100 protein-coding genes, 2 tRNA genes and 1 pseudogene (2 of these 103 only partly in view) are annotated in these 113,248 nt (G+C 71.7%); 59 read left to right on the top strand and 44 right to left on the bottom strand.

Annotated features, from left to right (window positions below):
- Positions 1–800, top strand: the 3' portion of a protein-coding gene (locus tag ACZ56U_RS17365) for an MFS transporter (protein WP_469084848.1). It extends 742 nt beyond the left edge of the window; only the last 800 of its 1,542 coding nucleotides appear in the window; its start codon lies beyond the left edge, outside the window; it ends in the stop codon at positions 798–800.
- A 104-nt stretch (positions 801–904) separates the two neighbouring features.
- On the opposite strand, the gene ACZ56U_RS17360 is transcribed toward ACZ56U_RS17365, so the two are convergent.
- Positions 905–1,420, bottom strand: a complete 516-nt coding sequence (locus tag ACZ56U_RS17360) for a MarR family winged helix-turn-helix transcriptional regulator (RefSeq protein ID WP_469084847.1) — start codon at positions 1,418–1,420, stop codon at positions 905–907.
- Positions 1,421–1,526: 106 nt separating this feature from the next.
- Between ACZ56U_RS17360 and ACZ56U_RS17355 the strand changes: the two genes are divergently transcribed.
- On the top strand, positions 1,527–2,318 hold the full coding sequence (locus tag ACZ56U_RS17355) for a dioxygenase family protein (RefSeq protein ID WP_469084846.1): 792 nt from the start codon (positions 1,527–1,529) through the stop codon (positions 2,316–2,318).
- A gap of 7 nt (positions 2,319–2,325) precedes the next feature.
- On the opposite strand, the gene ACZ56U_RS17350 is transcribed toward ACZ56U_RS17355, so the two are convergent.
- On the bottom strand, positions 2,326–2,841 hold the full coding sequence (locus ACZ56U_RS17350; protein WP_469084845.1) for a GNAT family N-acetyltransferase: 516 nt from the start codon (positions 2,839–2,841) through the stop codon (positions 2,326–2,328).
- A 185-nt stretch (positions 2,842–3,026) separates the two neighbouring features.
- Between ACZ56U_RS17350 and ACZ56U_RS17345 the strand changes: the two genes are divergently transcribed.
- Positions 3,027–4,022: a sigma-70 family RNA polymerase sigma factor gene (locus tag ACZ56U_RS17345; RefSeq protein WP_469084844.1), complete on the top strand. Its 996-nt coding sequence runs from the start codon at positions 3,027–3,029 to the stop codon at positions 4,020–4,022.
- A 439-nt stretch (positions 4,023–4,461) separates the two neighbouring features.
- On the opposite strand, the gene ACZ56U_RS17340 is transcribed toward ACZ56U_RS17345, so the two are convergent.
- Positions 4,462–5,427: a helix-turn-helix transcriptional regulator gene (locus tag ACZ56U_RS17340; RefSeq protein WP_469084843.1), complete on the bottom strand. Its 966-nt coding sequence runs from the start codon at positions 5,425–5,427 to the stop codon at positions 4,462–4,464.
- A gap of 62 nt (positions 5,428–5,489) precedes the next feature.
- On the opposite strand from ACZ56U_RS17340, the gene ACZ56U_RS17335 reads away from it, so the two are divergent.
- The 6 genes from ACZ56U_RS17335 to ACZ56U_RS17310 all read left to right on the top strand — a co-directional run bounded on the left by ACZ56U_RS17335 (position 5,490) and on the right by ACZ56U_RS17310 (position 12,019).
- A complete protein-coding gene (locus ACZ56U_RS17335) occupies positions 5,490–7,010 on the top strand; it encodes an MFS transporter (RefSeq protein ID WP_469084842.1) in 1,521 nt (506 codons plus the stop codon).
- A gap of 250 nt (positions 7,011–7,260) precedes the next feature.
- Complete coding sequence (locus ACZ56U_RS17330) at positions 7,261–8,022, top strand: DeoR/GlpR family DNA-binding transcription regulator (RefSeq protein WP_469084841.1); 762 nt, start codon at positions 7,261–7,263, stop codon at positions 8,020–8,022.
- On the top strand, positions 8,019–8,966 hold the full coding sequence (gene pfkB / locus ACZ56U_RS17325) for a 1-phosphofructokinase (protein WP_469084840.1): 948 nt from the start codon (positions 8,019–8,021) through the stop codon (positions 8,964–8,966). Before ACZ56U_RS17330 ends, pfkB begins: the two co-directional genes overlap by 4 nt.
- Positions 8,963–9,379, top strand: coding sequence for a hypothetical protein (locus tag ACZ56U_RS17320; RefSeq protein ID WP_469084839.1), 417 nt, complete (start codon positions 8,963–8,965; stop codon positions 9,377–9,379). Before pfkB ends, ACZ56U_RS17320 begins: the two co-directional genes overlap by 4 nt.
- The gene (locus ACZ56U_RS17315; RefSeq protein WP_469084838.1) at positions 9,376–11,565 is read left to right on the top strand and encodes a PTS fructose transporter subunit IIABC; all 2,190 of its coding nucleotides are present in this window, start codon (positions 9,376–9,378) and stop codon (positions 11,563–11,565) included. Before ACZ56U_RS17320 ends, ACZ56U_RS17315 begins: the two co-directional genes overlap by 4 nt.
- Before the next feature lie 202 nt (positions 11,566–11,767).
- Positions 11,768–12,019: a hypothetical protein gene (locus ACZ56U_RS17310; RefSeq protein ID WP_469084837.1), complete on the top strand. Its 252-nt coding sequence runs from the start codon at positions 11,768–11,770 to the stop codon at positions 12,017–12,019.
- A 127-nt stretch (positions 12,020–12,146) separates the two neighbouring features.
- Here ACZ56U_RS17310 and ACZ56U_RS17305 read toward each other — a convergent pair whose 3' ends face one another.
- From ACZ56U_RS17305 to ACZ56U_RS17290, 4 genes are all read right to left on the bottom strand, one after another.
- Positions 12,147–12,893 (bottom strand): DUF6227 family protein, encoded by a 747-nt coding sequence (locus ACZ56U_RS17305; RefSeq protein ID WP_469084836.1) that lies wholly within the window; start codon positions 12,891–12,893, stop codon positions 12,147–12,149.
- A gap of 234 nt (positions 12,894–13,127) precedes the next feature.
- Positions 13,128–14,348 (bottom strand): L,D-transpeptidase, encoded by a 1,221-nt coding sequence (locus ACZ56U_RS17300; protein WP_469084835.1) that lies wholly within the window; start codon positions 14,346–14,348, stop codon positions 13,128–13,130.
- A gap of 316 nt (positions 14,349–14,664) precedes the next feature.
- Positions 14,665–15,696, bottom strand: a complete 1,032-nt coding sequence (locus ACZ56U_RS17295; RefSeq protein WP_469084834.1) for a P1 family peptidase — start codon at positions 15,694–15,696, stop codon at positions 14,665–14,667.
- A 40-nt stretch (positions 15,697–15,736) separates the two neighbouring features.
- Complete coding sequence (locus ACZ56U_RS17290) at positions 15,737–16,963, bottom strand: low temperature requirement protein A (RefSeq protein ID WP_469084833.1); 1,227 nt, start codon at positions 16,961–16,963, stop codon at positions 15,737–15,739.
- 136 nt (positions 16,964–17,099) lie between these two features.
- Between ACZ56U_RS17290 and ACZ56U_RS17285 the strand changes: the two genes are divergently transcribed.
- The gene (locus ACZ56U_RS17285; protein WP_361518020.1) at positions 17,100–17,276 is read left to right on the top strand and encodes a hypothetical protein; all 177 of its coding nucleotides are present in this window, start codon (positions 17,100–17,102) and stop codon (positions 17,274–17,276) included.
- A gap of 40 nt (positions 17,277–17,316) precedes the next feature.
- On the opposite strand, the gene mscL is transcribed toward ACZ56U_RS17285, so the two are convergent.
- The 6 genes from mscL to ACZ56U_RS17255 all read right to left on the bottom strand — a co-directional run bounded on the left by mscL (position 17,317) and on the right by ACZ56U_RS17255 (position 23,068).
- A complete protein-coding gene (mscL, locus tag ACZ56U_RS17280; RefSeq protein WP_469084832.1) occupies positions 17,317–17,790 on the bottom strand; it encodes a large conductance mechanosensitive channel protein MscL in 474 nt (157 codons plus the stop codon).
- A 138-nt stretch (positions 17,791–17,928) separates the two neighbouring features.
- Positions 17,929–18,489, bottom strand: a complete 561-nt coding sequence (locus ACZ56U_RS17275; RefSeq protein ID WP_469084831.1) for a hypothetical protein — start codon at positions 18,487–18,489, stop codon at positions 17,929–17,931.
- A gap of 154 nt (positions 18,490–18,643) precedes the next feature.
- A complete protein-coding gene (locus tag ACZ56U_RS17270; protein WP_469084830.1) occupies positions 18,644–19,477 on the bottom strand; it encodes an S-methyl-5'-thioadenosine phosphorylase in 834 nt (277 codons plus the stop codon).
- A 99-nt stretch (positions 19,478–19,576) separates the two neighbouring features.
- Positions 19,577–19,879: an FmdB family zinc ribbon protein gene (locus ACZ56U_RS17265; RefSeq protein ID WP_469084829.1), complete on the bottom strand. Its 303-nt coding sequence runs from the start codon at positions 19,877–19,879 to the stop codon at positions 19,577–19,579.
- 68 nt (positions 19,880–19,947) lie between these two features.
- Positions 19,948–21,210, bottom strand: coding sequence for an MFS transporter (locus tag ACZ56U_RS17260; RefSeq protein WP_469084828.1), 1,263 nt, complete (start codon positions 21,208–21,210; stop codon positions 19,948–19,950).
- 319 nt (positions 21,211–21,529) lie between these two features.
- Positions 21,530–23,068, bottom strand: a complete 1,539-nt coding sequence (locus tag ACZ56U_RS17255; protein ID WP_469084827.1) for a potassium/proton antiporter — start codon at positions 23,066–23,068, stop codon at positions 21,530–21,532.
- 248 nt (positions 23,069–23,316) lie between these two features.
- Between ACZ56U_RS17255 and ACZ56U_RS17250 the strand changes: the two genes are divergently transcribed.
- Positions 23,317–26,136 (top strand): penicillin acylase family protein, encoded by a 2,820-nt coding sequence (locus ACZ56U_RS17250; protein ID WP_469084826.1) that lies wholly within the window; start codon positions 23,317–23,319, stop codon positions 26,134–26,136.
- Between the two features lie 75 nt (positions 26,137–26,211).
- Here ACZ56U_RS17250 and ACZ56U_RS17245 read toward each other — a convergent pair whose 3' ends face one another.
- Positions 26,212–26,868: a 5-formyltetrahydrofolate cyclo-ligase gene (locus tag ACZ56U_RS17245; RefSeq protein ID WP_469084825.1), complete on the bottom strand. Its 657-nt coding sequence runs from the start codon at positions 26,866–26,868 to the stop codon at positions 26,212–26,214.
- 61 nt (positions 26,869–26,929) lie between these two features.
- On the opposite strand from ACZ56U_RS17245, the gene galU reads away from it, so the two are divergent.
- The 7 genes from galU (at position 26,930) to ACZ56U_RS17210 (ending at position 32,568) form a co-directional block, all read left to right on the top strand.
- On the top strand, positions 26,930–27,832 hold the full coding sequence (galU, locus tag ACZ56U_RS17240; RefSeq protein WP_469084824.1) for a UTP--glucose-1-phosphate uridylyltransferase GalU: 903 nt from the start codon (positions 26,930–26,932) through the stop codon (positions 27,830–27,832).
- Between the two features lie 5 nt (positions 27,833–27,837).
- Complete coding sequence (glp, locus tag ACZ56U_RS17235) at positions 27,838–29,160, top strand: molybdotransferase-like divisome protein Glp (RefSeq protein ID WP_469084823.1); 1,323 nt, start codon at positions 27,838–27,840, stop codon at positions 29,158–29,160.
- Between the two features lie 85 nt (positions 29,161–29,245).
- The gene (moaC, locus tag ACZ56U_RS17230) at positions 29,246–29,725 is read left to right on the top strand and encodes a cyclic pyranopterin monophosphate synthase MoaC (protein WP_353695155.1); all 480 of its coding nucleotides are present in this window, start codon (positions 29,246–29,248) and stop codon (positions 29,723–29,725) included.
- Entirely contained in the window at positions 29,722–30,228 is a 507-nt protein-coding gene (locus tag ACZ56U_RS17225; RefSeq protein ID WP_469084822.1) for a MogA/MoaB family molybdenum cofactor biosynthesis protein, read from the top strand. Before moaC ends, ACZ56U_RS17225 begins: the two co-directional genes overlap by 4 nt.
- A gap of 20 nt (positions 30,229–30,248) precedes the next feature.
- Entirely contained in the window at positions 30,249–30,893 is a 645-nt protein-coding gene (locus ACZ56U_RS17220) for a GNAT family N-acetyltransferase (RefSeq protein ID WP_469084821.1), read from the top strand.
- Between the two features lie 195 nt (positions 30,894–31,088).
- Positions 31,089–32,378 (top strand): divisome protein SepX/GlpR, encoded by a 1,290-nt coding sequence (gene sepX, locus ACZ56U_RS17215; protein WP_469084820.1) that lies wholly within the window; start codon positions 31,089–31,091, stop codon positions 32,376–32,378.
- A gap of 116 nt (positions 32,379–32,494) precedes the next feature.
- Positions 32,495–32,568 (top strand) — tRNA-Ala (locus ACZ56U_RS17210).
- Between the two features lie 274 nt (positions 32,569–32,842).
- Here the strand turns inward: ACZ56U_RS17210 and ACZ56U_RS17205 are convergent.
- The gene (locus ACZ56U_RS17205) at positions 32,843–33,319 is read right to left on the bottom strand and encodes a GNAT family N-acetyltransferase (RefSeq protein WP_469084819.1); all 477 of its coding nucleotides are present in this window, start codon (positions 33,317–33,319) and stop codon (positions 32,843–32,845) included.
- 66 nt (positions 33,320–33,385) lie between these two features.
- On the opposite strand from ACZ56U_RS17205, the gene ACZ56U_RS17200 reads away from it, so the two are divergent.
- The gene (locus tag ACZ56U_RS17200; RefSeq protein ID WP_469084818.1) at positions 33,386–34,216 is read left to right on the top strand and encodes an exodeoxyribonuclease III; all 831 of its coding nucleotides are present in this window, start codon (positions 33,386–33,388) and stop codon (positions 34,214–34,216) included.
- Here the strand turns inward: ACZ56U_RS17200 and ACZ56U_RS17195 are convergent.
- Positions 34,213–34,833, bottom strand: a complete 621-nt coding sequence (locus ACZ56U_RS17195) for a MerR family transcriptional regulator (protein ID WP_469085058.1) — start codon at positions 34,831–34,833, stop codon at positions 34,213–34,215. The two genes, ACZ56U_RS17200 and ACZ56U_RS17195, sit on opposite strands and share 4 nt — an antisense overlap.
- A gap of 157 nt (positions 34,834–34,990) precedes the next feature.
- Here ACZ56U_RS17195 and ACZ56U_RS17190 point away from each other — a divergent pair, with 157 nt between their 5' ends.
- The 4 genes from ACZ56U_RS17190 to ACZ56U_RS17175 all read left to right on the top strand — a co-directional run bounded on the left by ACZ56U_RS17190 (position 34,991) and on the right by ACZ56U_RS17175 (position 38,667).
- The gene (locus tag ACZ56U_RS17190) at positions 34,991–36,538 is read left to right on the top strand and encodes a flavin-containing monooxygenase (protein ID WP_469084817.1); all 1,548 of its coding nucleotides are present in this window, start codon (positions 34,991–34,993) and stop codon (positions 36,536–36,538) included.
- Positions 36,535–37,452 carry an alpha/beta fold hydrolase gene (locus ACZ56U_RS17185; RefSeq protein ID WP_469084816.1) on the top strand — a complete coding sequence of 306 codons (918 nt, stop codon included), beginning with the start codon at positions 36,535–36,537 and terminating at the stop codon, positions 37,450–37,452. Before ACZ56U_RS17190 ends, ACZ56U_RS17185 begins: the two co-directional genes overlap by 4 nt.
- A complete protein-coding gene (locus tag ACZ56U_RS17180) occupies positions 37,449–38,333 on the top strand; it encodes an SDR family oxidoreductase (protein ID WP_391234393.1) in 885 nt (294 codons plus the stop codon). The genes ACZ56U_RS17185 and ACZ56U_RS17180 overlap by 4 nt, the downstream gene beginning before the upstream one ends.
- A gap of 112 nt (positions 38,334–38,445) precedes the next feature.
- Complete coding sequence (locus ACZ56U_RS17175; RefSeq protein ID WP_469084815.1) at positions 38,446–38,667, top strand: hypothetical protein; 222 nt, start codon at positions 38,446–38,448, stop codon at positions 38,665–38,667.
- Between the two features lie 145 nt (positions 38,668–38,812).
- Here the strand turns inward: ACZ56U_RS17175 and ACZ56U_RS17170 are convergent, their stop codons facing one another.
- Entirely contained in the window at positions 38,813–42,055 is a 3,243-nt protein-coding gene (locus ACZ56U_RS17170; protein ID WP_469084814.1) for a S41 family peptidase, read from the bottom strand.
- A 176-nt stretch (positions 42,056–42,231) separates the two neighbouring features.
- Between ACZ56U_RS17170 and ACZ56U_RS17165 the strand changes: the two genes are divergently transcribed.
- From ACZ56U_RS17165 to ACZ56U_RS17135, 7 genes and pseudogenes are all read left to right on the top strand, one after another.
- On the top strand, positions 42,232–42,837 hold the full coding sequence (locus tag ACZ56U_RS17165) for a TetR/AcrR family transcriptional regulator (protein WP_469084813.1): 606 nt from the start codon (positions 42,232–42,234) through the stop codon (positions 42,835–42,837).
- Positions 42,838–42,964: 127 nt separating this feature from the next.
- Positions 42,965–45,175: an MMPL family transporter gene (locus ACZ56U_RS17160; RefSeq protein WP_469084812.1), complete on the top strand. Its 2,211-nt coding sequence runs from the start codon at positions 42,965–42,967 to the stop codon at positions 45,173–45,175.
- A gap of 107 nt (positions 45,176–45,282) precedes the next feature.
- The gene (locus tag ACZ56U_RS17155; protein WP_469084811.1) at positions 45,283–45,858 is read left to right on the top strand and encodes an isochorismatase family protein; all 576 of its coding nucleotides are present in this window, start codon (positions 45,283–45,285) and stop codon (positions 45,856–45,858) included.
- 61 nt (positions 45,859–45,919) lie between these two features.
- Positions 45,920–46,414, top strand: coding sequence for a YbaK/EbsC family protein (locus ACZ56U_RS17150; protein ID WP_469084810.1), 495 nt, complete (start codon positions 45,920–45,922; stop codon positions 46,412–46,414).
- Positions 46,411–47,255: pseudogene (locus tag ACZ56U_RS17145) on the top strand (EamA family transporter). The gene ACZ56U_RS17150 and the pseudogene ACZ56U_RS17145 overlap by 4 nt, the downstream one beginning before the upstream one ends.
- Before the next feature lie 56 nt (positions 47,256–47,311).
- Complete coding sequence (locus ACZ56U_RS17140) at positions 47,312–48,760, top strand: toll/interleukin-1 receptor domain-containing protein (RefSeq protein ID WP_469084809.1); 1,449 nt, start codon at positions 47,312–47,314, stop codon at positions 48,758–48,760.
- Positions 48,761–48,822: 62 nt separating this feature from the next.
- On the top strand, positions 48,823–49,098 hold the full coding sequence (locus ACZ56U_RS17135; protein ID WP_469084808.1) for a DUF1876 domain-containing protein: 276 nt from the start codon (positions 48,823–48,825) through the stop codon (positions 49,096–49,098).
- Between the two features lie 21 nt (positions 49,099–49,119).
- Here ACZ56U_RS17135 and ACZ56U_RS17130 read toward each other — a convergent pair whose 3' ends face one another.
- The 4 genes from ACZ56U_RS17130 to ACZ56U_RS17115 all read right to left on the bottom strand — a co-directional run bounded on the left by ACZ56U_RS17130 (position 49,120) and on the right by ACZ56U_RS17115 (position 52,997).
- Positions 49,120–50,292, bottom strand: coding sequence for a serine hydrolase domain-containing protein (locus ACZ56U_RS17130; RefSeq protein ID WP_469085057.1), 1,173 nt, complete (start codon positions 50,290–50,292; stop codon positions 49,120–49,122).
- Positions 50,293–50,420: 128 nt separating this feature from the next.
- Positions 50,421–51,188 carry an energy-coupling factor ABC transporter ATP-binding protein gene (locus ACZ56U_RS17125; RefSeq protein WP_469084807.1) on the bottom strand — a complete coding sequence of 256 codons (768 nt, stop codon included), beginning with the start codon at positions 51,186–51,188 and terminating at the stop codon, positions 50,421–50,423.
- Positions 51,176–51,937: a cobalt ECF transporter T component CbiQ gene (gene cbiQ / locus ACZ56U_RS17120; RefSeq protein WP_469084806.1), complete on the bottom strand. Its 762-nt coding sequence runs from the start codon at positions 51,935–51,937 to the stop codon at positions 51,176–51,178. Before cbiQ ends, ACZ56U_RS17125 begins: the two co-directional genes overlap by 13 nt.
- Position 51,938: 1 nt before the next feature.
- Positions 51,939–52,997, bottom strand: a complete 1,059-nt coding sequence (locus tag ACZ56U_RS17115) for an energy-coupling factor ABC transporter permease (RefSeq protein WP_469084805.1) — start codon at positions 52,995–52,997, stop codon at positions 51,939–51,941.
- Positions 52,998–53,165: 168 nt separating this feature from the next.
- Here ACZ56U_RS17115 and ACZ56U_RS17110 point away from each other — a divergent pair, with 168 nt between their 5' ends.
- Complete coding sequence (locus ACZ56U_RS17110) at positions 53,166–53,510, top strand: SsgA family sporulation/cell division regulator (protein WP_391231720.1); 345 nt, start codon at positions 53,166–53,168, stop codon at positions 53,508–53,510.
- Here the strand turns inward: ACZ56U_RS17110 and ACZ56U_RS17105 are convergent.
- The 3 genes from ACZ56U_RS17105 to ACZ56U_RS17095 form a co-directional block, all read right to left on the bottom strand.
- A complete protein-coding gene (locus ACZ56U_RS17105) occupies positions 53,507–55,177 on the bottom strand; it encodes a penicillin-binding transpeptidase domain-containing protein (protein ID WP_469084804.1) in 1,671 nt (556 codons plus the stop codon). The two genes, ACZ56U_RS17110 and ACZ56U_RS17105, sit on opposite strands and share 4 nt — an antisense overlap.
- A 95-nt stretch (positions 55,178–55,272) precedes the next feature.
- The gene (locus ACZ56U_RS17100; RefSeq protein WP_469084803.1) at positions 55,273–56,901 is read right to left on the bottom strand and encodes a penicillin-binding transpeptidase domain-containing protein; all 1,629 of its coding nucleotides are present in this window, start codon (positions 56,899–56,901) and stop codon (positions 55,273–55,275) included.
- Between the two features lie 129 nt (positions 56,902–57,030).
- The gene (locus ACZ56U_RS17095) at positions 57,031–58,782 is read right to left on the bottom strand and encodes a dolichyl-phosphate-mannose--protein mannosyltransferase (RefSeq protein WP_469084802.1); all 1,752 of its coding nucleotides are present in this window, start codon (positions 58,780–58,782) and stop codon (positions 57,031–57,033) included.
- A 62-nt stretch (positions 58,783–58,844) separates the two neighbouring features.
- Between ACZ56U_RS17095 and rsmI the strand changes: the two genes are divergently transcribed.
- From rsmI to ACZ56U_RS17045, 10 genes are all read left to right on the top strand, one after another.
- Positions 58,845–59,693 carry a 16S rRNA (cytidine(1402)-2'-O)-methyltransferase gene (gene rsmI, locus ACZ56U_RS17090; protein WP_469084801.1) on the top strand — a complete coding sequence of 283 codons (849 nt, stop codon included), beginning with the start codon at positions 58,845–58,847 and terminating at the stop codon, positions 59,691–59,693.
- 248 nt (positions 59,694–59,941) lie between these two features.
- Positions 59,942–60,352 (top strand): hypothetical protein, encoded by a 411-nt coding sequence (locus tag ACZ56U_RS17085; RefSeq protein ID WP_469084800.1) that lies wholly within the window; start codon positions 59,942–59,944, stop codon positions 60,350–60,352.
- Positions 60,353–60,432: 80 nt separating this feature from the next.
- The gene (locus ACZ56U_RS17080) at positions 60,433–61,335 is read left to right on the top strand and encodes a TatD family hydrolase (protein ID WP_469084799.1); all 903 of its coding nucleotides are present in this window, start codon (positions 60,433–60,435) and stop codon (positions 61,333–61,335) included.
- A gap of 75 nt (positions 61,336–61,410) precedes the next feature.
- Complete coding sequence (locus ACZ56U_RS17075) at positions 61,411–62,781, top strand: ubiquitin-like domain-containing protein (RefSeq protein WP_469084798.1); 1,371 nt, start codon at positions 61,411–61,413, stop codon at positions 62,779–62,781.
- A gap of 56 nt (positions 62,782–62,837) precedes the next feature.
- Positions 62,838–63,743 carry a 16S rRNA (adenine(1518)-N(6)/adenine(1519)-N(6))-dimethyltransferase RsmA gene (rsmA, locus tag ACZ56U_RS17070; protein WP_469084797.1) on the top strand — a complete coding sequence of 302 codons (906 nt, stop codon included), beginning with the start codon at positions 62,838–62,840 and terminating at the stop codon, positions 63,741–63,743.
- The gene (locus tag ACZ56U_RS17065) at positions 63,740–64,642 is read left to right on the top strand and encodes a 4-(cytidine 5'-diphospho)-2-C-methyl-D-erythritol kinase (protein WP_469084796.1); all 903 of its coding nucleotides are present in this window, start codon (positions 63,740–63,742) and stop codon (positions 64,640–64,642) included. Before rsmA ends, ACZ56U_RS17065 begins: the two co-directional genes overlap by 4 nt.
- Positions 64,643–64,775: 133 nt before the next feature.
- Positions 64,776–66,578 (top strand): ABC-F family ATP-binding cassette domain-containing protein, encoded by a 1,803-nt coding sequence (locus ACZ56U_RS17060; protein WP_469084795.1) that lies wholly within the window; start codon positions 64,776–64,778, stop codon positions 66,576–66,578.
- A gap of 186 nt (positions 66,579–66,764) precedes the next feature.
- Positions 66,765–68,546 carry an outer membrane protein assembly factor BamB family protein gene (locus ACZ56U_RS17055; RefSeq protein ID WP_469084794.1) on the top strand — a complete coding sequence of 594 codons (1,782 nt, stop codon included), beginning with the start codon at positions 66,765–66,767 and terminating at the stop codon, positions 68,544–68,546.
- Between the two features lie 55 nt (positions 68,547–68,601).
- The gene (locus ACZ56U_RS17050) at positions 68,602–70,389 is read left to right on the top strand and encodes an outer membrane protein assembly factor BamB family protein (RefSeq protein ID WP_469084793.1); all 1,788 of its coding nucleotides are present in this window, start codon (positions 68,602–68,604) and stop codon (positions 70,387–70,389) included.
- 253 nt (positions 70,390–70,642) lie between these two features.
- On the top strand, positions 70,643–71,350 hold the full coding sequence (locus ACZ56U_RS17045) for a helix-turn-helix transcriptional regulator (protein ID WP_469084792.1): 708 nt from the start codon (positions 70,643–70,645) through the stop codon (positions 71,348–71,350).
- Positions 71,351–71,386: 36 nt separating this feature from the next.
- Here ACZ56U_RS17045 and ACZ56U_RS17040 read toward each other — a convergent pair whose 3' ends face one another.
- Both ACZ56U_RS17040 and ACZ56U_RS17035 read right to left on the bottom strand, forming a co-directional pair.
- Positions 71,387–71,710, bottom strand: a complete 324-nt coding sequence (locus ACZ56U_RS17040) for a hypothetical protein (RefSeq protein ID WP_469084791.1) — start codon at positions 71,708–71,710, stop codon at positions 71,387–71,389.
- A 20-nt stretch (positions 71,711–71,730) separates the two neighbouring features.
- Positions 71,731–73,422, bottom strand: a complete 1,692-nt coding sequence (locus ACZ56U_RS17035; protein WP_469084790.1) for a sodium:solute symporter family protein — start codon at positions 73,420–73,422, stop codon at positions 71,731–71,733.
- 163 nt (positions 73,423–73,585) lie between these two features.
- Here ACZ56U_RS17035 and galT point away from each other — a divergent pair, with 163 nt between their 5' ends.
- The 3 genes from galT to galK are packed head-to-tail and all read left to right on the top strand — an operon-like array spanning position 73,586 to position 76,763.
- Positions 73,586–74,647 (top strand): galactose-1-phosphate uridylyltransferase, encoded by a 1,062-nt coding sequence (gene galT, locus ACZ56U_RS17030; protein ID WP_469084789.1) that lies wholly within the window; start codon positions 73,586–73,588, stop codon positions 74,645–74,647.
- On the top strand, positions 74,644–75,612 hold the full coding sequence (gene galE, locus ACZ56U_RS17025) for a UDP-glucose 4-epimerase GalE (protein ID WP_469084788.1): 969 nt from the start codon (positions 74,644–74,646) through the stop codon (positions 75,610–75,612). Before galT ends, galE begins: the two co-directional genes overlap by 4 nt.
- Complete coding sequence (gene galK / locus ACZ56U_RS17020; RefSeq protein WP_469084787.1) at positions 75,612–76,763, top strand: galactokinase; 1,152 nt, start codon at positions 75,612–75,614, stop codon at positions 76,761–76,763. Before galE ends, galK begins: the two co-directional genes overlap by 1 nt.
- A gap of 44 nt (positions 76,764–76,807) precedes the next feature.
- Here galK and ACZ56U_RS17015 read toward each other — a convergent pair whose 3' ends face one another.
- Positions 76,808–77,263, bottom strand: coding sequence for a GNAT family N-acetyltransferase (locus tag ACZ56U_RS17015; protein ID WP_469084786.1), 456 nt, complete (start codon positions 77,261–77,263; stop codon positions 76,808–76,810).
- A 259-nt stretch (positions 77,264–77,522) separates the two neighbouring features.
- Between ACZ56U_RS17015 and ACZ56U_RS17010 the strand changes: the two genes are divergently transcribed.
- A complete protein-coding gene (locus tag ACZ56U_RS17010; RefSeq protein WP_469084785.1) occupies positions 77,523–78,290 on the top strand; it encodes a LuxR C-terminal-related transcriptional regulator in 768 nt (255 codons plus the stop codon).
- On the opposite strand, the gene tamR is transcribed toward ACZ56U_RS17010, so the two are convergent.
- Positions 78,249–78,746: a MarR family transcriptional regulator TamR gene (tamR, locus tag ACZ56U_RS17005; protein WP_391231698.1), complete on the bottom strand. Its 498-nt coding sequence runs from the start codon at positions 78,744–78,746 to the stop codon at positions 78,249–78,251. The genes ACZ56U_RS17010 and tamR overlap by 42 nt on opposite strands.
- Before the next feature lie 89 nt (positions 78,747–78,835).
- Here tamR and ACZ56U_RS17000 point away from each other — a divergent pair, with 89 nt between their 5' ends.
- The 3 genes from ACZ56U_RS17000 (at position 78,836) to ACZ56U_RS16990 (ending at position 80,253) form a co-directional block, all read left to right on the top strand.
- Positions 78,836–79,651, top strand: a complete 816-nt coding sequence (locus ACZ56U_RS17000; RefSeq protein WP_469084784.1) for a trans-aconitate 2-methyltransferase — start codon at positions 78,836–78,838, stop codon at positions 79,649–79,651.
- Between the two features lie 3 nt (positions 79,652–79,654).
- Positions 79,655–80,017 (top strand): VOC family protein, encoded by a 363-nt coding sequence (locus ACZ56U_RS16995; protein WP_469084783.1) that lies wholly within the window; start codon positions 79,655–79,657, stop codon positions 80,015–80,017.
- Between the two features lie 62 nt (positions 80,018–80,079).
- Positions 80,080–80,253, top strand: coding sequence for a CsbD family protein (locus ACZ56U_RS16990; RefSeq protein WP_391231694.1), 174 nt, complete (start codon positions 80,080–80,082; stop codon positions 80,251–80,253).
- A gap of 30 nt (positions 80,254–80,283) precedes the next feature.
- Here the strand turns inward: ACZ56U_RS16990 and ACZ56U_RS16985 are convergent, their stop codons facing one another.
- Together ACZ56U_RS16985 and ACZ56U_RS16980 are read right to left on the bottom strand one after the other, a co-directional pair.
- Positions 80,284–80,961, bottom strand: a complete 678-nt coding sequence (locus ACZ56U_RS16985) for a TetR family transcriptional regulator (protein WP_469084782.1) — start codon at positions 80,959–80,961, stop codon at positions 80,284–80,286.
- Complete coding sequence (locus tag ACZ56U_RS16980; protein WP_469084781.1) at positions 80,958–81,965, bottom strand: acyl-CoA desaturase; 1,008 nt, start codon at positions 81,963–81,965, stop codon at positions 80,958–80,960. The genes ACZ56U_RS16985 and ACZ56U_RS16980 overlap by 4 nt, the downstream gene beginning before the upstream one ends.
- 301 nt (positions 81,966–82,266) lie before the next feature.
- On the opposite strand from ACZ56U_RS16980, the gene ppc reads away from it, so the two are divergent.
- The gene (gene ppc, locus ACZ56U_RS16975; RefSeq protein WP_469084780.1) at positions 82,267–85,011 is read left to right on the top strand and encodes a phosphoenolpyruvate carboxylase; all 2,745 of its coding nucleotides are present in this window, start codon (positions 82,267–82,269) and stop codon (positions 85,009–85,011) included.
- 70 nt (positions 85,012–85,081) lie between these two features.
- Here the strand turns inward: ppc and ACZ56U_RS16970 are convergent, their stop codons facing one another.
- The 7 genes from ACZ56U_RS16970 to ACZ56U_RS16940 all read right to left on the bottom strand — a co-directional run bounded on the left by ACZ56U_RS16970 (position 85,082) and on the right by ACZ56U_RS16940 (position 90,660).
- Entirely contained in the window at positions 85,082–85,747 is a 666-nt protein-coding gene (locus ACZ56U_RS16970; RefSeq protein ID WP_469084779.1) for an LPXTG cell wall anchor domain-containing protein, read from the bottom strand.
- 134 nt (positions 85,748–85,881) lie between these two features.
- The gene (locus ACZ56U_RS16965) at positions 85,882–86,385 is read right to left on the bottom strand and encodes a hypothetical protein (protein ID WP_469084778.1); all 504 of its coding nucleotides are present in this window, start codon (positions 86,383–86,385) and stop codon (positions 85,882–85,884) included.
- 41 nt (positions 86,386–86,426) lie between these two features.
- Positions 86,427–87,044: an aminoacyl-tRNA hydrolase gene (pth, locus tag ACZ56U_RS16960; protein ID WP_469084777.1), complete on the bottom strand. Its 618-nt coding sequence runs from the start codon at positions 87,042–87,044 to the stop codon at positions 86,427–86,429.
- A 72-nt stretch (positions 87,045–87,116) separates the two neighbouring features.
- A complete protein-coding gene (locus tag ACZ56U_RS16955) occupies positions 87,117–87,710 on the bottom strand; it encodes a 50S ribosomal protein L25/general stress protein Ctc (protein WP_469084776.1) in 594 nt (197 codons plus the stop codon).
- A 202-nt stretch (positions 87,711–87,912) separates the two neighbouring features.
- Positions 87,913–88,893 carry a ribose-phosphate diphosphokinase gene (locus ACZ56U_RS16950; protein WP_469084775.1) on the bottom strand — a complete coding sequence of 327 codons (981 nt, stop codon included), beginning with the start codon at positions 88,891–88,893 and terminating at the stop codon, positions 87,913–87,915.
- Positions 88,894–89,026: 133 nt separating this feature from the next.
- A complete protein-coding gene (gene glmU, locus ACZ56U_RS16945) occupies positions 89,027–90,475 on the bottom strand; it encodes a bifunctional UDP-N-acetylglucosamine diphosphorylase/glucosamine-1-phosphate N-acetyltransferase GlmU (protein WP_469084774.1) in 1,449 nt (482 codons plus the stop codon).
- 111 nt (positions 90,476–90,586) lie between these two features.
- Positions 90,587–90,660: transfer RNA gene (locus tag ACZ56U_RS16940), tRNA-Gln, on the bottom strand.
- Positions 90,661–90,952: 292 nt separating this feature from the next.
- On the opposite strand from ACZ56U_RS16940, the gene ACZ56U_RS16935 reads away from it, so the two are divergent.
- Positions 90,953–92,260 (top strand): sensor histidine kinase, encoded by a 1,308-nt coding sequence (locus ACZ56U_RS16935; protein WP_469084773.1) that lies wholly within the window; start codon positions 90,953–90,955, stop codon positions 92,258–92,260.
- 66 nt (positions 92,261–92,326) lie between these two features.
- Here ACZ56U_RS16935 and ACZ56U_RS16930 read toward each other — a convergent pair whose 3' ends face one another.
- Together ACZ56U_RS16930 and ACZ56U_RS16925 are read right to left on the bottom strand one after the other, a co-directional pair.
- Positions 92,327–92,821 carry an SUKH-3 domain-containing protein gene (locus ACZ56U_RS16930; RefSeq protein WP_469085056.1) on the bottom strand — a complete coding sequence of 165 codons (495 nt, stop codon included), beginning with the start codon at positions 92,819–92,821 and terminating at the stop codon, positions 92,327–92,329.
- Positions 92,822–92,924: 103 nt separating this feature from the next.
- Positions 92,925–93,449 carry a YwqJ-related putative deaminase gene (locus tag ACZ56U_RS16925; protein ID WP_469084772.1) on the bottom strand — a complete coding sequence of 175 codons (525 nt, stop codon included), beginning with the start codon at positions 93,447–93,449 and terminating at the stop codon, positions 92,925–92,927.
- A gap of 311 nt (positions 93,450–93,760) precedes the next feature.
- On the opposite strand from ACZ56U_RS16925, the gene ACZ56U_RS16920 reads away from it, so the two are divergent.
- From ACZ56U_RS16920 to ACZ56U_RS16905, 4 genes are all read left to right on the top strand, one after another.
- Positions 93,761–94,786 (top strand): SMI1/KNR4 family protein, encoded by a 1,026-nt coding sequence (locus ACZ56U_RS16920; protein ID WP_469084771.1) that lies wholly within the window; start codon positions 93,761–93,763, stop codon positions 94,784–94,786.
- Between the two features lie 8 nt (positions 94,787–94,794).
- Positions 94,795–97,647 (top strand): SUKH-4 family immunity protein, encoded by a 2,853-nt coding sequence (locus tag ACZ56U_RS16915; RefSeq protein WP_469084770.1) that lies wholly within the window; start codon positions 94,795–94,797, stop codon positions 97,645–97,647.
- A 156-nt stretch (positions 97,648–97,803) separates the two neighbouring features.
- Positions 97,804–98,265 (top strand): carboxymuconolactone decarboxylase family protein, encoded by a 462-nt coding sequence (locus tag ACZ56U_RS16910; protein WP_469084769.1) that lies wholly within the window; start codon positions 97,804–97,806, stop codon positions 98,263–98,265.
- 133 nt (positions 98,266–98,398) lie between these two features.
- Positions 98,399–99,283, top strand: coding sequence for a cellulose-binding protein (locus tag ACZ56U_RS16905; protein ID WP_469084768.1), 885 nt, complete (start codon positions 98,399–98,401; stop codon positions 99,281–99,283).
- A gap of 65 nt (positions 99,284–99,348) precedes the next feature.
- Here ACZ56U_RS16905 and ACZ56U_RS16900 read toward each other — a convergent pair whose 3' ends face one another.
- Positions 99,349–100,959 carry a sodium/solute symporter gene (locus ACZ56U_RS16900; RefSeq protein WP_469084767.1) on the bottom strand — a complete coding sequence of 537 codons (1,611 nt, stop codon included), beginning with the start codon at positions 100,957–100,959 and terminating at the stop codon, positions 99,349–99,351.
- Positions 100,956–101,360 carry a DUF485 domain-containing protein gene (locus tag ACZ56U_RS16895; RefSeq protein WP_469084766.1) on the bottom strand — a complete coding sequence of 135 codons (405 nt, stop codon included), beginning with the start codon at positions 101,358–101,360 and terminating at the stop codon, positions 100,956–100,958. The genes ACZ56U_RS16900 and ACZ56U_RS16895 overlap by 4 nt, the downstream gene beginning before the upstream one ends.
- Positions 101,361–101,667: 307 nt before the next feature.
- Here ACZ56U_RS16895 and ACZ56U_RS16890 point away from each other — a divergent pair, with 307 nt between their 5' ends.
- Positions 101,668–102,057 carry a hypothetical protein gene (locus ACZ56U_RS16890; RefSeq protein ID WP_469084765.1) on the top strand — a complete coding sequence of 130 codons (390 nt, stop codon included), beginning with the start codon at positions 101,668–101,670 and terminating at the stop codon, positions 102,055–102,057.
- 132 nt (positions 102,058–102,189) lie between these two features.
- Here the strand turns inward: ACZ56U_RS16890 and ACZ56U_RS16885 are convergent, their stop codons facing one another.
- Positions 102,190–102,708, bottom strand: a complete 519-nt coding sequence (locus ACZ56U_RS16885; protein ID WP_469084764.1) for a GNAT family N-acetyltransferase — start codon at positions 102,706–102,708, stop codon at positions 102,190–102,192.
- Positions 102,705–104,258, bottom strand: coding sequence for an MFS transporter (locus ACZ56U_RS16880; RefSeq protein ID WP_469085055.1), 1,554 nt, complete (start codon positions 104,256–104,258; stop codon positions 102,705–102,707). Before ACZ56U_RS16880 ends, ACZ56U_RS16885 begins: the two co-directional genes overlap by 4 nt.
- Positions 104,259–104,779: 521 nt before the next feature.
- Between ACZ56U_RS16880 and ACZ56U_RS16875 the strand changes: the two genes are divergently transcribed.
- The 3 genes from ACZ56U_RS16875 (at position 104,780) to mfd (ending at position 111,878) form a co-directional block, all read left to right on the top strand.
- A complete protein-coding gene (locus ACZ56U_RS16875; protein ID WP_469084763.1) occupies positions 104,780–105,568 on the top strand; it encodes an ABC transporter ATP-binding protein in 789 nt (262 codons plus the stop codon).
- Positions 105,565–108,129 (top strand): ABC transporter permease, encoded by a 2,565-nt coding sequence (locus ACZ56U_RS16870; protein ID WP_469084762.1) that lies wholly within the window; start codon positions 105,565–105,567, stop codon positions 108,127–108,129. Before ACZ56U_RS16875 ends, ACZ56U_RS16870 begins: the two co-directional genes overlap by 4 nt.
- A gap of 218 nt (positions 108,130–108,347) precedes the next feature.
- Positions 108,348–111,878 carry a transcription-repair coupling factor gene (gene mfd / locus ACZ56U_RS16865; RefSeq protein ID WP_469084761.1) on the top strand — a complete coding sequence of 1,177 codons (3,531 nt, stop codon included), beginning with the start codon at positions 108,348–108,350 and terminating at the stop codon, positions 111,876–111,878.
- 81 nt (positions 111,879–111,959) lie between these two features.
- Here mfd and ACZ56U_RS16860 read toward each other — a convergent pair whose 3' ends face one another.
- A complete protein-coding gene (locus ACZ56U_RS16860) occupies positions 111,960–112,553 on the bottom strand; it encodes a TetR/AcrR family transcriptional regulator (protein ID WP_469084760.1) in 594 nt (197 codons plus the stop codon).
- Positions 112,554–112,703: 150 nt separating this feature from the next.
- Between ACZ56U_RS16860 and ACZ56U_RS16855 the strand changes: the two genes are divergently transcribed.
- Positions 112,704–113,248 carry the 5' portion of an SCO6745 family protein gene (locus ACZ56U_RS16855; RefSeq protein ID WP_469084759.1) on the top strand. 361 nt of this gene lie beyond the right edge of the window, so 545 of the gene's 906 nt are visible here — the first part of the coding sequence; its start codon is at positions 112,704–112,706; its stop codon lies off the right edge, out of view.

The following is a 113,248-nucleotide window of genomic DNA, read 5'->3' as shown; positions in this document are numbered from 1 at the left end:
CCTCCGCGGTCCTGCTGCTCGCCTTCGTCGTCACCGAGGCCAAGGTCAAGGCCCCGCTGCTGCCGCTGCGCGTGGTGACCGACCGCAACCGCGGCGGCATCTACCTCTCGCTCGGTATCGCGATCATCGCGATGTTCGGCACGTTCCTGTTCCTGACCTACTACCTGCAGATCGTGAAGGGCTACACGCCGATCAAGACCGGCTTCGCCTTCATGCCGATGATCGTCGGCATGATGGTCGGCTCCACCCAGATCGGCACCCGCCTGATGACCCGGCTGCCGGCCCGCATGCTGATGGGCCCCGGCTTCCTGGTCGCCGCGGTCGGCATGCTGCTCATGACGCAGCTGGAGATCGGTTCGTCGTACGCCTCGATCATCCTGCCCGCGATGCTGCTGCTCGGTCTCGGCATGGGTACGGCGTTCATGCCCGCCATGTCCCTGGCCACCCTGGGCGTCGAGCCCCGGGACGCCGGTGTCGCCTCCGCGATGGTCAACACCTCGCAGCAGGTGGGCGGCGCGATCGGTACGGCTCTGCTGAACACGATCGCCGCGTCCGCCACGACCACCTACGTCGCCGACCACATCGGCTCCGCGGCCTCCCCGGCGCAGGCCCGGCTGGTGGCGCTGGAGGGTCAGGTGCACGGCTACACCAACGCGATCTGGTTCGCCGTCGGCATGCTGGTCCTGGCCGCGGTCATCGTGGTGACGCTGGTCACCGCCGGCAAGCCGGAGGACCACGCGGTCGCCGGTTCCGGTGAGGCGATCGAGGACGAGTTCCAGGTGCCGGTCGTCGCCCACTGACGACGACCGTCGGGTCGTACCCCTTCCGGGTCTCGTACGTACGGGGACGGGGACGCTCCGTACGTACGACCCAGGGCCTGCCCCGCTGTGACTGAGCGAACCGCTCAGCGCAGCCAGGGCAGGTCCGCACCCGCTTCGTTGGGCTGAAGTCCCTCGGCGACGATCTCCATGATCTCGCCGAGGGACTTCTGCTGTTCCGGGGTCAGCCGGTCGAACACGGCGTTGCGTACGACGGCCACATGGCCCGGCGCGGCCTGCGCGAGCATCCGCCGGCCCTCCTCCGTCAGCACCGCGAACTGGCCGCGCTTGTCGGAGGGGCAGTCCTCGCGGCGGACCCAGCCGTTCTTCTCCAGCCGGGCGATGGCGTGCGAGAGCCGGGATCGGGTGATCTTGGCGTGCATGGCCAGCTCGGTCATGCGCAGCCGCCGCTCGGGGGACTCGGCGAGCTTGACGAGAAGGCCGTAGTAGATGTGCGGCATGCCCGCGTCACGCTGGAGCTGGCGGTCCATGTGGTCCTCGAGCAGCGTGGTGGCGTGCAGGTAGGAGCGCCAGACGCGCTGTTCCTCGGCGGTGAGCCACTTCGGCTCCTCGGCGGTGGTGGAGGGGGATGCCGTGTTCATGGGTTCCACTGTACGAGAGCTCTCCTTGAATGTTAAACAAGTTCGGCGTACACTTTTTTCCTCAGGAGTTTTAGACTTCAAGTAATTCCGTCCGGAGGAAGCCGCCATGTCCACCGCCACCCAGGAACGCATGCCCGCGCTCTACCTCAGCCATGGCGCCCCGCCCCTCGCCGACGACCCGGTCTGGCCCGGCGAACTCGCCGCCTGGTCCGCCGGCCTGCCGCGCCCCCAGGCGATCCTCATGGTCTCCGCCCACTGGGAGGAGGCCCCGCTCGCGCTCGGCGCGGTCGAACCGGTCCCGCTCGTCTACGACTTCTGGGGCTTCCCCGAGCACTACTACCAGGTGCGCTACGAGGCTCCCGGCGCCCCGCGACTCGCCGAGTCCGTACGCAAGCTGCTGCGCGCACCCGGCGTCCCCGTCCAGGACGTCCCGGACCGCGGCCTCGACCACGGCGCCTACGTCCCGCTCGTCGAGATGTTCCCCGAGGCCGACATCCCGGTCCTGCAGATCTCCATGCCGACCCTGGACCCGGTGCGGCTGATGGACATCGGCCGCAAGCTCGCGCCGCTGCGCGACGAGGGCGTGCTGATCGTCGGCTCCGGGTTCTTCACCCACAACCTGGCCGCGCTGCGGCACACCGGCGGGGGAGTGCCCAGCTGGTCCACCGAGTTCGACGACTGGGGCCGGTGCGCGCTGGACTCCGGTGATGTCGACTCCCTGCTCGACTTCCTCCACAAGTCCCCGGCCGGCCACCTGGCACACCCGCGCACCGAGCACTTCGCACCCCTGTTCGTGGCGATGGGGGCCGCCGAGGCGGCCGGTGAGCTCGGGGAGCAGCGGTCGGTGATCGACGGGTTCTGGTTGGGGATGGCGAAGCGGTCGGTGCAGTTCGGCTGAGACCCGCTCACAGCTCCTTCTCGAACCAGGCCACGTCCCAGTAGCGACCGAACTTCCTGCCGACCTCCCGGTAGGTGCCGACGTGCCGGAAGCCGAACCGCTCATGCAGGCGCCGCGAGGCCTCGTTGGGCTGGGCGATACCGGCGTAGGCGCGATGGACGTCCTCGTCGGCCAGCGCCTCGAACAGGGCCTTGTACAGGAGCGTGCCGATGCCGCGGCCGCCCGCGTGCGGGGCGAGGTAGATCGTCACCTCGACGGAGGTGGCGTAGGCGGCCTTCGGACGGAACGGGCTGGATGTGGCGTAACCGAGAATTTCGTGTGAGTCCGCGTCAGCGGCAACTTTCAGGAGGTGCGGACCGTCTTCAGGGTGGGAGAGCAGCCAAGGGCGTCGCTCTTCCGGAGTGAAGACAGACGTGTCGAATGTGATCGGCGTCTCACGTACATAGTGGTTGTAGATGTCCGTGAGGGCCGTGAGGTCGGCCTCGACTCCTGGCCTGACCTGCACCTCTGTACGCTCCGTCATCGCCCGCCCTCCCCGTGTGGCCGCACAGGGTACTGCATGATCAGAAAAATAGTGGCGCGGGTTGGGAATTCTGTCCTGATTCCAGTCGTTGTTTCCATCGGATGCAGGGCACCCGAGGACAGTGCCGAAGACGCGCCAGGCGTCCACAGGACCACCCGCCAGCCCAAAACCGCAAGGGAGCACGCATGGCAACCCGTGCCGTCGCCCGTCGTCAGTCCGCCACTGGCGGGACTCACGCGGCAAACAGTGTTCGCGCCCGTGGCGGCGAGATCGCCGATCGCGACCTGGTCGGCATGTACCTCGACGAGATCGCGCGTACGCCGCTGCTCGACGCCGCCAAGGAGGTCGAGCTGTCACAGATCATCGAGGCGGGTGTGTTCGCACGACAGGTCCTCGACGGACTCGAGGAGGCCCGGGCGGACGCCACCCGCGAGGAGCTGGAGGCGCTGGTCGCCGAGGCCGAGCGGGCCAAGGACGTCTTCATCCGCTCCAACCTCCGCCTGGTCGTCGCCGTCGCCCGCCGCTACCCGCGGGCCGGCCTGCCCCTGCTCGACCTGATCCAGGAGGGCAACGCGGGCCTGGTGCGCGCGGTGGAGAAGTTCGACTACCGCAAGGGCTTCAAGTTCTCCACGTACGCGACCTGGTGGATCCGCCAGGCCATCACCCGCTCGATAGCCGACCAGTCCCGCACCATCCGCCTCCCCGTCCACCTGGTCGAGGAACTGGGCCGGATCCGCCGTGTGCAGCGCGAGTTCAACCGCGAGCACGGCCGGGACCCGGAGCACGCGGAGATCGCCGCCGAGCTCGGCTCGAACCCGGAGCGGGTCACGGACGTCCTGGACTGGGCCCGCGACCCGGTCTCGCTGAACATGCCGGTGGACGACGACGGCGACACCCAGTTCGGCGACCTGCTGGAGGATGCCTCCGCGGTCTCGCCCGAGCAGTCGGTGCTGACGCTGCTGCGCAGCGAGGAACTGGACGACCTGATCGGCCGCCTCGACCAGCGCACGGCCTCCATCATCAAGATGCGCTACGGCATCGAGGACGGCCGGGAGCGCACGCTGACCGAGGTAGGCAAGGAACACGGCCTCACGCGCGAGCGGATCCGGCAGATCGAGAAGCACGCGCTGCTCGAACTGAAGAAGCTGGCCCGGGACACCGGGTTCGACGCGGCGGCGTAAGGGTTGGGACACGGCTCGCCTCACGGGCCGTGTGCCCGCGTGCGCCGGTTCGCGAAAGCGGCGCAAACACAGCGGTCCCCGACTGCTTCAACAGGTGGAACCCTGGGAACAAGACTTCAGGGCCCACCAGTTCGACTCCCGGACGACGGTCCGGGCCCCGATGACCAAGTCCCGCCGCAACCCCCCCGGCGCCGGGACTCTCCCTGAGCCGGACTTCGGCGCCCTCCCCCCGGGCGCCGGGGTCCGGCTCTGCCCCTGTTCCAGGGCTACGGATTCAGGGGTGCGGGGCCCAGTTCGCGGGGCGTCCGTGCGGCCGGGCATGCTGGGCGGCGGGCTTCCCCGTACCTGAACCCCGGGGACGCCCGCCGGATGGCAGATTGTGTCACATGGGCATAGCTTGCCGGTGTGAGCGGGCCCACGTGCAGCGGAGCGGGGCGCCTCAGTCGCCCGCCGCCCGGGTCAGCCGTGCACCCAGGTCCCGTACACAGCGCACCAGTTCCTCCGGCTCCCGGACCGTGAAGTCGCAGCCCACCGTGGCCAGCCGCACCGCCATCCACTCCACGGCGTCCCCCACGGTGGCCCGCAGCCGGCACCGGTCGTCCCCCAAGGGCTCCGGTGTCCCCAGCCACCCGGGCAGCCGGGCCGCCACGAAGTCGGCCGAGGCCTCGAAGGTCGCCTCGAACCCGTACGTCTCCTGCCGCCGGTACATCGACTGCCGCAGAAACTCCGCCGCGCTCCCCGTCGGCAACTCCCGCGGCGTGAACCGCGCCCCGGTCGCGAACGGCTCGCTCACCCGGTCGACCCGGAACGTCCGCCAGTCGGCGCGATCGAGGTCGTACGCGACGAGGTACCAACGCCGTCCCGTCGACACCAGCCGGTACGGCTCCACCACGCGCCGCGAGTCGACCCCGTCCTTCGCCCGGTAGGCGAACCGCAGCCGCTCGTGCCCGGCCACCGTGGACGCCATCACCGTCAGGGTCTCCGGCGCGATGCTCGCCCCGTCCCCGCTGGTCAGCGGGGTGGTCGCCGCTTGCAGGGTGGACACCCGGTGGCGCAGCCGGGACGGCAGCACCTGCTCCAGCTTCGCCAGCGCCCGCACCGAGGCCTCGTCGACGCCCTCCAGCGCGTGCCCGGCACCCGCCCGCAGTCCGACCGCGATCGCCACCGCCTCCTCGTCGTCCAGGACCAGCGGCGGCATCGCCTTGCCCGCGACCAGCCGGTACCCGCCGTCGGCGCCCTTCGTCGCCTGCACGGGATAGCCCAGCTCGCGCAGCCGGTCGATGTCCCGGCGCACGGTACGGCGGGAGACGCTCAGGCGGTCGGCGAGCTCGCCGCCCGGCCATTCCCGCGGGGTCTGGAGGAGGGAGAGGAGCTGGAGGAGCCGAGCCGGGGTGTCCGTCGTCATGAGTTCGAGGATGCCGTAGAACTAGGACACGATCTGACCTATTGCGGCCGTAGCTTCGCGGCATGACCTCCACCGAAATCCCGGGAGCCATGGCTTCCACGTCTGACCGGCGTCGCTGGTTCGCCCTCGCGATCGTGATGACCGCGGCCTTCATGGACCTCGTCGACGTCACGATCGTCAACATCGCGATCCCGTCCATCCAGGCCGACGCGGGCGCGTCCGTCAGCCAGATCCAGTGGATCACCGCGGGGTACGCGCTCGCCTTCGCCGCCGGACTGATCACCGGCGGACGGCTCGGCGACATCCACGGTCGCAAGCGGCTGTTCCTCCTCGGCATCGGCGGCTTCACCGTCGCCTCCGCGCTCTGCGGCTTCGCCGCGAACCCGGAGATGCTGGTCGCCGCGCGCATCCTCCAGGGCGGCATGGCGGCGCTGATGGTGCCGCAGGTCCTGTCGATCGTGCACGCCACCTTCCCGGCGGAGGAGCGCGGCAAGGTGTTCGGGCTGTTCGGCGCGATCGTGGGCCTGGGCGCGGTCTCCGGACCGCTGCTCGGCGCGCTGCTGACGGAGTGGAACCTGTTCGGTCTGGAGTGGCGCCCGATCTTCCTGATCAACCTGCCCGTCGGCATCGCCGGCCTGATCCTCGGCAGCCGCTACATCACCGAGTCCAGGGCACCGCGCGCGCTGAAGCTGGACCTGGTGGGCGTCGCCCTGGTGACGCTCGGACTGCTGATGCTGCTCTACCCGCTGACGCAGGGCCGTGAGCTGGGCTGGCCGCTGTGGGGATACGTGTCGATGGCGGGTGCGCTCGTCGTCTTCGGGGTGCTGGTGGCGTACGAGCGGCGCAAGAGCGCGCGGGACGGCTCCCCGCTGGTCGAACTGTCGCTGTTCAAGGTGAAGAGCTTCGCGGCGGGCATCGCGGTGCAGACCGTCTTCGGGATCGGGCTCGGCATCTTCTTCCTGGTGTGGACGCTCTACATGCAGACCGGTCTGGGCTGGCGTCCCCTGAAGGCGGGCCTGACCGGCGTCCCGTTCTCGATCGCGGTCTCCGTGGCGGCCGGGCTGTCCGTGCAGAAGCTGGTGCCGCGCTTCGGCCGCAAGGTGCTCCAGGCGGGCGCGCTCACCATGGCGGCGGGCGTCCTGCTCTACCTCTGGGAGGCCGACCGCTACGGCATGTCCATCGCCCCCTGGCAGATGGCCCTGCCCCTGGTCGTGATGGGCGTCGGCATGGGCCTGATCTTCGCGCCGCTGACCGACATGGTGCTGTCGGGGGTGCCCCGCGAGCACGCCGGCTCGGCGTCCGGCCTGATCAACACCGTGCAGCAGATGGGCAACGCGCTGGGGCTGGGCCTGGTCTCGGTGGTCTTTTTCGGCACGATCGCCGACGATCTGCGGCCCGTCGACGTGGGCCCGGCGTTCGTGGACGCCTTCCAGGGCGCGCTGTGGTGGGTGGCCGCGATCATGGGCGTGATCTTCCTGCTGATGTTCGCGCTGCCGAAGCGGGCGGTGCAGCACGTGGAGGGGGCCGAGGCAGCGCAGGCACCCACGGGTCCCGTGGGGCAGAAGGAGCCGGAGCTCGTCTGACCACAGAGGAAAAGGCCCGGCACCTGGGTTCCACCCGGGGCGCCGGGCCTTCCGTCTGCCGTGAGCAGGCCCGACGCATGATCCGGGGGCGGGCCCGGAAGTCCGTTCCTGCCCGACCCTCAAGCCCGTTCATGTCCGGGTGATGCCCGGACCTGTTTACTTTCCGGAAATCCGGGCGTAGCCTCCGAGCGAAACCACAAGTTCGGGCACCGACCGGGAGCGGTCGGACATTGAGTCGGAGGCGACGGAGATGTACGCACCGGAGCGGCAGCAGGAGATCCTCCGGCTCGCGCGTGACGGCGGGCGGGTGGACGTGGTGTCGCTGGCCGAGGAGTTCCAGGTCACCGCGGAGACGATCCGCCGCGACCTCAAGGCCCTCGACCGCGCGGGCCTTCTCCGGCGGGTGCACGGCGGCGCCATCCCCGCCGGGCGCCTCGACTTCGAGCCGGACCTCGCCGAACGCGAGACGACGGCGGCCGACGAGAAGGACCACATCGCCAAGGCCGCCCTCGCGGAACTGCCGACCGAGGGCACCCTGATCCTCGACGCCGGTACGACGGTGGCGCGCCTCGCCGCCGCCGTCCCGCTGGAGGCGTCCCTCACCGTCGTCACCCACAGCCTGCCGATCGCGGCCCGCCTCGCCGACCACCCCGGCATCCAGCTCCACCTCGTCGGGGGGCGCGTACGGCACCGCACACGCGCGGCCGTCGACGCCTGGGCGCTCCGCGCCTACGGCGAGATCCGGGCCGATGTCCTGTTCGTGGCGGCCAACGGCTTCTCCGCCGACCACGGCCTGACCACCCCCGACCTCGCCGAGGCCGCGGTGAAGCGGGCGGCCGTGGCCGCCGCCCGGCGCGTGGTGCTGCTCGCCGACTCCTCCAAGCACGGCCAGGAGCACTTCGCCCGCTTCGGTGACCTGAGCGACGTGGACCTGCTGATCACCGACAGCGGGCTGAGCCCCGAAGACGCCACCGCGATCGAGCGCGGCGGCACGGAAGTAGTGCGCGCATGATCCTCACCGTCACCCCGAACCCGTCCCTGGACCGCACCTACGAGGTCCCCTCACTCGACCGCGGCGAGGTCATCCGCGCCACCGGCGAGCGCATGGACCCGGGCGGCAAGGGCGTCAACGTCTCGCGCGCCGTGGCGGCCGCCGGGCAGCGCACGGTCGCGGTGCTGCCCCTGGGTGGTGCGCCGGGCGCACTGGTGGCGGACCTGCTCGACGCGCAGGGCATCGAGGTCGCGCCGGTCCCGGTCGCGGGCGCCACCCGCTCGAACATCGCGCTCGCGGAGGCGGACGGGGTGCTCACCAAGATCAACGCGCCGGGTCCGGAGCTGTCGGTCCAGGAACAGGAACTGCTCCTGGAGACAGTGCGGACGCAGTCACGCGACGCGGACTGGATCGCCTGCTGCGGGAGCCTGCCCCGGGGGCTCGCACCCTCCTGGTACGCCGAGGTCGTCGCGCGGGCCCACGCCGGAGGCGCGCGGATCGCGCTGGACACCTCGGGGCGTGCGCTGCTGGAGGCGCTGCGCGAGCGGCCCGACGTGGTGAAGCCGAACGCGGAGGAGCTCGCGGAGGCCGTCGGGCGCCCCCTGTCCACGGTGGGCGACGCGGTGAAGGCGGCCGAGGAGTTGCGCGAGATGGGCGCACGCGCCGTGCTCGCCAGCCTGGGCGCGGACGGGCAGTTGCTCGTCGACGGCGCGGGCGCCTGGTTCGCGAGCGCCCGCGTGGACGCCGTCCGCTCCAACGTGGGCGCCGGCGACTCCTCCCTGGCCGGCTTCCTCATCGCCGGCGGCAGCGGCCCGGAGGCACTCGCCTCGGCGGTCGCCCACGGCGCGGCGGCGGTACAGCTGCCGGGCAGCGTGATGCCGACACCGGACGACCTGGACCCGGCGGCGGTCTCGGTGACGGCCGAGGTACCGGTCGACCGCGCGCTGAAGGAGCCGGTGTCATGAGAAACCTGACAGCTCCTACGACGGTGTCGGCGCTGGTGGTGCGTGGCGCGGGTACGACGGTGTCGGCACCGGTGGTGTGCGGCGCGGGTACGACGGTGTCGGCGCCGAGGGTGTGCGACGCGGGTGCGTCCGTGTCGGCGCTGGTGGTGCGTGGCGCGGGCACCTCCCTTTCGGCACCGGCGGCGAGCGACGCACTCTCCGATGAACCGGCCATGATGCGGCGAGGCTCCCCCTTACTCGTCGCGGCCTGCGGGAGGCAGGGCCACCTGAGCCGCCCTGCCACCCGGTGGGGGCGGGGCTTCCCCGGCTCCGCCCTCACCACCACCCACCGCACCCCGGTCACCCCCGTCCCCACCCCCGCCCCCGCCCACCTCTCTCCCCGGGCGATACGCGTGCGAAGGAGCCCGCGATGAGCGACATGATCACCGCGGACCTGGTCGATCTCGACCTGTCCGCCCCCACCAAGGAAGCGGCGGCACGCGCCCTCGCGGAACGCATGGTCGCCCTGGGCCGGGTGACCGACCTGGAGGGCTTCCTCGCCGACGTCGCCGCCCGCGAGGCACAGATGCCGACCGGCCTCGACGGCGGCATCGGCATCCCGCACTGCCGCAGCGAGCACGTCACCGAGCCCACGCTCGCCTTCGGGCGCAGCACCGCCGGGATCGACTTCGGCGCGGCGGACGGCCCCGCCGACCTGATCTTCCTGATCGCGGCGCCCGCCGGGGCCGACGACGCCCATCTGACGATCCTGTCCTCGCTGGCGCGGCAGCTGATGAACGCCGAGTTCACCGACGCACTGCGGGCGGCCACGGACGCGGCGAGCGCGGCGGCACTGATCCGTGGGGATGCGCCGACGGGGAGCGCGAGCGCCGCATCTGCCGGTGCCGCTTCTGCCGGTGTCCCTTCCGCGGGCGCGGCTCCCGGGGGCGCGCAGGGCGCGGTGAGCGCTCCTGCGGGCGCCCCTTCAGACTCCGTGGCGGCATCGGGGGCGGCCTCCGCCGATGCCGCCACGGGTGACCCGGCCCCGGCGCCGGGCGCCGGCCTGGACTTCGGGAAGGCGGACGCCAAGGACGCTGACGCCGCGGACGCGCGCCCCTTCCGTATCGTCGCCGTCACCTCCTGCCCGACCGGCATCGCCCACACGTACATGGCGGCCGAGTCCCTGGAGAACGCGGGCCGCGAGGCCGGCGTCGAACTCGTCGTCGAGACGCAGGGCTCGGCCGGTTTCACCCGGCTCGACCCGGCCGTCATCCAGGCGGCGGACGGCGTGATCTTCGCCCACGACGTCCCCGTACGCGACAAGGACCGCTTCGCCGGCAAGCCGACCGTCGACGTCGGCGTGAAGGCGGGCATCAACCGCCCCGCGGAGCTGATCAGCGAGGTGCGGGGCAAGGCGGCGCGGGGTGAGGTGACGGGCGCTGCCGCGCCGGGCGCGGGTACGCCGGTCGAGCGGGCCGGTGAGTCCGGCGACGGCTACGGCACCAAGCTGCGCAAGTGGCTCATGACCGGCGTGAGCTACATGGTCCCGTTCGTCGCGGCGGGCGGTCTGCTGATCGCCCTCGGCTTCGCCATCGGCGGCTGGGAGATCACCAAGGCGCCCTCGGTCATGGAGCACTTCTCCTGGACCCAGGTCGACAGCTGGGGCGCCCTGCTGCTCCAGATCGGTCAGGTCGCGTTCGGCTTCCTCATCCCCGTCCTTGCCGGGTACATCGCTTACGGCATGGCGGACCGCCCGGGTCTGGTTCCCGGCTTCGTCGGCGGAATGATCGCTTCCAACATCGCCGCGGGCTTCCTCGGCGGTCTGGCCGCCGGTCTGCTGGCCGGTGCCGTGGTCCTCGCGATCCAGCGCATCAAGATCCCGCCGGTGCTGCGCGGCATCATGCCGGTCGTGGTGATCCCGCTGATCTCCTCGATCGTCGTCGGCTTCCTGATGTTCGTCGTGATCGGCAAGCCCATCGCCGAGGCCCAGAAGGGCATGACGGACTGGCTCTCCGGCCTCTCCGGCACCAACGCCGTCCTGCTCGGCATCCTGCTCGGCCTGATGATGTGCTTCGACCTCGGCGGCCCGGTCAACAAGGTCGCGTACGCCTTCGCCACCGCCGGTATCGCCGTCCAGGATCCCAGCGACTCCGCGATGAAGATCATGGCCGCCGTGATGGCCGCGGGCATGGTCCCGCCGCTGGGCATGGCGCTGGCGACCACCGTCCGCAAGAAGCTCTTCACCCACACCGAGCGCGAGAACGGCAAGGCCGCCTGGGTCCTCGGCGCCTCCTTCATCTCCGAGGGCGCGATCCCGTTCGCCGCGGCGGACCCGCTGCGTGTCATCCCGGCCTCGATGGCGGGCGGCGCTGTCACCGGCGCCCTGTCGATGGCCTTCGGTGCCACCCTGCGCGCCCCGCACGGCGGCATCTTCGTGGTCCCGCTGATCGGCAGCCCGCTTCTCTACCTCGTCGCCATCGCCGTCGGCACCGCGATCACGGCCGGCCTGGTCATCGTCCTCAAGGGCCTGCGCAAGACGTCCCCGGACGGCACGGCCACCGGCACCGACGAGTCCGCGGCGGCTGCGGCGGCCGAGGTGAAGCAGCCCGTGGCGGCGTAAGCGACGGAAGGCGGGGGCGGCCGCACAGGGCCCGCCCCGGCGAGATCGGCCGGTCACACCCCTGGCGGGACGGGGTGGCGACCGGCCGCAGCCGTTTCAGCGGTCCTATGTCCCTTTGGGCAGCCGTGAGTTGTTCACGGCTCCTGCGAGATACGTCACGGTCCGGGGCCAAAGTCCCGGACCGTGGTGTCTACTGGGGCGCATGCCTGAGCACGTCTCGATCTACCAGCTGACGGGCATGGCCGTCCTCGCCCTGGCGACCGTCGTCTGGGCCGTCGGCCTGACCCGCGTCCTGCGCCGCAGCCGTGAGGCCGTCCTGTGGCGGACCTCCACCGGACTTCCGGCCCTTCCCTACCAGCGGCAGGCCGGCCCCGACCTGGAGGCCGTCCAGCTGACCCCGGCGGAGCGGGACGCGTTCGCGGGCCTGGTACGACAACTCAGCGACGGCCGCTGACCACGGGCGTCCGGCGGGCGCGGCGGACAAGCGTCCGGCGGGGCGCGACCGGCGCGCGGCTGAGAGCGCACCCGGCGGGGCTTGCAGGGCTTGCAGGGCCTACGGGGATCAGGGGATCACGCGGGGCTCACGAAACCCGCGCCGCGCGCCGCTCCATGGCATCGCGCGCCGCGTCCTCGGAGACGTACACCTCGCACATGTGCCGTCCGTCGGGCGTGGCCGTGTGCTCGACCTCCCACAGGGAGATCTCCCTACCGTCACGCAACAGGAACGCGTGCTCGTAGAGCGAGAAGCACAGTCCGATCCGCCCCGCGCGGCACGGCCGCCCGAACGCCTGGGTGATCTGGTGCGCGCACGCCGTCCGCAGCAGCTCGGCCGTCTCCCCGTCCGGCCGGTCCGCGTTCTCCGCCCGGCGCAGGAGCCGACGCGCGTGGTCCGCCGAGTCGTCGGGCACGTACGCGTGCCGGGGCGCGGGGATCGGCGAGAGCTGCACCGTCATCGGGAGCTCGAAGTCCGGCGCGTCCGGCGGCAGCGGCAGCCGTGCGGTGGCGGCGCGCACCTCCTCCTCGTCGACGTACACCTCGTGCTGCGGGACGCTGTCCCGCCCGGTGTTGTGGACCAGCTCCCAGAGGGTGAGCGCCGTGCCGTCGGCGAGGAGCCAGGTGTGGCGGTACGTCTCGCGGTGCAGCCCCGCGCTGTGGTGCGCGGAGTGCAGCGAGCTGTCGTGCGCGAGCGCGCAGTCGAGTCGCCGAATCGTCTCGTCGGGCAGCTCGAAGGAGTTCAGCGCGCGACCGAGGAGTCGCGCGAGATGCTCCTCCGGAGACTCGGGCGACTCGCGTGGCTCGTACGCTGCTGTCTCGTACGGAACGCTCAAGGCTTCTCCCGGCGTTGCTGCATGTCACCTTGTGGGTGCATACCGTAGCCCCTCGGTCGGACATCATGTCCGGGAACCGAGAAAACGTGCGCACAGAAAACGCCCAGGCCGCGCGAGAGGTTCCCGCGCGACCCGGGCGACCGTCAAAAACCGCCGGTCAGACGGCACTTGCCGCGTCAAGGCGCCCCGGACGGCGCGCCCCTGTCCCCGTGCGCCCCCGCGCTCGGCGGGCGCTCACACGGCGCTTCCCGCGACCCACTCGGTCCACGACATGTTCCATCCGTTGAGCCCGTTGTCCGGCGACACCGTCTTGTCGGGGGAGTTCTTGACGATCACGACGTCCCCGAGCATGGAATTGTCGTAGAACCACGCGGCGTTCGTGTCTCCCTGCCCGCCCCGCACGTCCTGGAGCCCGACACAGCCGTGGCTGGTGCCCTGCCGGCCGAAGGGCGGATTGCTCTTGTTGTACCAGTAGTTGCCGTGGATGAACGTCCCCGACTGCGTCAGACGCATCGCGTGCGGCACGTCCGGAATGTCGTAGGCGTTCTCGAGGCCGACCGTCCTGCTGTCCATGCGCAGCTTGGGGAACTTCTCGGAGATCACCATCTGGCCGTTGTACGTGGTGTACTGCGCGTCACCGGTCGAGATCGGCACCTTCTTGAGCGTCTTCCCGTCGCGCACCACCGTCATGGTCTGCGTGTCGGCGTCGACCGTCGAGACCTGCGAGCGCCCGACCGTGAACGTGACGGTCTTCCGCTGCACCCCGATGACGTCGTTCGCGCCCTCGACCCCGTCCAGGTCGATCTTCATCGTGACCTTGGACCCGGCCTTCCAGTACTCCTCGGGCCGGAAGTCCAGCCGCTGCGAGCCGAACCAGTGCCCGACCACCTTCTGCCCGCTGGTGGTGGTGACCTTGATGTGCGACTGCACGGCCTTCTTGTCGCCGATCGCCTTGTCGAAGGTGAACGACACGGGCATCCCCACGCCCACGGTCGTCCCGGCGTCCGGCGTGTACGTCCCGATGAAACTGTTCGCCTTGCTGACGGTCGTGAACGTCGAACCGGCCGTGGTGGTCCGCCCGTCGGAGTCCTTCGCGGTCGCCGATATCTCGTACTTCGTGCCGCGCTCCAACTGCTCCTTCGGCTTCCAGCTCCCGCCGTTCGCCGAGATGAACCCCGGCACGGACTCACCCGTCCCCGCCACCGTCATCTTCACGTCGGCCAGCTTGCCGCCGCTGACCTTGACCGCCGTCGCGTTGATCGACGCGCGGGTGGAACCGTCCTTGGCCGAAATGACGATCTTTGCGTCCGACGACTTGGGCGAGTCCCCGCCGTTCTTGCCGTCGTCCTTCCCGGCATCGGCGCCACCGCCGCAGGCGGTGAGGGTGAGGGCGCCGACCGCCAGGGCGGCACAGGCCCCGAGTGCGCGCCGCGCTGATATGTCCGGCGTAGTCACGAGCTGCTCCAGGTTCGTGTGATGTGCGTGATCCGTTCCTCTGTGTGGAGAAAGAGCGCATCCATGAGCGCACGGGTTCCCTCCGACAGCCGTGAACGCCATCACGTGACACAACCGGGACATCAATCGCGCACTTTGCGCCACATCGCGCCACATTCGTGCCGCCCACGGCGACCGGGGCCGTGCGCCGTCGACAGGGCACCCCCTGGCCTCCCGCACCGGGGACGCAATCCCCGGCGTGGGCGCGACTACCCGCCGACGCCGGCGCGTACCCCGGTCGCACGACATCCGTCATCGCCGTCCGCCGGGCCCGCCCTCAGTCACCGCCCCCGTACAACTCCCCGTAGGAGGGCCACACCCCACCAGCCCCCTCCACCGACTCGGCCGCGCGCACAGCCCGCACGATCGCGCGCGTCACCACGTCGGCGCCGGCCGCGAGGAGGTCGTTCAGCGCGAGGGGGTGCCCCGCGTCGAGCGGGCGCTGCCCGGTCGCCAGCGCGAACACGGTGTCGCCGTCGTGCAGGAGGTGCACCGGCCGTACGGCGCGCGCGATGCCGTCGTGCGCCGTACCGGCGAGCTTCTGTGCCTGCGCCTTCGACAGGTCCGCGTCGGTGGCGACCACCGCGAGCGTGGTGTTCAGCGGGGGCGGCGCGTTCCTCGCCGCGCCCTCCGCGAGGCGTCGGCGCGCGGCCTCATGAACGCTCGCCGCCGGATAGTTCACGCGCCCCTGGAACAACTCCCCGTACAGAACCCCCGTCTCGGGGTCCATCACCGAGCCCGCGGCGTTGGCCACCACCAGCGCGGCCACCGTGATCCCCGAGTCCAGAACGGTGCTCGCGGTACCGACTCCGCCCTTCATCGCCCCGACCACGGCACCTGTACCGGCGCCCACACCCCCCTCCGCCACCGCCGCGCCGACCTCGCTCGCCGCGGCTGCCTCGACCGCGGCCCGGCCGGTGGCCGCGTCGGGCCTGGCCCGGAAGTCGCCGCCCCGGCCCAGGTCGAAGACGCAGGCCGCCGGTACGACGGGGACGACATGCGCCGGGTCCACCCCGACCGACACCCCACGCCCTCGCTCCTCCAACCACGCCATCACACCGGATGCGGCGTCGAGCCCGTACGCGCTGCCGCCGGTCAGCACGATCGCCTCGACCTTCTGCACCACGTTGCGCGGATCAAGGGCGTCGGTCTCCTTGGTGCCGGGCCCGCCGCCCCGCACGTCCACGGCGGCGACGGCCCCGCCCTCCGGGGCGAGCACGACGGTGGTACCGGTGAGCCATCCGTCGCCGACGCGCGTCGCGTGTCCCACGCGCACGCCGGTGACATCCGTCAGAGCGTCAACTGTCATGGGGCCAGTCTCGTCCAGCCGGCGGCGCCGCCCCAGGAGGTCAGCCGACCGGTACGGCCGCTCTGCTCTCCCGGGCCACCATGCGGGCCGTCAGCGTCACCCCGGTCGCCACCGCGACCGCCGAGACGATGCCCGCGGCAAGGACGGCCCAGTCGCCCAGGAACGTGCAGAGGATCACCAGCAGAGCCGTGGTCGGCAGCACCAGTTGCTGGGCGATGCCCACCTTGAAGTGGCGCGAGTGCAGTGCCCAGACGGTGAGCAGGAAGAGCGCGGTCGGCAGGGTCACCGCGGCCGACGCCGCCAGCGTGGAGATGTGCGCATGGCCGACCGCCTGCTCGACCGCGACCTCCAGCCCGGCGCCGATCGCGGCCGCCGAGGCGAAGATCAGGTAGTGGCCGTACCCCCACAGGAAGGACTGCCTGTTGGAACGCAGATGACCGTGGATCGGCACCACGAAGTAGATCCACCAGGCGGAGAAGATGACCAGGAGCCCGCCCGCGGCGATCGGCAGCAGGTCTCCGAGCGCCTCGTACTCGTCCACGGCGGACTTCACGGCGACCGTGGCCGCGGCGATGGTCTCGCCGAGCACGATGATCGTGAACAGGCCGTACCGCTCGGAGATGTGGTGCGGATGCCAGGATGTGGCGAAGTCCTTCTCGGCGTACAGCGGCACGCACATCTCGATGACCGCCATCACCAGGAAGACCCAGGGTCGCCCGCCCTCGGGCAGCAGGAGCAGACCGAGCCAGCCGACCTGGCAGAGCAGCACGCCGAAGGCATAGCGCAGGGCCGTCGTCCGCTCGGGCCCCTCGCTCGATCTCGCCGCGCGCAGCCACTGCGCGGACATGGCGAGCCGCATGATCAGGTAGCCCAGCCAGACGGCCAGGAACTCATGGTCCTCGAACGCCCGCGAGATCCCGGCCGCCAGCACCAGGACACCGGCGATCTGGACGAGAGTGACGACCCGGTAGAGGACGTCGTCGTTGTCGTACGCCGAGGCGAACCAGGAGAAGTTCATCCAGGCCCACCAGATGGCGAAGAAGACCATCGCGTAGTTGAGGATTCCCTCGCCCATGTGCGACTCGGCCACCGCGTGCACGAGTTGGACGCCCGCCTGCGCGATCGCCACGACGAAACACAGGTCGAAGAAGAGCTCCAGGGGTGAGGCGACCCGATGACTCTCGTCGCGTGCGCGGGCGGTGAGCCTGCGCAGCGGGCTGGAGTGATCCGTGGACGGAGCCGGCGAGGGAGTCGAACTGGACGTCATGCGTCCAAGCAGAGCAGATATCGGCCGGAAAGTTTTGTGAACGTATTCACAAACATTTTCCTCCTCTTCCTTCGTCTCCCCCTTCGTCTCCTCCCACCCCGGACGCCGCTCACCCCCAGGGCCGTACCCTGGACGCATGAGCACCGTCCCCGACCCCGAGCCGCGCGCCCCGAAGCCGTCGCTGATCTTCGACGACCCGCTGGACCAGCAGTCCTCGGACGACACGGACCGCGGGTGGGGCGAACGCCCCGGCGCCGACAGCGCGGCGGACCTGAAGCGCTTCCTCGACGAGAAGCCGCCCCACCACCTCTGACCGACCCGGACCGCCGCCCGGACCCGCCGGGCCGTGGCCGCTAGCGCTCGTCGTGGCCGGAGCCCCGCTGCGCGAGCAGCGCGTCGCGGATCTCCTTGAGGACCTCCAGCTCGGTCACGTCCATGACCTCCTGCGTGCCCTCCTTCGCCTTCCTGCGGGCCTCCTGCCGGGCCAGGTACTTCGACATCGGCAGGACCATCAGGAAGTACACGACCGTCGCGGTGATCAAGAAGCTGAGTGTCGCGCCGAGCACGGTGCCCCAGCGGATCGGGATGCCGCTCAGCACGGTCCCGTCCGGCGCGACCTTGCACGGGGCCTGGAGGCACGAGCTGTAGCTGTCGAGGTTCTTCGTGCCGATCGCTCCGACCAGCGGGGTGATGATGCCCTTCACCACCGAGTTGACGATGTTGGTGAAGGCGGCGCCGATGACCACCGCAACTGCCAGGTCGACGACGTTCCCGCGCATCAGGAAGGCCTTGAAGCCCTCCCAGAGGCTCGGCTTCTTCTCGCTCACCTAGGGGACTCTCCTCGCACGCGCAGGGTGTGGGACAAACAGCTCCGCAACCTACGTCAACGCGAGGCGACCCTGTCCAATTGGGTAGCTCGTAAGAGGGGCTTGACAGGAAGCCGCGCAGCAGGCGGACCACATGGCTCAGCACAGGGTCACCGCCAGCCGGGCGGTGGCGCTCGCCCCCGCGAGACGTGCCGCGATCGAGCGCGGCACCGAGAGCACCACCAACGCGCCGCTCTCCGGGGCGTCTTCGAGCGGCTCCGGCACCTTCTTCACCCGTGCCCCGCGCGCGACCACCTGGACGTCGCCGCCCGTCGCCGTCGTCTCGGCGGCGATCACGTCGACCCGGTCGCCCGGCCGCAGCAACAGGACCGTGGCCCCGTCGGCGATCCGCACCGGCGCCGTCACCATCTCGACGGCGCGGCGCTCCCGTACCGGCTCGGCCACCGGATGCCCGCGCACCCCGTCGGCCTCACCGGGGCCGACGGCGACCAGCGCGGCGGCGGTGACGGCGAGGCCCGCCGCCACGGCCCGCCTGCGGTGCCTGACGAGCCGGGCCAGTTGATACCGCCCGCCGCCCACCCGCACAGGGGCGAAGTGCGGGACCTCGCAGGTGGCGGGGGCGTCGGCGCCCGGTGGGCGCGGGGCGAGCGGGGAAAGCGGGGCGAGGGGCGGGGGAGGGGAGGACGGACCGTAGGACACGGGGCACCACCTGTCACGAGGGATCGGCTTGCAAGGCCACGATGAGGCCTCGCGCCGTCGCCCGTCGGGACAGGTGGATCAGCGCCCGACTGTGGACAACTCCCTCACCCGAACGAGGAGTTCCCCTCGCTCGGGGCCACCGTCCTCCAGCACGTCACGGCAGGTCGAACCCGGGATCCATGCCGCCGAGTGCCGTTGTGCACAGGCAGTCCCGGTCCTCGTTCGCCGGCAGCGCGGCCACGGCGTCGAACAGCACACCCCGTAGCCGGTCCACGTTCGCGGCGAACACCCGCAACACCTCGTCGTGCGAGACGCCCTCACCGGTCTCCGCGCCCGCGTCGAGATCCGTCACCAGCGTCAACGACGTGTAGCAGAGCTCGAGTTCGCGGGCGAGGGCCGCCTCGGGGTGACCGGTCATGCCCACCACGGACCAGCCCTGCGCCTGGTGCCACAACGATTCGGCGCGCGTCGAGAAGCGCGGCCCCTCGATCACGACCAGGGTCCCGCCGTCCACCGCCTCCCAGTCCCGCCCGCGCGCCGCCTTCAACGCCGCCGTCCGCCCGACGGGGCAGTACGGGTCGGCCAGCGACACGTGCACCACGTTGGGCACGGCACCCCCCGGCAGCGGCAGCCCGTCGAAATACGTCCCCACGCGGGACTTCGTACGGTCCACCAGCTGATCCGGCACGAGCAGCGTGCCCGGCCCGTACTCCGGGCGCAGACCGCCCACCGCGCACGGCCCGAGGACCTGGCGCGCGCCCACCGACCGCAGCGCCCACAGGTTGGCCCGGTAGTTGATCCGGTGCGGCGGCAGATGGTGGCCGCGTCCGTGCCGGGGCAGGAAGGCGACCCGGCGGCCCGCTATCTCACCGAGGAACAGGGAGTCACTGGGCGGTCCGTACGGGGTGTCCACCTGGATCTCGGTCACGTCCTCGAGGAACGAGTAGAAGCCCGAGCCGCCGATTACGCCGATCTCTGCGTTCGCCATGCCCCGCACACTAGCTGGCCCCCGCGGCGGGCAGAGAGCGGCTCCGCAAACGCCGAGGACCCCGTCGTCGTACGACGACAGGGTCCCGCGAGCGAGTCCTTACGCGGCGGAGGTGCTGCTGGAGGTGCCGCTGCTCGACGACTTCGAGTCCGAGGACGACGAGGTCGACGTGGACGTGGAGGGCGTCGACGGCTTCGACGACGCCGGCGAGGTGCTCGACGAGGAGCCGCGGCTGTCGTTGCGGTAGAAGCCGGAGCCCTTGAAGACGATGCCGACCGCGGAGAACACCTTCTTGAGGCGGCCCTGGCAGTTCGGGCAATCGGTCAGAGCGTCGTCGGTGAACTTCTGCACCGCCTCGAGGCCCTCGCCGCACTCGGTGCACTGGTACTGGTAGGTCGGCACTTGTCTTCCTCCTGGCACTCTCACTCAATGAGTGCTAACGATGGTCCATAGTGACGCATTCCCGAGGATCAGTCCACCGTCACCGGCACGCGGTGACCGACGCCACGTGCCACGGTGCGCGTCCGGGGCCGGGCCATCAGGCGAGACCGCAGCGCCAGCAGGGTCCCCAGGGCCAGCAGCGTGCCCACCATCGGCACCAGGAATCCGGCACCGTTCCAGAAGCGATCCTCGAGCTGTCCGGCAGCCGTGACGGCGGCCGCCTGACCGAGCGCGACCGCGCCGGTCAGCCAGGTGAAGGCCTCGGTACGGGCGCCGGCCGGCACCAGCGTCTCGACCAGCGTGTAGCCGGTGATCAGCGCGGGCGCGATGCACATGCCGACCAGCAGGCCGAGTCCGGCGAGCGCGAGCACCGAGTGCGCGGCCCACAGTCCGGAGGCGGCCAGCGCGAGCGCGCCGTACCCGACGAGGAGGCGCCGCTGCGGAGCCACCTTCCAGGCGATCGCGCCGCAGACGATCCCGGAGAGCATGTTGCCCGCCGCGAAGACGCCGTACAGGACGCCGTTCATGCCCGGCTCGCCGATGGACTCGGTGAACGCGGCCAGTGAGACCTGCATGCCACCGAAGACCGAGCCGATGCCCAGGAAGGCCACGATCAGCACGCGCACGCCGGGCACGCCCAGCGCGGAACCGTGCTCCACGCGTGCGTGCTTGTCGAGGGCGACGTGCGGCTGCGTGCTCTTCTGCGCGGCGAACAGCAGACCGCCGACCAGGGTCAGCGCCGCCTCCGTGAGCAGGCCCGCGGCCGGGTCGACGGCGGTGCACAGCGCGGTGGCCAGGAGCGGGCCGAAGACGAAGGTCAGCTCGTCCGTAACGGACTCGAAGGCCGCCGCGGTGGTCATGAGGGGCGACCCCTGGAGCTTCACGCCCCAGCGGGCGCGCACCATCGGGCCGACCTGCGGCACCGAGGCGCCCGTGGGGACGGCCGCCACGAACAGGGCCCACAGGGGCGCGTGCGACAGCGCGAGCGCCGTCAGCGTCAGACCGGAGGCCGTGTGCACGAGCACGCCGGGAACCAGTACGGTGCGCTGCCCGTAGCGGTCGGCGAGGCGCCCGCTGTAGGGCGCGAACAGCGCCATGGAGACGCCGGTGACGGCCGCCGCGGCGCCCGCCGCGCCGTACGAGCCGGTGGTGTGCTGCACGAGCAGCACGATGGAGATCGTCAGCATCGCGAACGGCTGACGCGCCGCGAAGCCGGGGAGCAGGAACGTCCAGGCGCCGCGGGTGCGCAGCAACTGCCCGTATCCCGGGCGTGAGGTGACCGTGGATGCCACGGCCCGTGCCTTTCTGCCGCCTGGTAGCGCGCCCGTGCGGGGGCGCCGAGAGCTGTCCTCTTGCGCGGACTGCGGTAGATGCCGGTGCCCACTGCGGAAGGGGCTTCTCGGCCGCCATACGGTCGCGCCAGCCCTGCGTCAGGCAGAGTTGGTTCGATCAGAATGTGCCTTCATCGTACAGGGGTCAACGCCTGGTGCACCTGTGAAAACGCCCACCATGACGTCGTCCGCCTGCGATTTCCCGGGGTGTGAACCGTACGAAACGTGCCCTTAACGACATCCCGCCTTGCGCAGGACGTTCCGTGCCGTTCAGCGCCGTTCAGCGCCGCTCGGGCCGCGGTGTCTCGCCGTTCGTGCCCAGCCACCCGGCCAGCTTGCCGCCGTGGCCCACCGCGCGCAGCCGCCGCTCCGCCGCGTCCCGCACGGGATCGGTGGCGACGACGAGCAGCTCGTCGCCCCGCCGCAGCACCGTCGTGGGGAGCGGAACGAACGATTTTCCCTCGCGCACGACGAGGGTGACCGCGGCCCCGGCCGGCAGCCGCAGCTCGTTGACCTCGACGCCGTGCATCTTCGAGCCGTCGGGGATGGCCACGGACAGCAGGTGCCCGCGCAGCCGCTCCAGGGGCGCCGACTCGATGCCGAGGTCGGCGGCCTCCGCGTCCTGGCCCAGCCGCAGCTGACGGGCGAGCCAGGGCAGCGTCGGCCCCTGGACCAGGGTGTAGACGACGACCAGGACGAAGACGATGTTGAAGATGCGGCGGCTGCCGTCGACGCCGTTCACCATGGGGATCGTCGCCAGGATGATGGGCACGGCGCCGCGCAGCCCGGCCCAGGACATGAGGGTCTGCTCCTGCCACGGCACCCGGAACGGCGTCAGGCACAGCACCACGCTCAGCGGGCGCGCGACCATGGTCAGCACCAGCCCGATGACGAGCGCGGGCCAGACGTCGTCGCCCAGCTCGTGCGGCGTGACCAGCAGGCCGAGCAGGACGAACATGCCGATCTGGGCGATCCAGCCGAGCCCTTCGGCGAAACCGCGCGTGGCGGGCCAGTGCGGCAGCTTGGCGTTGCCCATCACCATGGAGGCGAGGTAGACGGCGAGGAAGCCGCTGCCGTGTGCCAGCGCGCCCGCCGCGTACGCCGCCACGGCGATCGCCATGACGGCGATCGGGTAGAGGCCGGACGCGGGCAGCGCCACGTGCCTGAGGCCCCAGGAGCCCAGCCAGCCGACCGCGATGCCCAGGGCGGCGCCGATGGCCAGTTCCAGGGTTATCTCGCCGAGCAGGACGTACCAGTGCTCGACCGGGCCCGCCGTGGAGAAGGCGACGACCAGGATGACCACGGGGGCGTCGTTGAAGCCGGACTCCGCCTCCAGCGTGCCCGTCACGCGCGCGGGGAGGGGGATCCTGCGCAGCACCGAGAAGACCGCCGCCGCGTCCGTCGAGGAGACGACGGCACCGATGATGAGCGCCTGGCGCCACTCCAGCCCGATCAGGTAGTGCGCGGCCGTCGCCGTGACCCCGACGCTCACCGCGACCCCGGCCAGCGCCAGCGCGGTCGCGGACGGCAGCGCCGGCTTGACCTCTTTCCACTTCGTGCCGAGGCCGCCCTCGGCCAGGATCACGACCAGGGCCGCGTATCCGATGACCTGGGTCAGTTCGGCGTTGTTGAAGTGGATGTCGCCGACGCCGTCCTGTCCCATGGCGACGCCGATGCCCAGGTACACGAGCAGGCTGGGGAGCCCGCTGCGCGAGGAGATCCGGACCGCTGCGACGGCGACGAGCAGGACGAGCGAGCAGACGAGCAGGAGCTGGTTGAGGTCGTGGACGGTCAGCGGCTGTTCCCTTCCCTGGCCCACGGGCGGCACGCGCGCGTGGGCTCACGTACATAGGACACGAAGTGCTGGGTCTCCGCACCCAAGTACTTCGTTACCTTACCTAACTCTTGACGATTTCTTGACACTCCCGCAGGCAGGATCGAACGCCCGTGCGCGCTGGTTCCCGACTCCGCGTCAAGTGGCGTCGGGCCCTGCGCCTATGGTTGCTCCAGCGCTCATTCAAAGTCACAGCCCCGCCTGCCGCTCGCGTTAGGACAGCAAGGACAGCGATGCCCCCCAACACCACCGCCTCATCGGGTCAGAAGCCCGGCAAGTCCGGCAGGAAAAAGGGGCGCAAAGCCCGTCTGATCGTCCTCGTCCTGGTGCTGGCCATCATCGGGGGCGTCGCCTACGGGGCCTACTGGTCGATCAGCACCGTCCGTGCCTCCTTCCCGCAGACCAAGGGTTCGATCACGCTCGAGGGCCTGTCCGGGCCGGTCGACGTGAAGCGCGACGGCTACGGCATCCCGCAGATCTACGCGTCCACCGACGAGGACCTGTTCATGGCGCAGGGCTACGTCCAGGCGCAGGACCGGTTCTACGAGATGGACGTGCGCCGCCACATGACCTCCGGGCGCCTGTCGGAGATGTTCGGCAAGGGGCAGGTCAAGACGGACGAGTTCCTGCGCACCCTCGGCTGGGACCGGGTGGCGAAGAAGGAGTACGACACCAAGCTGTCGGCCTCCACCAAGAAGTACCTCCAGGCGTACGCCAAGGGGGTCAACGCCTACCTGCACGGCAAGGACGGCGAGGAGATCTCCCTCGAGTACGCCGCCCTGGGCTTCGCCAACGACTACAAGCCCGAGCAGTGGACGCCGGTCGACTCGGTCTCCTGGCTGAAGGCGATGGCGTGGGACCTGCGCGGCAACATGCAGGACGAGATCGACCGCGCCCTGCTGACCAGCCGCCTCGGCCCCAAGCAGATCAAGGACCTGTACCCGGACTATCCGTACAGCCGTAACAAGGCGATCGTCCAGGAAGGCCAGTACGACGAGCTGACCCAGGCGTTCGGGCAGGGCGACGGCACCTCGGGCACGGGTACGGGCGGCACCTCGGGCACGGGCGGCACCACGGGCGCGGGCACGGGCGGCACCTCGGGCACGGGCACGGGCGGCACCACGGGCACCGCGTCCGGCTCGGGCTCCACGGCCCTCCAGAGCCAGCTCTCGGGCCTCTACGGCGTCCTCGAGGACCTTCCCGCGGCCGTCGGCGTGAACGGCAACGGCATCGGCTCGAACTCCTGGGTCGTGGCGGGCTCGCACACCATCAGCGGCAAGCCGCTGCTGGCCAACGACCCGCACCTGTCGGCCTCGCTGCCGTCCGTCTGGTACCAGATGGGCCTGCACTGCCGCACCCTCTCCAGCAAGTGCCAGTACGACGTCAGCGGCTACACCTTCGCCGGCATGCCCGGTGTGATCATCGGCCACAACCAGGACATCTCCTGGGGGATGACCAACTCCGGCGTCGACGTCACCGACCTCTACCTGGAGAAGCTCAGCAGCGACGGCTACCTGTACGACGGCAAGGTGAAGCCCTTCACCACGCGCGAGGAGACCATCAAGGTCGCCGGCGGCGAGTCCAAGACAATCGTCGTCCGCGAGACCACCAACGGCCCCCTGCTGTCCGACCGCGACGACGAACTGGTCAAGGTCGGCAAGAAGGCCACCGTCGACGCCGCCGCCCCCGACCGCGGCGATGGCTACGGCATCGCCCTGCGCTGGACCGCCCTCGACCCCGGCACCTCCATGGACGCCGTGTTCGCGATGGACAGGGCGACGGACTGGGACGAATTCCGCGAGGCCGCGGCCCTCTTCGACGTGCCCTCGCAGAACCTGATCTACGCCGACACCGACAACCACATCGGCTACACCCTGCCCGGAAAGATCCCCACGCGCGCGGACGGCGTCGACGGATCGATCCCGCAGCCGGGCTGGGACTCCAAGTACCGCTGGACCGGCTACATCCCGAAGGACCAGCTGCCCTACGAGTTCGACCCCGCGCGCGGATACATCGTCACCGCCAACCAGGCCGTGATCGACAAGGACAAGTACCCCTACACGCTCACCACCGACTGGGGCTACGGCACCCGCAGCCAGCGCATCACCGACCTGATCAAGTCGAAGATCGACGACGGCGGCAAGATCTCCACGGACGACATGCGCCAGATGCAGCTGGACAACAGCAGCGAGATCGCCAAGCTGCTCGTGCCCAAGCTGCTGAAGATCGACATCGACGACAAGGACGTCCGCGAGGCGCAGAAGCTGCTGGAGGGCTGGGACTACACCCAGGACGCCGACTCGGCGGCCGCCGCCTACTTCAACTCGGTGTGGCGCAACATCCTCAAGCTCTCCTTCGGCAACAAGCTGCCCAAGGAGCTGCGGGTCAAGGGCCAGTGCCTGTGGGTGGACCCCATCAACACGACCGGGCCCGCCGACGAGTCGAAGAAGGTCCGCGAGTGCGGCCAGCGCGACGCCGACCAGGCCCAGCCGGACGGCGGCGACCGCTGGTTCGAGGTCGTGCGCAAGCTCATGGACGACGAGAAGAGCGCCTGGTGGAAGACCCCGAACGGGGTCGGCGACCGGCCCGAGGCCGACAACCGTGACGAGCTGTTCAAGCGCGCCATGATCGACGCCCGCTGGGAACTGACCGCCAAGCTCGGCAAGGACATCGACTCCTGGAGCTGGGGCAGGCTGCACCGCCTGTTCCTGAAGAACCAGACGCTCGGCATCGAGGGACCCGGCTTCGTGCGGTACATGCTCAACCGCGGCCCCTGGAAGCTCGGCGGCGGCGAGGCCACGGTCAACGCGACCGGCTGGAACGCCGCCGGCGGCTACGGCGTCGTCTGGGTGCCGTCGATGCGGATGGTGGTCAACCTCGGCGACCTCGACAAGTCGAAGTGGATCAACCTCACCGGCGCCTCGGGGCACGCCTACAGCGCCCACTACACGGATCAGACGGGCAAGTGGGTCAAGGGCGAACTGCTGGACTGGTCCTTCTCGAAGAACGCGGTCGACAAGAGCACGAGCGACACCCTGGTGCTGAAGCCGTGAGCCACTGACGGCGAACCGTCCAGGGGCCCTCCACGCGCGCGTGGAGGGCCCCTCGCATGATGAGCGCGCCGCGCCTCACCCGTCCCCGCGGAAGCGGCGCACGCCCGACGGCGTCACCACCGCGTGCACCGGTCGGTCATGCGCCTCCTCCGGCACGGACTCGACGACCTCGACGTCGTAGAGCAGCACCACCAGCGCGGGGTGCGCGCCCGCGTGCTCCAGGCGCGCCAGCACCCGGTCGTACGACCCGCCGCCGCGCCCCAGGCGCATACCGCGCGCGTCCACCGCCAGGCCCGGCAGCAGGACGACATCGGCGGCGGTCACGGCGTCCGGGCCCAGGCGGGCGCCGGCGGGCTCGTAGAGAGCCATCCTCCCGCCGTGCCGGACGCGCGTCAGGGAGTCCTCGCCGGTGTACGCGCCCCAGTCCAGGTCGTTGTCGGGCAGGAGCGCCGGGAGCAGGACCCGTACGCCCCGCGCGCGCAGCGCGTCCAGGAGCGCGAGGGTGCCGGGTTCGCTCCCCACGGAGACGTACGCCGCCACCGTGCGCGCCCGCGCCAGTTCGGGCAGCTCCAGCGCCCTCCGGGCCAGCGCGGTCGCGGATTCCCGCACGTCATCGGCCGTCAACCTGTTCCTCACCGCGAGGAACTCCCGCCGCAACGTTCGCTTGTCAGGCTCGGCCGGACGTCCGGTGTCGCTCACAGGTCGCTCCCGTACCCTTCCCAATACGCTCATATCAGAGCTAATTAATCGGAGCCTCAGATTCCCTGCAAAGGCACCGGATAAGGTTGCGGGCATGACTCAGTCACACCCTCGGATCAGCAAGGCTGTCATTCCCGCAGCAGGTCTTGGCACCCGGTTCCTGCCGGCCACCAAGGCCACTCCCAAGGAGATGCTGCCGGTCGTCGACAAGCCGGCGATCCAGTACGTGGTCGAGGAGGCCGCCTCCGCGGGTCTCGACGACGTCCTCATGATCACGGGCCGCAACAAGCGGCCGCTTGAGGACCACTTCGACCGCAACTACGAGCTGGAATCGGCGCTTCAGAAGAAGGGCGACGCCGGCCGGCTCGCGAAGGTGCAGGAGTCCAGCGACCTCGCCACCATGCACTACGTCCGCCAGGGCGACCCCAAGGGCCTCGGTCACGCCGTCCTGTGCGCGGCGCCCCACGTGGGCCACGAGCCCTTCGCCGTCCTCCTCGGCGACGACCTGATCGACCCGCGCGACCCGCTGCTCAAGCGGATGGTCGAGGTCCAGGAACAGCGCGGCGGCAGTGTCATCGCGCTCATGGAGGTCGCACCCGAGCAGATCCACCTCTACGGCTGTGCGGCCGTGGAGACCACCGACGACGGCGACGTCGTCAAGGTGACCGGCCTCGTCGAGAAGCCCGACGCCGCGGACGCCCCGTCGAACTACGCGGTCATCGGCCGCTACGTCCTCGACCCGCACATCTTCGACATACTGCGCACGACCGAGCCCGGCCGCGGCGGCGAGATCCAGCTCACCGACGCCCTCCAGCAGCTCGCGGCGGACGAGAAGGTCGGCGGCCCGGTGCACGGCGTCGTCTTCAAGGGCCGCCGCTATGACACCGGTGACCGCGGCGACTATCTGCGTGCCATTGTCAGACTCGCGTGCGAACGTGAAGACCTGGGCCCGGACTTCCGGACCTGGCTTCGCAGTTACGTAGCCGAGGAGATGTAGCAACGTTGAGCAGCGCCGCGCCCCACGCCACCGGCCAGGACCACCTCTGGTCGGTGGACGAACACCTGGAGGACATCCTCGCGACCGTCCGCCCCCTCGAACCCATCGAGCTGCAACTCCTCGACGCCCAGGGCTGTGTCCTGGTCGAGGACGTCACGGTGCCGGTCTCGCTGCCGCCGTTCGACAACAGCTCCATGGACGGGTACGCGGTACGGGTCGCGGATGTCGCGGGCGCGAGCGAGGAGTTCCCCGCCGTCCTGGACGTCGTCGGGGACGTCGCCGCGGGCCAGGCCGACCTGCTCCACGTGGGCCCCGGCCAGGCCGCCCGCATCATGACCGGCGCCCCGCTGCCGCCGGGCGCCGAGACCGTCGTCCCCGTCGAGTGGACCGACGGCGGCCTCGGCGAGGGGCCCGTGACCGGCATGCGCGCCCGCGCCCTGGCTCCCGAGGGCGCCGAGGGGCACGTGCACGTGTACCGGCCCGCCGAGGCACGCGCGCACGTACGCGCGAAAGGCAGCGACGTGAAGGCCGGCGACCGCGCCCTCCAGGCCGGCACCATCCTCGGCCCGCCGCAGATCGCGCTGCTCGCCGCCATCGGCCGCGGCACGGTACGCGTACACCCGCGCCCGCGCGTGGTCGTCATGTCCACCGGCAGCGAACTCGTCCCGCCCGGCGAGCAGCTCGGCCACGGCCAGATCTACGACTCCAACAGTTTCGCCCTCACCGCGGCCGCCCGGGACGCCGGTGCCATCGCCTACCGTGTCGGCGCCGTCGCCGACGACGCCGAGACCCTCCGCGACACCATCGAGGACCAGCTCGTCCGAGCCGACCTCATGGTCACCACGGGCGGGGTGAGCGTCGGGGCGTACGACGTCGTCAAGGAGGCGCTGTCGCACGTCGGCGACGAGGACGAGGCCGGCAGCGGCATCGACTTCCGCAAGCTCGCCATGCAGCCCGGCAAGCCCCAGGGCTTCGGCTCCATCGGCCCCGACCACACCCCGCTGCTCGCCCTGCCGGGCAACCCCGTCTCGTCGTACGTCTCCTTCGAGCTGTTCGTCCGGCCCGCGATCCGCGCCCTCATGGGCCTTGAGGACGTGCACCGGCCGCGCGTGACCGCGACGCTGACCGCGGGCAAGGCGCTGACCTCGCCGAAGGGGCGCAGGCAGTTCCTGCGCGGCAGCTACGCCGACGGCGCGGTGACGCCGGTCGGCGGCGCCGGGTCGCACCTGGTCGCCGCCCTCGCGCACGCGGACGCGCTGATCGTCGTCCCCGAGGACGTCGAGTCCGTCGAACCCGGCACCGAGGTCGAGGTGGTCCTGCTCGGCTGAGCGCTCCTGGTTGGCGGTACCGTGTCGCGCACAACAGGCCCGCGCGCCGTACCGCGAAGGGCCGGGACCGGGAGCGCCGCACAGCATGAGTACGCAGGACCGACTGACCCACATCGACGAGGCGGGCGCTGCCCGCATGGTCGACGTATCCGACAAGGACGTGACCGCGCGCACCGCCCGCGCCAGCGGCCGGGTCCTCGTCTCGCCCCGGGTGATCGAGCTGCTCCGCGGCGAGGGTGTCCCCAAGGGCGACGCCCTCGCCACCGCGCGCATCGCGGGCATCATGGGAGCCAAGCGCACCCCGGACCTGATCCCGCTGTGCCACCCCTTGTCGGTGTCAGGTGTGAAACTGGACCTGTCGGTCGCGGACGACGCCGTGGAGATCCTCGCCACGGTGCGGACGACGGACCGCACGGGCGTCGAGATGGAGGCCCTCACCGCGGTCTCCGTCGCCGCGCTCACCGTGATCGACATGGTCAAGGCGGTCGACAAGGGAGCGGTCATCACGGACGTACGGGTGGAGGAGAAGACGGGCGGCAAGTCGGGCGACTGGAGCCGGGCATGACGTATCGCGCACTGGTGGTCACCGCCTCCAACCGGGCGGCGGCCGGGGTCTACGAGGACAAGGGCGGTCCGTTGATCGCCGCGGGCCTGAAGGGCTTCGGGTTCGAGGTCGAGGGACCGCAGGTCGTGCCCGACGGGGAGCCCGTCGAGGCGGCCCTGCGCGCGGCCGTCGACGCCGGGTACGACGCCGTCGTCACCACCGGCGGCACCGGTATCTCGCCCACCGACCGCACCCCCGAGGCGACCCGCGCGGTGATCGACTACGAGGTGCCGGGCATCGCCGAGGCCATCAGGACGTTCGGCCGGCAGAAGGTGCCGACCGCCGCGCTCTCCCGGGGGCTGGCGGGGGTGGCGCGCGGGACGCTGATCGTCAATCTGCCGGGTTCCACCGGTGGAGTGAAGGACGGACTCGCGGTCCTTGAGCCCCTGTTGGTCCACGCCGTCGAGCAGATCCGCGGCGGGGACCACCCCAGACCCGGGGCCGGTAGTGGGGGTGCGAGCTGAACAGCCCCTCCTGGCCCGTCGTGCTGGCGGACGGCGATGTCGTCCTCCGGCCCATAAGGATGCGCGACCAGCGTGCCTGGCGCGACGTCAACCGGCGCAACCGCGACTGGCTGCGGCCCTGGGAGGCGACCATCCCGCCGCCCACGCCCACCGGACCGATCGTGCACCGGCCGACCTACCGGCAGATGGTGCGGCATCTGCGCTCCGAGGCGAACGCGGGCCGGATGCTGCCGTTCGTCATCGAGTACCAGGGGCGGCTCGTCGGGCAGTTGACGGTGGCCGGGATCACCTGGGGGTCGATGTGTTCCGGGCACGTCGGCTACTGGGTGGACGAGTCGGTGGCCGGCCGCGGGGTGATGCCGACAGCGGTGGCGCTCGTCGTGGACCACTGTTTCCGCAGCGTCGGCCTGCACCGCATCGAGGTCTGCATTCGCCCGGAGAACGGGCCCAGCCGCCGGGTCGTGGAGAAACTCGGATTCCGCGCGGAGGGGATCCGGCCCCGTTATCTCCACATCGACGGGGCCTGGCGCGACCACCTCGTCTTCGCGCTCACCGCGGAAGAGGTGCCGGAGGGACTGCTCGGGCGCTGGCAGCGGGCACGCGCACAGAAGGCGCCGGACACCACCCCCCGGAACCCGCAGAACACGCCGGGGAACCCCGCATAGCGTGGGAAGCGCCAGGGAAATTGAATAAATGTTCGAGAATGATCGTGCGGCGACCGTCTCCGGGCATTAATTTCGCGGCCGGGCGGCCTGTTGATCGCATCGGTCACAAAAAAAGCTAGAAATATCAGCCAGATCGTGCGACACACCGGCCCAATTGGCGGATGGCCTCACGCGAATCCCTCTACCGTGTGAGGCGTGAGCAGCAGCGGCCTCATCTACGCAGTCATTGTCGGGGCCTGGGCCGCCTACTTGGTGCCGATGTGGCTCCGTAGGCAGGACGAGCTGAACGAGGCCCGTCCGACGGAACGCTTCAGCACCGCCATCCGGTTGCTGTCCGGACGGGCGGGTATGGAGCGCCGGTACGCCAAGGACCTGCGGGCGCGCTCCACCGAGGAGGGGGAGTCCAGCGCCGTCGACCCGGATGCCGTCACCGACTCGGTGGACGTCCGGGCCTTTGCCATGCCTCCGACGCGCCCGCAGGCGCGCGCGGAGGTGAAGGCGCCGGAGCGCCGGGAAGCGGCGCGTGAACCGATGCGCCCGCCGGCGCGCGAGCGAGGGGCCGATCCGGCCGCGCACGCCCCGGCCCCGCACGCCTTCGCGCCGGCGCCCGCACCCGGATCCGGATCCGCGCCGACGCGGAAACACGTGCCCGCGCCCCGGCGCTCGCCCGCCGCGGAAGCCGCCGCGGCGCGCGCCCGGCGCACGAAGGCGCTCGCACGTCGGAGGCGCACCACAGTGGTGCTCTTCTTCGCCTTCACGCTGGGCGCGATCGTCGCCGCCGTCGGGGGGCTCACGTTCCTGTGGGCGCCCGGCGTGCCCGCCATACTGCTCAGCGCGTACATCGCCTACCTGCGTTCCCAGGAACGCCGCCGGTTCGCCTACCAGATGGACCGGCAGCGGGCCGAGGAGGCCGCCAAGCGGCTGAAGGAGCGGGCGCGCCAGCCGCGCCGGCGCCCGGCGGCCGAGGCCGTCGACGCGGACGACCCGGACGGGGGACCAGAGACGCAACACGACCCCGGGCTCTCGGCGCTCGCCGCCGACCGGCGCGCCCTCGTCGAGCAGACCGACCACGCCGAGTGGGTCGACCAGCAGCGCGAGCGGCAGCGCAGGCCGGGCCACGGGGACAGCTGGGAGCCGGTGCCGGTGCCGCTGCCGACGTATGTGACGGCGCCGGTCGCCCCGCGGGCCACGGCCGACGTGGACCTGGGCGCGCCGGACGCGTGGAGTTCCGCGCGGTCCAGTTCGGTCGCCGGGGAACGGGAGGCGCACAGTGCCGCCACCGAGTCCCAGGCCGAGCGGGACGACGCGGCCGGGCACCGGGCGGCGGAGGCGTCGGCCGACGCCGAGGACGAGGACAGGGCAGAGGAGGGCGGGCGCAGCGACGCCCGTCGGGCCGCGTCCGCGCGACGGGCGCGGGAACGGGGGCGTACGCCGTTGTTCGACCAGTACGAGGACGGCGAGCGGCCGCGCGCGGCCAACGAGTAGGCACGGCGCCCCGGGCGGTCGCGGCCACCCGTCCCACCTGTGGCTGGGCCCTCGGGCGGGCAGAGAACGGATTTCCAAGCACCCCGATCGGGGTGCTAAGGTTTCACTCGTTGCAAGGGCCTGTGGCGCAGTCCGGTAGCGCACCTCGTTCGCATCGAGGGGGCCAGGGGTTCAAATCCCCTCAGGTCCACGCAGCATAGAGCCTCTGTCGGTGAGAACCGACAGAGGCTCTTGCACGTTCCGGAGCCTCTTTCGTCACCCCCGGGCGGGGGCGTTCCGGCGTAGCGCGAGAGCCGCCGGGAGTACCGCCGAGGTGACTGCCAGCAGGGCGCAGGTTCCGCTGACCGCGGCGAGTTCGGGCCAGGGGAGGCGGAGCGCCGCGAGCGCCCCGGATCGACCGCGCGCGCCTCGGACTTGATGAGGGCGACGCCGTCCTCCTCGCGGCACCGCCTCCGCCGGCCCCGTCACAGCGCCTTCGCGAAGCACCGGCTCGCCTCGTGATGCCGGTAATAGCCGAACTTCTCGCACGGTTCGTAGCCGCTGGACACGTACAGCGCGATGGCCTCCGGCTGCTTGTCGCCGGTCTCCAGGACCATGCGGACCCGGCCCGCGGCACGGGCGTCCTCCTCCAGCGCGGCCAGGATGCGCCGGGCGAGGCCCTGGCCGCGCGCCTGCTCTATGACGTACATGCGCTTGAGCTCGGCGTCGCCGTCGCGATTGCCCTCCCCGTTGGCGTCCTGGACCCGCCAGCCGCCCGTGGCGACGGGGACGTCCAGCGCGTCGTAGGCGATCAGGTAGACCCCGTTCGGGGGGTCGAAGTCCGCCGGGTCCATGGGGGTGGCGTCGCCGCCGTCGCCGTAGCGGACGCCGTACTCGGCCTGGACCTGGTCGTTGAGCTTCACGGCGTCGGGGTGGTCGAAGGAGAGGCGACGGATATTCATGCTTCCTACCGTATGTCAATGCATTCCAGAACGGGATCCAGTCCAGTGTGCCGGTATCGTTCCGGGGTGCTCACTGTGACCTCTGTGAATGTGAACGGGCTCCGCGCCGCCGCCAAGAAGGGTTTCGTGGAGTGGCTCGCGGGGACCTCCGCCGACGTGCTGTGCCTCCAGGAGGTGCGCGCCGAGCCGCAGCAGCTGCCCGAGGAGGTCCGCACCCCCGAGGGCTGGCACGTGGTGCACGCCCCCGCCGCCGCCAAGGGCCGGGCCGGTGTCTCCCTCTACACGCGCCGGGAGCCCGACCGCGTCCAGGTCGGCTTCGGGTCGTCGGAGTTCGACACCAGCGGGCGTTACGTCGAGGCCGACCTGCCGGGTGTGACGGTCGCCTCCCTCTACCTCCCCTCCGGCGAGGTCGGCACCGAGCGGCAGGACGAGAAGGTCCGCTTCATGGACGAGTTCCTCGCCTACCTCAAGGAACTGCGCGAACGCTCCGCCGCCGACGGCCGCGAGGTCGTCGTCTGCGGCGACTGGAACATCGCCCACCAGCCCGCCGACCTGAAGAACTGGCGCGCCAACCAGAAGAGCTCCGGCTTCCTGCCCGAGGAGCGGGAGTGGCTGACGCGTGTCCTGACCCTGTCCGACGGCGGCTACGTCGACGTGGTGCGCGCCCTGCACCCGGAGGTCGAGGGGCCGTACACCTGGTGGTCGTACCGGGGCCGGGCCTTCGACAATGACTCGGGATGGCGCATCGACTACCAGCTCGCCACCCCCGGCCTGGCCGCGAAGGCGGTCAAGGGCTTCGTGGAGCGGGCCGCCACCCACGCCGAGCGCTGGTCGGACCACGCGCCGGTGACCGTGGTCTACGACCTCCAGGCCGCCTTCCGGCCCCTCCCGCTCTAGTCCCGCTTCCGCAGCCGTCGGTCCAGTGCCAGTGACAGTTCCGCCTCCACCACGCTGCGCGCGAGCGGGCGCAGGCGGGGGATGTCGTCCTCCGTGGCGTGCTGGAGGACCAGTTCGGCGAACATCTCCGCCAGGGCGTCGACGTGTTCGCGCACGCGTCGGCCGGCGGCGAGGACCTCGGCGAGGGGGATGCCCTCGGCGACCAGGGCGGAGGACACGTCGAGGAGGCGGCGGCTGATGTGGACGATCTCGCCGCCGTCGGTGCCGAGGTAGCCGAGGTCCAGGGCGGCGGCGAGGTTCTCCGCGGTGACCTGGCCCTCGAAGCGGGCGGCGAGTTCCTCGGGGGTGAGGTGGACCGGTTCCTCCTCGGTGGGCGCGGCGACGCCCAGGAGGTCGGCCACGTCGCGGCCGTGGTCCAGGGCTTCGGCGAGTTCCGCGATGCCGGTCAGGGTGTGGCCGCGTTCCAGGAGTGCCGCGATGGTGCGCAGGCGGGCCAGGTGGTGGTCGTCGTACCAGGCGATGCGGCCCTCGCGGCGGGGCGGCGGGATCAGTTTGCGTTCGCGGTAGAAGCGCAGGGTGCGCGGTGTGATGCCGGCCAGGCGGGCCAACTCCTCCATGCGGTACTCGCGCTTGTGCGTCACTCCCGCAGCCTATGTTGTACCGCCGGTAACTTTCCTTCCCCGCCCCCTACCCATCGGTACGCGGCTGTCCTACGCTCCCATTGCGCCAGTGTTCACTGGCAGAGTCCGATGAGTGATGCGTGGAGGCTTCGGGATGACCGAGCACGAGCATGTGCGGGTGGCGGTGATCGGGTCCGGGTTCGGCGGGCTCGGGGCCGCCGTGCGGCTGCGGCGCGAAGGCGTCACCGACTTCGTCGTCCTGGAGCGGGCCGGCAGCGTGGGTGGCACCTGGCGGGACAACAGCTACCCCGGGTGCGCCTGTGACGTGCCCTCCCATCTGTACTCCTTCTCCTTCGCGCCCAACCCCGACTGGCCGCGCACCTTCTCCGGGCAGCAGCACATCCGCGCCTATCTGGAGCACGTCACCGACGTCTTCGGGCTGCGCCCGCACCTCCGCCTCGACTCCGAGGTGAAGATGATGACCTGGAACGCCGAGAGGCTGTGCTGGGACATCGAGACCAGCGGCGGGCGGCTCTCCGCCGACCTCGTCGTCTCCGCCACCGGGCCGCTCTCCGACCCGAAGGTCCCCGACATCCCCGGCCTCGACTCCTTCCCGGGCAAGGTCTTCCACTCCGCCCGCTGGGACCACGACTACGACCTGCGCGGCAAGCGGGTCGCCATGGTCGGCACCGGCGCCTCCGCGATCCAGATCGTGCCCGCCATCCAGCCCCTCACCGAGCGGCTCACCCTCTTCCAGCGCACCCCGCCCTGGGTCATGCCCCGCGTCGACCGGGCCATCGGCGGTGCCGAGCGGGCCCTGCACCGGGCGCTGCCCTTCACCACCCAGGCCCGGCGCGGACTGCTGTGGGGCATCCGGGAGTTGCAGGTCCAGGCCTTCACCAAGCGCCCCAACGAGCTCGGGCTGGTCGAGAAGCTGGCCAAGGCCAACATGGCGCGGGCCATCAAGGACCCCGCCCTGCGGGCCAAGTTGACCCCCGACTACCGCATCGGCTGCAAGCGGATCCTGCTGAGCAGCACGTACTACCCGGCGCTCGCCCAGCCCAACGTCGACCTCGTGGCGAGCGGGCTCAGCGAGGTCCGCGGCTCCACCCTCGTCGCGGCCGACGGCACCGAGACCGAGGTCGACGCGATCATCTTCGGCACCGGTTTCCACGTCACCGACATGCCGATCGCCGACCGGGTCGTGGGCGCCGAGGGCAGGACCCTCGCCGAGGCCTGGAAGGGCGGGATGGAGGCGCTGCGCGGGGCCTCCGCCGCGGGCTTCCCGAACTGGATGACGATCATCGGGCCCAACACCGGGCTCGGGAACTCCTCGATGATCCTGATGATCGAGTCCCAGCTGAACTACCTGGCCGACTTCGTGCGGCAGCTCGACGTGCTGGGCGGCCGGGCGGCCCTGGACGCCCGGCCGGGCGCCGTCGCCGCCTGGAACCGGCGGGTGCAGGAGCGCATGCGGCGCACGGTGTGGAACACCGGCGGCTGCACCAGCTGGTACCTCGACGAGAACGGCCGCAACACCACCATCTGGCCCGGGACCACGACCGAGTTCCGGCGCGCGACCCGGCGCGTGGACCTCACCGAGTACCAGGTGATCCGCGCCAGGACGGTCGGGAACGGGCCCGTCGAGAAGAACCCGCACAGCCTGAAGGACGACACGGACGAGAAGAAGGTGAACGCGTGAGCCGGCTCATGCACGTGGCCTCCGGGCCGTACGCCCCACCCGCTCCCACGCGTGAGCTGACCGTCGTCTCCGCCGACGGCGCGCGCCTGCACGTAGAGGTGCACGGGGCGCAGAACGCGCCGCCCGTGGTCCTCGTGCACGGCTGGACCTGCTCGACGGCCTTCTGGGCGGCGCAGATACGCGACCTCGCCGTCGACCACCGGGTCATCGCCTACGACCAGCGCGGCCACGGACGCAGCCCGGCGAGCCCGGTGTGCAGCACCGACGCCCTCGCCGACGACCTGGAGGCCGTCCTGAGGGAGACGCTCGCGCCCGGGGAGAAGGCCGTGCTCGCCGGGCACTCCATGGGCGGGATGACGGTGATGGCGACGGCCGACCGCGCGGTCTTCCGGGAGCACGCCGCCGCCGTCCTGCTGTGCAGCACCGGTGCCTCGCGGCTGGTCGCCGAGTCGACGGTCGTCCCCCTGCGGGCGGGACGGCTGCGGACCTGGCTGACCAAGCACGTCCTCGGCTCGCGGGCCCCGCTCGGGCCGGTCACGCCGCTCGCCCGCCGGATCCTCAAGTACGCGACGATGGGCCCCGGTTCGGCCCCGCACATGGTGGAGGCCTGCGCACGGATCGTGCACTCCTGTCCCCGCCAGGTGCGCCACGCCTGGTCCCAGGTCCTCGACCTGCTCGATCTCGACCACGCGGTGCGGTCGTTGCACGTGCCCACGGCGGTCGTGGTCGGTGGCGCCGACCGGATGACGCCGGCCGTGCACGCGCGGTCGCTGGTCGCGGCGCTGCCGAACTGTGTCGGGCTCACCGAACTGCCCGGGCTCGGGCACATGACTCCGGTGGAGGCACCGGAGCTGATCACCGGCAGGATCCGGGAGCTCGTGGTGACATACGCAACGATCAAGGAGGGCGCATGAGCAGGGTCAGCCTCGAAGGACAGGTCGCGGTCGTCACCGGAGCGGCGCGCGGTGTCGGTGAGTTGCTCGCCCGCAAGCTGTCCGCGCGCGGGGCGCGGGTGGCGCTGGTCGGGCTGGAGCCGGACGCGCTCAAGCAGGTCGCCGAGCGGCTGCACACCGACAGCGACCACTGGTACGCCGACGTCACCGACCATGAGGCGATGGCCCAGGTGGCGCGGGAGGTGAAGGAGCGGTTCGGGAAGGTCGACATCGTGGTGGCCAACGCCGGTGTGGCCAGCGGCGGTCCGTTCGTCGGCTCCGACCCGGAGGCGTGGCGGCGGGTGATCGAGGTCAACCTGATCGGCTCGGCGGTGACCGCGCGGGCCTTCCTGCCGGTGCTGATGGAGAGCCGGGGGTATCTGCTCCAGATCGCCTCGCTGGCCGCGATCACCCCGGCGCCGATGATGACCGCGTACTGCGCGTCCAAGTCCGGTGTGGAGGCCTTCGCGCACAGTCTGCGGGCCGAGGTGGCGCACCAGGGCGTACGGGTCGGGGTCGGTTATCTCTCCTGGACCGACACGGACATGGTCCGCGGGGCCGACCAGGACGACGTCATGCGGGAGCTGCGGCAGCGGTTGCCGTGGCCGGCCAACAAGACCTATCCGCTCGGACCGGCGGTGGACCGGATCGTGGCGGGCATCGAGCGGCGGGCCGTCCATGTGTACGGCCAGGGGTGGTTGCGCGGCATGCAGGGCGTGCGCGGGTATCTGCCGGGGATCATCGGGACGGTCGGGCAGCGGGAGATGCGGCGGTTCGGGGACCGGCTGGCGGGAGTCCGTTCGGGGCTCGTCGGCGCGGGTGGGGCGGCGGACGAGGAGGCGCGTGCCGCGCGTCGCGGCTGACCTCGGCTACGCACCGTAGTTGATCGACATGCGCACGGTGACCGGTCATGTGAATCTGGTCGAGGCCCCGGTACGGGGCTCATCCCCTCACCCGATTCGGGAGTGAACCCACATGGGTATGAAGGACCAGTTCCAGGACAAGTCGGAGCAGTGGCAGGAGCAGGCCAAGCAGAAGGCCCAGCAGGGCCGGGAGCAGGGCCGCGAGCCGAGTCGCGAGCAGGGCCGCGAGCCGGGTCGTGAGCCGGGTCGTGAGCGCGGCCAGCGGCGTGACGAGGAGTCGGAGCGACTCCAGCGCGAGGAGCAGGAGCGGCTCGAGCAGGACTACGACATGTAGCTGCGGCTCGCTTCAGCCGTGAACGTGGGGTGCCCTGTGTGTCGGGGCGCCCCACGTTCGCGTTGCCCGCCGTCGGCCCGGGTGGTCCCCAGCCCCCTGAGACGCCCCCCAAGGCGCCCCCAAGGTGCCCCCCCCGAGACGCCCCCTAAGACGTCGACCTGGGCGGCAGTTTCGGTCGGGAACGGTCCGGCACGTTCGCGTAGTCCGGGGGCGTCGCCGGCGGGTTCTTCCGCAGCAGCTCGACCGCCAGTCGCACGGCGTCGTCGAGCTGTACGTGTCTGCCCTCCGCCCAGTCCAGGGGGGTGCGCAGCACCTCCAGGTCCGGTGTGACGCCGCGGTTCTCGATGGACCAGCCGTAGGCGTCGAACCAGGCCGCGTTCATGGGGACCGTGATGACGGTGCCGTCGCCGACGGTGTGGCGGCCGGTCATGCCGACGACCCCGCCCCAGGTGCGCTGGCCGACGACGGGGCCGAGCCCGAGGAGTTTGAAGGCGGCCGTGATCATGTCGCCGTCGGACGCGGTGGCCTCGTCGGCGAGGGCGACCACCGGACCCCGGGGGGCGTTGGAGGCGTACGACACCGGCTGGGCGTTCCGCGTGAGGTCCCAGCCGAGGATGGTGCGGGTCAGTTTCTCCACGACCAGTTCGCTGATGTGGCCGCCCGCGTTGCCGCGTACGTCGACGATGAGCGCGGGGCGGGAGACCTCCAGGCGCAGGTCCCGGTTGAACTGGGCCCAGCCGGAGCCGCCCATGTCGGGGATGTGCAGGTAGCCGCAGCGGCCGCCGCTCAACTCCCGTACCACCTGGCGGCGTTTGGCCACCCAGTCCTGGTAGCGCAGCGGGCGTTCGTCGGTGAGCGGGACCACCGCCACCCGCCTCGCGCGGCCCTCGCCCTCCGCCGGGGTGAACGTCAGCTCCACCGTCGTACCGCCCGCGCCCGCCAGGAGGGGGTAGGGGCCGGTCACCGGGTCCACCGGGCGGCCGTCCACATGGGTCAGGACCGCGCCCTCGCGGATGCCGGTGCCGGCCAGCGGGGAGCGCGCCTTGGAGTCGGAGGAGTCGCCGGGCAGGATCCGGCGGACCGTCCACCCGGCGTCCCTGCGCACGAAGTTGGCGCCCAGCAGGCCCTGTAGCCGCTGGTAGTGGGGCGGGCCCTCGTTGCGGCGGGCCGGGGTGACGTAGGCGTGCGAGGTGCCCAGTTCGCCGAGGACCTCGCGCAGGAGGTCCGCGAACTCGTCGGGGGTGGCGACCCGTTCGACCAGCGGGCGGTACTGCGCCAGCACGCCGTCCCAGTCGATGCCGCACATCCCCGGCTCCCAGAAGTACGCGCGGATGATCCGGCCCGCCTCCTCGTAGGCCTGACGCCACTCGGCGCCCGGGTCCACCTCGTGCAGGATGCGGCGGGCGTCGATCCAGACGGTCGAGTCGCTGTCGCCGGTCTCGGTGGCGGGCACCGCGCGCAGGTCGCCCTCGTCGACGACGACCAGGCGGGAGCCGTCGCCGCTCACCGCGAACCAGTCGAGGTGCTCGATCAGTTCGGACTTCTTCGCCTTGGTGATGTGGAAGTACTCCAGGGTCGGACGGCCGCTGGTGTCGTCCGGGTTGGCGAAGGTCTCGCCCAGCGCGCCCGAGATCGGCCAGCGCAGCCAGACCAGTCCGCCGCCCGCCACCGGGTGCAGCGCCGAGTACTTGGAGGCGGCGACCGGGAAGGGGGTGACGCGGCTCTCCAGGCCCTCGACCTCCACGGTGACCGTGCTGCCGTCGCCCGGCTCGTCCTCCTCCGGGTCCAGTCCGCCCGCCGCCGGGCGGCCCTCGGGGTTCAGCGCGAAGGGGGAGGGGGTCGCCGAGGACAGCGGGACCAGGTACGGGCGGCAGCCCAGCGGGAAGGACAGGTCGCCGGTGTGGACGTCGTAGACCGGGTCGAAGCCCCGCCAGGAGAGGAAGGCCAGATAGCGGCCGTCCCGCGTGAAGACCGGGTTCTCGTCCTCGAAGCGGCCGTTCGTCACGTCGACGATCAGCCGGTCCTTGATCCGGGCCATCTTGATCTGGCGCAGCGAGCGCCCGATGCCCGGGTGCGACCACGTCAGCCAGCAGCCGTCGGGGGAGAAGGCCAGGTCGCGGACCGGGCCGTTGACCGAGCGGACCAGCTCGGTGACCTCGCCGGCGGAGTCCTCGGTGGCGTCGATGAGGAGGAGGCGGCCGTCGTGGGAGGCGAGGGCGAGGCGTTCGCCCCGGGGGTCGGCCACCAGCTCCAGGACCCGGCCCAGCGCGCCGGAGGCCAGGCGGCGGGGCGCGCGGTCGCCGGTCGCGCGCGGGAGGTAGGCGATCTCGACCGCGTCCTCGCCCTCCGCGTCGGTCACGTACGCGACCTGGCCGACCGGGCCGAGCATCTCCGGGAGCCGGACCCGTACGCCGGGGGTGTCGGTGATCGTACGGGCGGGGCCGTCGCGGTGGGTCAGCCAGTACAGGCTGCCGCGCACGACCACGGCGCTCGCGCGGCCCGTCTCGTCCACGGAGACGCCGTCCACGTGGTGGGCGGCCGGCACCTGGTAGGCGCGGCGGCCGGTGCGCGGTCCGCCCAGCCGTACGTCGAGCCGGCGCGGCTCGCTCGCGAGGTCGTCGACGATCCACAGGTCGCCCGCGCACTGGTACACCACCCGGGTGCCGTCGCTCGCCGCGTGCCGGGCGTAGAAGGCGTCGTGGTCGGTGTGGCGGCGCAGGTCGGAGCCGTCGTGGGCGCAGGAGTAGAGGTTGCCGACGCCCTCGTGGTCGGAGAGGAACGCGATCCGGCCGCCGACGAACATGGGGGAGTGCAGGTGGCCCTCGAGGTCCTCCAGCAGGCGGTGTCCGTGCAGCCAGAGGCGGCCGGTGGCGCCGCCCCGGTAGCGCTTCCAGGCGGCCGGTTCGTGCGGCGGGGTGCCGGTCAGGAGCAGGGTGCGCCGCTCACCGTCGAGGTCGGCGACCTGGAGGTCGGAGACCGGGCCCCAGGGGAGCTTGCGGCCGGGGTCGCCGTCGGTGGGGACCTTGTAGGCCCAGGTGAAGTACGAGAAGGGCTCGCCGTGGGAGGCGACCGCGAGGATCTGGGCACCTCTGTCCCCGTCAGGGGGTGTCCAGCCGCAGACCTGGGTGTCCGCCGAGCCCCAGTAGGTGAGCCGTCTGCCCGGGCCGCCCGCCACGTCGACCAGATGGATCTCCGGCACCAGACTGCGCCAGCTCGTGTACGCGAGGTGGCGGCCGTCGGGGGAGAAGCGGGGGTGGCCGACCTTGGTGCGGTCGGCGGTCAGACGCCAGGCGCGGGCCGTCCCGTCCAGGGGGGCCAGCCACAGGTCGTCCTCGGCCACGAAACACAGCAGGTCACCGCTCAGGTGCGGCAGGCGCAGATAGCTCACCTCCCCATGCTTTTCCGGGGGATGGACCGGAGCAACTTATGAAAAATCGCCGGACGCCCGCACGGGGGCGCGCACGGCGTGAGCCACGACACGTACGAAACCGTTTCGTTTCGAACGTGGGTGCGCTACATTCGGCTTGTACGAAACCGTGTCGTTCGGACTGGGAGGCGGGACTCATGACCGAGGTCGCGACCACGCGTCGCAGCCGGATCACGCCGGAGCGCGAGGCCGAGCTGTACGACGCCGTGCTCGAACTGCTCCGCGAAGTCGGCTACGACGCCCTCACCATGGACGCCGTCGCCGCCCGGACCCGGTCCAGCAAGGCCACCCTCTACCGTCAGTGGGGCGGCAAGGCCGAGCTGGTCGCGAAGGCCGTACGGCACAGCAAGCCCGGCGGCATGGCACTCCAGGAGATCGACACCGGCTCGCTCCGGGGCGACCTCCACGCCCTCACCAAGAAGTCGGACGACTGCGACCTGGAACAGAACTCCGCGCTGATGCGGGGCCTGGCCATGGCGGTCCACGGCAACCCCGATCTGCTGGCGGCCTTCCGCGCCCACCTCATCGAACCCGAGGTGGCGGAGTTCCGCCGGGTGGTGCAGCGGGCGATCGACCGGGGCGAGGTGCGTGCCGACAACCCGGCGATCGATTTCATGCTCCACATGATGCTCGGCGGGTTCGCCGCCCGCACGATGATCGACGAGCTGCCGCCGACGCAGGCCTTCCTCCTTTCGTACATCGACGCCGTGGTCCTCCCTGCCCTCGGCGTGCCCACCACCTGAAGTCCCCTCCCCGTAGCCGGCACCTGACGTCACCGCTCAAGTCGTCGGGACGATCACCCATGTCCCCAACGGGTCGATCACCCCTTCCCTGCACGAACACACACGACCTGACCGGGAGTACGCCCACGTGGCCACATTCCTCTACCGGCTCGGCCGGCTCTCCTTCCGACGACGGCACGTCGTCGCCCTGATATGGGTGGCCCTGCTGGTGCTCGCGGGCGCCGGCGCGGCCGGCGCGCCCGCCGCGGGCGCCTCGTCCTTCTCGATGCCCGGCACCGAGGCCCAGAAGGCCTTCGACCTGCTGGACCAGCGCTTCCCCGGCATCAGCGCCGACGGCGCGACCGGCCGCCTGGTCTTCAAGGCGCCCGAGGGCGAGAAGATGACCGACGCCGCCAACAGGGCGACCGTCGAGAAGACCGTCGAGGAACTCGGCGACGGCTCCGAGGTCGTCTCCGTCTCCGACCCCTTCACCACGAACGCCGTGAGCAAGGACGGCACGGTCGCCTACACCTCGGTGCGCTACGAGGTCTCCGGCATGGAGCTCAAGGACACCACCCGCGACGCCCTGGAGAAGGCCGGCGACGACGCCCGCGACGCCGGGCTCACCGTCGAGGTCGGCGGTGACGCGCTCCAGGCCGGGGCCGAACCGGGAGCCGTCGGCGAGATCATCGGCCTCGCCATCGCCGCGGTCGTCCTGGTCATCACCCTGGGCTCGCTCGTCGCGGCCGGACTGCCGCTGCTGACCGCGATCATCGGTGTCGGCATCGGCGTCTCCACCATCACCGTCCTCGCCAAGACGCTCGACCTCGGCGACACCACCTCCACCCTCGCCCTGATGATCGGCCTCGCGGTCGGCATCGACTACGCCCTGTTCATCGTCTCCCGCTTCCGCGGCGAACTGGCCGAGGGACGCGATCGCGAGGACGCGGCCGGACGCGCCACCGGCACCGCGGGCTCGGCGGTGGTCTTCGCCGGTCTCACCGTCGTGATCGCCCTGGCCGGACTCGCCGTCGTCAACGTGCCGATGCTCACCAAGATGGGCCTCGCCGCGGCGGGCACGGTCGTCGTCGCCGTCCTCATCGCGCTCACCATGATCCCGGCCATGCTCGGATACGCGGGCCGGAAGATCCGCCCGGCGGGCCACAAGCGCACGAAGGGCGCCGCGAAGAGCGAGGGCGCGGCCAGGCCCAACATGGGCACCCGCTGGGCCTCCTTCGTCATCCGCCGCCCGGCCGTCGTGCTGCTGCTCGGCGTGGTCGGCCTCGGCAGCATCGCCCTGCCCGCCACCCAGCTGGAGCTGGGCCTGCCCGACGACGGCTCGCAGCCCACCTCCACCACCCAGCGGCGCGCCTACGACCTGCTCTCGGAGGGGTTCGGTCCCGGCTTCAACGGTTCCCTGATGAGCGTCGGCGACGCTCGGGACAGCGACGACCCGAAGGCCGCCGCCGCCGAGGTGATCGACCGGATCAAGGGCCTGGACGACGTCGTGACGGTGACGCCCGCGACCTTCAACAAGGCCGGGGACACCTTCACCATCACCGTGATCCCGGACTCCAAGCCCTCCTCCACCAGGACCGAGGACCTGGTGCACGCCATCCGGGACATCGGCGCGGACGTCAAGGCCGACACCGGCACCGACGTCCTGGTCACCGGCACCACCGCGATGAACATCGACTTCTCGCAGAAGCTCACCGACGCGCTCGTCCCGTACCTGGCGCTGGTGGTCGGGCTGGCCTTCCTGCTGCTGATCGTGGTCTTCCGCTCGATCCTGGTCCCGCTGAAGGCGGCCCTCGGCTTCCTGCTGTCGGTGCTCGCCGCCCTGGGCGCGGTCGTCGCGGTCTTCCAGTGGGGCTGGCTCAGCGGTCTGCTGGGCGTCGAGGAGACCGGCCCGATCATGTCGATGATGCCGATCTTCATGGTGGGTGTGGTCTTCGGTCTCGCGATGGACTACGAGGTGTTCCTCGTGACCCGGATGCGGGAGGCCTACGTGCACGGCGAGTCACCGAGCCAGGCCGTGGTGACCGGGTTCCGGCACAGCGCCCGGGTCGTGGTCGCCGCCGCGGTCATCATGATGGCCGTCTTCGGGGGCTTCATCAGTTCCAGCGAGTCGATGATCAAGATGATCGGCTTCGGCCTCGCGATCGCCGTCTTCTTCGACGCGTTCGTCGTCCGTATGGCGATCGTCCCGGCCGTCCTCGCCCTGCTCGGCAAGAAGGCCTGGTGGCTGCCGAAGTGGCTGGACCGCGCGCTGCCCAACGTGGACGTCGAGGGCGAGGGCCTGCGCGACCTGGGCGACGACGACAAGAAGGACGAGGACCGGCAGCTGGTACGGGTCTGACCCGACCCTGATCCGCCGAGGTCGGGCCCGGGCCGCCGCCCGGGTCCGACCTGTCCTGTCCGGGTCCGACCCGGCCGTTGTCAGTGCCCGCGGCTAGCGTGTACCTCATGACCACACTGCCCGCACGACCCCGCACGGCACTGCTCGTCATCGACGTCCAGAGGGGTGTCGTCGCCGAGGCCCACCGGCGCGACGAGGTCGTCGCCAACATCGCGGCGCTCGTGGAGCGGGCCCGCGCCGAGGAGACACCGGTCGTCTGGGTCCAGCACTCCGACGAGGGCCTGCCCCGGGGCAGCGAGCCCTGGCAGTACGTCGAGGAGCTGTCCCGCCTCGGCTCCGAGCCCCTGGTCCACAAGAGCCACGGTGACTCCTTCGAGGGCACCGACCTGGAGCAGGTTCTCGCCGACGCCGGCATCGGACACCTGGTCGTCACCGGCGCGGAGAGCGACGCCTGCGTCCGCTCCACGATCCACGGCGCCTTCACCCGGGGGTACGACGTGACGCTCGTCGCCGACGCCCACACCACCGGCGACAAGAGCGCGTGGGGCGCCCCGCCGCCGGACCAGGTCATCACCCACACCAACCTCTACTGGCGCTTCCAGACGGCACCGGGCCGCACGGCCGACGTGGCGGAGACGACGACGGTGACGTTCGAGGCGCCCGGCGAGGAGGACGGGGCCTGACCCGCGGCGGCGTCGGGAACTCGGTCGCCCGCCGTCCGCACCGACCGCTAGCGTGCGGTGCATGACGACAGACTCCGGAGCGCACCCCCTGTTCGCCGAAGCTCTCGACGCCCTCGGTCTCGGGGAACTGCGCGCCGAGATCCGACGCTTCCCGGACGCGACCCGCACCGCCGCCGAGGCGGCCGCGGCGATCGGCTGTGAGCTGAGCCAGATCTGCAAGTCGCTGATCTTCGCCGCGGACGGGGTGCCGGTGCTGGTCCTCATGGACGGGGCGTCCCGGGTGGACGTGGAGCGGGTGCGGCGGGAACTCGGCGCCCAGAAGGTGACCCGGGCCAAGGCGGAGATGGTGCGCGAGACGACGGGGTTCGCCATCGGCGGCGTACCGCCCTTCGGGCACCGGACCAGGACCCGGGTGCTGGCGGACCGCTCGCTGCTCGACCACGACCTGGTGTGGGCGGCCGCCGGCACCCCGCACACCGTCTTCCCCATGGAGCCCAAGACGCTGATCGCCCACGCGGGCGGCACCCTGGTGGACGTCCGCGAGCAGCCCGCGTGACCCCGCTGGTCACCGCCGCCGTCCTGCTCGCCGCGGTCACCCACGCCAGCTGGAACGCCCTCGCGCACAAGATCCCCGACAAGCTGGTCGGGTTCACGCTGATCGCGGGCGGCGGGATGCTGATCGGGCTGGCCCTGGCGCCGTTCGCGGCCTTCCCGGCGGCGGGCGCCTGGCCGTATCTGCTCGCCTCGGCGGGCATCCACATCGCGTACTACGCGCTGCTGATGACGTCCTTCCGGCTCGGCGACTTCGGGCAGGCGTACCCCATCGCGCGCGGACGGCGCCCCTCGTGGTCACCGTGCTCGCCGCGCTGTTCGCGCACGAGGTCCCCGACGGCTGGGCCGCGGCGGGCATCGCGGTGTCCTGCGCCGGACTGACCGGCGTGGCCCTGTGGGGACTGCGCGGGCGCCGGCCCGACTGGGCGGCGATCGGGGCGGCGCTGGCGACCGGGCTGACCATCGCGGCGTACACCGTCGTCGACGGGCTCGGCGTCCGCGCCTCCGGCTCCTCCCTCGGCTACATCGCCTGGCTGATGGCCGTGCAGGGCGTGGTGCTCCCGGCGTACGCGGCCTGTCGTCGGCGGGGGCGACTGGTGCCCGCCCTGCGGCCGTTCGCGGTCCTCGGACTGGTCGGGGCCGCCCTCTCCGTCACCGCGTACGGGCTGGTGCTGTGGGCCCAGACCAGGGCGGAACTGGCACCCATCGCCGCGCTGCGCGAGTCGTCCATCATCGTCGGCGCGGCGATCGGCGCGGTGTTCTTCAAGGAGCGCTTCGGGATGCCGAGGATCGCCGCGGCGGGGCTGCTGGTCGTCGGCATAGGGCTGATGCTGCACTCCGGGTAGCGCTCGTACGGGTGAACCGCGCGTCCGGCCCGTGGTTTCTCTGGTAGCAACGGCCCATGGGCGGCGTCTTCATCACCTACCGCGGGGGCGACCACGACGAGACCGTGGAGCACCTCCACGCGGAACTCGACCGGCACTTCGGCGGCGGCCAGGTGTTCCTGGACCGGCGCTCCCTCCTGCCGGGGCAGCGCTTCTGCGACACCCTGCGGGCGCGGGTGGCCGACTGCGACGTGCTGCTCGCCGTGCTCCACCCGGGCCGGGCCGACGTACGGGACGGGTCCGGGGCGCGCCGGCTCGACGACGAGGAGGACCGGGTCCGCGGCGAGATCGAGCAGGCCCTGGCGAGCGGCAAGGTGGTCGTCCCCCTCCTCCTGGACGGCGTCACGGCCCCCCGGCCCGCCGACCTGCCGCCCTCGATCCGCGACCTCGTCGCCCAAAGCGGCCGACCGCTGCGCCGAGCCCACTGGAGCGCGGACCTCGCGGACCTGATCGCCGTCCTCGAAGGCGAGGTGCGCCCGCGGTGGCGGCCCGTCCCGGCGCCGCGGGAGCGCGGGCCGCGGCCCGGACGGTGGCTCGGCGTCCTCACCGCCGCGCTCGCCTGCGCGGCCCTGGTCGGCGTGCCCGCCCTCCCGCAGGACGACGACTGGGCCGGGACCGACGTCCTGCCGTACACCCTGACCGCCGCCCTGCTGTCCACCACGCTGCTGTGCGTGCCGTTCCTCGCGGTCGCCGCCGTCCGGCTCGTACGGCGGTCCGCCGACGACCTGGAGCGCGAGCTGCACGCCGTCCGGCACCCCAGGTCCATCCGGCACACCTGGCCGATCGGTCTCGGGGTCGTCCTGCTCGGCGCGTACGGCGCGCTGCGCGGCGACCAGGGCATGGCTGTCGCCCTCCCGCTCCTGGGGGCCCTCGGGATCGCCGTCACCCGCCTGCGCCTCAGGCGCCGCGACGACGACCTGTGGGCCCGCTGGCCCCACCGCCTGCCCGAGCGCGTCTCCCGGCCCGAACTGCGCCGCGCCGCCGCCCGCCTCCACGTCCGCCTGGACCGGATGACACCCCCGCTCTCGCGCGAACAGCGGGAGAAGGCGGCCTGGGAGCTCGACGACATCGCCGACGCCGTACGGCGGGTGGAGGGCGAGGCCGCCCGGTCGCGCCGCGGGTGGCTGAGCGGCGACCACCCCTGGCTGTTCGCCGGGTACGTCCTGTGGCTGGCCCTGACGGCCGCGCTGCTCGTGGCCTCGGCCCTCGCCTACATGGCCACCGGCGAGGGGACGCTCCGCCGGTACGTGGTGCTCGGGGTCGTGGCGCTCATCGGCGGGGCCCTGGCGACGGGCACCCTGGAGACCGCGTACCGCTGCCGGCGGCGGCAGCGCCATGAGCTGGCACGCCAGGTCACCGGGTTCCGGGAGGGGCTCCTGCGGCGGGTGGCCGAGCTGTGCCCGCCCCCGCGCCCCGAGCCGACCGCCCCGGCCCTCGGGCCCGAGGAGTACGCCGAGCCCGACTAGGGCCTGGTCGCGGCCACCGTGCCAGGCGCACTCTGGAAGCAGGTCTTGTGGAGGTGATCGTGATGATGCACACCGCTGTGGGATGGCACGTCGAGCTGGAGTTCCAGGAGGACACCGACCACACCCGGGCGGTCGCCATGGTGCGTCTGCCCGACGGCTCGGAGGTACGGGCCCATGGACGGGCCAGCCGCCACCGCACCGACCCCCACCAGCCGAGGGTCGGCGAGGAGATCGCCGGTGCCCGCGCCCTCAACGACCTCGCGATGCGGTTGCTGACCAAGGCGCACGACGAGATCGACGCGGCCTCGGGGCGGACCTCGCACCCGATCCACGTGTAGGGCCGCGCGGGGTCCGGCGCCTCAGGGCCTTGCGGGCAGGGACGGCGACGCCCGGACCGCCCGCACCAGCGCCTGTGCCCGCGGGTCCGCCGTCACCGTCTTGCGCAGGCCGTTGGTCACATAGCCGAACGCGATGCCCGACTCCGGGTCGGCGAAGCCGAGGGCGCCGCCGCGGCCCGGGTGACCGAAGGAGCCGGGGCCGAGGAACGGCGAGGCGCTGCCGTGCAGCATGTAGCCGAGGCCGAACCGGGTGTTGACCACCAGCACCCGGTCGGGCCCGGCGGACTCCTCCGCGCGGGCGGCCGCGACGGTGGCCGGCGTGAACAGCCGCACGCCGTCGACCTCGCCGATGAGCGCCGCGTAGACCCGGGCCAGCCCGTCCGCCGTCGCGATGCCGTTGGTCGCGGGCAGCGCGCTCGCGCGGTACGCCGGGTCGTTCTGGTCGGGGAAGGGCGTGATCGCCGCGAAGGCACGGTTGGTGAGGGAGCCGGGGTCGGTGTAGGCCTCGGTGACCGCGCGCTTGGGGCGGGCCCGCAGGGCGTTCGCGGGCTCGGGCCCCTCCACGCGGCCGACCCGCCCGGCCCGGTCCGCCTCAGCCTCCGGCAGCCCCAGCCACAGCTGCGCGCCCAGCGGTCCGGCGATCTCCGCCGCGATCCACTCGCCGGTGCCGCGCCCGGTCACGCGCCGCACGACCTCGTCAAGGAGCCAGCCGTACGTCAGCGCGTGATACCCGTGGTCGGTTCCGGGTGCCCAGACGGGCGCCTGTGCGGCGACGGCCTCGGGGCCCCGCAGCGGATCCAGAGCCTGCTCGGGCGTGAGCGGACGGTCGAGCACCGGCAGCCCGGCCCGGTGGTTCAGCACGTGCCGGACCAGCACCCGCTCCTTGCCGTGCGCCTTGAACTCCGGCCAGTACGCGGCCACCGGCGCGTCCAGGTCCAGCAGCCCGCGCTGCGCGAGCATCAGGGGGACGGCGGCGGCGACGCCCTTGGTCGCCGAGCGCACGATCTGCGCGGTGTCGCGCCGCCAGGGTTCGGTGCCGTCGACGTCCTTGGTCCCGGCCCACAGGTCGACGACCCGGCGCCCGTCCCGGTACACGGCGACGGCCGCGCCCCGGTCCCCGAGCGCCTCGAAGTTCCGCACGAAGGCGTCCCTGACCGGCTCGAAGCCCTCGGCGACTGTGCCGTTCACGTCCACGCCGTCCACGCCCGTACTCCACTTCGTGCCGCTCGGTGCCTGTCACACCCAAGCAGAATCGTCACGTCGATGTTCCCGCGGGTCGCGTGTAGGGGCGGGCCGGGGCGGGCGGCGTCACGCGCCCGTGGTCAGGGACGCCCGGAGGCGTCGGGCACCGAGCGCGGGTCGAAGCCGTAGGGCAGCTCCAGGCGGTGGGCGCGCATCAGCTCGTCGTCGGAGAGCAGCTCGGAGGTCTTGCCGTCGGCGGCGATGACGCCCTCGCTGAGGATCAGGGAGCGCGAGCACAGCTCCAGCGCGTACGGCAGGTCGTGGGTGACCATCAGGACCGTGACGTCCAGGGAGCGCAGGATGTCGGCGAGTTCGCGGCGGGAGGCGGGGTCGAGGTTGGAGGACGGCTCGTCCAGCACCAGGATCTCCGGCTCCATCGCGAGCACGGTCGCGACCGCCACCCGGCGCCGCTGCCCGAAGGAGAGGTGGTGCGGCGGCCGGTCCTTGAACTCGCCCATGCCGACGAGCGCCAGCGCGTGGTCCACGCGCGCCTCCAGCTCCGCGCCCCGCACGCCCGCCGCGGCCGGCCCGAACGCCACGTCCTCCCGGACCGTCGGCATGAACAGCTGGTCGTCCGGGTCCTGGAAGACGATCCCGACCCGGCGCCGGATCTGCGCCATGTGCTGCTTGCCGACGGGCAGCCCGGCGACCGTCACCGTGCCGGTGCCGCCGCCCAGGATGCCGTTGAGGTGGAGCACGAGGGTGGTCTTGCCGGCGCCGTTCGGGCCGAGCAGCGCGACGCGTTCGCCGCGCGCGATCGAGAAGTCCACGCCGAACAGGGCCTGGTGGCCGTCGGGGTAGGCGTAGGCGAGGCCGGAGACCTCCAGAGATGCGGTCACAGCGTCCATCCCAGCAGACATACGACAAGGGCGGCGAGGGGGAGTGCGCAGGCGTACGTCCACTGCGCGCGGGACGCGGTCACCTCGTCGATGACCGGCATCGACCCGGTGTACCCCCGGCTCACCATGGCCAGGTGCACCCGCTCGCCCCGTTCGTAGGAGCGGATGAAGAGGGCGCCCGCCGACTTCGCGAGCACCCCCCAGTGCTTCACGCCCCGCGCCTCGAACCCGCGCGACTCCCGGGCGATCCGCATGCGCCGCATCTCGTCGGTGATGACGTCGCCGTAGCGGATCATGAAGGACGCGATCTGCACGAGCAGCGGCGGGAGCTTCAACCGTTGCAGTCCCAGCAGGAGTTCGCGCAGCTCGGTGGTGGAGGCGAGCAGGACGGAGGCGGCGACGCCCAGGGTGCCCTTGGCGAGCACGTTCCAGGCGCCCCACAGGCCGCCGACGCTCAGCGAGACGCCGAGCACCTCCACCCGCTCGCCCTCCGCGACGAAGGGCAGCAGCACCGCGAACGCCACGAACGGCACCTCGATCAGCAGCCGCTTCAGCACGAAGCCGGCGGGCACGCGCGCGACGTGTGCGACGACGCCCAGGAGCACGGCGTACAGCCCGAAGGCCCACATCGCCTCGCGCGGCGTGGACACCACGACCACCACGAAGGCGAGGACGGCGGCGAGTTTGGTGTGCGGCGGCAGGCCGTGCACGGGCGAGTGCCCGTGCCGGTAGAGCTTGTGCGCGTGCCCGGCCCCCACGTCAGACGCTCGTGCTGACCGGGGTGACCGGCTCGGCGCCGCGGCGCCTGCGCACCGCCCAGAAGACGCCGGTGCCCGCGACGACCGTCACGCCGACGCCGATCACGCCCGCCAGCCCCCCGGACAGGCGGGCGTTGTCGACGTCCTTCACGCCGTAGTCGGCGAGCGGTGAGTCGGCCGCCGCGTGGTCCTCGACCTTGGCGTCGATGCCCTTGTCGGCGGCGACCTTCTCCAGGCCGTCGGGGCTCGCGGAGGCGTAGAAGCTGACGACGCCGGCGAGGACGAGGGAGGTGGCGAGGCCGGACAGCCACAGCGTGCGCCGGGAGGTGCGCGCCGCGACGGGCGCCGTGCGCGCCCCCTCGGCGGCCGGTACGTCCACCAGTTCGCCGTTGACCCGCAGCTTGAGCTTCTGCTGGAGCCCGCGCGCCCCGTACACCAGGTCCGGGCGCACCGCGATGACGGCGCCGACGGTCAGCGCGGTGATCGCGGCCTCGCCGATGCCGATCAGGACGTGCACGCCGACCATGGCGGTGGCGACCTTGCCGATGGCGACGTCGGTGGTGCCGCCGATCCAGTAGATGAGGGTGAAGGCGAGGGCCGCGGCCGGCACGGAGAGCACGGCGGCGGCGAAGGAGGCGACGGTGACGGAGCGGCGGGTGCGCGGCAGCACCGTGACCAGGAAGCGGAAGACGGCGTAGGCCACGACCGTCGTGACACAGCCCATGACGGTGATGTTCACGCCGAGCGCGGTCAGCCCGCCGTCCGCGAACAGGATGCCCTGCATGAGCAGGACGACGGAGACGCAGAGGACCCCGGTGTAGGGGCCGACGAGTATCGCCGCCAGCGCACCGCCCAGGAGGTGGCCGCTGGTCCCCGCGGCGACGGGGAAGTTGAGCATCTGGACGGCGAAGATGAACGCCGCCACCAGGCCGGCCAGGGGCGCGGTGCGCTCGTCGAGTTCGCGGCGGGCGCCGCGCAGGGACACCGCGACGGCGGCGGCGGCGACCGCTCCGGCGGCGGCGGACGTGGGGGCGTCGATGAATCCGTCAGGCACATGCACCCATAGATGATGTGGCTTAATGCGAACGTTTTGCAAGAGAGCCGGTCAGTGAACTGCAAGGTGCAGGCTGTGCGGCCCCGGCGGCGGAATCCCGGAAATGTGCGACGCTGGAGAGGCAGTGGACGCACAGATTCCACACAGGTTACGCAGCGTGAGAGGGTCGTCACGATGTCTGTAGTCGAACAGTACGCGCGCGCCCACGTCGTCTCGGACGCCGACATCGCGCACGACGAGGCGATCCCCGTGCTCCTGCGCTACGACCCGGAGGCCGACCCCCGTTCGGTACGGGTCGACCTGCCCGGCACCCACGCGTGGACGTTCTCCCGCGCCCTGCTCGAACAGGGCCTGCGGGCACCCGCCGGCAGCGGCGAGGTCCGCGTCTGGCCCTGCGGCCGGGTTCAGGCCGTCGTCGAGTTCCACTCCGCACAGGGTGTCTCGGTGGTCCAGTTCGAGACGAAGGCACTACTGAGGTTTCTGCGGCGGACCTACATGGCGACGCCGGTGGGCGGCTAACCGCCCGCCTTCAGCAGCGCCGCCACGATCGGGCCCGCCGTGTCACCGCCGTGTCCGCCCGACTGGACGACACCGGCCGCGGCCAGGTCGCCGCGGTAGGCCGTGAACCAGCCGTTGGGCTTCTTCTGGCCGTCGACCTCCGCCGAACCGGTCTTCGCGCCGACCTTTCCGTAGACCCCCTGCATCGCCTCGGCCGCCGTGCCGTAGGCCGCGGTGTACGACATCAGCTCGCGCAGCTGGCCGAGCGTGCCCGCGGACATGGTGCGGGTGGCCTTCGCCAGCGTCCGCCCGTCGACCTCCGGCGAGACCAGGTACGGCTGCCTGAACACGCCCGAGGCGACGGTCGCCGACACCGACGCCATGTTCAGCGGGTTCATCCGCACCCCGCCCTGGCCGATCAGCGAGGCCGCCATCTGGGCCTTCGCCTGCACCGGGACCGAGCCGTCGAAGGTGGGCACGCCGACCGCCCAGTTGTTCATGGACAGCCCGAAGACCTGCTGGGCCTGCTCGGTCAGCGAGGCGTTCTCCAGCTCGGGCGCCTGGCTGATGAAGGCGGTGTTGCAGGAGCGGGCGAAACTGGCCTTGAAGGTGCCGCCCTTGATCTGGAACTTGTCGTCGTTCTGGAACTTCCAGCCGCCGTAGCTGAAGTACTTCGGGCACGGATGCGGCTTGTCCGCCGACGCGAGGCCCTTCTCGATCAGCAGCGAGGAGGTGACGACCTTCATCGTCGAACCGGGCGCCAGCGAGCCCTGGAAGGCGACGTTGAAGCCGTGGGAGGCGTTCGCGGCGGCCAGGATCTCCCCGGTCGAGGGCCGCAGCACCACCACCGACGAGCGCGCCCTCTTCGCGACCTGCGTCTCGGCCGCCGCCTGAAGGGCCGGGCTGAGGGTGGTTCTCACGGTGCCCGGCGTGCCCTTGCTGAGCGTCAGCAGCGTCTTGTCGGACAGCTTGTCCGCCCTGGCCTGCTTGCCGCGCACCACCCGCAGCTCGACGCCCGCCCTGCCGCCGGCCTTCTTGCCGTACTTCTCCCGCAGCCCGTCCAGGACCGAGCCCAGCGAGGGGTACTTCTTCGTGGTGATCTCGCCGCCGTCCCGGTCGAGCGCCTTGATCGGCGGGGTCCCGGACTCCCCGGTGACGAGCGTGTCGCCGTCCTCCAGGTCGGGATGGACGACGGCGGAGTGCCACGCGACCTGCGGCTTCCCGGTCGTCTTGTCGCGTACGACGGTCAGGGAGCTGTCGTACGCCAGCGGCTTGCCGGCGCCCTTGTACGCCACCGTCGCCTTGACGGAGAAGGGGACCTTGTCGCCGGTGCGGGCACCGGGGGTGAGGGTGACGTCCCTCAGGCGGGCGTCCTTGGTGTAGCCGGTGAGCAGGCCGGCGGCCGCCTCGGGGTCGTTCGTGACGGCGGCGGCCTGGGCGACCTTGCCCGACTGCCAGGCGGTGAGGAAGGTCCGCGAGGCGGTGTTCACCTCGGTCGCGGACAGCGGGCCCGTCCTGACCTCAGGCTTCTGGTCGGCGACGGAGGACGCCCGGTCCTCGCCCGCCCCGCCGCCGTACAGCGCGTACCCGGCGACGCCCGCACCGCCGACGACCACGGCGATCATCCCGCCGATCACGGCGGGACGACTCGTCCTCCGTCGCTCGGCGACGCGCCTTCTCTTGCCCACTGTCCTCGGTCCTCCGCGATCCCAGGGCGCCGTCGCCCTCGTCCCTCAGCTCAACGACGGCGACCATTCTGGAGTCCCGTCCTGTGCGGGTGAGTTCAGCCACCCGCCGCCAGTACGGCCCTCACGATCGGTCCGGCCGCGTCGACGCCGTGGCCGCCGTCCTCGCTCATGGCCGCCACCGCCACATCATCGCGGAAAGCGGTGAACCAGCTGTTGGAGGTCTTCACCCCGTCCACCTCGGCGGACCCGGTCTTCGCCCCGATGTCCCCGCCGAGGCCCCGCATGACCGGCGCCGCGGTGCCCTGCGTGGCCGTCAGCCGCATCATCTGCCGCAGCTGGTCGGCCGTGCCCGGCCGCAGGCCCTCGGCGGTGGCCAGCTCGCGGTCGTCGAGCCCGGGCGGGACCAGGTACGGCTGGCGGAAGGTGCCGGTGATCGCGGTCGCCGTCACCGACGCCATGTTCAGCGGGTTCATGGTGACCTTGCCCTGGCCGATGGCGTTGGCGGCGCGATCCGGACCGCTCTCGGCGGGGACGCTGCCGTCGACCGAGGCGATCCCGGTCTTCCAGTCGTCCCGGCCCAGCCCGAACTTGTCCCGCGCCTCCGCGGTCAGCGACTCGTCGGTGAGCGGCTTCTCGTCGATCAGCTTGATGAAGGCCGTGTTGCAGGACCGCATGAAGCTGCCCGCGAGCGTGGCGTCCGGGTCGGGCCGCATCTTCTTCAGGTTGCGGAAGGTCTGCCCCTGCCACATCGCGTCGTCGGGGCAGGGCGCCGGGCCGTTCATCGAGGTCACGCCGTTGTCGATGAGCATCGCCGCGGTGACGATCTTCATCGTGGAGCCGGGGGGTGCCGCGCCCTCGAAGGCCGCGTTCCAGCCGTCCTTGCGGTGGTTGGCGACCGCCAGCACCTCGCCGGTGGTCGGCTTGACCGCCACCACCGAGGACTCGGCGTACTGCGTCACCGCCTTCTCCGCCGCCGCCTGCGCGCTCGCGCTGAGCGTGGTCCGGAGCCTGCCCGCCTTGCCCTTGGAGAGCGTCAGCAGCGGGGTGTCGGGGCTGCCGTCACCGTTGTGCCGGACGAACAGCTCGGCCCCGGGAGTGCCGCCCGCCCGCTTGCCGTACTTCTCACGCAGGGCGTCCAGGATCGGGCCCAGCGAGGGGTACCTGTCCTTGGTCAGCACCGTGCCGGAGCGGTCCACGGCCTCGATGGGCGGGGCCGACGACGGTCCGGTGACGAGGTGGTCCTGGTCCGTCCGCAGCGCGGGATGGACCACGGCGGGCTTCCAGTCGACCAGCGCTCTGCCGGTGGTCAGCCCGCGCACGACGGTCAGGGCGCTCTTGTACTCCAGGGGCTTGGACGTCCCCCCGTGGACCACCTTCGCCCGCACGGTGAACGGCACGGTGGTCTTCCGCGCGGCCCCCGGGGTGATCCGCACACCCGTGATGTGCGCCTCGTCGGCGTACTCCGTCAGCAGCGCCCGGGCCGCGGCGTTGTTGTTCGTGTGCCGGCCGGCGGCGGCCGCCGACCCCTTCTCCCACGCCGCGAAGAACTCCCCCGACGCCTCTTCCACCTCGTCCGCGCTCAGTGGCCCCGACTTCGCCTCGGACGTGCCGGACCCGTCGTCACCGTTCAGCGCGGACACGAGGTTGAACGCGCCGTACCCGGCCCCACCCACCATCACGGCGAACACACCGCCGATGACGGCGGCCTTGACCCCCTTGCGCATGGAACCGCGCCCCTCCCCGTTGTCAGTCCTCCGCACTGTAGGTGGCGTGCGGGAGTCCTGTGGGAGCTGTGTCCTTTTGTTGGCCGAAGAGAGATCAGTCCAGGGGCCGGGTCTGTTGCGAAAGGGGCCCTAGACCCAGGTATCGAGCCACATCCGTGAACGCCAGTCCTCGATCGGGATGGCGGTCCCGGTGTACAGCGGCCAGAAGTAGATGAAGTTCCAGGCGATCAGCAGCACCAGCACGCCCGCCCCGGTCGCCCCCGCCACCCGGCGGGTGTCGCTCGACCCGGGAGGGCCGATGAGCGCGCCGAGCATCATCGCGACGGCCAGGCACAGGAAGGGCAGGAAGACGACGGCGTAGAAGAAGAAGATCGTGCGCTCCTGGTACATGAACCAGGGGAGGTAGCCGGCCGCGATGCCGCAGGCGATGGCGCCCGCGCGCCAGTCGCGGCGGAAGAACCAGCGCCACAGGACGTAGAGGATCGCGAAAGCGGCCGCCCACCACAGCAGCGGGGTGCCGATGGCGAGGACCTCGCGGGCGCACTTCTCGGCGGCGTCGGTGGGGCAGCCGTCGTTGCCGGGGGCGGGCGACTCGTAGAAGAACGAGACCGGGCGGCCGTCGACGATCCAGCTCCACGGGTTGGACTGGTAGGTGTGCGGAGAGTGCAGGCCGACATGGAAGTCGTAGACCTGGTGCTCGTAGTGCCACAGGCTGCGCCACCAGTCGGGGAACAGCCACGACCAGTCGCTGTTCCTGCCGTCGGTCGCGGCCCAGTTGCGGTAGTAGCCGCCGGAGCCGTCGCTGGGGGAGAGGATCCAGCCCAGCCAGGAGAGCAGGTACGTGGCGATCGCCACCGGGACCGTCGCCACGAAGGCCAGGCCCAGGTCGCGCTTGAGGACCGCCTCGTAGGGGTGACGGGCGCCGGTGACCTTGCGGGAGCCGACGTCCCACAGGACCGCCATCACACAGAACGCGGCCAGGATGTACAGGCCGTTCCACTTGGTGCCGATGGCCAGGCCCAGCATCAGGCCGGCCGTCCAGCGCCAGGGGCGCCATCCGAGGCGGGTCGTCTCCGCGGTGTGCGCGTCCGGGCGGACCCGGCCGTCGGCGTCGGCCGGCAGCGCGGCCGCGAGTTTCTCCCGGGCCCGGTCGCGGTCGACGACCAGGGCGCCGAACGCGGCCAGCACGAAGAACATCAGCACCCCGTCGAGCAGCGAGGTGCGGGCCATCACGAAGGCCAGCCCGTCCACCGCCATCAGCGCGCCGGCCAGACAGCCGAGGAACGTCGAGCGGAAGATCCGGCGGCCGATCCGGCACAGCATCAGGACCGACAGCGTGCCGAGCAGCGCCGTCATGAACCGCCAGCCGAACGGGTCGAACCCGAACATCAGCTCGCCCAGCCCGATGACGTACTTGCCGACCGGCGGATGCACCACGTACGAGGCGTCCGTCGGCACCGACACCTTGCCGCCGATGTCCAGGATCAGGTCGTTGGCGTTCTTGTCCCAGTTGACCTCGAAGCCGCGGTGGACGAGCGCCCACGCGTCCTTGGCGTAGTACGTCTCGTCGAATATCACCGCCTTCGGGCTGCCCAGGTTCCAGAACCGGATCACGCCCGCGAACAGCGTGACGAGCAGCGGGCCGCCCCACCCCGACCAGCGCGTGACGCGGTCGACCAGCGCCTTCGGCAGTCCGAGCGCCGCCCACATCCGCGGGTTGGGGCGCGCGTAGGGGGGCACGAGCCGGTCGCGCACGTCGCTTCTGGGCCCGGCCGCGTAGCCGAAACGGCGCAGCCGCTGCTGCCACGACGGCCGCTGGTCGTGCGGGGCCTGGGCCCGCCGGGTGTCCGTGGAGTCCATGGACGACGCTGTACTGGTCACCGCGCCATCGTAGGGAAGACGTCTGTGGGAGTCCCGCGGATGGGTCCTGCGAGGATGGAAAAGTGACAGGAACCCTTGTATTGGCAGGCACCCCCATCGGCGACATCGCGGACGCCCCGCCGCGGCTCGCCGAGGAACTGGCCGGTGCGGACGTGGTCGCCGCCGAGGACACCCGGCGGCTGCGGCGGCTGACCCAGGCGCTCGGCGTGACGCCCAAGGGGCGCGTCGTGTCGTACTTCGAGGGCAACGAGGCCGCCCGCACGCCCGAGCTGGTGGAGGAACTCGTCGGGGGCGCGCGCGTGCTGCTCGTCACCGACGCCGGCATGCCGTCGGTGTCGGACCCCGGCTACCGGCTGGTGGCGGCGGCCGTGGAGAAGGACATCCGGGTCACCGCCGTCCCCGGTCCCTCCGCCGTGCTCACCGCGCTCGCGCTGTCCGGGCTGCCCGTCGACCGGTTCTGCTTCGAGGGCTTCCTGCCGCGCAAGGCCGGGGAACGGCTGACCCGACTGCGGGAGGTCGCCGGGGAACGGCGCACCCTCGTCTACTTCGAGGCCCCGCACCGGCTCGACGACACCCTCGCCGCGATGGCCGAGGTGTTCGGCGCGGAGCGGCGGGCCGCCGTCTGCCGCGAGCTGACCAAGACGTACGAGGAGGTCAAGCGCGGCCCGCTCGGGGAGCTGGCGGCGTGGGCCGCCGAGGGCGTGCGCGGGGAGATCACCGTCGTCGTGGAGGGCGCTCCGGAGAAGGCCCCCGGAGAGCTCGACCCGGCGGAGCTGGTGCGCAGGGTGCGGGTGCGCGAGGAGGCGGGCGAGCGGCGCAAGGAGGCCATCGCGGCGGTCGCGGCGGAGGCCGGGCTGCCGAAACGGGAGGTCTTCGACGCGGTCGTGGCGGCGAAGAACGCCGGTGTGTGAAGGGTCTGTGTGAGAGGGGGCACACCCGCTCTGAGCAGGGCGCATGTCGTTTGAGCGGGCGCCCCACGGACAGGCAAAGGGCAGGCGTCGAAGGCAAAGCGCAGACCCCGCCGCGCAGGCCGTTGCGGCAAGGAAAGTCCAAGACGGGGCCAACACTCGACAGGCCTGATGCGTTCGCGTCGGCGGAGGCGTCCACTGGGGGACAGGGACGCATCCGTCCCGGTGTCCAGCGGACCAGAGGAGCTGGCATGAGCGAGATCGCAGGGCAGACCGCCGCACTGCGCAGCGGCGCCACCGCCGTCGTCCACGAGTCGTATTCCTTCGCCTGCATGCGGTGCGGGCACGGCTGGGAACAGTCGTACGAGATAGAGCACCACACCGATGCCGACGGCCACGACTTCGTCATCTACGTCGCGGACGGTCAGGTCGTGCCCTCACCGCTGAGCCGGCCCGGTTGCCACAACTGCGACGGGCACGTCGTACGGATCATGCGGGCCGGGCAGGTCTCGTCGGTGCTCGACGCGGCGCACCGGCAGCGTCGCCGCGCCCCGCAGGCCGGGCCCGTCGAGGCGCCGGCGGTGCCCGCACCGGCCGGGGAGCGCCACCACTGGCACCTGTCCGACCTGCTGCACCCGTTCCACCACCGCAAGGCCGGCTGAGCCCCCGCCGCACGGCGGACCGGCCCCTGGACCCCGCCTCCCCCCGGGGAGAGGGCATGCCCCTTTCGTAGGATCGGGGCATGCCCTCCTCAAGCTCCAGCGCCCGGGACAAGAACGCGGCACCGCCGCTTCCGGAGCCCCTCCGGGTGCCCGTCGCCGACTCCCACACCCACCTCGACATGCAGTCCGGCACGGTGGAGGAGGCCCTCGCCAAGGCCGCGTCGGTGGGCGTGACCACGGTGGTGCAGGTCGGCTGCGACATCCGTGGCTCGCAGTGGGCCGCCGAGACGGCGGGACGCCACGACGCCGTCCACGCGACCGTCGCCCTGCACCCCAACGAGGCGCCGCGCATCGTCCACGGCGACCCCGACGGCTGGTCCCGGCAGGGCGCGCGGCAGCCGGGGGGCGCGCAGGCGCTCGACGAGGCGCTCGCCGAGATCGACCGTCTGGCCGCGCTCCCGCAGGTCAAGGGGGTCGGCGAGACCGGCCTCGACTACTTCCGCACCGGCCCCGAGGGCAAGGAGGCGCAGGAGCGCTCCTTCCGCGCCCACATCGAGATCGCCAAGCGGCACGGCAAGGCCCTCGTCATCCACGACCGCGACGCCCACGACGACGTCCTGCGGGTGCTGAAGGAGGAGGGCGCGCCCGAGCGGACGGTGTTCCACTGCTACTCCGGGGACGCGGAGATGGCCGAGGTGTGCGCCCGCGAGGGCTACTTCATGTCCTTCGCCGGCAACGTCACCTTCAAGAACGCCCAGAACCTGCGGGACGCGCTCGTCGTGGCCCCCCTGGAGCTGGTCCTGGTGGAGACCGACGCGCCCTTCCTGACACCGGCGCCGTACCGCGGACGGCCCAACGCGCCCTACCTCGTCCCGGTCACGGTCCGCGCGATGGCCGCCGTGCGGGGCATCGACGAGGACGCTCTGGCCACGGCACTCGGCGCCAACACGGCACGCGCGTTCGGCTACGGAACACCACTCTGAGTAGCCGCGCCACTTTGGAGAGTGACGGCCTCTCCGCTAGGTTCTGGGTCTCTCCGGACCCTGGAGCGTGTCGGCGTGAGCAACTCCCAGTACCAGGCGTACGAGACGTACGGCCCGGTCGATCCGTACGGCGCGGGCTACGACCCGCACACCGCGCAGACGGTGGCGTACGGCGTCCAGGTCGCGCCGACGCCGCCGATGCCGGTGTCCTACGAGGACACCTACCGGCCCGCCTACGAGGCACCGGCGACCGTGCCTCTGCCCGTACCCGTGGAGGTGCGCGCGCCTGTTCCGCACGCCGGGGCGGACCGGCGGGCCGCACGCCGGCGGAAGGCGCGGGGCGCCGAGCGCGCGGACGGCACCATGCGCCGGCTGCTGCCGCAGGCGCTGGTCGTCGCCTTCCTCGCCGGCGGCACCACCGCCTTCGTCGCCAAGGACAAGGCGATCGAGCTGACCGTCGACGGCAAGCCGCGCACCCTGCACACCTTCGCCGACGACGTCAGCGAACTGCTCGCCGACGAGGGCGTGGACGTGGGGGCGCACGACGTGGTCGCGCCGGCCCCCGGCACCGCGCTCGCCAGCGGCGACGAGATCGCGGTGCACTACGGGCGCCCCGTACGGCTCACGCTCGACGGGCAGCGGCGCGAGGTCTGGACGACGGCGCGCACGGTGGAGGGGGCGCTCAAGCAGCTGGGGGTGCGCGTGGAGGGCGCGTATCTGTCGGCGTTGCGCTCCCGGCCCATCGGGCGCGAGGGGCTCACGCTGGACGTGCGCACCGAACGCGCGGTCACCGTCATGGCGGACGGCCGGTCCCGCACCGTGCGCACGAACGCCGCGACCGTGCGGGAGGTCGTCGAGGAGGCCGGCATCACACTGCGCGGCCAGGACACCACCTCCGTGGCGCCGGACAGCTTCCCCCGCGACGGCCAGACGGTCACCGTGCTGCGGATCACCGGGTCGAAGGAGGTCCGCGAGGAGGCCATTCCGTTCCGGGTGGAGCGGACCGAGGACCCCTCGCTGTTCCAGGGCACCGAGGTCGTCGAACAGGCCGGCCGGGCGGGCCTGCGCCGGGTCACGTACGCCCTGCGCACCGTCAACGGCGTCCGGCAGAAGCCGCGCCGGGTCAGGACCGAGATGGTCCGGGAGCCGCGCGCCCAGGTGGTGAAGGTGGGGACCAGACCGATGCCGACCTCCGTGCGGGGCGCGGACGGCCTGGACTGGCAGGGACTCGCGGCGTGCGAGTCGGGGGGCCGGCCGAACGCGGTGGACCCCTCGGGGACGTACGGCGGGCTGTACCAGTTCGACACCCGGACCTGGCAGGGGCTCGGCGGGAGCGGGCGGCCGCAGGACGCGCCCGCGGCGGAGCAGACGTTCCGGGCGAAGAAGCTGTACGTGCAGCGCGGGGCGAGCCCCTGGCCGCACTGCGGGCGGCGACTGCACGGGTGAGCGGGCGCGGGGCCGCGCGGTCCGCCGCCGGCTCCGCTCCCCGTACCCTTGTGGCCGTGAGCAGCAGCCCCACCCCCGACGCCCTCCTCGGCCCCGCCGACGTCCGTGAACTCGCGGAAGTCCTCGGTGTGCGGCCGACCAAGCAGCGCGGTCAGAACTTCGTGATCGACGCCAACACGGTCCGGCGGATCGTCCGGACCGCGGATGTGCGCCCCGACGATGTCGTCGTCGAGGTCGGTCCGGGGCTCGGCTCCCTCACCCTCGCGCTGCTCGAGGCCGCCGACCGGGTCATCGCCGTCGAGATCGACGACGTGCTCGCCGCCGCGCTGCCCGCGACGATCGCGGCGCGGATGCCCGGCCGGGCGGACCGGTTCGCGCTGGTGCACTCCGACGCGATGCAGGTCGGCGAGCTGCCGGGTCCGCCGCCCACCGCGCTGGTGGCGAACCTGCCGTACAACGTCGCCGTGCCCGTCCTGCTGCACATGCTCGAGACCTTCCCGACCATCGAGCGCACCCTGGTCATGGTCCAGGCGGAGGTCGCCGACCGGCTCGCCGCCGGGCCCGGCTCCCGGGTGTACGGCGTGCCGTCGGTGAAGGCCAACTGGTACGCCGAGGTCAAGCGGGCCGGCGCCATCGGCCGCACCGTCTTCTGGCCCGCGCCGAACGTCGACAGCGGGCTGGTGTCGCTCGTCAGGCGCGCCGAGCCGATCAGGACCACCGCGTCCAGGCGTCAGGTCTTCGCCGTCGTCGACGCCGCGTTCGCACAGCGGCGCAAGACGCTGCGCGCCGCCCTCGCCGGGTGGGCCGGGTCCGCGGCCGCCGCCGAGGCCGCGCTCGTCGCCGCGGGCGTCTCACCGCAGGCGCGCGGCGAGTCCCTCACCGTCGAGGAGTTCGCCCGCATCGCCGAGCACCGCGTCACCGAGAACCCCGTCCCGGACACCGAGGAGCAGAGCCGCCCGTGAGCGTCACCGTCCGCGTCCCCGCCAAGGTCAACGTCCAGCTCGCGGTCGGTGCCGTCCGCCCCGACGGCTTCCACGACCTGGCCAACGTCTTCCTGGCGGTCGGCCTCCACGACGAGGTGACCGCCACCCCCGCCGACGAACTGCGCGTCACGTGCGAGGGCCCGGACGCGGCGCAGGTGCCGCTCGACCGTACGAACCTCGCGGCGCGGGCCGCCGAGGCGCTGGCCGCGCGGTACGGCCGCAGCCCCGCCGTGCACCTCCACATCGCCAAGGACATCCCCGTCGCCGGCGGCATGGCGGGCGGCAGCGCGGACGGGGCCGGGGCACTGCTCGCCTGCGACACCCTGTGGGGCACGAACGCCTCCCGCGCGGAACTGCTCGACATCTGCGCCGAGTTGGGCAGCGACGTGCCGTTCAGCCTGGTGGGCGGGGCCGCGCTCGGGACCGGGCGGGGAGAGCGGCTGCGGCCGCTGGAGGTCGGCGGCACCTTCCACTGGGTCTTCGCGATGGCCGCGCGCGGGCTGTCCACCCCGGCCGTCTTCCGGGAGTTCGACCGGCTGACCGAGGGGCTCGTCGTCCCCGAACCGGTCGCCTCGCGGACGCTGCTCGACGCGCTGGCCAAGGGCGACCCCGACGCGCTCGCCGCCGCCGTCTCCAACGACCTTCAGCCCGCCGCCCTCTCGCTCTTCCCCGAGCTCACCGACACCCTCGCCGCGGGCAGCGCCGGCGGCGCGCTCGCCGGGCTGGTCTCGGGGTCGGGTCCGACGACGGCGTTCCTGGTGCGTGATCCGCAGTCCGCGGCGAAGGTGGCCGAGGCGCTGCGGACCTCCGGCACCTGCCGCACGGTACGCATCGCGTCGGCGCCCGCGGCGGGGGCCACCGTGGTGGCCGGGACCTGACGACCCCGCCCTCCCCGGTCGTCCCCCGAGCGGCGGACGACCGGCGTCGGTCCGGCCCGGCCGACGGGTGGGAAGGGCTGTCGGTGCGCCCGACTACCCTGGAGGGTCGAGCATCCCCCTTGTCAGGAGAGAAATGGCCGTCAACCTGGTCAATGTCGAGAACGTCAGCAAGGTGTACGGCACCCGTGCCCTGCTCGACGGCGTCTCGCTCGGCGTCTCCGAGGGCGATCGCATCGGTGTCGTCGGCCGCAACGGCGACGGCAAGACCACCCTGATCCGGATGCTCGCCAAGCTGGAGGACGCCGACACCGGCCGCGTCACGCACTCCGGCGGGATCCGGATCGGCGTCCTGACCCAGCACGACTCCCTGGACTCGGCCGCGACCGTCCGCCACGAGGTCATCCGGGACATGGCCGACCACGAGTGGGCCGGCAACTCCAAGATCCGCGACGTGCTGACCGGTCTCTTCGGCGGCCTCGACATGCCTGGCTTCCCGCAGGGCCTGGACACCGTCATCGGCCCGCTCTCCGGCGGTGAGCGCCGCCGGATCGCGCTCGCCAAGCTCCTCATCGAGGAACAGGACCTGCTCGTCCTCGACGAGCCCACCAACCACCTCGACGTCGAGGGCATCTCCTGGCTCGCCCAGCACCTGCGCGAGCGCCGCTCCGCACTCGTCTGCGTCACCCACGACCGCTGGTTCCTGGACCAGGTGTGCACGCGCATGTGGGACGTGCAGAAGGGCGACGTCTACGAGTACGAGGGCGGCTACTCCGACTACGTCTTCGCCCGCGCCGAGCGCGAGCGGATCGCCGCCACCGAGGAGACCAAGCGGCAGAACCTGGTCCGCAAAGAGCTGGCCTGGCTGCGGCGCGGCGCCCCCGCCCGGACGTCCAAGCCGCGCTTCCGGGTCGAGGCCGCCAACGAGCTGATCAAGGACGTCCCGCCGCCGCGCGACAGCAGCGAGCTGATGAAGTTCGCCTCCTCGCGGCTCGGCAGGACGGTGTTCGACCTGAAGGACGTCACCGTCCAGGCCGGCCCCAAGGTGCTGCTCAAGCACATCACCTGGCAGCTCGGACCCGGCGACCGCGTCGGCCTCGTCGGGGTCAACGGCGCCGGCAAGACCTCGCTGCTGCGGGCCATGGCCGAGGCCTGGCGGACCGAGGGCGAGACGCAGCCCGTGGGCGGGAAGGTCGCCGTCGGCAAGACGGTCAAGCTCGCCTACCTCTCCCAGGAGGTCGCCGAACTCGACCCGAACCTGCGGGTGCTGGAGGCCGTGCAGCGGGTGCGCGAGCGCGTCGACCTCGGCAAGGGCCGCGAGATGACCGCCGGGCAGCTGTGCGAGACGTTCGGCTTCAACAAGGAGAAGCAGTGGACGCCGGTCGGGGACCTCTCCGGCGGTGAGCGGCGCCGGCTCCAGCTGCTGCGCCTGCTGATGGACGAACCCAACGTCCTCTTCCTCGACGAGCCCACCAACGACCTCGACATCGAGACCCTCACCCAGCTGGAGGACCTCCTCGACGGCTGGCCCGGCTCGATGATCGTCATCTCCCACGACCGCTTCTTCGTCGAGCGCACCACCGACCGGGTCTTCGCCCTCCTCGGCGACGCCGCCCTGCGGATGCTGCCGCGCGGTATCGACGAGTACATCGAGCGCCGCCACGCGATGGAGGAAGCCGCGGCCGCCTCGGCGCCCGTCGTGCAGAAGGCCGTGCCGGCGGTGAGCTCCGCCGACCAGCGCGCCGCCAAGAAGGAGCTGCAGAAGATCGAGCGGCAGCTCGACAAGGTCTCCGAGAAGGAGACCAGGCTGCACGCCCAGATCGCCGAGAACGCCACGGACTTCGCGAAGGTGGCCGAACTGGACGCCACGCTCCGGGACTTGGCTGGTGAGCGCGAGGAGCTGGAGCTGCGCTGGCTGGAACTCGCCGAGGACGCGTGAAGGGTGCGTGAAGGCGCATAACGGAGGCGTCACGGGCCGGTCCGCCCTTGGGTACAGGGGCTGATCGGCCCGCTGCTCCGTCAGCCCCGGGTGATACAAAGGGCCGTCTGAGAACTTTCGAACGACTCTGAGCCCGTACGTACCTCAGGGCGTGGCTAAAAATCAGTGACGAGGGGGAGCACGCTGATGACTCAGCCGCCCAACCAGCCGCCCGGTTTCGGAGCGCCGCAGGACCAGCCGCCGCAGGGCGGGTTCGGCGCGCCCGTGCCGCCCGCGCAGGGGCAGCCGCCGACGCCGCCGCAGGGCCCGCCGCAGCCCGGTTACGGCTATCCGCAGCAGCCGCCCGCCGGCCCGTACGCCCAGCCGCAGCAGCCACCGGCGGGTCCGTACGGCCAGCCGCAGCAGCCGCCGGCGGGCCCGTACGCCCAGCCCGGTCCGTACGGCCAGCCGCAGCAGCCCGGCCCCTACAGCCAGCCCGGCTACGGCTACCCGCCCCCGCCGCAGTACCCCGGTGGCCCCGGCACCCCGCCGTCCGGTCCGCGCAACCCCTTCAAGGGCAAGCCCGCCCTCGTCATCGCCGCTGCCGTGGCCGGCCTGCTGGTCGTCGGCGGCACCGTGTGGGCGGTCGCGAGCGGGGACGACGACCCGAAGAAGCCGGTCGCCAAGGAGAGCGGCAGCGCCAAGCCGTCCGCCTCCGACGACCCGGCCAACCCCGGGTACGGCGACGGTGGCGGCGGCAAGGAGCAGCAGGACCTCAACGAGGGCCGCCAGGCGGGCGAGTCGAAGGTGCTCTGGTACAAGGACGCGCCCGACGCGCCCGGTTCCGGCGCCGACGCCCCCGGCATGTGGATCACCGACAAGACCGCGGTGAAGGCGGCGTACAAGCAGCTCTTCGGCTACGCCGTGGCCGACGGCAAGCCCGCGTGGGACCCGATCACCTTCGACCAGAAGATCTGCGCGGCCACCGACCAGAAGACGGCCGCGGGCAAGATCGTCGTGGCCTACCTGAACGGCAGCAGCGACCGCGCGAAGTGCAACCAGCTCCAGGAGATCGACCTCGACACCGGTGCCAAGGGCTGGACCGCCGAGGTCGCCGACGGCGACCTGTTCGACAGCGCCCTCCAGATCGACCTGTCCATCACCGGCAAGACGCTGATGGTGGGCCGCTCGATGTCCGGCACCGCCTACGACGTGGAGAGCGGCAAGAAGCTGTGGAACAAGGAGAAGTACGGCAACGCCTGCTTCCCCAGCGCCTTCGCGGGCGGCAGCAAGCTGATCGCGGTCTCCTCCTGCGACGCCTCCGGTGACAAGGAGCACGACGAGGTGCAGGAGCTGGACCCGGCGACCGGCAAGGCCAGGTGGACCCAGAAGTTCGACAAGGGCTGGCGCGTCGCGCGGGCCTACTCCCTCGACCCGCTGGTGATCTACAGCACCAACGAGGACAAGAACGCCTGGAACATCGCCACCTTCACCTCCGGCGGCAAGTTCCGCTCCCAGGTCGACTTCGACGAGGACTTCGCGCCCGTCTGCGGGTGGGCGATCCTCTCGCGGGACCTCACCGGCTGCACGGGCGCGGTCGCCGACGCGAACACGCTCTACCTGCCCACCGAGGCCACCTCCGGCGCCAACGAGGTCGTCGCGGTCAACCTCTCCGACGGCAAGGAGAAGTGGCGCGTGAAGTCCCCGGCGGACGAGTCGATGCTGCCGATGAAGATCGAGAACGGCAAGCTCATCGCGTACGTCCAGCCCTCCTACGACGCGGGCGGCCAGGTCGTCTCCATCGCGACGGCCGGCTCGGACCACAAGCCGGCCAAGCTGTTGCAGAACCCGGCGGGTGTCGCCGACATCGAGGACGGCTTCTTCTCCAAGGACATCGACTGGGTCGGCGGGCGCTTCTACCTCTCGACCACCCGGCTGACCGGCAACGACGACACGCAGGAGAAGTTGATGCTCGCCTACGGCAAGTAGCCCCGCGCCCCCGTCCCGTTCCCGTCGCCGTCCCCACTTACGAGGTACCCGCGTCATGACCCAGCCGCCGCCCCCGCCGCCCAACCAGCCCCCGCCCGGGGGAGGTTTCGGCCCGCCCCAGGACCAGCCGCCGCAGCCCCCGGCCCCGCAGCCGGGGTACGGCTACCCGCAGACCCCGCCGCCCCCGCAGGGCGCGCCGCAGACGCCCCCGCCCCCGCAGACACCGCCGGCGGGCCCGGGCTACGGGTACCCCGGCCAGCAGCAGCCGCCGTACGGCCAGCAGCCGAACCCGTACGCGCAGCAGCAGCCCTACGGTCAGCAGCCCGGCTACGGGTTCCCGCAGCCGACCGTGCCGCTGCACCCCCAGCCCGGGCAGCCGGCCGGCGGGCGGAAGCTCAACCCGCAGCTGGCGATCATCCTCGCGGCGGTCGTGGCGATCGCGCTGATCGTCGGCGGCGGCGTCCTGTACGCCTCCTCGTCCGACGACGACGGCACGAAGGACACCACGAGCTCCAGCGGTGGCACCGGCGGTGGCGGCGACCAGAAGGGCGGCACCGGCGGGACCTCCAGCAAGGGTGAGGAGAAGGTCCCCGCCAACACGGCCGCCTCCGTGCTCTTCCAGGTCCCGCAGCCCGAGCTCGAGGTCGACACCACCTACACGGTGGACGGCTCCTGGCTGACCGACAAGGTCTATGCCAAGAGCGGCATCGCCGAGATCGTCGGCTACGACCGCGACAAGGGCACGAAGCTGTGGACGGTCAAGTTGCCCGGTCCGGTGTGCCGGGCCAGCCGGCACATGACCGACGACCACCTGACGGCCATCGCCTACGAGCCGGCGATGCCGACGAAGAGCCGTACGGCGGGCTGCAGCCAGGTCGCGGCGATCGACCTGGACGCGGGCAAGAAGCTGTGGACCAAGACGGCCAAGACCGGTGACCGGCTGATCACCTGGGACAACGTCAACGTCAGCGCGAACACGGTCGCCTCGGGCAGCACCAACGGCGGTGCCGCCTGGGACATCTCCACCGGCAAGTCCCTGTGGACCCCCAAGCCCACCGACACCTGCTACGACGCGGGCTACGCCGGTGGCGCGAAGCTGGTCGCGGTCCGCAAGTGCGGCTCCTACGACGCGCGCCAGCTGCACATCCAGACCATCGACCCGACCTCCGGGAAGGTGATCTCCGAGTACAAGATGACGCAGGGCATCGAGTACGCGAGCGTCATCTCCACCGAGCCGCTCGTGGTGGCCGCCGAGGTCGGCGAGGTCGAAGGCGCCCGAGGCGTCTCGGACGTCTTCGCCATCGACAACAAGACCGGTCAGCTGCGCTCCCGTATCTCCTTGCCGCCGGACCAGTACGAGGCCCGCTGTGACGGCATCTACGAGGTCGAGAACTGCTTCCAGGTCGTGGTCGGCAACGACCGGCTCTACGTGCAGACCGAGGAACACGACGGCACCGGCGGCGAGTACATCAACCGGACCAACGAGATCGTCGCCTTCGACCTGGCCTCCGGCAAGCAGACCGGCCAGCGCGCCGACGCCGGCGACAGCTACACCATCACCCCGCTGCGGATGGACGGTGGCAACCTCCTGGCGTACAAGCAGCCGCCGTACGACAAGGGCGGTCAGATCGTGACCATCGACGGCGGCACCTTCAAGGAGACGAAGCTGCTGGAGATGCCGTCGGAGAAGACGGTGCGCGACGTGGAGACCAGCATGCTCCCCGACTCGTCCGAGATCCTCTACCACGACGGCCGGTTGTTCATGTCGAAGGTCTACGCGAGCGATTTCGGCGGCGGCTCGACCGAGAAGCGATACCTCGCGATCGCCTTCGGCGCCAAGTAGCCGCAGAACCGCCGACGACCACGGCCCCGTCCCTGCTCAGGGACGGGGCCGTGCGCGTACCACCCATCAACCTCGGATGCCGGAAATTCCGTCGATCAGGGGCACTTCTCACCACTAGGGGGAGCGCAACGTCGAACAAGCGTGTAGCTTCCGGGGGCATGAAGAGCGGGGGAGCCGGGAGGGGGCTCCCGACCGTGCGGACCAGTGGGCATCCAGAGGTGGGGCATCCATTGGGGGACTGGGGGGTTGCTCGATGGGAGTGCGGCTCATGGTGGTCGACGACCACCGACTGCTCGCGGAGGCGCTCGCCTCGGCGTTGAAGCTGCGGGGGCACCGGGTGCTCGCCGCGGCGGCACCCGCCGCGGGTGCGGCGGAACTGGTGATCACCCGGGCGCCCGAGGTGTGCCTGCTGGGCACGGCGACACCGGCCGAGCCGGGCATCTTCGACCCGGTGGTGAAGATCAAGCGTGACCGTCCGCAGGTGGCGGTCCTGGTCCTGGGCCCGGTACCGAACCCCCGGGGCATCGCGGCGGCCTTCGCGGCCGGTGCCTCCGGCTATGTCCGCCACGACGAGCGCATCGAGGGCGTCGAGCGGGCGATCATGAAGGCCCGGGCGGGCGAGGCGGCGGTGGCGCCGCAGCTGTTGCAGCAGGCCTTCAGCGAACTGCTGAACCCGGCGGCCCAACCGGACGACGAGGGCCAGCGCCTGCTCCAGCTGCTCACCCCGAGGGAGGTGGAGGTGCTGGTACGGGTCGCCGACGGGGAGGACACCCGGCTCATCGCGGCGGGCATGGGTATCGCACCGTCCACGGCCCGCACCCATGTGCAGCGGGTCCTGATGAAGCTGGGAGTCGGGTCGCGGCTGGAGGCGGCGGCGTTGGCGGCCCGCACGGGACTGCTTGACCGGGCCGGGCCGGTGGCGCACTCGATGGTGGAGCCGGGGAGGGGTCCGGAGGCCTGAGGAGGCCCGCGGACCCCGTCCCGTACCCGCCCGCGCCTACTCGGCGGCGGGCTTGTCCTCGGTGCCCGCGTCCGGCACCGGCGGCGGAGTCGGCCGCAGCTTCAGCCAGACCAGGAAGAAGATGCCGAGGAGCAGCATCCCGAGGCCGGTCCAGAGGTTGATGTTGACGCCCTCGGCCTTGTCGAGGGTGGCGTCGGAGGGGTTGATGCCGGCGATCGTGACGATGACGCCGTAGAGGACGAACAGGCCGCCGATGATGCGGCGCAGGTCGAAGATGCGGGCGGCGGTGGCGGACTTCGACTGGAGTTCGGCGACCTCCCGCTGGACGTCGCGCTCGGAGTGTCCGGAAGTCTCGGGCATGGTCTCTCAATCCTCCCGGGTCAGAACGAGAACGGGATGTAGCAGGCGGCGGCCAGGATCACGGCGCCCCAGCCCAGCAGGGCCGGCCTGCGGTACCAGGCGTCGTCGCCCTCGGCCGGTGCCTCGGACATGCCGGGGGAGCGGGTGCCGTAGACCAGGCCCTGGAGCTCCGCCGCCGGCTTCGGCGCGGTGAACAGCGACACCGCGACCATCACCACCGCGCCCGCGACGAAGCCGACGATCGCCGAGACGAAGTTGGCGCCCTGGTCGGTGGGGATGTCGACGACGCCCTGCTTGTAGATCCAGAAGTAGTTCACCATCGCGGCGACCGTGCCCGCGAGCAGTCCCCAGAACCCGGACTTCGCCGAGGCCCGCTTCCAGAACATGCCGACGACGAAGACCACGAACATCGGCACGTTGAAGAAGGAGAACAGGGTCTGGAGGTAGCTCATGATGTTGGAGAAGGAGGAGGCGAGGAACGCCGTGCCCACGGACGCGCAGACACCGATCACCGTGATGAGCCGGCCGAAGCGGACGTAGTACGCGTCCTCCCGGCCCTGCTTCACGTACCGGCCCCAGATGTCGTTGGTGAACACCGTGTTGAAGGACGAGACGTTGGCCGCCATGCCCGCCATGAAGGCCGCGAGCAGACCGGTCACCGCGATGCCCAGGACACCGTTGGGCAGCAGCTGTTCCATCAGGTAGGGGATGGCGTCGTTGTACTGGTAGCCGGACTCGGGGGTGCCGAAGCCGGGGATCAGGGCCGCGGCGGTCAGGCCCGGGATCATCACCAGGAAGACGATGAAGATCTTCGGGAACGCGGCGATCAGCGGGGTGCGCTGGGCGGCGCTCAGGTTCTTCGCCGACAGGGCGCGCTGGACCTCGGCGAAGTTCGTCGTCCAGTAGCCGAAGGACAGCACGAACCCGAGGCCCAGCACGATGGTCAGCCAGTTCGCGCCGAGCGGGTTGTCGCTGCCGATGCCGGTGCCGCCCCAGGCGGTGGTGAAGTCGGCGCCGTGCTGGGAGGTGAGCTTGTCCGTCAGGCCGTCCCAGCCGCCGGCCTTCTTCAGCCCCAGCACCACGATCGGGATGAGGGCCGCGAGGATCACGAAGAACTGAAGGACCTCGTTGTAGATCGCGGAGGACAGCCCGCCGAGGGTGATGTACGCCAGCACGAACGCGCCGGCGACCACGATCGCCACCCACTGCGGCCAGCCCAGCAGCGCCTCGACGACGATCGCGAGGGCGTACAGGTTGACGCCGGAGATGAGGATCGCGGCGAGGGCGAAGAGCGCCGAGCTCAGCAGGTGCGCCCACTTGTCGAAGCGCAGCAGCAGCATCTCGGGGACCGAGCGGACCTTCGAGGAGTAGTAGAAGGGCATCATCACCAGGCCGAGGAAGACCATGGCGGGGATGGCGCCGACCCAGTACCAGTGCACGGTGTAGACGCCGTACTGCGCGCTGTTGGCGGCCATGCCGAGGATCTCGGTGGCGGCGAGGTTGGCCGAGATGAAGGCCAGGCCGGTGATCCAGGCGGGCAGGGAGCGCCCGGAGAGGAAGAAGTCGAGGCTGGTCTTCACCGATCTACGGGCGGCGAAGCCGATGCCCAGGACCACGAGGAAGTAGATGCCGAGGATCGTGTAGTCGAGCCAGTTCGTGGGGAGTCGCAGCTCGGCGGCCAGCAGGGTGGTGGCCGCTGTGGGGGTTTGCATAAGCACTCGCTTCGTTGCGTGAACCGATACAGAGCGGAACCTACGCCTCCGCGTTCAGATATTGAACACTTTTGTTGATGCTCTTTGTTTGATTGTGATGTTGACTGTCCTGTCGACTTATGGTTACTTGTGTTTAGTTCTGTTTGAGTGAAGGAGTCCGGCGGTGAAGAAGACCTCGACGCGGCTGGCCGACGGTCGCGAGCTGATCTACTACGACCTGCGCGACGACACCGTGCGGGACGCGGTGGACCGCCGCCCGCTGGACCGGACCGTCACCACGTCCGAGGTGCGCCAGGACGCGCTGCTCGGCGACTCGGTGGCGATCGCCTCGCACCGCCAGGGCCGCACCTACCACCCGCCGGCCGACGAGTGCCCGCTGTGCCCCTCGCAGGGCGAACGGCTCAGCGAGATCCCGGACTCGTCGTACGACGCCGTGGTCTTCGAGAACCGTTTCCCCTCGCTGGCCGGCGACTCGGGCCGCTGCGAGGTGGTCTGCTTCACCTCCGACCACAACGCGTCCTTCGCCGACCTCACGCAGGAGCAGGCGCGTCTGGTCCTGGACGCGTGGACGGACCGGACGTCGGAGCTGTCTCATCTGCCCTCCGTGGAACAGGTCTTCTGCTTCGAGAACCGCGGTGCCGAGATCGGTGTGACACTGGGTCACCCGCACGGGCAGATCTACGCGTACCCCTTCACCACCCCCCGCACCGCCCAGATGTTGCGTTCGGTCGCCGCCCACAAGGACGCGACCGGCGGGGAGAACCTCTTCGACGCCGTCCTGGAGCGCGAGCTGGCCGGCGAGCGGGTCGTCCTGGAGACCGACCACTGGGTGGCCTTCGTGCCGTACGCCGCGCACTGGCCCTACGAGGTCCACCTGTACCCCAGGCGCCGGGTGCCGGACCTGCTGGGGCTCGACGAGGACGCGCGCTCAGAGTTTCCCCAGGTTTATCTGGAACTGTTGAGGCGCTTCGACCGGATCTTCGGTGAGGGAGAGCCTCCGACGCCGTACATCGCCGCCTGGCACCAGGCGCCGTTCGGTCAGCTGGAGGAGTTCGACGGCGTCAACCGCGACGACTTCGCGCTGCACCTCGAGCTTTTCACCATCCGCCGCACCTCCGGCAAGCTGAAGTTCCTCGCGGGTTCCGAGTCCGGCATGAACGTGTTCATCAACGACATCCGGCCGGAGGCCGCGGCCCAGCGACTGCGAGAGGTAGCGAGTTCATGAAGTACCTGGTGACGGGTGGCGCGGGTTACGTCGGCAGCGTGGTGGCCCAGCATCTGCTGGAGGCCGGGCACGACGTCACCGTCCTCGACAACCTCTCCACCGGCTTCCGCGAGGGCGTCCCGGCCGGTGCCGTCTTCGTCGAGGGCGACATCCGCGACGCCGGCAAGTGGCTCGACCCCTCCTACGACGGTGTCCTGCACTTCGCCGCCTCCTCCCAGGTCGGCGAGTCGGTCGTGAAGCCCGAGAAGTACTGGGACAACAACGTCGGCGGCACCATGGCGCTGCTCGGCGCCATGCGCGAGGCGGGCGTGCGCAAGCTGGTCTTCTCCTCCACGGCCGCCACCTACGGCGAGCCCGAGGAGGTGCCGATCGTCGAGACGGCACCCACGAAGCCGACCAACCCCTACGGCGCCTCCAAGCTCGCCGTCGACTTCATGATCAGCAGCGAGGCGCACGCGCACGGCCTGGGCGCGGTCTCCCTGCGCTACTTCAACGTGGCGGGCGCGTACGGCGAGTTCGGCGAGCGCCACGACCCCGAGTCGCACCTGATCCCGCTGATCCTCCAGGTCGCGCAGGGGCGGCGGGAGGCGATCTCCGTCTTCGGCGAGGACTACCCGACGCCGGACGGCACCTGCGTCCGCGACTACATCCACGTCGCCGACCTGGCCGAGGCCCACCTGCTGGCCGTCGAGCACGCCACCGCGGGCGAGCACCTGATCTGCAACCTGGGCAACGGCGAGGGCTTCTCCGTCCGCCAGGTCATCGAGACGGTCCGCCAGGTCACCGGCCACCCGATCCCCGAGGTGGTGGCCCCGCGGCGCGCCGGCGACCCGGCGGTGCTGGTGGCGTCGGCCGAGGCGGCCCGCGAGAAGCTGGGCTGGAACCCGTCCCGCGCGGACCTCGCGGGGATCGTCGCGGACGCGTGGGAGTTCGCGCGGCACATCGGCACAGCAAGGGAGCAGTAGTGGGGCAGCAGGTGCAGGACGGTTTCACGGACCTCTACGGAACCGCTCCGGAAGGTGTCTGGTCGGCGCCCGGCCGCGTCAACCTCATCGGTGAGCACACCGACTACAACGACGGCTTCGTGATGCCCTTCGCGCTGCCGCACACAGCCGTCGCCGCCGTTTCCCGGCGGACCGACGGCATCCTGCGCCTGCACTCAGCGGACGTCGGGGGCGACGCGGTCGAACTGCGCCTGGACGACCTCGCGCCGCTGTCCGACAAGAACTGGACGGCGTACCCGGCGGGTGTGGTCTGGGCGCTGCGCGAGGCCGGGCACCCGGTCACCGGCGCCGACGTCCACCTCTCCTCGACGGTCCCCTCGGGCGCGGGCCTGTCCTCCTCGGCGGCCCTGGAGGTCGTGATCGCCCTGGCGCTCAACGACCTGTACGACCTCGGTCTCCAGCGCCGGCAGCTGGCCCGCCTGTGCCAGCGCGCCGAGAACGTCTACGTCGGCGCCCCCACCGGGATCATGGACCAGACGGCGTCCGCGTGCTGCGAGGACGGCCACGCGCTGTTCCTCGACACCCGTGACCTCTCCCAGCGGCAGATCCCCTTCGACCTGGCGGCCGAGGGAATGCGTCTGCTGGTCGTCGACACCCAGGTCAAGCACTCCCACAGCGAGGGGGAGTACGGCAAGCGCCGCGCGGGCTGCGAGAAGGGGGCGGCCCTGCTCGGCGTCGACGCCCTGCGGGACGTGCCGTACGCGGAGCTGGACGCGGCGCTGGCCCGCCTCGGTGACGAGGAGGAGATCGTGCGCCTGGTCCGCCACGTGGTGACGGAGGACGAGCGCGTCGAACGCGTCGTACGGCTGCTGGAGTCGGGCGAGACCCGGGCGATCGGCCCGGTCCTCGTCGAGGGCCACGCCTCCCTGCGCGACGACTTCCGCATCTCCTGCCCGGAGCTGGACCTGGTCGTCGACACGGCCCTCGCGTCCGGCGCGCTGGGCGCCCGGATGACCGGCGGCGGCTTCGGCGGCTCGGCGATCGTGCTGGCGGAGGAGGCCGACGTGGAGAGCGTCACCAAGGCGGTCGAGGCGGCGTTCGCCGCGGCCGGCTTCACCGCGCCCCGCGTCTTCGAGGCGGTGCCGGCACCGGGAGCGCGCCGGGTGGGCTGACGGCTCCGGCGGCGTCCCCACCGCACCGTCCGCGGCCCGAAGCCTCAGGCGATCCGCTTCGTCAGCGTGTACTCGGTGATCCCCGGCGGATAGTCGGGGATCACGCACACCACGTCGTACCCCTGCCTCCGGTAGAACTCCGGTGCCTGGAAGTCCCATGTCTCCAGGCGGGAGTCGAGACAGCCGCGCTCCTCGCGGGCGAGCGACTCCGCGTGTGCAAGCAGTCGCGAACCCAGGCCCGCCCCGCGCCACCGCTCGTCCACCCACAGGTAGGTCACGTGCAGCCAGGTCGTCCAGGTGTGGCCGACCAGTCCGCCGGCGAGTTCGCCCGTGCCGTGCAAGGCCCAGACGTGGAGGGGAAGTTCGCGTTCACCTGGGGTTCCGCGCAGGGCACGCAGGACCGGGGAGGCCGCGGTGTTGTCGGCGCGGAGCCGGGTTCGGAGCAGATCACGTCGGGCTCTGTCGACTTCTGCCTCAATGCGAAACATGCGGCTCACCATAAACGCGCTGGACAGCCAGTTCTGCAAATTGCCTTCCCCTCCCGGCCCCCGGCCGTACCCTGATGAACAGCACCGGTGGGGGCCGGTGCTGTTCAGGGGGCGAGACAGTCGGGTACGGCGCCCGAAGTGGGGGTAGCAGTTCGTGCACGGCGGCGGCCGTGCGGCCATCGCACTTCGGACGTCGTACCTGCGCCTGCTCTTTCCGTCTCCCGCCATGAGGTATCCCCTGCTCTTGGAGAGCATTGGGGAAGGGGGTTTCGTGGTTCGCATCCGAGTCCTGGTCGTCGACGACCATCGCATCTTCGCCGAGTCGCTCGCCGCCGCCCTGGCCGCCGAGCCCGACGTCGACGTCTCCGCCGCCGGCAGCGGTCCCGCCGCGCTGCGCAGTCTGGAGCGCGCGGCCGCCGAGGGGCGCCGCTACGACGTGCTGCTCGTCGACGCCGACCTGGGCGGCAACGTCCAGGGCATCCGGCCCGCCGTGCCCGTGCAGGAGGGCAACGAGGACGGGGTCGTCGACGGCATCTCGCTGGTGGCCGGGGTGCGCTCCGCACAGCCCGGCGTCCGGATCGTCGTCCTCGCCGAGAAGGACGACCAGCGCCGTGCCGCGCTCGCCCTTCAGGCCGGGGCGTCGGGGTGGGTGGCCAAGGACTGCTCGCTGTCCCGGCTGCTGACCGTCATACGGGGGGTGCTGCGGGAGGAGACGCATCTGCCGCCCGCCCTGCTCACCGGCGTCCTGCGGGAGCTGACCGCCGCGCGCAAGCACCGCACCGAGAGCGAGCGGCTGGTGGAGTCCCTCACGCCGAGGGAGCGGGAGGTGCTGCGGTGCATGGTCGCCGGGCTGGGCAGAAAGGCCGTCGCCGAGCGGCTGTTCCTCTCCCCGCACACCGTCCGCACCCATATGCAGAACGTCCTCGGCAAGCTCGGCGTGCACTCCACGCTGGCCGCCGTCGCGCTCGCCCGCCGGGCCGGCGTGGGTCCCGCGGACCTAGCCGGGGATGTTGTCGAACGGGGCGGTCAACTGGCGTAGCAGTGCCGCCAGTTCGCCCCGCTGGGCGCGGGAGAGCTCCGCGAGGATCGCGCGCTCCTGGTCGAGGAGGCCGGCGAGCGCCTGGTCCGCGCGGTCCTGGCCCTCCTCCGTCAGCCGGACCAGCACACCGCGCCGGTCCGAGGGGTCCGGCAGCCGTTCCACCAGGCCCTTCTTGGCCAGGCGGTCGATGCGGTTGGTCATCGTGCCCGAGGTGACCAGGGTCTGCGTCAGTAGTTGTCCGGGGGAGAGCTGATACGGCGTTCCCGCGCGCCTGAGGGCGGTCAGGACGTCGAACTCCCAGGGCTCCAGGCTGTGCTCGGAGAACGCCAGTCGCCGTGCGCGGTCCAGGTGCCGGGCCAGTCTGCTCACCCGGCTGAGCACCTCGAGCGGTTCCACGTCGAGGTCAGGGCGCTCCCGGCGCCACGCTGCGACCAGCCGATCGACCTCGTCCTCCATGGCGATCAGTCTAGTGGTTGTGTCGATGTGGAGTCTCTTGACGTGAAGTGTCTTGACGTCAAGATAAATCTCGGGTCAGAGTGGGAGCCATGACCGACAGTGGATCCACGCCGACCTGGGACCCCGCCCAGTACCTCCGCCACGCCGACCACCGCGCCCGCCCCTTCGCCGACCTCCTCGCCCGCGTCCCCGACCCGCCCCCCGGACCGGCGCCCCGCATCGCCGACCTCGGCTGCGGCCCCGGCAACGTCACCGCGCTCCTCGCCGCCCGCTGGCCCACCGCTCGCGTCACCGGCTACGACAACTCCCCCGAGATGCTCGACCGCGCCCACACCGAGCACGCCGGACCCACCCCCGGCGGCGGCCGCCTCGACTTCACCCACGCCGACGTCCGCACCTGGACACCCGCCGAGCGCTACGACCTCATCGTCAGCAACGCCACCCTGCAATGGGTCCCCGGGCATGTCGAGCGCTTCGCCGACTGGGTCGAGGCTCTCCGGCCGGGCGGCACCCTCGCCTTCCAGGTGCCCGGGAACTTCGGCGCCCCCAGCCACCGGCTGATGCGCGAACTCGCCCACAACGCCGGTCTCGACGACGTCCTGCGCCACGACGACGCCGTCCACACCCCCGAGGCCTACCTGGAGCACCTCACCGCCCTCGGCTGCGCGGCGGACGTGTGGGAGACGACGTACGTCCATCTCCTCCCCGGCGAGGACCCCGTCCTGGACTGGGTGAAGGGCACCGGGCTGCGGCCCCTGCTCACCGCCCTCGCCGACGACCCCGAGGCGCTGGAGGCCTTCGTCGGCCGCTACCGGGACGCCCTGCGCAAGGCCTATCCGGCGGGAGCGCACGGCACCCCCTTCCCGTTCCGCCGGATCTTCGCCGTGGCCCGCAAGGAGGCGTGAGGGATGATCACCGCCGTCGACCACGTCCAGCTCGCCGCGCCACCGGGTGCGGAGGACCTGGTGCGGGCGTACTACGTGGAGGTCCTCGGGATGACCGAGATTCCCAAGCCGCCCGGGCTCGCGGCGCGCGGGGGGTGCTGGTTCCGGGCGGGCGGCGTGCAGCTGCACGTGGGGGTCGACGCCGCCTTCCGGCCCGCGCTGAAGGCGCATCCCGGGCTGCGGGTCGTCGCCATCGCGTCGTACGCCGACCGGCTGCGGAGCCGTGGAGCCACGGTCACCTGGGACGACGACCTGCCCGGTCACCGGCGCTTCTGGTCCCACGACCCCGTCGGCAACCGGCTGGAGTTCCTGGAGCCGGTGGTTTGAGGCCGCCGGTGCGGGCCACTCGCTTCAGTGACATGGGAGACGACTTGTCAGGAGTGAGTGACGTGGCGAAGGACGAGAAGACCCAGGCGAAGGTGGAACAGGCCAAGGGCAAGGCCAAGGAAGCCCTGGGACGCGCGGTCGGCAACGAGCAGAAGACCGCCGAGGGCCGCACCGAGGCCGGCAAGGGCGACCTGCGCCAGGCCAAGGAGAAGGCCAAGGACGCCTTCAAGCGGTGACGCACCGCACCTGTCAGGGCGCCGCAGGAGTCAGCTCTTGCGGCGCCCTATCAGGTGCGGTTTCTGCTCGAGACCGTCCAGCCCGTGCCACGACAGGTTCACGAGGTGCGCGGCGACCTCCGCCTTCTTCGGGCGGCGCACGTCCAGCCACCACTGACCCGTCAGCGCCACCATGCCCACCAGCGCCTGGGCGTACAGCGGGGCCAGCTTCGGGTCGAAACCGCGGCTCTTGAACTCGCGGCCCAGGATGTCCTCCACCTGGGTGGCGATGTCCGAGATCAGCGACGCGAAGGTACCCGTCGACTGCGGGATGGGGGAGTCCCGGACCAGGATGCGGAAGCCGTCGGTGTACTCCTCGATGTAGTCGAGCAGCGCGAACGCCGCCTGCTCGAGGAGTTCCCGCGGATGCCCGGCCGTCAGCGAACTGGTCACCATGTCCAGCAGCCGCCGCATCTCGCGGTCCACGACCACCGCGTACAGGCCCTCCTTGCCGCCGAAGTGCTCGTACACCACCGGCTTGGACACCCCGGCCTTCGCCGCGATCTCCTCCACCGACGTGCCCTCGAAGCCCTTGGCGGCGAAGAGGGTGCGACCGATCTCCAGCAGCTGTTGCCGGCGCTCGGCTCCCGTCATCCGGGTGCGGCGCGTGCGCCTGGGCTTCTCATTGCTCTCGTTGCTGCTTGAGTCGGTCGCCACGGCCTCCATCATGCCGCCTTCGCGGGCTCCTTCCCGCGCCGGGAGCCGCCTTCGTCGGTGTTACGGCGTGAATCGATACGTGAGCGTGACGGCCAGCGGACGTCGTACGCCCAGCCGAACGCCTCGAACCAGCGGATCAGCCGCGCCGAGGAGTCGATCTGGCCGCGCATCACACCGTGTCGCGCGCAGGTCGGGTCGGCGTGGTGCAGGTTGTGCCAGGACTCGCCGCAGGACAGCACCGCCAGCCACCACACATTGCCCGAGCGGTCCCGTGACTTGAACGGCCGCTTGCCGACCGCGTGGCAGATCGAGTTGATCGACCAGGTCACGTGGTGCAGCAGGCACACCCGGACCAGCGAGCCCCAGAAGAACGCCGTGAACGCGCCCCACCACGACATCGTCACCAGCCCGCCGACCAGCGGCGGAATGGCCAGCGACAGCATCGCCCAGAAGATGAAACCGCGGGAGATCCGGCGGAGCGCCGGGTCCTTGATCAGATCCGGCGCGTACTTGTCCTGCGGCGTCTGCTCCTCGTCGAACATCCAGCCGATGTGCGCCCACCACAGGCCCTTCATCAGCGCCGGAACCGTCTCGCCGAACCGCCACGGGGAGTGCGGGTCGCCCTCGGCGTCGGAGAACTTGTGGTGCCTGCGATGGTCCGCGACCCAGCGCACCAGCGGTCCCTCGACCGCCATCGACCCCGCGATCGCCAGCGCGATCCGCAAGGGGCGCTTGGCCTTGAAGGAGCCGTGCGTGAAGTAGCGGTGGAAGCCGATGGTGATGCCGTGGCAGCCGAGGTAGTACATGAAGACGAGCAGGCCGAGGTCCAGCCAGCTCACCCCCCATCCCCACGCCAGCGGCACGGCCGCGAGCACCGCGAGGAACGGGACGATGATGAAGAGCAGGAGGGTGATCTGCTCGAGCGAACGCTTCTGCTCGCCGCCCAGGGTGGCGGACGCAGCGGTGTCGTCGGTCGCCTCCGAGGCGTCTTGGATCACATCGGAGCTTGAGGTCATGGGGCGTCCCCTGTGGGGTTCGAGGGTTGTGACAAGGGCCTGGTCACAGGAGCCCCGCGGGGAGTGAGCGGTACTTCCCTACGGTTCCGTAACCTACGGCATCGTAAGTATGGCAGCGCGTCGCCCGACGGCAAGAGCCCGCGAGTCTGCGCGTCCGTGGCGCCACATATCCTGGAGTCGTTCGGACAGCGCGGTCCGCTCTCATTTCTTCCCGGATGTCCGGTCGGTACGCGGCGGTCGCCGCGCGACTGGTACCGGGTTCCCTCCCGGACGAGCTTCAACACTGCAAGGAGCCGCACCTGTGAGCAGTGCCGACGACCAGACCACGACCGCCTCGAGTGAGCTGCGCGCCGACATCAGGCGACTCGGCGACCTCCTCGGTGAGACCCTCGTCCGCCAGGAGGGCCCGGAGCTCCTGGAACTCGTCGAGAAGGTCCGCAGTCTCACCCGCGAGGACGGTGACGCCGCCGCCGAACTGCTGCGGGGCACCGAGCTGGAGACCGCCGCCAAGCTGGTGCGCGCCTTCTCCACCTACTTCCACCTGGCCAACGTCACCGAGCAGGTCCACCGCGGCCGCGAGCTCAGGGCCCGGCGCGCCGCCGAGGGCGGTCTGCTCGCCCGCACCGCCGACCGCCTCAAGGACGCCGACCCCGAGCACCTGCGCGCCACCGTGCAGAACCTCAACGTGCGCCCCGTCTTCACCGCGCACCCCACCGAGGCCGCCCGCCGCTCGGTCCTCAACAAGCTGCGCCGCATCGCCGAGCTCCTGGAGACCCCCGTCCTGGAGACCGACCGCCGCCGCTACGACACCCGTCTGGCCGAGAACATCGACCTGGTCTGGCAGACCGACGAACTGCGCGTCGTACGCCCCGAGGTCACCGACGAGTCCCGCAACGCCATCTACTACCTCGACGAACTCCACGCCGGCGCCGTCGGCGACGTCCTGGAGGACCTCACCGCCGAGCTGGAGCGCGTCGGCGTCACCCTCCCCGAGGACACCCGCCCGCTCACCTTCGGCACCTGGATCGGTGGTGACCGCGACGGCAACCCCAACGTCACCCCGCAGGTGACCTGGGACGTCCTGATCCTCCAGCACGAGCACGGCATCAACGACGCGCTCGACCTGATCGACGAGCTGCGCGGCTTCCTGTCGAACTCCATCCGCTACACCGGCGCCACCGACGAACTGCTCGCCTCCCTCCAGGACGACCTGGAGCGCCTGCCGGAGATCAGCCCCCGCTACAAGCGCCTCAACGCCGAGGAGCCCTACCGGCTCAAGGCCACCGCGATCCGCCAGAAGCTGGAGAACACCAAGCTCCGGCTCGCCAGGAACACCCCGCACGAGCCCGGCCGCGACTACCTCGGCACCAGCGAGCTGCTCCAGGACCTCACCCTCATCCAGAGCTCCCTGCGCGAACACCGCGGCGGCCTGTTCGCCGAGGGCCGCATGAACCGTACGATCCGCACCCTCGCCGCCTTCGGCCTCCAGCTCGCCACCATGGACGTCCGCGAGCACGCCGACGCCCACCACCACGCCCTCGGCCAGCTCTTCGACCGCCTCGGCGAGGAGTCCTGGCGCTACGCCGACATGCCCCGCGACTACCGCGGCAAGCTGCTCGCCAAGGAGCTCAGGTCCCGCCGACCGCTGGCGCCCACCCCGGCCCCGCTGGACGCCGCCGGCGAGAAGACCCTCGGCGTCTTCCACACCGTCAAGCGCGCCCTGGACGTCTTCGGCCCCGAGGTCATCGAGTCGTACATCATCTCGATGTGCCAGGGCGCCGACGACGTCTTCGCCGCGGCCGTCCTGGCCCGCGAGGCCGGCCTGATCGACCTGCACGCCGGCTGGGCCAAGATCGGCATCGTGCCGCTCCTCGAGACCACCGACGAGCTCAAGGCCGCGGACACCATCCTGGAGGACATGCTCTCCGACCCGTCCTACCGACGCCTGGTCGCGCTCAACGGGGATGTGCAGGAGGTCATGCTCGGCTACTCGGACTCCTCCAAGTTCGGCGGCATCACCACCTCCCAGTGGGAGATCCACCGCGCCCAGCGCCGCCTGCGCGACGTGGCGCACCGGTACGGGGTGCGCCTGAGGCTCTTCCACGGCCGGGGCGGCACCGTCGGCCGCGGTGGCGGCCCCTCCCACGACGCCATCCTCGCCCAGCCCTGGGGCACCCTGGAGGGCGAGATCAAGGTGACCGAGCAGGGCGAGGTCATCTCCGACAAGTACCTGGTGCCGTCGCTGGCCCGCGAGAACCTGGAGCTGACCGTCGCGGCCACCCTCCAGGCCTCCGCCCTGCACACCGCCCCCCGCCAGTCCGACGAGGCCCTGGCCCGCTGGGACGCCGCGATGGACGTGGTGTCGGACGCCGCGCACTCCGCGTACCGCAGGCTCGTCGAGGACCCGGACCTGCCGAACTACTTCCTCGCGTCGACTCCCGTGGACCAGCTCGCCGACCTGCACCTCGGCTCGCGGCCCTCCCGCCGTCCCGGCTCGGGTGTCTCGCTCGACGGCCTGCGCGCCATCCCGTGGGTGTTCGGCTGGACCCAGTCCCGGCAGATCGTCCCCGGCTGGTTCGGCGTCGGCTCCGGCCTGAAGGCGCTGCGCGAGGCGGGCCTGCGGCAGGAAGGGGACACCGTGCTCGACGAGATGTACGGGCAGTGGCACTTCTTCCGGAACTTCATCTCCAACGTCGAGATGACGCTCGCCAAGACCGACCTGCGCATCGCCCGCCACTACGTCGAGACCCTCGTCCCCGCCGAGCTCCAGCATGTCTTCGCCACCATCGAGGCCGAGCACGAGCTCACCGTCACCGAGGTCCTGCGGATCACCGGCGAGAGCGAACTCCTCGCCGCCCAGCCGGTCCTGAAGCAGACCTTCACCATCCGCGACGCCTACCTGGACCCGATCTCCTACCTCCAGGTCGCCCTGCTCAAGCGCCAGCGCGACGCGGTCGCCGCGGGCGAGGAGCCGGACCCGACGCTCGCCCGAGCCCTGCTCCTGACCGTCAACGGTGTCGCGGCGGGCCTGCGCAACACCGGCTGACGCCCGCCGCACACACGAGGGTGCCCCCGAGGTCCGACCTCGGGGGCACCCTCGTCTCGGTGCGTGTGCCCTACGACGCCCTGCGGCGGCGGAACACCAGGTAGCCGCCGGCCGCGACCAGCGCGGCCGCCACGCCGCCCAGCAGGCCGACGGGGGCGCCGTTGCCGGTCTCGGCGAGATCACCGCCGTCGCTGCCGCCCGCGCCCTGGGGGGAGGGGGAGGAGTCCGCCGAGGGAGCCGTCGACCCACCCGCGGAGGCGGAGGCCGAGGCGCTGGGGGAGGCCGAGGGCGACGAGGACGGGGTCGCCCCGGGGTTGCCGTCGTCACCGTCCTCGCAGTCGGTCCAGAAGACCTTGTGCTTGGCGGCGCCGTGCTCGCCCTCGAAGGTCCAGAACAGCTTGTAGTGGCCGTCCGGCAGCGACAGGTCCTGCGTGCGGCCGTGACCCTCGCCGTCCAGGGTGATCTCGCCGGACTTCACGGTCTCGCCCTTGACGTCGGCGCCCGGGGCCCAGGCCTCGATGTGCCAGTCGACCTCCTGGGCGCTGTCGAAGCCGAAGGCGTCCAGGTAGAAGGTGCAGACGTGCGGTTCGTTGCGGCGCAGCTCCTCGCCGGTCGAGGCGTCGTGGATCTTGACGGTGCCGTTGTCACCCGGAGGGGTGGCGTGGGCGGAGGGGGCCGCGAGCAGGGCGGCCGCGGCGACGGCGGACAAAGCGCCGGCGCGGGACAGGGTACGCATGGGCAGTCCATCTTCGAGATGTGGCAGGGAAGATGTGGAGGGGGCGGCTCAGCTTCCAGCTCCCGCTGACCCGAGGTCAATCACGAACAGGCAACACTCAGCTCCTCCACAGATGTGGAGAACGCCGAAGAGGCTCAGATCGTCACGAAGGCGGCGGTCAGCAGCGCGACCCCCGCGCCCGCCATCATCCACGCGCCCCGGGTACGCCCCAACCCGCCCGCCACCACCACCGACGCCAGCAGCAGCGCACCACCCAGCGGCACCCACGCGTACAGCACCCCGGGCGGCCCGGAACGGACGACGTCGTCGCTGCTCGGCTTCAGCACGACCGAGTAGGTCTCGCCCCGCTCCACCGCCACCGTCTTCTCGATGACGACCCGCTCACGCGGCCGCGACCCCTGCGACAGCGGCGTGTACGGCCCGGTGCAGGTGTGGGTACCGCACCGCGTCACCTCGATCGTGCCGCGCTCCCGGCCCTTCGTCAGCATCACGTGCTGCGCCGTGCCCCAGGACGCCCACACCCCCGCGACCAGGATCAGCACCGCGACCGTGCCCATCGCCGCGAGCCGACCGAACCGGAGGGCGACGACCGAGGCCTGACGAGAAGTGAGGGCTGGGGCAGGCATGGCCGGGATCATTGGCCATGCCTGAACGGCCCGTCAACTTCGGTGGGGACAAGTCAGGAGTTGTACGTGCTTTGCGCCCGCTCCAGGCCCTCGATCACCAGGCATTCCACGGCGTCCGCCGCCCGGTCCACCAGGTAGCCCAGCTCCTTGCGCTCGCCCGAGGAGAAGTCCTTCAGCACGAAGTCGGCCACCTGCATCCGCCCCGGCGGCCGCCCGATCCCGAACCGCACCCGGTGGTACTCCGCGGAGAACGCCTTCGTCATCGACTTCAGCCCGTTGTGCCCGTTGTCCCCGCCCCCGAGCTTCAGCCGCAGCGTCCCGTAGTCGATGTCCAGCTCGTCATGGACCGCCACGATGTGCGCGACGGGCACCTTGTAGAAGTCCTTGAGCGCGTTGACGGGCCCACCGGACAGGTTCATGTACGACATCGGCTTCGCCAGGACGACCCGGCGGTTCAACGGCCCCGGCGGCCCGATCCGCCCCTCCACGACCTGCGCCTGCGCCTTCCCGGCCCGCTTGAACCTCCCCCCGATCCGCTCGGCCAGCAGATCGGCCACCATGAAACCGACGTTGTGCCGGTTGGCCGCGTACTCGGGCCCGGGGTTGCCGAGACCGACGATCAGCCAGGGGTCGGTGGCAGAGGCGGCGCCTGCGGGGGTGGTCACGTCCATGTCTCCTCGATACGCGCCAGCCGCCGCTCCCTTACGGAAGCAGCGGCTGACGAACTCCTACGGGGCTGAGGCTCAGGCCTCGGCGGCCTCGTCACCCTCGGCCGACTCCTCGCCGGCCTCCTCGGCCTGCGCGGCCAGGACCTGGAGGACGACGGTGTCCTCGTCGACGGCCAGCTTGGTGCCCTTGGGCAGCGGGATGTCCTTGGCGAGCACGGAGTCGCCGGCCGCCAGACCCTCGATGGAGACGGTGACGGACTCGGGGATGTGCGTGGCCTCGGCCTCGACCGGAAGCGCGTTCAGGACGTGCTCCAGCAGGTAGCCGCCCGGGGCCAGCTCGCCCTCGGTGTGGACGTAGATCTCGACGTTGACCTGCTCACCGCGCTGGACGAGCTGAAGGTCGACGTGCTCCAGGTAGCCCTTGATCGGGTCACGCTGCACGGACTTCGGGATCGCCAGCTCGTTGGACTTGCCGTCGATGTCCAGGGAGATCAGGACGTTGGACGTGCGCAGCGCGAGCAGCAGCTCGTGGCCCGGCAGCGTCAGGTGGATCGGGTCCGAACCGTGGCCGTAGAGCACGCCGGGAACCTTGGAGTCGCGGCGGATACGACGGGCGGCACCCTTGCCGAACTCGGTGCGGGTCTCGGCGGTGAGCTTCACCTCGGACATACAGATCACTCCTCGTATGGGTGAGAGACGGACAGGTCACCCGGCCACGAACGGCCTGCTACGAAGAGCGCGTCGATAACGGACAGCCGTACCTCGTCATGAGGACGGCCTCCCTCGCCGAGCAACCTGGGCAGTCTACTCGGCGGGGGAGGCCGCAGGAAAATCGATCATGCAGAACCGTTTGCACGGCTCCTCGGCGAGCTCACTGCTCGTCGAACAGGCTCGTCACCGAACCGTCCTCGAACACCTCGCGCACCGCGCTCGCGATCGTCGGCGCGATGGAGAGGACCGTGAGCTTGTCCAGGTCCGCGGCGAGCTCACCCGGCGTCGGCAGCGTGTTCGTGAACACGAACTCGCTCACCCGGGAGTTCTTCAGCCGGTCGGCGGCCGGACCCGACAGCACACCGTGCGTGGCGGTGACGATGACGTCCTCGGCGCCGTGCGCGAACAGCGCGTCCGCGGCGGCGCAGATCGTCCCACCGGTGTCGATCATGTCGTCGACCAGGACACACACCCGGCCCTTGACCTCGCCCACGACCTCGTGGACGGTGACCTGGTTCGCCACGTCCTTGTCGCGCCGCTTGTGCACGATGGCCAGCGGAGCGCCGAGCCGGTCGCACCAGCGGTCGGCGACCCGCACCCGGCCGGCGTCCGGGGAGACCACGGTCAGCTTGTCCTTGTCGACCTTGGTCCCGACGTAGTCCGCGAGCAGCGGCAGCGCGAAGAGGTGGTCCACCGGGCCGTCGAAGAAGCCCTGGATCTGGTCGGTGTGCAGATCCACGGTCAGGAGCCGGTGCGCACCGGCCGTCTTCATCAGGTCCGCGATCAGGCGCGCCGAGATCGGTTCACGCCCACGGTGCTTCTTGTCCTGGCGCGCGTAACCGTAGAAGGGCACGATCACCGTGATCGACCGCGCGGAAGCCCGCTTCAACGCGTCGATCATGATGAGCTGCTCCATGATCCATTTGTTGATCGGAGCCGTGTGGCTCTGGATCAGGAAGCAGTCCGCACCGCGCGCCGAGTCCTGGTAGCGAACGTAGATCTCGCCGTTGGCGAAGTCGAAGGCCTTCGTCGGGACGACCCCGACACCCAACTGCTGGGCGACCTCCTCGGCAAGCTCGGGGTGGGCGCGGCCGGAGAAGAACATCATCTTCTTCTCGCCGGTCGTCTTGATCCCGGTCACAGCACTGTCTCCTCAGAGGTGTCTCAGCCGGCTGTCGAGAGACCTCGCCGCTGGGCGCGACGGGGCCGTCTCAGCTGGTGGGTGCGGGTGTGCACCTATCACGGTACGCCGTGTCCGACGCGCCTGTTTCCGGTCAGCCTTCGCCTTCCGACTCCCGGGAGGACGCCTCGGCCGCCTTCGCCGCCGCGCTCCCCGGCCGCTTACGGGCCACCCAACCCTCGATATTCCGCTGCTGACCACGGGCCACGGCCAGCGAACCGGGCGGCACATCCTTGGTGATCACCGAGCCGGCGGCGGTGTACGCACCGTCCCCGATGGTGACAGGAGCCACAAACATATTGTCCGAACCCGTACGGCAGTGCGAGCCGACGGTCGTGTGGTGCTTGTCCTGCCCGTCGTAGTTCACGAACACGCTCGCGGCACCGATGTTGGTGTACTCGCCGATCGTGGCGTCACCGACGTAGGACAGGTGCGGGACCTTCGTGCCCTCGCCGATCGAGGCGTTTTTCGTCTCGACGTACGTCCCGATCTTGCCCTTCGCGCCCAGACGGGTGCCGGGACGCAGATAGGCGTACGGCCCCACCGTCGCGCCGGGGCCCACGTGAGCGCCGTCGGAGACGGTGTTGTCGACCCGGGCGCCCCGCTCGACCACGGTGTCCTTCAGCCGGCAGTTCGGGCCGACCTCGGCGCCCTCACCGAGGTGCGTGGCGCCCTGGAGCTGGGTGCCGGGGTTGACGAGGGCGTCCTGCTCGAACGTGACCGTCACGTCCACCCAGGTGGTCGCCGGGTCGATCACGGTCACACCGGCGAGCATCGCGCGCGTGAGCAGACGGTCGTTGAGGATGCGGCGGGCCTCGCCGAGCTGCACCCGGTTGTTGATCCCGGCGATCTCGCGGTGGTCGCCGGCGACGGAAGCGCCCACCCGGTGACCGGCCTCGCGCAGGATGCCGAGGACGTCCGTCAGGTACTCCTCGCCCTGGCTGTTGTCCGTGCGCACCTTGCCCAGGGCGTCGGCGAGCAGCTGCCCGTCGAACGCGAACACCCCCGAGTTGATCTCACGGATGGCCCGCTGCGACTCGGAGGCGTCCTTGTGCTCCACGATCGCGGTGACGGCGCCCGAGGCCCCGTCGCGCACGATCCGGCCGTAGCCGGTCGCGTCCGGGACCTCGGCGGTCAGCACGGTGACGGCGTTGCCGTCGGCGGAGTGCGTCTGCGTGAGCGCGCGGAGGGTGTCGCCGGTGAGCAGCGGAGTGTCACCGCAGACGACCACGACGGTCCCGTCCACGACCCCGCCGAGCTCTTCGAGCCCCATCCGCACCGCGTGCCCGGTGCCGTTCTGCTGCGCCTGCACGGCGGTACGGACGCCGGGGTCGATGACGCCGAGATGCTCGGTGACCTTCTCGCGCGCGTGGCCGACGACGACGACGAGGTTCTCCGGGTCCAACTCACGCGCCGCGGCGAGCACATGGCCGACCAGACTGCGGCCGCAGAGTTCGTGCAGAACCTTCGGTGTGGCCGACTTCATACGGGTGCCCTCACCCGCTGCGAGAACGACGACGGCTGCCGGGCGAATGGCGCTCACGGGATGCCCTTCGGCTGTGAGGGGGTGGGTGACATCCGCAGGATACCGGGGCGTTACCGGGGGGACATGGGTGCGGGCCCTGACTGAGCTGTCAGGGCCCGCACTCAACTGTGGCTCCCGGGGAAGGAATCGAACCCTCATTCAATGGACCAAAACCATTTGTCCTGCCTTTAGACGACCCGGGATGGTTCGTCCGCCACGTCCGATTTCGTAGATCGGCGCGGCGTGCAGCCCCTACTATGCCGTACCACCCGCCTTCGACGCGACGGTACAAGTCGGCTCCCCCGAGGACTCTGACGGTCAGACAGCCAGGGGCGGCCGGCGGGCGGAATCCGATCTTCCGGGGTCGAACAGTGAGCGATTCAGCAGTTCGAGGGATATCGGGCTCTTTCGCATCCGGACGGTCACGCTGTGTGGTGTAGGCCAATCCCGGAAACTCACCGGAAAACGCGCGCCGCCCGCCCGTAGGCTGGAGTCATGACCACGACGGGGGAAGACCACGCCGCGGCCCGGCCGGGGCCATGGTGGTGGGCCAGGTGGCGCAGTGCGGTGTTGGACGTGGGCCTGGCGTTCGCGTCGGTCGTCGAGTGCGGCGCGGAAGGATGGCGGTTCGCGGGGGACGCGGGGATCCCCCGGGCAGCGGGGATCGTGTTCGGGCTGCTCGCCGGCTCCGCGCTGCTCGTACGGCGCAAGTGGCCCATCGCCGTCGTACTGGTGTCGATCGCCATCACCCCGGCCCAGATGGGCTATCTGATGGCGATCGTCGGTCTCTACACCCTCGCCGCCTCCGAACTGCCCCGCCGGATCATCGGCTCCCTCGCGGCGATGTCGCTGGTGGGGCAGATGATCGTGATGTTCGTGCGGATACGGCAGGGTGCCTCGCGCGGGTCGTGGGAGATGGGCGACTGGTTCGTGCCGTTCGCCGCGATCACGATCGCCATCGGGCTGACGGCGCCGCCCTTGCTGCTCGGCCTGTACGTCGGCGCCCGGCGCCGGTTGATGGAGAGCTTGCGGGAGCGGGCCGACAGTCTTGAGCGGGAGCTGCAGTTGCTCGCGGAGCGCGCGGAGGAGCGGGCGCAGTGGGCGCGGAACGAGGAGCGGACCCGCATTGCCCGGGAGATGCACGACGTGGTCGCGCACCGGGTGAGCCTGATGGTCGTCCACGCGGCGGCGCTCCAGGCCGTCGCCCGGAAGGATCCCGAGAAGGCGGTCAAGAACGCCGCGCTCGTCGGGGACATGGGGCGGCAGGCGCTCACCGAGCTGCGGGAGATGCTCGGGGTGCTGCGCAGCGGGGACGGCGGGAAGCGGGCGCGGGCCGAGTCCGTGCCGCTCGCCGCGGTGGGCGTCGCCGCCGCCGTCGCCGCCTCGCGGGCCGTCGAGGAGCCGGACGGGCCGTGTCTGTCCGAGCTGGAGGAGTTGATCGGGCAGTCGAGCGCGGCGGGGATGGTCGTGGACCTGACCGTCGAGGGCGATGCCCGGGTGTACGGCGCCGACATCGAGCAGACCGCGTACCGCGTGGTGCAGGAGGCGCTCACCAACGTCCACAAGCACGCGGCGGGCGCCAAGACGCATGTGCGGCTGGCGCACCGGGTCTCGGAGATCGCGATGCAGGTGGAGAACGAGCCGCCGCCGGAGGTGTCGGTGGCGTCGTCGGCGCGGCTGCCGTCCGGGGGGAACGGTCTGGTGGGGATGAAGGAGCGCGTCGTGGCGCTGGGCGGGGTGTTCGTGTCCGGGCCCACGGACGCGGGGGGTTTCCGGGTGTCGGCGGTGATCCCGGCGGCGTGAGCGCCGCGCGCCCCCGGTGTCGTCGTACCGCCGCCCAGCGCGCCCCGACCCCTGGCCCCCGGTGTCTCAGCCCGCGGTGAGCCGCACCGGTTCCATGCCGGTGACGAGGGTGGCGAGGGCCTGGTCGATGTCGGCGCCGAGGTACCAGTCGCCGGTGTGGTCGAGCACGTAGACGCGGCCCCCGTCGTCGATGGCGAGGAGGGCGCCGGTGTCGGTCTCGGCGCCGAGGGGGCAGACCTCGGTGTCCAGGGCGCGGCCGAGGTCGCCGAGGGTGCGGGCCATGTGCAGGCCGTGCAGGGGGTCGAGGTGGAGGCCGACGGGGGCGATCTGGCGGCCGGGCCCGGTGGGGACGATGTGCAGGCCGCCGAACTCGGCCCAGGCCTCGACGGCGGCGGGGAAGACGCGGTGGCGATGGCCCGCGGGGGAGACGTGCTCGCGCAGGGCGTCGGCCCAGATCTCGGCCTGTTTGATGTCCCAGCGCCCCGGTTGCCAGCCGGCCGCGCGCAGGGCGGCGTCGACGGGTACGGAGAAGCGCGTGGAACTGGTGCGGTCGGGGTGCATCTGCCCTTCGATCGTCGAGGTCATGGACGTGGTGCGAGCGCCGGTGCGGGTGCGGTGGGGGTGCCGGCGGGCCGTGCGTGGAGCTGTCGGCCGTACCTGGGGGTCAGTTGTCCGCCGCCGGGTCGACGATGTGGACGCCGAAGTGGGCGCTGAGGGCGGTGCAGGCGCGGCAGGGGGCGGCGAAGCTGCCGTGGAGGGGGTCGCCGTCCTCGCGGATGCGGCGGGCGGTGAGTTTGGCGTGCTTGAGCGCTTTGCGGGCCTCGCCGTTGGTCATGGGTCTGCGGGCGGCGCGTTTGGTGCGGGCGGCGTCGGCGGCGGCGAGGTGGCGGGAGATGAGGATCGTCTCGGCGCAGCGGCCGGTGAAGCGGTCGCGCTGGGCGGAGGTGAGGGTGTCGAGGAAGTCCCGCACGAGCGGGTGCAGGGGCGGGGCCTGGTCGCCGCGGGCGGCGGTGCCGGTGAGGGTGGCGCCGCGGACGGAGAGGGCGGCGGCGACGGTCGGGAGTATGCCGTCGCGGCGGTGACGGAGAGTGGGTGCGTGCGGCGCCTCGGCGCTGCTCCAGCCGATCCGCGGGTCGCCGGACCTGGCTGGTCGCGGCCCTGTGTGCGGTCCCGTCTGCGTCGTATTCATGATCATCGTCCCCTCCGTGCATCCCCCCGGACGACACAGAGTGCCAAATGCCGTGGCTGCTGCGGAAGCTGGGGCGGCGCGACACGCCCGGGTTTGGGCGGGCTGTCACGGCGGGGTGACGGCTGGTCACGGAAGCGGAGGGCGGCTGACCGGCGCCCGGTGACCGGTCTTGTCGTACCGCATAGGCTGTCGGCACCCGCATGTATGCGGTCAACGCGTCGGAGAAGTCGATACGGGCTGGGGCGGGTCGGAACCGGGGTACCGGAACCGGTCGTCGTGGGTCGTACAGAGTGCCGCAGGGGGCAACCGCCATGACGACAGGTCGGCTCGGGCTGGGGGCACCTCCCGGCCGCCAGGCCGGGGGACAAGCCGCGCCGCCGAACGCGGCCTACGCCGGGCAGGTCGTGCATTTCCCGGATCCGGTCCGGGCGGCTCGTCATCCCCGAGGGGTGCGGGTGGACGAGCGCGGCTACCCCGATTTCTCGGCGTACGCGCGTGCGGCCGTGGAGATCGCCGATCCGCCGGAGGGTTTCGGCGTCGACGAGCTGCGGCTGACGGACTACGTGTCGGCGAACGCGGCTCTCGCGGCGGCCGGTCACGACCTGTGGGACACGGTGCCCGCGGTGGCGACGCCGCACGGCTGGACCTGGCACCACGTGGTGGGTTCGCGCCGGCTCGAACTGGTGCCGGTCGAGGTGAAGGCATTGCTGCGGCACCACGGCGGTATCGCCACGGCGGCGGTGGACCACGACAAGCGGGGCACACGGCCGTTGCAGGAGACACGGCCGGCGCACTTCGGGCTGCCGAAGTCGGGTACGGCGGTGTCGGAGGCGCAGGTGCTGGGCGTCGAGGAGGACCTCGGGTACCGGCTGCCGGGCGCGTACCGGTCCTTCCTGAAGGCGGCGGGCGGTTGCGCCCCGGTGGGGACGGCCCTGGACCCGGAGCTGGGTCTGCTGGTGGACCAGCCGTTCTTCACGGTCCGCGACGAGGCCGCGGTCAACGACCTGGTGTACGTCAACAAGTGCCTGCGTGACCATCTGACCAAGGACTACCTCGGCGTCGGCTTCGTGCAGGGTGGTCTGCTGGCCGTGAAGGTGAAGGGCGAGGGGATCGGGTCGGTGTGGTTCTGCGCGTACGACGACGCGCGGGACGTGGACCCCTCCATGCCGCCGGCGGACCGCGTGGAGCGGCTGTTGCTGCCGTGCGGTGAGGACTTCGACGTGTTCCTGTCCCGACTGGCCGGCTCTCCGCCGGAGTTGGAGACGGTGGCGAACCTGATGGTGGACGGCGGTTTCGCGCGGTCCGTGCCGGTCGCTGCGGCCGGGGCTGGGGAGTGAGCTGACCGATGGTGACGTTCGCACAGGCGCAGGAGCGCGCCGAAGAGTGGATCAACGGGGATGTGCCGTCGTACCAGCATCGCGAGGTGCGGGTACGGGAGTTCGAGCTCGGGTTCGTGGTGTGGGCGGAGGACCGTGCGGACGGGCCCCGTTCGGACGGCGGCGCCCAGCGGCTCGTGATCGCGCGGGACAGCGGTGAGGCCACGCTCTGGCCCTCGCTGCCGGTGGGCGAGGTGATTCGCCGGTACGAGGAGGAGTACGGGCGCGACGCCGACGAGGCCGCCGCCGCGCCGGCGCCCGCGGCCCGGATCGACCTGAACCAGACCTCGTTCCTGCTGACGCCGCCGGAGTGGTTGCAGGAGGCGGCGGATCAGTTGGGGATTCCGGACCGGCGGACCGGTGCGGGTGCCGGTGCCGGGGCCGCTGCTGACGAGGGCTCGGGCTCGGGCTCGGGTGCTGGGGTCGGTCGGGGTGGGGGGCTTCCGGAGACTCAGCCCGGGGTGCCGGTGGGGGCGGCTGCCGACGGGGCGCCGGGGGCGCCTTCTGTGCCGGGGGCGCCGTCCGCGCCGGTGGGTGCGCCGGGTGCGCCGTCCGCACCGGGTGGGGCCGCCGTGCCGGGTGGGGCCGCCGTGCCGGTCGGGGCCACGCCCTGGGCCGGGACGGACACCAACGCGGACGCCGGGGACGACCGTTCCGTGCCGTTGCCCGCGACTGTCTTCGCGCCGCCGTTGAGCGGTGCCGACGACGAGCCCGCGGCGCCCGTGACACCGCCGGACGCCAAGACGGCGCTCATCTCGGGAGGCAGCCAGCTTCCGCCGACCGCTCTCGCACCGGCGCTCCAGGATCCGAATGCGCCGGGTACGCCGGGTGCGCCGGCGGGTGGAGTACCGGGTGAGCCCGGGACGCCGGGTGCGCCGCAGGGGAGTACGCCGCCTCCGGGTGGTGCGGTGCCGGGTGGTGCGCCCGCGCCCGCGCCGGGTGGGTCGGCGTACGGCTTCCCGAACGCGCCGGGTGGTGCGGGCGGGCCGGGTACGCCGCCGCCGGGCGCCCCGCCGATGCCGGGTGCGCCGCAGGGCAGTACGCCGCCGCCGGTGTCGGGGCCTCCTTCTTATGGGTATCCGCAGGGGCCCGGCGGTGCGCCGGGGGTGCCGCAGCCTCCGGTGGGGCCGGGTGCGCCGGAGCGGCCGCTCCCGCCGAACGCCGGGGACATCGCCGATGCCGCCACGAGCAAGGCGGCTCCTCCGCCGCGCCGGGGTGGCGGTACGACCGCGCCGCCTCCGCCGGGTGCCCCCGGGGCGCCGGGCGCGCGGCCGGGTGCCACGCCTCCGCCCGCGCCGGGGGCGCCGGCCGGTGGGTATGTGCCGACGCAGCTCGTCTCCGCGCTGGGGCCCGAGGGACCCGGGGGTGCGCCCGCCGGGCCGGGGGCGCCGCAGCCTCCGGGCCCGCCGGGTGTTCCGGGTGCCCCGGGTGCGCCGAACCCGCCCGGCGGTACGCCTCCGGGCGGTGTGCACCATGCCGCCACGATGCTGGCCGACCCCGGGCGCATGGGCCCGGGCGCGCCGCAGCCTCCGGGTGCCCCTGGCGCGCAGACGCCGCCTCGCGCTCCGGGCGCACCGCACGCGCCGGGCGCCCCTGGTATGCCCGGTGCGCCGGGTTCCGCCGGGGGTGCGCAGGGCGCCGTTCACCACGCGGAGACCATGCTGGCGGCGCCCCCGGTGGGCGCCCCCGGCGCGCCTCCGCCGCCGCAGGCCCCCGGCGTCCCCGGCTTCCCGGGCGCCCCGGGTATGGCTCCGGGCGCTCCGGGCGCCCCGCGGCCGATGCCTCCGGGTGCGATGCCGCCGCCCGGGCCGGGACAGCCGCCGGCCTACGGCTACCCGCAGCAGGGGCAGCCGACCGTGGGTCCCGGCTACCAGGCCGTGTTGCGCTACCGCGCGCAGGACGGCTCGGAGCAGCAGCTGATCCGGCGCTCGGCGCCGGGTACGCCGCACCCGGAGTGGCAGATCTTCCACGAGCTGCGGGGGATGAACATCCCGCCGGACCAGGTGCTGGAGCTGCACACGGAGTTGGAGCCGTGTGAGCTGCCGGGCGCGTACTGCGCGCGGATGATCCGGGAGCAGTGGCCGCAGGCGCGGCTGGCGAGCATCGCGCCGTACGGCACGGACCACGCGAGCCGGCAGCAGGGGATGCAGCAACTGCTGGCGCACCAGGGTGAGTTGCACCAGGTGGCGGACGGCCCGGCGCGGCCGGGTCCGGTGCGCGCGCCGTTGCCGCCGGTGCAGGCGGCGCCGCCGATTCCGCCGGAGGGTGTCGCACACGAGCTGGCGGGGGCGTTCGGACCGGGGATCTTCCGGTTCGAGCAGGCCGCGGTCTCCCGGCAGGGGGTGCCGCCGGTGGTGGCGCACTCGCTGGTGGCGGCCGGGCTGCCGATGGACATGGGCCCCTTCTTCTGGGCGCAGGCCCAGCCGGGGCGGCCGGTGCCGACGCTGGCCGAGCTGGCGCAGGAGCGCGGGGTGCGGCCGGCCGCGGACGCGGGCTCGTACCTGGTGATGGGCAGTGACTTCGGCCGGGCGATCTGTGTCCAGTACGGGACGGCGAACATCGTCGCCGTGCCGGTGGAGGCCGGGCCCGGCGGGGCGCCGGTGCCGCCGCAGTTCGTGAACACGGGGTTGCCCGAGTTCCAGCGCTGCCTGGCGCTGCTGGGGCGGATGTGGCGACTGAGGTTCGGGCTGAACCAGGAGCAGGCGGGGCGGTGGACCGTCGACTTCCAGGCCCAGCTGGCCTCGCTCGACCCGGCGGCGCTCGGCTCGCCGGAGAGCTGGTGGTCGGTGCTGCTGGAGCAGATGTGGGACGGCCTGCTCTGAGGCGCCGCCGCCCGCACCGCCCCTGACGCCGACTCGAAGAAGCCGGGCCCGGTCATCGCGACCGGGCCCGGCTTCTTCGCCGTTCCGGTCACATCCGTCCTCCGCGGTCCGTCAGTGCAGTGACCAAGGCGAGTCACCAGCCGCAGGAGGCAGACCATGAAGGCACGCATGACCAACCCGGCGTACGTTCTCCCGGGTGCGATGAACGGGATCGGCGCTCTCTTCCAGGCCGTCGGGGAGAGCGGCCTGGACCAGGAGCTGTCGGAGCTCCTCGGACTGCGGGTCAGTCAGATCAACGGGTGCAGCGCCTGTGTGCACGCGCATGTGCTGAACCTGCGCAAGGCGGGGGCGAGCGAGGAGCGGATCGCGGCGGTCGCGGCGTGGTTCGAGGCACCGTTCTTCAGTGACGCCGAGCGGGCGGCGCTGCGGTTGGGCGAGGCGATGACACGGCTGCCGGACCGTTCGCACGAGTCGGTGCCGGACGAGCTCTGGGACGAGATCGCCGACCACTTCGACGAGAAGGAACTGTCCGGGCTGATCCTCTTCGTCTCGCTCATGAACCTGTTCAACCGCGTCAACACCACCATCAAGGAGCCGGCGGGCACCACCTGGAGCTGAGCCCGGCGCGCGCCCGCGGAGGGGCGGCCGTGACCTTCGCGCGGAGTGTCGCGTTATGCACATTTCTGCCCGATACATCAAGATGTGCGCGAAATCATCATTTCGCCACATCTTGATGGAGAGGGGTCCCAGGATGAGCGGCACACCTGCCTCGTCCCACGGCTTCACGGCCGTACGGCGCGGCTACCGTCCCGAACAGGTCGACGCGTTCGCCGCGGCGCTCTCCCAGGACCGTGACGCCTCCTGGGAGCGCGCCGCCCGCCTCACCGTGCTCGCCAGGGAGATGGAGACGGAGCTCGACGGGTGGCGCGAGCGGGTCGCCCGGCTCGCCCCGCAGACGTACGAAGCGCTCGGGGAGCGGGCACACCGGATCTTCCAGCTCGGGCAGGAGGAGGCGGCCGCCGTGCGGGACGGCGTACGGCGGGAGGCACAGCGCCTTGTGGAGACGGCGCGGGAGCGCGCGAAGGGCGTGCTCGACACGGCCCAGGCACACGCCGACGCCGTACGCGCCGATGCGGAGGAACGGGCCCGCCAGCGCCTGCTCGCCGCCCGCGCCGAAGCCGACGACATCCGGGTCAGCGCCCGGCGCGAGGTGAAAGAGGCGCGCACGGAGGCGCTCGCCGCGTTGCGGGACGTACGGCAGCGCACCGCCGCGATGCTCGCCGAGCAGCAGCGTGTGCTCGCCGAGCGCCGGGCCGAGGCGGAGCGCGGGGAGGCCGAGCGCGCGGCGGCGCTCGACGTCCGGCACGCGGAACAGGTGGCGCGCGCGGAGGCCGCGCTGTCCGAGGCCAAGCAGGCCTTCGCCGACGCGGAGGTCTCCGCCCGGCAGTGCCAGGAGGACGCACGCGCGCGTGCCGCCGAGATCCTCACCGAGGCACGGGCGCGCGAGGACGGGATCGCCGACGAGACCGAGCGCGTCCTGCGTGAGCACGGGGAGCGCTGGGACGACGTACGGGCCCACATGGACCTCGTACGCACCAGCCTGACGACGCTGACGGGGCGCGCACCGGCGGAGTAGGGCGCGCGCCCGCCCCCGGCACCCGCGCACCCTGATCCCTCACGCCCGGCGTGCACCCCCGCCCCTCACTCCCCCCTGCGTGCCGCCCCCGCCAGGATCCACGCCTCCACCGCCTCGTACTCCCGTCGCTGCTCCGCCGCCTTGTGGCGGCCCGAGAGCACCGTGCCGAGCCAGCCGAGGGCGAAGCCGGCGGGGATGGAGACGAGGCCGGTCGTGGTGAAGGGGAACCAGGTGAAGTCGGCGTCGGGGAAGGCGGCGGCGGGGGAGCCGGAGACGAGGTTGGTGCCCGGCATCAGCAGGAGCACCGTGAGGGAGCCGCCGATGAGGGTGCACAGGAGCCCGGCCCGGGTGTAGCGCCGCCAGAAGAGGCTGTAGACCAGGGCGGGGGCGATGGCCGAGGCGCCGAGGCAGAAGGAGAGGGTCACCAGGGGTTGCAGGCTGTGGTGCTGGACCAGCGTGGCCAGGAGGATCGTGGGGATGCCGACCGCCAGGGCCGAGAGCCGGGCGAGGGTCATCTCGCGACGCGGGGACAGCTCGCGCGGGTGGCCGGCGAACACGTCGTGGGCCAGGGAGTTGGCGCAGGCGAGGATCATGCCGGCGACGGAGGCGAGCAGGGTCAGGAAGATCGCGGTGGTGACCGTGGTGAACAGGAGGGTCTCCGCCGTCGAGACGTCGGCGCCGAAGACGGCCCGGGAGCCCAGCAGATACGCGGTGTTGCCCTGCGGGTCCGCCTCCGCGATGACCGCGCGCCCGATCAGGGCGGTGGCGCCGAACCCGACGACCGTGATGACCAGCACGAACAGCACGACCGCCGACACCGCCCAGGACATCGAGCGGCGCACCTGGCGGGCGCTGGAGGCGGTGTACATGCGCATGGTGACGTGCGGGAGGCAGGCGCCGCCGAGGACCACCGTCAGCTGTGAAGTGATCATGTCCAGGCGGGGGTTGGGTCCGCCCGCGAACTGCAGTCCCGACTCCAGGAAGGCGGGTCCCACCCCGCTCTGCGCGGCGGCGGCGTCGAAGAGCGCGCCGGGGTCCCAGTCGAAGCGGCGCAGCATCAGGGCGGCGACCACGGCACCCGAACCGAGCAGCATCACGATCTTCAGGATCTGGATGAGCGCGGTGCCCTTCATGCCGCCGATCGCCGCGTAACTGATCATCAGCAGGCCGAGCCCGACGATGCAGCCCGTCTGGAGACCCTCGCCGGAGAAGCCGAGGATGAAGGCGAGCAGTTGTCCCGTCCCGGCGAGCTGCACCAGCATCAGCGGCACCAGCGCGGCCAGGGTGACGGCGCTGGCCGCGATGCGGACGGAACGTCCGGGCATGCGCCGGGTCAGCGCGTCGCCCATGGTGAACCGGCCCGCGTTGCGCAGGGGTTCGGCCAGCAGGAACATCAGCAGCATCAGGGACAGGGCGGTGCTCAGGGCGAGCACGATCCCGTCGTGACCGCACAGCGCGATCACCCCGCCCGTGCCGAGCACGGTCGCGGCGGAGATGTAGTCCCCGGCGATGGCGAGGCCGTTGCGCAGGGGGGACAGGGAGCCGTAGCCGGTGTAGAACTCGTCGAGGTCGTCCCGGTCGGGTCCGGTCATCACGCACAGCAGGAGCGTGATCGTGGCGACGGCGGAGAACGCCACCAGGGACATCGCCTGGGCGGAGTCGCTGAAGCCCGTCATCGGGTCGCCCCCCGCCTGATGTCGAGTGCGGCCTGCTTGCGGATGCGGTCCGCGACCGGGTCGACGTAGGACCGCGCGGTGCGCTCGTAGAGGGCGATCGCCAGCCAGGTGACGGGGAGTTGGAGCAGGGCGAGCAGCAGACCGGTGGGCGGGGCGTCACCGACGCGGCTGGTCATCAGGGACGGGGCGAAGGCGGACAGGACCAGGAAGAGGGTGAAGTAGCCGAGCGCGGTGAGGGTCGCGACCCGGCGTTGCCGGCGGTAGGCGCCGCGCAGGATCCGCAGATCGCTGTGGTGCCCGAGCGCCTCCCGGTCGGGGCGGCGTCCCGAGGGGTGCTCCGGGGTGCGGTCGAGGGGCGGCTGCCAGGGGTGGGCGGGCGGCGGGGACGGGTCGTACGACATCCCGGTGGCTCCTTGCGTGGCTCGGGTCCGGTGCGGACCGCAGGGAGGGGGAGGGGGGTGGTTGAGCGGAGCCACGCACGTTACTTGCTGGTAGGCCGTTAGGGAACGGCTTCGGCAAACTGATTGGTCGGTATGCGCTTACTTCTCTGACCTGGGGTGTTACCGGGATTAACTCAGATTTTTGAGCGCGCGGCGCCGAGGTCGTGAAGGGTTGCGTCGCGCGCGGTGAAATGGCGCACCGTACTGACGTTCGGGCGACTGGCGTTCGGGCGGCTACGATGCGATCTCCACCGGGGGGATGATGTCGATGAGCGACGTACGTGAACGCGCGATGCCGAGACAACTGCGCGCCGCCCAGCTCCTGTTGCTCGCGCTCTCCCTCACCGGCCTCGTCTCGGTGCTCGCCCTCTCCGACACCCTGACCGCCTACGGACAGGGCGAGATGCTGGCGCCCTGGCTGCTGGTGTGGGTCAGCGCGGTGCTCTCGCTCACCTATGACGGGAGCGCGCGCGGCGGGGTGCGGTTGACGACCGCCGTGCTGATGACGTTCATGGTGCTGCCGACCATCACGCGCCTGGGCGAGGCGGAGTCCGCCGGCCTGTTCCTGGACGCCGCGGTGCGGATCGCGCTCGGGGTGCCCGCCGTCGTGCTGTTGTTCCTGCCGGAGTCGACGGCCTGGTTCGACCGGGAGCGGTGACGCACCTGGTCCGGCTGCCGAACGGTGACGCACTGGTCGTGCCCGCTTCTGGTCGGGGGACGTCGTGGCGTGGTCGAGCGGTGGCCCACCTGGCCCCGCCCGCCTGGCCACGGACACGCCGAGGCGTGGCCCTCAGTCGACGAGCCCCACGCGCGCGTAGCGCACGCCGGGCCGTTCCATCAGCGTGATCCGCTCCACGCACACGAACCCGTTGCGCTCCAGCACCGTCCGGGACGCCGTGTTGTCCTCGGTCGTCCGCGCCGTCAGGGACGTCAGCGCGTACGTCGTCCCCGCCACCCGGCACAGCTCGGCCACCGCGGCCGTGGCGACCCCGCGCCGCGCCACCCGCTCCCCGACGCGGTACCCCAGCTCCGCCGAACCGTCCGCCGCGTCCATGAGGTTGACCCGGGCGAGCAGCGTGCCCTCCTCGTCCAGGACGACGTGGAAGTGGCTGATGCCCGCCTCCTGTTCCGCCAGCAGCGCGCGGTGCCGCTCGGCGAACCCCGTCGGCGTGAAGTACGCGTCGCCCCGGTCCGGCACCGTCCGCGCGAAGTACGCGCGGTTCTCCCGCTCGAAGGCCAGCAGCGCGGCCGCGTGGTCCTCCCGCAGCCGTTCCAGCCTCAGCCCTGTCCAGCCCGTCCCGCACCTCATTCCGTGATCACCGGGAACCTCCGCGGCGCCAGTACCAGCAGGACCAGGAACGCCAGCGCCGCCGCCCCCGCCGCCCCCAGGTACACCGCGTGCACCGCGTCCGCCACCGCCCGCCGCAGCGGCTCCGAGCCGGTCCCCGAGTCCAGCGCCCGGGTCACGGAGTCGAGGTCGCTCGCGCCGCCCAGGCGGGCCGCGAGGACCCCGTTGGCGACCGCGCCGAAGAGGGCGGCGCCGACCGTCTGGCCGGTCTGGCGGCAGAAGAGGACGGAGGCGGTGGTCGTGCCCCGCTCCGACCACACCACCGTCGACTGCACGCCGATGATCAGCGGGAGTTGGAACAGGCCCAGCGCGCCGCCCAGCAGCAGCATCAGCAGGGTCGGCTGCCAGGCCTCGCCGGGGTAGGGCAGGAAGGGGAAGGCGAGCAGGAGCAGCGAGGCCGTCCCCATGCCCAGCATCGCGGTGTTGCGGAAGCCGATGCGCCGGTACACGTGCTGGCTCAGGGCCGCCGACACCGGCCAGCTCAACGTCCAGACGGTCAGCACGAATCCGGCGGCCACCGGCGCGAGGCCGAGCACGGACTGGGCGTACGTCGGCAGGAACACCGTCGGAGCCACCATCAGCAGGCCCAGCGCGCCCAGGGCGAGGTTGACCGCGGCGATCGTACGGCGGCGCCACACCCAGCCCGGGATGATCGGCTCGGCGGCCCGGCGCTCGACGAGAACCACCAGCGCCGCGAGCGCGAGTCCCGCGGCGAACAGGGCCAGGGACGGCGTCGACAGCCACGGCCAGGCCACCCCGCCCTGCACCAGCGCCGTCAACAGGACGCCTCCGCAGGCGAACACGGCCAGCGCGCCCGCCCAGTCGATGCGGGGACGCGCGCGCGGCTCCCGCTTCGGCTCGTGCAGGAAGCGGACGATCAGCCACAACGCCACCGCCCCGACCGGGAGGTTGACCAGGAAGATCCAGCGCCAGTCGGCGTACGCCACCAGCAACCCGCCCACCCCGGGGCCGGCCACCGCGGACACCGCCCACACCGTGGAGAGCTTGGACTGGATCTTCGGGCGGTCCTTCAGCGGGTACAGGTCCGCCGCCAGCGTCTGGACCGTGCCCTGGAGGGCGCCGCCGCCCAGGCCCTGCACGATCCGGAACGCGATCAGCGAGCCCATGTCCCAGGCGAGCGCGCACAGAAGCGAGCCGAGCAGGAACAGGGCCGCGCCCGCGATCAGCACCGGTTTGCGGCCGAAGGTGTCGGAGAGCTTGCCGTACACCGGCAGGGTCACCGTCACGGCCAGCAGGTAGCCGGAGAAGAGCCACGAGAAGACGGAGAAGCCGCCGAGGTCGCCGACGATCTGGGGGACGGCCGTGGAGACGATCGTGGAGTCGAGGGCCGCGAGGGCCATGGCGAGCATCAGCGCGGCGACGACCGCGCCGCGGCGGGCTCGGGAGGCCGGCGAGGGCGCCCCGGACGCGGCCCCCGGCCCGGACGCGGCCCCCGGCCCGGACGCGGCCCCCGGCCCGGACGCGGCCCCGGTTCCGGCCGGGCCCGATATGTCCTCCTGGCCCACGTCCCCCTGCCCCGTCTCCCCCTGGTCCACAGGAGTTCCCTTCCCCTTGCACCTATCCGCCGCGGAACACCCTCTCACTTGCCCCTCACGTCGCGGCAGGGTGCAGCCTGAGGGGACCAAGGAGGGACCGCCGGGCGGAGCGGACCCCGAGACCGGCTCCACCCAGAGGTGGATCGCCCCTAGGGGTACCTCCGTACTACGGCTGGGGGAGGGTTCGTACCGCCGGAGGACGAGACGGCACCGGTGCCGTCCTTAATCTGGCTCTACGCCGCTGAGGGCGGGTCAGGGACGGGGGTCCGGGCCGGTCCGGGGCGGTGGACTCCAGCCGCGGGGGTGGGGTTTTCCCCAGCAAAAGACTGCGCTGAGCACCAGCGCGCCGGACCACCCGCCGAGACCAGACTCATCCATGAAGCACCAAGCGCGACGCACCGGCTGACCGGCGCGGGTGACGCGTCCACCGGACCGGCCCACGCGACGCCATGACTGACCGACATAGGAGACATACCGTGACATCGGCTGTGACCATCACCAGGCACGGGGGCACTGGAGGGACTACGGCCGTTGCCGCGCGGGCGCGGCAGGTCGTCAAGGCGTACGGGTCCGGCGAGACTCGCGTCGTCGCCCTCGACCACGTCGACGTGGACATCGCTCGCGGACAGTTCACCGCGATCATGGGCCCCTCGGGCTCCGGTAAGTCCACGCTCATGCACTGCCTCGCCGGACTCGACACCGTCTCCTCCGGGCAGATCTACCTGGACGAGACCGAGATCACCGGGCTGAAGGACAAGAGGCTCACCCAACTGCGCCGGGACCGGATCGGGTTCATCTTCCAGGCGTTCAACCTGCTGCCGACGCTGAACGCCCTGGAGAACATCACGCTGCCCATGGACATCGCCGGGCGCAAGCCCGACAAGCAGTGGCTCTCGCGCGTGGTGGACACCGTCGGACTCTCCGACCGGCTCAAGCACCGGCCCACCCAGCTCTCCGGCGGTCAGCAGCAGCGCGTCGCCGTGGCCCGGGCGCTGGCCGCGCGGCCCGAGATCATCTTCGGTGACGAGCCGACCGGGAACCTCGACTCCCGGGCCGGCGCCGAGGTGCTGGGCTTCCTGCGCACGTCGGTCGACGAACTCGGGCAGACCATCGTGATGGTCACGCACGACCCCGTCGCCGCCTCCTACGCCGACCGCGTGCTGTACCTCGCCGACGGCCGGATCGTCGACGAGATGCTCAAGCCGACCGCGGAAGCCGTCCTGGACCGCATGAAGGACTTCGACGCCCGGGGGCGTACCTCATGACCGTCCTGAAGACCTCGATGCGCAACTTCTTCGCGCACAAGGGCCGCATGGCCCTCTCGGCCGTGGCGGTACTGCTGTCGGTGGCGTTCGTTTGCGGCACGCTCGTCTTCACCGACACGATGAACACGACGTTCGACAAGCTCTTCGCGACCACCGCGTCCGACGTCACGGTCTCCGCCAAGGAGGCCAAGAGCGACGACACCCCGCAGAACGGCAAGCCGCTGTCACTGCCGGCCTCGACGGTCGAGCGGGTCGCGAAGGCCAACGGCGTCAAGTCGGCCGAGGGCGCGGTCAGTTCGTCGAGCGTGACCGTCGTCGACAGCGAGAACGACAACATGGGCTCGTCGACCGGCGCGCCCACCTTCGCGGGCAACTGGACCAAGAGCGACCTGCGTTCCATGGAGATCACCTCCGGACACGCGCCCCGCGGGCCGACCGAGATGATGGTCGACGCGGACACCGCCGACAAGCACGACCTGAAGCTCGGCGACGAACTGCGCACCATCTCCGTCGTCGGTGACTTCAAGGCGAAGATCGTCGGCATCGCCTCCTGGAAGGTGACCAACCCCGGTGCCGCGGTCGTCTACTTCGACACCGCCACCGCCCAGCGTGAACTCCTCGGCTCCGAGGGCAGGTTCACCCAGGTCTACGCCACCGCCGCGACCGGCGTCAGCGACGAGCGGCTCAAGCAGAACGTCACGCAGGCCCTGGACGGCTCGTACAAGATCCAGACGGCCAAGGAGAACGCCGACGAGAACCGTGCGGACGTCGGCGAGTTCATGAACGTCATCAAGTACGCCATGCTCGGCTTCGCCGGGATCGCGTTCCTGGTCGGCATCTTCCTGATCATCAACACCTTCTCGATGCTGGTCGCCCAGCGGACCCGCGAGATCGGCCTGATGCGGGCCATCGGTTCCTCCCGCAAGCAGGTCAACCGCTCGGTGCTGGTGGAGTCCCTGCTCCTCGGCTTCGTCGGCTCGATCCTCGGCGTCGGCGCCGGAGTCGGGATCGCCGTCGGGCTGATGAAGCTCATGGGCATGGCCGGCATGAACCTCTCCACCGAGGACCTCACGGTCAAGGCGACCACCCCGGTGGCCGGCATGATCCTCGGCGTCGTCGTCACCGTCCTCGCCGCCTATCTGCCCGCCCGCCGGGCCGGCAAGGTCTCCCCGATGGCCGCGCTGCGCGACGCCGGTACGCCGGCCGACGGCAAGGCGGGCTGGGTGCGCGGCCTGATCGGCCTGGTGCTGACCGGTGCGGGCGGCTTCGCCCTCCTCGCCGCGGCCAACGCCGACAAGGCGAAGGACGGCTCGCTGATGCTGGCCGCCGGAGTGGTGCTGTCCCTGATCGGCTTCGTCGTCATCGGTCCGCTGCTGGCCGGCGGGGTGGTCCGGGTGATCAGCGCGGTGCTGCTGCGGGCCTTCGGCCCGGTCGGCCGCATGGCCGAGCGCAACGCCCTGCGCAACCCGCGCCGCACCGGCGCCACCGCCGCCGCCCTGATGATCGGGCTCGCCCTGGTGGCCTGTCTGTCGGTGGTCGGCTCCTCGATGGTCGCCTCGGCCACCAGCGAGCTCGACAAGTCGGTCGGCGCGGACTTCATCGTCCTGGGCGACGAGCGGATCGTCCCGCAGGCCGAGAAGGCGATGGAGCAGAGTCCGGGCCTGGCCCACGTGACCTCGTACAAGGAGCTCAAGGCGACCCTGACCTCGCCCGACGGCAAGAAGGACACCGACGGCGTCACCGCGGCCGACCCCTCCTACGCCCAGGACCTGCGCCGGGCGACGACGGCGGGCACGCTCTCCGCCGCCTACGGCAAGGACTCCATGTCGGTCGGCTCCGACTACGCCAAGGCCCACGGCGTCCACGTCGGCGACACCATCAGCGTCGCCTTCAACGGCGGATCCACCGCGAAGCTGAAGGTCGCCGCCATCACCGACGACAGCTCGGCGCTGGACCAGGGGGTGCGCTACGTCAGCATCGAGACGATGAAGAAGTACGTCCCCGCCGACCAGATCCCGCCGAACACGATCATGTTCGCCAAGGCGAAGCCGGGCCAGGAGAAGCAGGCCTACGCGGCGCTGAAGAAAGCCCTCGACGAATACCCGCAGTACCAGGTCCGCGACCAGACCGACTACAAGGACGACTTCAAGGACCAGGTCGGCCAGCTCCTCAACATGGTCTACGGCCTGCTCGCTCTCGCGATCATCGTGGCGGTCCTGGGCGTCGTGAACACCCTGGCCCTGTCGGTGGTCGAGCGGACCCGCGAGATCGGCCTGATGCGGGCGATCGGCCTCTCCCGCCGCCAGCTGCGCCGCATGATCCGCATGGAGTCGGTGGTCATCGCCCTCTTCGGAGCCCTGCTGGGCCTGGGGCTCGGGATGGGCTGGGGCGCCACGGCCCAGAAGCTCCTCGCGCTGGAGGGCCTGAACGTCCTCGACATCCCCTGGCCGACGATCATCGGGGTGTTCATCGGCTCGGCCTTCGTGGGCCTGTTCGCCGCGCTGATCCCGGCGTTCCGCGCGGGCCGCATGAACATCCTGAACGCGATCGCCACCGAGTAGCGGCTCCGGCAGCCCCGTCGAACGGGGGTTCAGGGCCCGGCACCGAGAAGTCACGGGGGCTTCTCGGCGCCGGGCCCTGTCGTGCGCTTCCCCCGCCGGGGCCCGTGCTCGCTCCGCAAGGTGATACGAGCCCCGGCGACGTACCCTGGGAACCCCCGCCCCGTACTGCGTGTCGGGCCCTTCGTGTTGCCCACCCCCCTGGATGGAAGCGCCCCTCCATGAGCTTGCACGGTCTGCTCGACGCCGTCGTCAAGGACACCGCCCTCGCGGAAGCGATCACCGCGGCCGCAGACGGCAACCGCATGCACGTCGACCTGGTCGGCCCCCCGGCGGCCCGCCCCTTCGCGATCGCCGCCCTCGCCCGTGAGGCCGGCCGCCCGGTCCTCGCGGTGACCGCGACCGGCCGCGAGGCGGAGGACCTGGCCGCGGCCCTGCGCTCCCTGCTCCCGCCGGAGGGTGTCGTCGAGTACCCGTCGTGGGAGACCCTCCCGCACGAGCGCCTGAGCCCCCGCAGCGACACCGTGGGCCGTCGGCTCGCCGTCCTGCGCCGGCTGGCGCACCCGCGCCCGGAGGACCCCGAGACGGGCCCCGTGTCGGTGGTCGTGGCACCCGTGCGCTCCGTGCTCCAGCCCCAGGTCAAGGGCCTCGGCGACCTGGAGCCGGTGGCCCTGGGCACGGGACAGACGGCCGACCTCGACGAGGTCGTCGAGGCGCTGGCCGCGGCCGCCTACGCGCGCGTGGAGCTCGTCGAGAAGCGCGGCGAGTTCGCCGTCCGCGGCGGCATCCTGGACGTCTTCCCGCCCACCGAGGAACACCCGCTCCGCATCGAGTTCTGGGGCGACGACGTCGAGGAGATCCGCTACTTCAAGGTCGCCGACCAGCGCTCCCTGGAGGTCGCCGAGCACGGTCTGTGGGCCCCGCCCTGCCGCGAGCTGCTCCTCACCGACGACGTCCGCGCGCGTGCGCGGGCCCTCGCCGAGGAGCACCCCGAGCTGGGCGAGCTGCTCGGCAAGATCGCCGAGGGGATCGCGGTGGAGGGCATGGAGTCCCTCGCGCCGGTCCTCGTCGACGACATGGAGCTGCTGATCGACGTACTGCCCAAGGGCGCCATGGCCGTCGTCTGCGATCCCGAGCGGGTACGCACGCGTGCCGCGGATCTCGTGGCGACGTCGCAGGAGTTCCTCCAGGCCTCCTGGGCGGCCACGGCGGGCGGCGGCGAGGCGCCGATCGACGTCGGCGCGGCCTCCCTGTGGTCGCTCGCGGACGTCCGCGACCAGGCCCGCGAGCTGGACATGATGTGGTGGTCGGTGTCGCCGTTCGCCGGGGACCTGGAGCTGGAGGCGGACACCCTCCAGCTCGGCATGCACGCCCCCGAGACCTACCGAGGCGACACCGCGAAGGCCCTCGCCGACACCAAGGGCTGGCTGGCCGAGGGCTGGCGCACGGTCTTCGTGACCGAGGCGCACGGCCCGGCGGCCCGTACGGTCGAGGTGCTCGGCGGCGAGGGCATCGCGGCCCGGCTGGAAGCCGAACTGGGAGAGATCTCCCCCTCGGTCGTGCACGTGGCGTGCGGCTCGATCGACTACGGCTTCGTCGACGCCGCGCTGCGGCTCGCCGTCCTCACCGAGACCGACCTGACCGGCCAGAAGGCGGCCGGCAAGGACGGCGCCCGGATGCCCGCCAGACGCCGCAAGACGATCGACCCGCTGACCCTGGAGGCCGGCGACTACATCGTCCACGAGCAGCACGGCGTGGGCCGCTACATCGAGATGGTGCAGCGCACCGTCCAGGGCGCCACGCGCGAGTACCTCGTCGTCGAGTACGCCCCCGCCAAGCGCGGCCAGCCCGGCGACCGCCTCTACATCCCCACCGACCAGCTGGAGCAGATCACCAAGTACGTCGGTGGCGAGGCGCCCACGCTGCACCGCCTCGGCGGCGCCGACTGGACCAAGACGAAGGCCCGCGCGAAGAAGGCGGTCAAGGAGATCGCCGCGGACCTGATCAAGCTGTACAGCGCGCGCATGGCGGCGCCCGGCCACACCTTCGGCCCCGACACCCCCTGGCAGCGCGAGCTGGAGGACGCCTTCCCGTACGCGGAGACCCCGGACCAGCTGACGACCATCGCCGAGGTCAAGGAGGACATGGAGAAGTCGGTCCCGATGGACCGGCTCATCTGCGGCGACGTCGGCTACGGCAAGACGGAGATCGCGGTCCGGGCCGCCTTCAAGGCCGTCCAGGACGGCAAGCAGGTCGCCGTCCTCGTCCCGACGACCCTGCTGGTGCAGCAGCACTTCGGGACCTTCTCCGAGCGGTACTCCCAGTTCCCCGTCGTCGTGAAGGCCCTCAGCCGCTTCCAGACCGACACCGAGGCGAAGGCGGTCCTGGAGGGCCTGCGCGAGGGCTCGGTGGACGTCGTCATCGGCACCCACCGCCTGTTCTCCTCCGAGACCAAGTTCAAGGACCTCGGCCTGGTCATCGTCGACGAGGAGCAGCGCTTCGGCGTCGAGCACAAGGAGCAGCTGAAGAAGCTGCGCGCCAACGTCGACGTGCTGACGATGTCCGCGACCCCCATCCCGCGCACCCTGGAGATGGCCGTCACCGGCATCCGCGAGATGTCGACGATCACCACCCCGCCGGAGGAGCGCCACCCGGTGCTCACCTTCGTCGGCCCCTACGAGGAGAAGCAGATCGGCGCGGCGATCCGTCGTGAACTGCTGCGCGAGGGCCAGGTCTTCTACATCCACAACCGGGTCGAGTCGATCGACCGGGCGGCCTCCCGCCTGCGCGAGATCGTCCCCGAGGCGCGCATCGCGATCGCCCACGGCCAGATGTCGGAGCAGGCCCTCGAACAGGTCGTCGTCGACTTCTGGGAGAAGAAGTTCGACGTGCTCGTGTCGACCACGATCGTCGAGTCGGGCATCGACATCTCCAACGCGAACACGCTCATCGTGGAGCGCGGCGACAACTTCGGCCTCTCCCAGCTGCACCAGCTGCGCGGCCGGGTGGGACGTGGCAGGGAACGCGGCTACGCCTACTTCCTCTACCCGCCGGAGAAGCCCCTCACGGAGACCGCCCACGAGCGCCTCGCGACCATCGCCCAGCACACGGAGATGGGCGCGGGCATGTACGTGGCGATGAAGGACCTGGAGATCCGGGGAGCGGGCAACCTGCTCGGTGGCGAACAGTCCGGCCACATCGCGGGCGTCGGCTTCGACCTGTACGTGCGCATGGTCGGCGAGGCGGTGGCGGACTACCGGGCGTCCCTGGAGGGCGGCGTGGAGGAGGAGCCGCCGCTGGAGGTCAAGGTCGAGCTCCCGGTCGACGCCCACGTCCCGCACGACTACGCGCCCGGCGAGCGGCTCCGCCTCCAGGCCTACCGCTCGATCGCCTCGGCCACCACCGAGGACGACGTCAAGGCCGTACGCGAGGAACTCGTCGACCGCTACGGCAAGTTGCCGGAGCCGGTGGAGAACCTGCTGCTGGTCGCGGGCCTGCGGATGCTGGCCCGCGCGTGCGGCGTCGGCGAGATCGTCCTCCAGGGCACCAACATCCGCTTCGCGCCCGTGGAGTTGCGCGAGTCCCAGGAACTGCGGCTCAAGCGGCTCTACCCCGGGACCGTCATCAAGCCGTCGGCGCACCAGGTGCTGGTGCCGCGTCCGAAGACGGCCAAGGTGGGCGGGAAGCCGTTGGTCGGGCGGGAGTTGCTGGGGTGGGTCGGGGAGTTCCTGGCGTCGGTGCTGGGGTCGTAGGGGAGCGGGGGCGCGGGGCGCGGGGGCGCGCCGGTGCCCTCGGGCGGCGGGCCGGTGTCCTCGGGTCGTGGGCCGGTTCCCTCAGGTGGTGGGTCGGAACAGCATCGTCGCCAGGGCGCGGAAGACGTCCTCGGGGTCCTTCTCGCCCACCGGCCCGTCCAGGTTGTGGCCCAGGAGGAGCGTGGCGAAGCCGTGGGCGAGGGACCAGGCGGCGACTCCGGCGAGGCGGGGGTCCAGGCCGAGGCCCTCGGGGTCGACCTGGGACACGGCCTCGCGCAGGGCGTCGGTGGCCAGGGCGCGGGCGGTGGTGAGTTCGAGGTCGTCGGGGCGCAGCAGTCCGGGCGCGAACATCACCTGGAAGTGCGCCGGATGCTCACGCGCGAAGCGTACGTAGCGCACGCCCGCCTCCTTGAGGTCGGCCGTCTCACGGAGGGCGCTCGCCAGCAGCCCGAACCCCTCGGCCGCGATCGCCGTGAGCAGACCGGTGCGGTCCCCGAAGTGGTGCGCGGGGGCCGCGTGGGAGACCCCGGCCCGGCGGGCGAGGTCGCGCAGGCTCAGCGCGGCGGGGCCGTCGGCGGCGATGACGTCGAGCGCGGCGCTGAGGACGGCGCGGCGCAGGTCGCCGTGGTGGTAGGGGCGGCGCGAGGCCGTCTTCTTCGTGTCCGCGGATGCCATGGTCGCCAGCGTACGCCCCATCTAGGCATTGACAAGTTCGGGCGGCTCGGTCAATCTTGTCAGTGTCAAGTTATGGGCGGGTCCAGGCTGTGGGTCGCGCTGTAGATCAGCTGTGGATCGCGGGACTCGGACACGACGGGGAGGCATGCCATGTCACAGGGCGAGCGCGGGACCGGTGCCGTGACCACCGGGATCGATCCGGCACGCGTACGTCAGCTCTGGCACCTGCTGGAGCCCCTGCACGCGGTGCTGTACTACGCGCCCGAGGTCTTCGAGGAGGCCGCGGACCTCGGATACGACACCAAGGAACGCTGGCCGAGCTACTTCCCGCTCCGCGCGGCCCCGTTGGGGACGGTGGGCGCCGAACGTGTGACCTCCGCCTTCTACAGCTTCAGCCCCCGGATGGTCGCCGAGCACATCGACTCGGCGTGGGGCGTCGCGAGCCCCGAGGCGGTGCTGGCCGCCCGACTGCGGGGGGTCGACGGGGCGTACCGCGCGATATTCGGCGAAAGCGTCGACAGCCCCGAGCTGGCGGAGGCCGCCGCCCTCGCCCGCCGCGCCGCCGAAGCGGTGAGCACCGCGGGCCGCCCCCTCGCCGCGGCCAACGCCGAGCTGGAGTGGCCCACGATCCCGCACCTCCAGCTGTGGCACGCGGCGACGATCCTGCGCGAGCACCGCGGCGACGGACACCTCGC

Source organism: Streptomyces sp. NPDC034103, assembly GCF_055575395.1.
This window is presented reverse-complemented; position numbering and strand designations above follow the sequence as displayed.

What these genes read in the sequence shown, in the direction of transcription:
- mfd (WP_469084761.1), top strand. Translation starts at nt 108,348, where the DNA reads ATGAGCTTGCACGGTCTGCTCGACGCCGTCGTCAAGGACACCGCCCTC.
- ACZ56U_RS17350 (WP_469084845.1), bottom strand. Translation starts at nt 2,841, where the DNA reads ATGACGGAGCGTACAGAGGTGCAGGTCAGGCCAGGAGTCGAGGCCGAC.
- ACZ56U_RS17000 (WP_469084784.1), top strand. Translation starts at nt 78,836, where the DNA reads ATGACCGACAGTGGATCCACGCCGACCTGGGACCCCGCCCAGTACCTC.
- ACZ56U_RS17190 (WP_469084817.1), top strand. Translation starts at nt 34,991, where the DNA reads ATGACCGAGCACGAGCATGTGCGGGTGGCGGTGATCGGGTCCGGGTTC.
- ACZ56U_RS17340 (WP_469084843.1), bottom strand. Translation starts at nt 5,427, where the DNA reads ATGACGACGGACACCCCGGCTCGGCTCCTCCAGCTCCTCTCCCTCCTC.
- ACZ56U_RS16915 (WP_469084770.1), top strand. Translation starts at nt 94,795, where the DNA reads ATGGTGACGTTCGCACAGGCGCAGGAGCGCGCCGAAGAGTGGATCAAC.
- ACZ56U_RS16910 (WP_469084769.1), top strand. Translation starts at nt 97,804, where the DNA reads ATGAAGGCACGCATGACCAACCCGGCGTACGTTCTCCCGGGTGCGATG.
- ACZ56U_RS16885 (WP_469084764.1), bottom strand. Translation starts at nt 102,708, where the DNA reads ATGAGGTGCGGGACGGGCTGGACAGGGCTGAGGCTGGAACGGCTGCGG.
- ACZ56U_RS17245 (WP_469084825.1), bottom strand. Translation starts at nt 26,868, where the DNA reads ATGAGCGTATTGGGAAGGGTACGGGAGCGACCTGTGAGCGACACCGGA.
- ACZ56U_RS17205 (WP_469084819.1), bottom strand. Translation starts at nt 33,319, where the DNA reads ATGAATATCCGTCGCCTCTCCTTCGACCACCCCGACGCCGTGAAGCTC.
- ACZ56U_RS17180 (WP_391234393.1), top strand. Translation starts at nt 37,449, where the DNA reads ATGAGCAGGGTCAGCCTCGAAGGACAGGTCGCGGTCGTCACCGGAGCG.
- ACZ56U_RS17015 (WP_469084786.1), bottom strand. Translation starts at nt 77,263, where the DNA reads ATGGTGAGCCGCATGTTTCGCATTGAGGCAGAAGTCGACAGAGCCCGA.
- ACZ56U_RS16965 (WP_469084778.1), bottom strand. Translation starts at nt 86,385, where the DNA reads ATGATCCCGGCCATGCCTGCCCCAGCCCTCACTTCTCGTCAGGCCTCG.
- ACZ56U_RS16930 (WP_469085056.1), bottom strand. Translation starts at nt 92,821, where the DNA reads ATGCACCCCGACCGCACCAGTTCCACGCGCTTCTCCGTACCCGTCGAC.
- ACZ56U_RS17195 (WP_469085058.1), bottom strand. Translation starts at nt 34,833, where the DNA reads ATGGAGGAGTTGGCCCGCCTGGCCGGCATCACACCGCGCACCCTGCGC.
- ACZ56U_RS17035 (WP_469084790.1), bottom strand. Translation starts at nt 73,422, where the DNA reads ATGCAAACCCCCACAGCGGCCACCACCCTGCTGGCCGCCGAGCTGCGA.
- ACZ56U_RS17110 (WP_391231720.1), top strand. Translation starts at nt 53,166, where the DNA reads ATGTCTGTAGTCGAACAGTACGCGCGCGCCCACGTCGTCTCGGACGCC.
- ACZ56U_RS16920 (WP_469084771.1), top strand. Translation starts at nt 93,761, where the DNA reads ATGACGACAGGTCGGCTCGGGCTGGGGGCACCTCCCGGCCGCCAGGCC.
- ACZ56U_RS17155 (WP_469084811.1), top strand. Translation starts at nt 45,283, where the DNA reads ATGACCACACTGCCCGCACGACCCCGCACGGCACTGCTCGTCATCGAC.
- ACZ56U_RS16895 (WP_469084766.1), bottom strand. Translation starts at nt 101,360, where the DNA reads ATGTCGTACGACCCGTCCCCGCCGCCCGCCCACCCCTGGCAGCCGCCC.
- ACZ56U_RS17345 (WP_469084844.1), top strand. Translation starts at nt 3,027, where the DNA reads ATGGCAACCCGTGCCGTCGCCCGTCGTCAGTCCGCCACTGGCGGGACT.
- tamR (WP_391231698.1), bottom strand. Translation starts at nt 78,746, where the DNA reads ATGGAGGACGAGGTCGATCGGCTGGTCGCAGCGTGGCGCCGGGAGCGC.
- ACZ56U_RS17285 (WP_361518020.1), top strand. Translation starts at nt 17,100, where the DNA reads ATGAGCACCGTCCCCGACCCCGAGCCGCGCGCCCCGAAGCCGTCGCTG.
- ACZ56U_RS17290 (WP_469084833.1), bottom strand. Translation starts at nt 16,963, where the DNA reads ATGACGTCCAGTTCGACTCCCTCGCCGGCTCCGTCCACGGATCACTCC.
- ACZ56U_RS16935 (WP_469084773.1), top strand. Translation starts at nt 90,953, where the DNA reads ATGACCACGACGGGGGAAGACCACGCCGCGGCCCGGCCGGGGCCATGG.
- ACZ56U_RS17295 (WP_469084834.1), bottom strand. Translation starts at nt 15,696, where the DNA reads ATGACAGTTGACGCTCTGACGGATGTCACCGGCGTGCGCGTGGGACAC.
- ACZ56U_RS17150 (WP_469084810.1), top strand. Translation starts at nt 45,920, where the DNA reads ATGACGACAGACTCCGGAGCGCACCCCCTGTTCGCCGAAGCTCTCGAC.
- ACZ56U_RS17310 (WP_469084837.1), top strand. Translation starts at nt 11,768, where the DNA reads ATGCCTGAGCACGTCTCGATCTACCAGCTGACGGGCATGGCCGTCCTC.
- ACZ56U_RS17270 (WP_469084830.1), bottom strand. Translation starts at nt 19,477, where the DNA reads ATGGCGAACGCAGAGATCGGCGTAATCGGCGGCTCGGGCTTCTACTCG.
- ACZ56U_RS17330 (WP_469084841.1), top strand. Translation starts at nt 7,261, where the DNA reads ATGTACGCACCGGAGCGGCAGCAGGAGATCCTCCGGCTCGCGCGTGAC.
- ACZ56U_RS16980 (WP_469084781.1), bottom strand. Translation starts at nt 81,965, where the DNA reads ATGACCTCAAGCTCCGATGTGATCCAAGACGCCTCGGAGGCGACCGAC.
- ACZ56U_RS16925 (WP_469084772.1), bottom strand. Translation starts at nt 93,449, where the DNA reads ATGAATACGACGCAGACGGGACCGCACACAGGGCCGCGACCAGCCAGG.
- ACZ56U_RS17040 (WP_469084791.1), bottom strand. Translation starts at nt 71,710, where the DNA reads ATGCCCGAGACTTCCGGACACTCCGAGCGCGACGTCCAGCGGGAGGTC.
- galE (WP_469084788.1), top strand. Translation starts at nt 74,644, where the DNA reads ATGAAGTACCTGGTGACGGGTGGCGCGGGTTACGTCGGCAGCGTGGTG.
- moaC (WP_353695155.1), top strand. Translation starts at nt 29,246, where the DNA reads ATGAGTACGCAGGACCGACTGACCCACATCGACGAGGCGGGCGCTGCC.
- ACZ56U_RS17225 (WP_469084822.1), top strand. Translation starts at nt 29,722, where the DNA reads ATGACGTATCGCGCACTGGTGGTCACCGCCTCCAACCGGGCGGCGGCC.
- ACZ56U_RS17085 (WP_469084800.1), top strand. Translation starts at nt 59,942, where the DNA reads ATGAGCGAGATCGCAGGGCAGACCGCCGCACTGCGCAGCGGCGCCACC.
- ACZ56U_RS17050 (WP_469084793.1), top strand. Translation starts at nt 68,602, where the DNA reads ATGACCCAGCCGCCGCCCCCGCCGCCCAACCAGCCCCCGCCCGGGGGA.
- ACZ56U_RS16870 (WP_469084762.1), top strand. Translation starts at nt 105,565, where the DNA reads ATGACCGTCCTGAAGACCTCGATGCGCAACTTCTTCGCGCACAAGGGC.
- ACZ56U_RS17135 (WP_469084808.1), top strand. Translation starts at nt 48,823, where the DNA reads ATGATGCACACCGCTGTGGGATGGCACGTCGAGCTGGAGTTCCAGGAG.
- ACZ56U_RS17355 (WP_469084846.1), top strand. Translation starts at nt 1,527, where the DNA reads ATGTCCACCGCCACCCAGGAACGCATGCCCGCGCTCTACCTCAGCCAT.
- ACZ56U_RS17140 (WP_469084809.1), top strand. Translation starts at nt 47,312, where the DNA reads ATGGGCGGCGTCTTCATCACCTACCGCGGGGGCGACCACGACGAGACC.
- ACZ56U_RS17360 (WP_469084847.1), bottom strand. Translation starts at nt 1,420, where the DNA reads ATGAACACGGCATCCCCCTCCACCACCGCCGAGGAGCCGAAGTGGCTC.
- ACZ56U_RS17165 (WP_469084813.1), top strand. Translation starts at nt 42,232, where the DNA reads ATGACCGAGGTCGCGACCACGCGTCGCAGCCGGATCACGCCGGAGCGC.
- ACZ56U_RS16900 (WP_469084767.1), bottom strand. Translation starts at nt 100,959, where the DNA reads ATGACGGGCTTCAGCGACTCCGCCCAGGCGATGTCCCTGGTGGCGTTC.
- ACZ56U_RS17250 (WP_469084826.1), top strand. Translation starts at nt 23,317, where the DNA reads ATGCCCCCCAACACCACCGCCTCATCGGGTCAGAAGCCCGGCAAGTCC.
- ACZ56U_RS17315 (WP_469084838.1), top strand. Translation starts at nt 9,376, where the DNA reads ATGAGCGACATGATCACCGCGGACCTGGTCGATCTCGACCTGTCCGCC.
- ACZ56U_RS17175 (WP_469084815.1), top strand. Translation starts at nt 38,446, where the DNA reads ATGGGTATGAAGGACCAGTTCCAGGACAAGTCGGAGCAGTGGCAGGAG.
- ACZ56U_RS16860 (WP_469084760.1), bottom strand. Translation starts at nt 112,553, where the DNA reads ATGGCATCCGCGGACACGAAGAAGACGGCCTCGCGCCGCCCCTACCAC.
- ACZ56U_RS16955 (WP_469084776.1), bottom strand. Translation starts at nt 87,710, where the DNA reads ATGTCCGAGGTGAAGCTCACCGCCGAGACCCGCACCGAGTTCGGCAAG.
- ACZ56U_RS16985 (WP_469084782.1), bottom strand. Translation starts at nt 80,961, where the DNA reads ATGATGGAGGCCGTGGCGACCGACTCAAGCAGCAACGAGAGCAATGAG.
- ACZ56U_RS16905 (WP_469084768.1), top strand. Translation starts at nt 98,399, where the DNA reads ATGAGCGGCACACCTGCCTCGTCCCACGGCTTCACGGCCGTACGGCGC.
- ACZ56U_RS17125 (WP_469084807.1), bottom strand. Translation starts at nt 51,188, where the DNA reads ATGGACGCTGTGACCGCATCTCTGGAGGTCTCCGGCCTCGCCTACGCC.
- pth (WP_469084777.1), bottom strand. Translation starts at nt 87,044, where the DNA reads ATGGACGTGACCACCCCCGCAGGCGCCGCCTCTGCCACCGACCCCTGG.
- ACZ56U_RS17060 (WP_469084795.1), top strand. Translation starts at nt 64,776, where the DNA reads ATGGCCGTCAACCTGGTCAATGTCGAGAACGTCAGCAAGGTGTACGGC.
- ACZ56U_RS16970 (WP_469084779.1), bottom strand. Translation starts at nt 85,747, where the DNA reads ATGCGTACCCTGTCCCGCGCCGGCGCTTTGTCCGCCGTCGCCGCGGCC.
- ACZ56U_RS17335 (WP_469084842.1), top strand. Translation starts at nt 5,490, where the DNA reads ATGACCTCCACCGAAATCCCGGGAGCCATGGCTTCCACGTCTGACCGG.
- ACZ56U_RS17080 (WP_469084799.1), top strand. Translation starts at nt 60,433, where the DNA reads ATGCCCTCCTCAAGCTCCAGCGCCCGGGACAAGAACGCGGCACCGCCG.
- pfkB (WP_469084840.1), top strand. Translation starts at nt 8,019, where the DNA reads ATGATCCTCACCGTCACCCCGAACCCGTCCCTGGACCGCACCTACGAG.
- ACZ56U_RS16995 (WP_469084783.1), top strand. Translation starts at nt 79,655, where the DNA reads ATGATCACCGCCGTCGACCACGTCCAGCTCGCCGCGCCACCGGGTGCG.
- ACZ56U_RS17055 (WP_469084794.1), top strand. Translation starts at nt 66,765, where the DNA reads ATGACTCAGCCGCCCAACCAGCCGCCCGGTTTCGGAGCGCCGCAGGAC.
- ACZ56U_RS17100 (WP_469084803.1), bottom strand. Translation starts at nt 56,901, where the DNA reads ATGCGCAAGGGGGTCAAGGCCGCCGTCATCGGCGGTGTGTTCGCCGTG.
- ACZ56U_RS16890 (WP_469084765.1), top strand. Translation starts at nt 101,668, where the DNA reads ATGAGCGACGTACGTGAACGCGCGATGCCGAGACAACTGCGCGCCGCC.
- ACZ56U_RS17320 (WP_469084839.1), top strand. Translation starts at nt 8,963, where the DNA reads ATGAGAAACCTGACAGCTCCTACGACGGTGTCGGCGCTGGTGGTGCGT.
- galU (WP_469084824.1), top strand. Translation starts at nt 26,930, where the DNA reads ATGACTCAGTCACACCCTCGGATCAGCAAGGCTGTCATTCCCGCAGCA.
- ACZ56U_RS17045 (WP_469084792.1), top strand. Translation starts at nt 70,643, where the DNA reads ATGGGAGTGCGGCTCATGGTGGTCGACGACCACCGACTGCTCGCGGAG.